Annotated in this window: 119 protein-coding genes (2 of these 119 cut by a window edge); 47 read left to right on the top strand and 72 right to left on the bottom strand. The window is 71.5% G+C overall.

Annotated features, from left to right (window positions below; genetic code table 11):
• Both G401_RS0115955 and G401_RS0115950 read right to left on the bottom strand, forming a co-directional pair.
• Positions 1-949 carry the 5' portion of a saccharopine dehydrogenase gene (locus tag G401_RS0115955; RefSeq protein ID WP_027343292.1) on the bottom strand. The gene continues 77 nt to the left of window position 1, outside the view, so the window shows 949 of its 1,026 coding nt (coding positions 1-949); the start codon lies at positions 947-949; its stop codon lies beyond the left edge, outside the window.
• A complete protein-coding gene (locus G401_RS0115950; RefSeq protein WP_027343291.1) occupies positions 946-1,776 on the bottom strand; it encodes an isocitrate lyase/PEP mutase family protein in 831 nt (276 codons plus the stop codon). The genes G401_RS0115955 and G401_RS0115950 overlap by 4 nt, the downstream gene beginning before the upstream one ends.
• Positions 1,777-1,872: 96 nt before the next feature.
• Here G401_RS0115950 and G401_RS46030 point away from each other — a divergent pair, with 96 nt between their 5' ends.
• Both G401_RS46030 and G401_RS0115940 read left to right on the top strand, forming a co-directional pair.
• Complete coding sequence (locus G401_RS46030) at positions 1,873-2,607, top strand: 4'-phosphopantetheinyl transferase family protein (RefSeq protein WP_084557243.1); 735 nt, start codon at positions 1,873-1,875, stop codon at positions 2,605-2,607.
• A gap of 17 nt (positions 2,608-2,624) precedes the next feature.
• Positions 2,625-3,065: an anthrone oxygenase family protein gene (locus G401_RS0115940; protein WP_027343290.1), complete on the top strand. Its 441-nt coding sequence runs from the start codon at positions 2,625-2,627 to the stop codon at positions 3,063-3,065.
• Positions 3,066-3,083: 18 nt separating this feature from the next.
• On the opposite strand, the gene G401_RS0115935 is transcribed toward G401_RS0115940, so the two are convergent.
• From G401_RS0115935 to G401_RS46025, 3 genes are all read right to left on the bottom strand, one after another.
• The gene (locus G401_RS0115935; RefSeq protein ID WP_157545769.1) at positions 3,084-4,373 is read right to left on the bottom strand and encodes a L,D-transpeptidase; all 1,290 of its coding nucleotides are present in this window, start codon (positions 4,371-4,373) and stop codon (positions 3,084-3,086) included.
• Between the two features lie 101 nt (positions 4,374-4,474).
• Complete coding sequence (locus tag G401_RS0115930; protein ID WP_027343288.1) at positions 4,475-6,853, bottom strand: galactose-binding domain-containing protein; 2,379 nt, start codon at positions 6,851-6,853, stop codon at positions 4,475-4,477.
• A gap of 367 nt (positions 6,854-7,220) precedes the next feature.
• Positions 7,221-8,516 (bottom strand): MFS transporter, encoded by a 1,296-nt coding sequence (locus tag G401_RS46025; RefSeq protein ID WP_051366713.1) that lies wholly within the window; start codon positions 8,514-8,516, stop codon positions 7,221-7,223.
• 76 nt (positions 8,517-8,592) lie between these two features.
• On the opposite strand from G401_RS46025, the gene G401_RS0115920 reads away from it, so the two are divergent.
• From G401_RS0115920 to G401_RS0115910, 3 genes are read left to right on the top strand one after another with little or no spacing between them, the layout of a single operon-like run.
• Positions 8,593-8,934, top strand: coding sequence for a hypothetical protein (locus G401_RS0115920; protein WP_027343287.1), 342 nt, complete (start codon positions 8,593-8,595; stop codon positions 8,932-8,934).
• A gap of 32 nt (positions 8,935-8,966) precedes the next feature.
• Positions 8,967-10,802 (top strand): M91 family zinc metallopeptidase, encoded by a 1,836-nt coding sequence (locus tag G401_RS0115915; RefSeq protein ID WP_051366712.1) that lies wholly within the window; start codon positions 8,967-8,969, stop codon positions 10,800-10,802.
• Positions 10,768-11,385 (top strand): hypothetical protein, encoded by a 618-nt coding sequence (locus tag G401_RS0115910; protein WP_157545767.1) that lies wholly within the window; start codon positions 10,768-10,770, stop codon positions 11,383-11,385. Before G401_RS0115915 ends, G401_RS0115910 begins: the two co-directional genes overlap by 35 nt.
• Here G401_RS0115910 and G401_RS0115905 read toward each other — a convergent pair.
• From G401_RS0115905 to G401_RS0115895, 3 genes are all read right to left on the bottom strand, one after another.
• Positions 11,378-12,439, bottom strand: coding sequence for a saccharopine dehydrogenase family protein (locus G401_RS0115905; protein WP_027343284.1), 1,062 nt, complete (start codon positions 12,437-12,439; stop codon positions 11,378-11,380). The two genes, G401_RS0115910 and G401_RS0115905, sit on opposite strands and share 8 nt — an antisense overlap.
• A gap of 146 nt (positions 12,440-12,585) precedes the next feature.
• A complete protein-coding gene (locus G401_RS0115900) occupies positions 12,586-13,110 on the bottom strand; it encodes a GNAT family N-acetyltransferase (RefSeq protein WP_027343283.1) in 525 nt (174 codons plus the stop codon).
• Positions 13,111-13,124: 14 nt separating this feature from the next.
• Positions 13,125-14,762: an amidohydrolase gene (locus tag G401_RS0115895; protein ID WP_027343282.1), complete on the bottom strand. Its 1,638-nt coding sequence runs from the start codon at positions 14,760-14,762 to the stop codon at positions 13,125-13,127.
• A 75-nt stretch (positions 14,763-14,837) separates the two neighbouring features.
• Between G401_RS0115895 and G401_RS0115890 the strand changes: the two genes are divergently transcribed.
• The 3 genes from G401_RS0115890 to G401_RS0115880 all read left to right on the top strand — a co-directional run bounded on the left by G401_RS0115890 (position 14,838) and on the right by G401_RS0115880 (position 16,633).
• A complete protein-coding gene (locus G401_RS0115890) occupies positions 14,838-15,200 on the top strand; it encodes an MmcQ/YjbR family DNA-binding protein (protein WP_027343281.1) in 363 nt (120 codons plus the stop codon).
• A 50-nt stretch (positions 15,201-15,250) separates the two neighbouring features.
• Positions 15,251-16,267 (top strand): hypothetical protein, encoded by a 1,017-nt coding sequence (locus G401_RS0115885; protein ID WP_157545765.1) that lies wholly within the window; start codon positions 15,251-15,253, stop codon positions 16,265-16,267.
• 108 nt (positions 16,268-16,375) lie between these two features.
• On the top strand, positions 16,376-16,633 hold the full coding sequence (locus tag G401_RS0115880; RefSeq protein WP_245601731.1) for a hypothetical protein: 258 nt from the start codon (positions 16,376-16,378) through the stop codon (positions 16,631-16,633).
• Between the two features lie 156 nt (positions 16,634-16,789).
• On the opposite strand, the gene G401_RS0115875 is transcribed toward G401_RS0115880, so the two are convergent.
• The 4 genes from G401_RS0115875 to G401_RS0115860 form a co-directional block, all read right to left on the bottom strand.
• Complete coding sequence (locus G401_RS0115875; protein WP_027343278.1) at positions 16,790-17,305, bottom strand: hypothetical protein; 516 nt, start codon at positions 17,303-17,305, stop codon at positions 16,790-16,792.
• A 152-nt stretch (positions 17,306-17,457) separates the two neighbouring features.
• Complete coding sequence (locus G401_RS0115870; RefSeq protein ID WP_027343277.1) at positions 17,458-18,147, bottom strand: cupin domain-containing protein; 690 nt, start codon at positions 18,145-18,147, stop codon at positions 17,458-17,460.
• Positions 18,147-19,067, bottom strand: a complete 921-nt coding sequence (locus G401_RS0115865; RefSeq protein ID WP_027343276.1) for a DUF6807 domain-containing protein — start codon at positions 19,065-19,067, stop codon at positions 18,147-18,149. Before G401_RS0115865 ends, G401_RS0115870 begins: the two co-directional genes overlap by 1 nt.
• Complete coding sequence (locus G401_RS0115860; protein WP_051366710.1) at positions 19,064-20,128, bottom strand: Gfo/Idh/MocA family protein; 1,065 nt, start codon at positions 20,126-20,128, stop codon at positions 19,064-19,066. Before G401_RS0115860 ends, G401_RS0115865 begins: the two co-directional genes overlap by 4 nt.
• Positions 20,129-21,048: 920 nt before the next feature.
• Here G401_RS0115860 and G401_RS0115855 point away from each other — a divergent pair.
• Positions 21,049-22,062 (top strand): LacI family DNA-binding transcriptional regulator, encoded by a 1,014-nt coding sequence (locus G401_RS0115855; RefSeq protein WP_027343274.1) that lies wholly within the window; start codon positions 21,049-21,051, stop codon positions 22,060-22,062.
• Here the strand turns inward: G401_RS0115855 and G401_RS0115850 are convergent.
• Genes G401_RS0115850 through G401_RS54745 form a run of 3 tightly spaced genes read right to left on the bottom strand, consistent with a single transcriptional unit; the run spans position 22,059 to position 25,517 of the window.
• Positions 22,059-23,699 carry a type 2 periplasmic-binding domain-containing protein gene (locus G401_RS0115850; protein WP_027343273.1) on the bottom strand — a complete coding sequence of 547 codons (1,641 nt, stop codon included), beginning with the start codon at positions 23,697-23,699 and terminating at the stop codon, positions 22,059-22,061. The genes G401_RS0115855 and G401_RS0115850 overlap by 4 nt on opposite strands.
• Before the next feature lie 52 nt (positions 23,700-23,751).
• Complete coding sequence (locus tag G401_RS0115845) at positions 23,752-24,612, bottom strand: carbohydrate ABC transporter permease (RefSeq protein ID WP_027343272.1); 861 nt, start codon at positions 24,610-24,612, stop codon at positions 23,752-23,754.
• The gene (locus tag G401_RS54745; protein ID WP_084557241.1) at positions 24,609-25,517 is read right to left on the bottom strand and encodes an ABC transporter permease subunit; all 909 of its coding nucleotides are present in this window, start codon (positions 25,515-25,517) and stop codon (positions 24,609-24,611) included. Before G401_RS54745 ends, G401_RS0115845 begins: the two co-directional genes overlap by 4 nt.
• Before the next feature lie 181 nt (positions 25,518-25,698).
• On the opposite strand from G401_RS54745, the gene G401_RS0115835 reads away from it, so the two are divergent.
• Positions 25,699-26,043, top strand: coding sequence for a hypothetical protein (locus tag G401_RS0115835; RefSeq protein ID WP_051366709.1), 345 nt, complete (start codon positions 25,699-25,701; stop codon positions 26,041-26,043).
• Between the two features lie 21 nt (positions 26,044-26,064).
• On the opposite strand, the gene G401_RS55855 is transcribed toward G401_RS0115835, so the two are convergent.
• Entirely contained in the window at positions 26,065-26,241 is a 177-nt protein-coding gene (locus G401_RS55855) for a hypothetical protein (RefSeq protein WP_157545763.1), read from the bottom strand.
• A gap of 57 nt (positions 26,242-26,298) precedes the next feature.
• Between G401_RS55855 and G401_RS0115825 the strand changes: the two genes are divergently transcribed.
• Entirely contained in the window at positions 26,299-27,648 is a 1,350-nt protein-coding gene (locus G401_RS0115825; RefSeq protein ID WP_027343269.1) for a tetratricopeptide repeat protein, read from the top strand.
• Positions 27,649-27,669: 21 nt separating this feature from the next.
• On the opposite strand, the gene G401_RS0115820 is transcribed toward G401_RS0115825, so the two are convergent.
• On the bottom strand, positions 27,670-28,398 hold the full coding sequence (locus tag G401_RS0115820; RefSeq protein ID WP_084557239.1) for a DUF4232 domain-containing protein: 729 nt from the start codon (positions 28,396-28,398) through the stop codon (positions 27,670-27,672).
• Entirely contained in the window at positions 28,391-28,903 is a 513-nt protein-coding gene (locus tag G401_RS46020) for a sigma-70 family RNA polymerase sigma factor (RefSeq protein WP_034591748.1), read from the bottom strand. Before G401_RS46020 ends, G401_RS0115820 begins: the two co-directional genes overlap by 8 nt.
• A 115-nt stretch (positions 28,904-29,018) precedes the next feature.
• Between G401_RS46020 and G401_RS0115810 the strand changes: the two genes are divergently transcribed.
• Together G401_RS0115810 and G401_RS0115805 are read left to right on the top strand one after the other, a co-directional pair.
• Positions 29,019-29,945 carry a phosphotransferase gene (locus tag G401_RS0115810; protein ID WP_027343267.1) on the top strand — a complete coding sequence of 309 codons (927 nt, stop codon included), beginning with the start codon at positions 29,019-29,021 and terminating at the stop codon, positions 29,943-29,945.
• A gap of 2 nt (positions 29,946-29,947) precedes the next feature.
• Positions 29,948-30,565 (top strand): FMN-binding negative transcriptional regulator, encoded by a 618-nt coding sequence (locus tag G401_RS0115805; RefSeq protein ID WP_027343266.1) that lies wholly within the window; start codon positions 29,948-29,950, stop codon positions 30,563-30,565.
• A 38-nt stretch (positions 30,566-30,603) separates the two neighbouring features.
• Here G401_RS0115805 and G401_RS0115800 read toward each other — a convergent pair whose 3' ends face one another.
• Complete coding sequence (locus G401_RS0115800) at positions 30,604-30,996, bottom strand: NUDIX domain-containing protein (RefSeq protein ID WP_034591879.1); 393 nt, start codon at positions 30,994-30,996, stop codon at positions 30,604-30,606.
• A 452-nt stretch (positions 30,997-31,448) separates the two neighbouring features.
• Here G401_RS0115800 and G401_RS0115795 point away from each other — a divergent pair, with 452 nt between their 5' ends.
• Both G401_RS0115795 and G401_RS0115790 read left to right on the top strand, forming a co-directional pair.
• Positions 31,449-31,736, top strand: a complete 288-nt coding sequence (locus G401_RS0115795; protein ID WP_027343264.1) for a DUF1905 domain-containing protein — start codon at positions 31,449-31,451, stop codon at positions 31,734-31,736.
• A 21-nt stretch (positions 31,737-31,757) separates the two neighbouring features.
• Positions 31,758-32,759, top strand: coding sequence for a 5'-3' exonuclease (locus G401_RS0115790; protein ID WP_027343263.1), 1,002 nt, complete (start codon positions 31,758-31,760; stop codon positions 32,757-32,759).
• Here the strand turns inward: G401_RS0115790 and G401_RS0115785 are convergent.
• Genes G401_RS0115785 through G401_RS0115775 form a run of 3 tightly spaced genes read right to left on the bottom strand, consistent with a single transcriptional unit; the run spans position 32,756 to position 36,082 of the window.
• On the bottom strand, positions 32,756-33,976 hold the full coding sequence (locus tag G401_RS0115785) for an epoxide hydrolase family protein (RefSeq protein WP_034591878.1): 1,221 nt from the start codon (positions 33,974-33,976) through the stop codon (positions 32,756-32,758). The two genes, G401_RS0115790 and G401_RS0115785, sit on opposite strands and share 4 nt — an antisense overlap.
• A gap of 47 nt (positions 33,977-34,023) precedes the next feature.
• The gene (locus tag G401_RS46015) at positions 34,024-35,001 is read right to left on the bottom strand and encodes a SecDF P1 head subdomain-containing protein (RefSeq protein WP_027343261.1); all 978 of its coding nucleotides are present in this window, start codon (positions 34,999-35,001) and stop codon (positions 34,024-34,026) included.
• Between the two features lie 10 nt (positions 35,002-35,011).
• Positions 35,012-36,082: an NAD(+)/NADH kinase gene (locus tag G401_RS0115775; protein WP_034591747.1), complete on the bottom strand. Its 1,071-nt coding sequence runs from the start codon at positions 36,080-36,082 to the stop codon at positions 35,012-35,014.
• A gap of 120 nt (positions 36,083-36,202) precedes the next feature.
• On the opposite strand from G401_RS0115775, the gene G401_RS0115770 reads away from it, so the two are divergent.
• Together G401_RS0115770 and G401_RS0115765 are read left to right on the top strand one after the other, a co-directional pair.
• Positions 36,203-36,835, top strand: a complete 633-nt coding sequence (locus G401_RS0115770; RefSeq protein WP_051366708.1) for a ClpP family protease — start codon at positions 36,203-36,205, stop codon at positions 36,833-36,835.
• Positions 36,832-37,422 (top strand): ClpP family protease, encoded by a 591-nt coding sequence (locus tag G401_RS0115765; protein ID WP_027343258.1) that lies wholly within the window; start codon positions 36,832-36,834, stop codon positions 37,420-37,422. Before G401_RS0115770 ends, G401_RS0115765 begins: the two co-directional genes overlap by 4 nt.
• A gap of 1,266 nt (positions 37,423-38,688) precedes the next feature.
• On the opposite strand, the gene G401_RS58585 is transcribed toward G401_RS0115765, so the two are convergent.
• From G401_RS58585 to G401_RS0115750, 3 genes are all read right to left on the bottom strand, one after another.
• Positions 38,689-39,153, bottom strand: coding sequence for a helix-turn-helix domain-containing protein (locus tag G401_RS58585; RefSeq protein WP_084557236.1), 465 nt, complete (start codon positions 39,151-39,153; stop codon positions 38,689-38,691).
• 76 nt (positions 39,154-39,229) lie between these two features.
• Positions 39,230-39,628 (bottom strand): hypothetical protein, encoded by a 399-nt coding sequence (locus G401_RS0115755; protein ID WP_027343257.1) that lies wholly within the window; start codon positions 39,626-39,628, stop codon positions 39,230-39,232.
• A 25-nt stretch (positions 39,629-39,653) separates the two neighbouring features.
• Entirely contained in the window at positions 39,654-40,091 is a 438-nt protein-coding gene (locus G401_RS0115750; RefSeq protein WP_027343256.1) for a MarR family transcriptional regulator, read from the bottom strand.
• 56 nt (positions 40,092-40,147) lie between these two features.
• Here G401_RS0115750 and G401_RS0115745 point away from each other — a divergent pair, with 56 nt between their 5' ends.
• The gene (locus G401_RS0115745; RefSeq protein WP_157545761.1) at positions 40,148-41,299 is read left to right on the top strand and encodes a hypothetical protein; all 1,152 of its coding nucleotides are present in this window, start codon (positions 40,148-40,150) and stop codon (positions 41,297-41,299) included.
• Positions 41,300-41,346: 47 nt separating this feature from the next.
• Here G401_RS0115745 and G401_RS0115740 read toward each other — a convergent pair whose 3' ends face one another.
• Entirely contained in the window at positions 41,347-41,979 is a 633-nt protein-coding gene (locus G401_RS0115740; RefSeq protein ID WP_027343254.1) for an FMN-dependent NADH-azoreductase, read from the bottom strand.
• 120 nt (positions 41,980-42,099) lie between these two features.
• Between G401_RS0115740 and G401_RS46005 the strand changes: the two genes are divergently transcribed.
• From G401_RS46005 to G401_RS45985, 11 genes are all read left to right on the top strand, one after another.
• Positions 42,100-42,642: a MarR family winged helix-turn-helix transcriptional regulator gene (locus G401_RS46005; RefSeq protein ID WP_245601730.1), complete on the top strand. Its 543-nt coding sequence runs from the start codon at positions 42,100-42,102 to the stop codon at positions 42,640-42,642.
• A gap of 69 nt (positions 42,643-42,711) precedes the next feature.
• Positions 42,712-43,014, top strand: a complete 303-nt coding sequence (locus G401_RS0115725) for a DUF1905 domain-containing protein (RefSeq protein ID WP_034591874.1) — start codon at positions 42,712-42,714, stop codon at positions 43,012-43,014.
• Between the two features lie 413 nt (positions 43,015-43,427).
• Positions 43,428-44,678, top strand: a complete 1,251-nt coding sequence (locus G401_RS46000) for a DEAD/DEAH box helicase (protein ID WP_157545759.1) — start codon at positions 43,428-43,430, stop codon at positions 44,676-44,678.
• An 86-nt stretch (positions 44,679-44,764) separates the two neighbouring features.
• Positions 44,765-45,061 carry a hypothetical protein gene (locus G401_RS0115710; RefSeq protein ID WP_157545757.1) on the top strand — a complete coding sequence of 99 codons (297 nt, stop codon included), beginning with the start codon at positions 44,765-44,767 and terminating at the stop codon, positions 45,059-45,061.
• A gap of 131 nt (positions 45,062-45,192) precedes the next feature.
• A complete protein-coding gene (locus G401_RS0115705) occupies positions 45,193-46,032 on the top strand; it encodes a helix-turn-helix domain-containing protein (RefSeq protein WP_084557233.1) in 840 nt (279 codons plus the stop codon).
• A 62-nt stretch (positions 46,033-46,094) separates the two neighbouring features.
• On the top strand, positions 46,095-46,676 hold the full coding sequence (locus G401_RS0115700) for a dihydrofolate reductase family protein (protein WP_027343250.1): 582 nt from the start codon (positions 46,095-46,097) through the stop codon (positions 46,674-46,676).
• A 122-nt stretch (positions 46,677-46,798) separates the two neighbouring features.
• Positions 46,799-47,353: a TlpA family protein disulfide reductase gene (locus G401_RS45995; protein WP_051366707.1), complete on the top strand. Its 555-nt coding sequence runs from the start codon at positions 46,799-46,801 to the stop codon at positions 47,351-47,353.
• Positions 47,346-49,172 (top strand): ABC transporter ATP-binding protein, encoded by a 1,827-nt coding sequence (locus tag G401_RS0115690; protein WP_051366723.1) that lies wholly within the window; start codon positions 47,346-47,348, stop codon positions 49,170-49,172. The genes G401_RS45995 and G401_RS0115690 overlap by 8 nt, the downstream gene beginning before the upstream one ends.
• Complete coding sequence (locus G401_RS45990; RefSeq protein ID WP_051366706.1) at positions 49,169-49,663, top strand: S26 family signal peptidase; 495 nt, start codon at positions 49,169-49,171, stop codon at positions 49,661-49,663. The genes G401_RS0115690 and G401_RS45990 overlap by 4 nt, the downstream gene beginning before the upstream one ends.
• Positions 49,647-49,835: a hypothetical protein gene (locus tag G401_RS0115680; RefSeq protein WP_027343248.1), complete on the top strand. Its 189-nt coding sequence runs from the start codon at positions 49,647-49,649 to the stop codon at positions 49,833-49,835. Before G401_RS45990 ends, G401_RS0115680 begins: the two co-directional genes overlap by 17 nt.
• Before the next feature lie 180 nt (positions 49,836-50,015).
• A complete protein-coding gene (locus G401_RS45985) occupies positions 50,016-50,774 on the top strand; it encodes a hypothetical protein (RefSeq protein ID WP_051366705.1) in 759 nt (252 codons plus the stop codon).
• A gap of 4 nt (positions 50,775-50,778) precedes the next feature.
• On the opposite strand, the gene G401_RS0115670 is transcribed toward G401_RS45985, so the two are convergent.
• The 17 genes from G401_RS0115670 to G401_RS0115590 form a co-directional block, all read right to left on the bottom strand.
• The gene (locus G401_RS0115670) at positions 50,779-51,549 is read right to left on the bottom strand and encodes a DUF1684 domain-containing protein (protein ID WP_027343247.1); all 771 of its coding nucleotides are present in this window, start codon (positions 51,547-51,549) and stop codon (positions 50,779-50,781) included.
• A gap of 1 nt (position 51,550) precedes the next feature.
• Entirely contained in the window at positions 51,551-52,303 is a 753-nt protein-coding gene (locus tag G401_RS0115665; protein ID WP_027343246.1) for a GNAT family N-acetyltransferase, read from the bottom strand.
• The gene (locus G401_RS0115660) at positions 52,300-53,628 is read right to left on the bottom strand and encodes an NtaA/DmoA family FMN-dependent monooxygenase (RefSeq protein ID WP_027343245.1); all 1,329 of its coding nucleotides are present in this window, start codon (positions 53,626-53,628) and stop codon (positions 52,300-52,302) included. The genes G401_RS0115665 and G401_RS0115660 overlap by 4 nt, the downstream gene beginning before the upstream one ends.
• A 9-nt stretch (positions 53,629-53,637) precedes the next feature.
• The gene (locus tag G401_RS0115655; protein ID WP_034591863.1) at positions 53,638-54,831 is read right to left on the bottom strand and encodes an LLM class flavin-dependent oxidoreductase; all 1,194 of its coding nucleotides are present in this window, start codon (positions 54,829-54,831) and stop codon (positions 53,638-53,640) included.
• A 5-nt stretch (positions 54,832-54,836) separates the two neighbouring features.
• Entirely contained in the window at positions 54,837-55,817 is a 981-nt protein-coding gene (locus G401_RS0115650) for an ABC transporter substrate-binding protein (RefSeq protein WP_034591862.1), read from the bottom strand.
• A gap of 41 nt (positions 55,818-55,858) precedes the next feature.
• Complete coding sequence (locus tag G401_RS0115645) at positions 55,859-56,650, bottom strand: amino acid ABC transporter ATP-binding protein (RefSeq protein WP_027343242.1); 792 nt, start codon at positions 56,648-56,650, stop codon at positions 55,859-55,861.
• On the bottom strand, positions 56,647-57,570 hold the full coding sequence (locus G401_RS0115640) for an amino acid ABC transporter permease (RefSeq protein ID WP_245601729.1): 924 nt from the start codon (positions 57,568-57,570) through the stop codon (positions 56,647-56,649). Before G401_RS0115640 ends, G401_RS0115645 begins: the two co-directional genes overlap by 4 nt.
• Positions 57,567-58,688, bottom strand: a complete 1,122-nt coding sequence (locus G401_RS0115635) for an LLM class flavin-dependent oxidoreductase (RefSeq protein ID WP_027343240.1) — start codon at positions 58,686-58,688, stop codon at positions 57,567-57,569. The genes G401_RS0115640 and G401_RS0115635 overlap by 4 nt, the downstream gene beginning before the upstream one ends.
• Positions 58,688-59,764 (bottom strand): LLM class flavin-dependent oxidoreductase, encoded by a 1,077-nt coding sequence (locus tag G401_RS0115630; RefSeq protein ID WP_027343239.1) that lies wholly within the window; start codon positions 59,762-59,764, stop codon positions 58,688-58,690. Before G401_RS0115630 ends, G401_RS0115635 begins: the two co-directional genes overlap by 1 nt.
• Positions 59,761-61,365, bottom strand: a complete 1,605-nt coding sequence (gene nikE / locus G401_RS45980; protein WP_034591744.1) for a nickel ABC transporter ATP-binding protein NikE — start codon at positions 61,363-61,365, stop codon at positions 59,761-59,763. Before nikE ends, G401_RS0115630 begins: the two co-directional genes overlap by 4 nt.
• Positions 61,362-62,276, bottom strand: a complete 915-nt coding sequence (locus G401_RS0115620; protein ID WP_027343238.1) for an ABC transporter permease — start codon at positions 62,274-62,276, stop codon at positions 61,362-61,364. The genes nikE and G401_RS0115620 overlap by 4 nt, the downstream gene beginning before the upstream one ends.
• Complete coding sequence (locus G401_RS0115615) at positions 62,273-63,208, bottom strand: ABC transporter permease (protein WP_034591742.1); 936 nt, start codon at positions 63,206-63,208, stop codon at positions 62,273-62,275. The genes G401_RS0115620 and G401_RS0115615 overlap by 4 nt, the downstream gene beginning before the upstream one ends.
• Positions 63,205-64,824, bottom strand: a complete 1,620-nt coding sequence (locus G401_RS0115610) for an ABC transporter substrate-binding protein (protein ID WP_027343236.1) — start codon at positions 64,822-64,824, stop codon at positions 63,205-63,207. The genes G401_RS0115615 and G401_RS0115610 overlap by 4 nt, the downstream gene beginning before the upstream one ends.
• A 465-nt stretch (positions 64,825-65,289) precedes the next feature.
• A complete protein-coding gene (locus G401_RS0115605; protein WP_027343235.1) occupies positions 65,290-65,895 on the bottom strand; it encodes a hypothetical protein in 606 nt (201 codons plus the stop codon).
• Complete coding sequence (locus G401_RS45975) at positions 65,892-66,524, bottom strand: RNA polymerase sigma factor (protein WP_084557231.1); 633 nt, start codon at positions 66,522-66,524, stop codon at positions 65,892-65,894. Before G401_RS45975 ends, G401_RS0115605 begins: the two co-directional genes overlap by 4 nt.
• A 49-nt stretch (positions 66,525-66,573) precedes the next feature.
• The gene (locus tag G401_RS45970; protein ID WP_034591740.1) at positions 66,574-67,899 is read right to left on the bottom strand and encodes a HAMP domain-containing sensor histidine kinase; all 1,326 of its coding nucleotides are present in this window, start codon (positions 67,897-67,899) and stop codon (positions 66,574-66,576) included.
• A gap of 2 nt (positions 67,900-67,901) precedes the next feature.
• Positions 67,902-68,582, bottom strand: a complete 681-nt coding sequence (locus G401_RS0115590; protein ID WP_027343234.1) for a response regulator transcription factor — start codon at positions 68,580-68,582, stop codon at positions 67,902-67,904.
• Positions 68,583-68,680: 98 nt separating this feature from the next.
• Between G401_RS0115590 and G401_RS0115585 the strand changes: the two genes are divergently transcribed.
• Positions 68,681-69,475 carry a Clp protease N-terminal domain-containing protein gene (locus G401_RS0115585; RefSeq protein ID WP_027343233.1) on the top strand — a complete coding sequence of 265 codons (795 nt, stop codon included), beginning with the start codon at positions 68,681-68,683 and terminating at the stop codon, positions 69,473-69,475.
• A 305-nt stretch (positions 69,476-69,780) separates the two neighbouring features.
• Entirely contained in the window at positions 69,781-70,317 is a 537-nt protein-coding gene (locus G401_RS57100) for a septum formation initiator (RefSeq protein WP_211240748.1), read from the top strand.
• 7 nt (positions 70,318-70,324) lie between these two features.
• Here G401_RS57100 and G401_RS0115575 read toward each other — a convergent pair whose 3' ends face one another.
• The 4 genes from G401_RS0115575 to G401_RS0115560 all read right to left on the bottom strand — a co-directional run bounded on the left by G401_RS0115575 (position 70,325) and on the right by G401_RS0115560 (position 74,415).
• Positions 70,325-71,089: an FAD:protein FMN transferase gene (locus G401_RS0115575; protein WP_027343231.1), complete on the bottom strand. Its 765-nt coding sequence runs from the start codon at positions 71,087-71,089 to the stop codon at positions 70,325-70,327.
• 34 nt (positions 71,090-71,123) lie between these two features.
• A complete protein-coding gene (locus G401_RS0115570; protein ID WP_027343230.1) occupies positions 71,124-71,678 on the bottom strand; it encodes an FMN-binding protein in 555 nt (184 codons plus the stop codon).
• A 45-nt stretch (positions 71,679-71,723) separates the two neighbouring features.
• Entirely contained in the window at positions 71,724-73,295 is a 1,572-nt protein-coding gene (locus tag G401_RS0115565) for a ferredoxin reductase family protein (protein WP_084557229.1), read from the bottom strand.
• A 109-nt stretch (positions 73,296-73,404) separates the two neighbouring features.
• Positions 73,405-74,415: an aldo/keto reductase gene (locus tag G401_RS0115560; RefSeq protein WP_027343228.1), complete on the bottom strand. Its 1,011-nt coding sequence runs from the start codon at positions 74,413-74,415 to the stop codon at positions 73,405-73,407.
• Between the two features lie 83 nt (positions 74,416-74,498).
• On the opposite strand from G401_RS0115560, the gene G401_RS0115555 reads away from it, so the two are divergent.
• Entirely contained in the window at positions 74,499-74,861 is a 363-nt protein-coding gene (locus G401_RS0115555; RefSeq protein ID WP_027343227.1) for a MerR family transcriptional regulator, read from the top strand.
• Positions 74,862-74,920: 59 nt separating this feature from the next.
• Positions 74,921-75,460 (top strand): GNAT family N-acetyltransferase, encoded by a 540-nt coding sequence (locus G401_RS0115550; RefSeq protein WP_027343226.1) that lies wholly within the window; start codon positions 74,921-74,923, stop codon positions 75,458-75,460.
• 190 nt (positions 75,461-75,650) lie between these two features.
• Here G401_RS0115550 and G401_RS58325 read toward each other — a convergent pair whose 3' ends face one another.
• The 8 genes from G401_RS58325 to G401_RS0115510 all read right to left on the bottom strand — a co-directional run bounded on the left by G401_RS58325 (position 75,651) and on the right by G401_RS0115510 (position 80,727).
• Positions 75,651-75,779 (bottom strand): hypothetical protein, encoded by a 129-nt coding sequence (locus tag G401_RS58325; protein ID WP_281174183.1) that lies wholly within the window; start codon positions 75,777-75,779, stop codon positions 75,651-75,653.
• Positions 75,776-76,207 (bottom strand): hypothetical protein, encoded by a 432-nt coding sequence (locus G401_RS45965; RefSeq protein WP_051366702.1) that lies wholly within the window; start codon positions 76,205-76,207, stop codon positions 75,776-75,778. Before G401_RS45965 ends, G401_RS58325 begins: the two co-directional genes overlap by 4 nt.
• Positions 76,208-76,264: 57 nt before the next feature.
• On the bottom strand, positions 76,265-76,819 hold the full coding sequence (locus G401_RS45960; protein ID WP_051366701.1) for a histidine phosphatase family protein: 555 nt from the start codon (positions 76,817-76,819) through the stop codon (positions 76,265-76,267).
• Between the two features lie 47 nt (positions 76,820-76,866).
• Positions 76,867-77,358: an NUDIX domain-containing protein gene (locus tag G401_RS0115530; RefSeq protein WP_027343225.1), complete on the bottom strand. Its 492-nt coding sequence runs from the start codon at positions 77,356-77,358 to the stop codon at positions 76,867-76,869.
• 29 nt (positions 77,359-77,387) lie between these two features.
• Entirely contained in the window at positions 77,388-78,098 is a 711-nt protein-coding gene (locus G401_RS45955) for a GNAT family N-acetyltransferase (RefSeq protein WP_051366700.1), read from the bottom strand.
• Positions 78,099-78,188: 90 nt separating this feature from the next.
• Positions 78,189-78,578: a VOC family protein gene (locus G401_RS0115520; protein WP_027343224.1), complete on the bottom strand. Its 390-nt coding sequence runs from the start codon at positions 78,576-78,578 to the stop codon at positions 78,189-78,191.
• A gap of 76 nt (positions 78,579-78,654) precedes the next feature.
• Complete coding sequence (locus G401_RS0115515; protein ID WP_245601728.1) at positions 78,655-79,698, bottom strand: proline racemase family protein; 1,044 nt, start codon at positions 79,696-79,698, stop codon at positions 78,655-78,657.
• Positions 79,699-79,806: 108 nt separating this feature from the next.
• On the bottom strand, positions 79,807-80,727 hold the full coding sequence (locus G401_RS0115510; protein ID WP_027343222.1) for an SDR family oxidoreductase: 921 nt from the start codon (positions 80,725-80,727) through the stop codon (positions 79,807-79,809).
• A gap of 160 nt (positions 80,728-80,887) precedes the next feature.
• Here G401_RS0115510 and G401_RS0115505 point away from each other — a divergent pair, with 160 nt between their 5' ends.
• Positions 80,888-81,451 carry a TetR/AcrR family transcriptional regulator gene (locus G401_RS0115505; RefSeq protein WP_027343221.1) on the top strand — a complete coding sequence of 188 codons (564 nt, stop codon included), beginning with the start codon at positions 80,888-80,890 and terminating at the stop codon, positions 81,449-81,451.
• A gap of 108 nt (positions 81,452-81,559) precedes the next feature.
• Positions 81,560-82,552, top strand: a complete 993-nt coding sequence (locus G401_RS0115500; protein ID WP_245601735.1) for an acyltransferase domain-containing protein — start codon at positions 81,560-81,562, stop codon at positions 82,550-82,552.
• Between the two features lie 36 nt (positions 82,553-82,588).
• Here the strand turns inward: G401_RS0115500 and G401_RS56745 are convergent, their stop codons facing one another.
• Positions 82,589-82,732 (bottom strand): hypothetical protein, encoded by a 144-nt coding sequence (locus tag G401_RS56745; RefSeq protein WP_169734185.1) that lies wholly within the window; start codon positions 82,730-82,732, stop codon positions 82,589-82,591.
• A gap of 112 nt (positions 82,733-82,844) precedes the next feature.
• Here G401_RS56745 and G401_RS0115490 point away from each other — a divergent pair, with 112 nt between their 5' ends.
• Entirely contained in the window at positions 82,845-83,252 is a 408-nt protein-coding gene (locus G401_RS0115490) for a hypothetical protein (protein ID WP_027343219.1), read from the top strand.
• 23 nt (positions 83,253-83,275) lie between these two features.
• Here the strand turns inward: G401_RS0115490 and G401_RS0115485 are convergent, their stop codons facing one another.
• From G401_RS0115485 to G401_RS0115440, 10 genes are all read right to left on the bottom strand, one after another.
• The gene (locus tag G401_RS0115485) at positions 83,276-84,043 is read right to left on the bottom strand and encodes a maleate cis-trans isomerase family protein (protein ID WP_027343218.1); all 768 of its coding nucleotides are present in this window, start codon (positions 84,041-84,043) and stop codon (positions 83,276-83,278) included.
• Entirely contained in the window at positions 84,030-84,986 is a 957-nt protein-coding gene (locus tag G401_RS45950) for a DMT family transporter (RefSeq protein ID WP_064741772.1), read from the bottom strand. Before G401_RS45950 ends, G401_RS0115485 begins: the two co-directional genes overlap by 14 nt.
• Positions 84,987-85,014: 28 nt before the next feature.
• Positions 85,015-86,379 (bottom strand): TrpB-like pyridoxal phosphate-dependent enzyme, encoded by a 1,365-nt coding sequence (locus G401_RS0115475; protein WP_027343217.1) that lies wholly within the window; start codon positions 86,377-86,379, stop codon positions 85,015-85,017.
• A complete protein-coding gene (locus tag G401_RS0115470; protein ID WP_027343216.1) occupies positions 86,372-87,046 on the bottom strand; it encodes a transglutaminase-like domain-containing protein in 675 nt (224 codons plus the stop codon). The genes G401_RS0115475 and G401_RS0115470 overlap by 8 nt, the downstream gene beginning before the upstream one ends.
• 10 nt (positions 87,047-87,056) lie before the next feature.
• A complete protein-coding gene (locus G401_RS0115465; protein WP_027343215.1) occupies positions 87,057-88,193 on the bottom strand; it encodes an acyl-CoA dehydrogenase family protein in 1,137 nt (378 codons plus the stop codon).
• Between the two features lie 26 nt (positions 88,194-88,219).
• Positions 88,220-88,591: an ectoine synthase gene (locus G401_RS0115460; RefSeq protein WP_027343214.1), complete on the bottom strand. Its 372-nt coding sequence runs from the start codon at positions 88,589-88,591 to the stop codon at positions 88,220-88,222.
• Positions 88,592-88,595: 4 nt separating this feature from the next.
• Positions 88,596-88,862 carry an acyl carrier protein gene (locus tag G401_RS0115455; RefSeq protein WP_027343213.1) on the bottom strand — a complete coding sequence of 89 codons (267 nt, stop codon included), beginning with the start codon at positions 88,860-88,862 and terminating at the stop codon, positions 88,596-88,598.
• 10 nt (positions 88,863-88,872) lie between these two features.
• Entirely contained in the window at positions 88,873-90,258 is a 1,386-nt protein-coding gene (locus G401_RS45945; protein ID WP_034591737.1) for an AMP-binding protein, read from the bottom strand.
• A gap of 261 nt (positions 90,259-90,519) precedes the next feature.
• Positions 90,520-91,218: a response regulator gene (locus G401_RS0115445; protein WP_027343212.1), complete on the bottom strand. Its 699-nt coding sequence runs from the start codon at positions 91,216-91,218 to the stop codon at positions 90,520-90,522.
• A complete protein-coding gene (locus tag G401_RS0115440; RefSeq protein WP_027343211.1) occupies positions 91,215-92,036 on the bottom strand; it encodes a sensor histidine kinase in 822 nt (273 codons plus the stop codon). The genes G401_RS0115445 and G401_RS0115440 overlap by 4 nt, the downstream gene beginning before the upstream one ends.
• Positions 92,037-92,187: 151 nt before the next feature.
• Between G401_RS0115440 and G401_RS0115435 the strand changes: the two genes are divergently transcribed.
• Both G401_RS0115435 and G401_RS0115430 read left to right on the top strand, forming a co-directional pair.
• Entirely contained in the window at positions 92,188-92,907 is a 720-nt protein-coding gene (locus G401_RS0115435; RefSeq protein ID WP_034591736.1) for an ABC transporter ATP-binding protein, read from the top strand.
• Positions 92,904-95,204 (top strand): ABC transporter permease, encoded by a 2,301-nt coding sequence (locus G401_RS0115430; RefSeq protein ID WP_027343209.1) that lies wholly within the window; start codon positions 92,904-92,906, stop codon positions 95,202-95,204. The genes G401_RS0115435 and G401_RS0115430 overlap by 4 nt, the downstream gene beginning before the upstream one ends.
• A 48-nt stretch (positions 95,205-95,252) precedes the next feature.
• Here the strand turns inward: G401_RS0115430 and G401_RS0115425 are convergent, their stop codons facing one another.
• From G401_RS0115425 to G401_RS0115415, 3 genes are all read right to left on the bottom strand, one after another.
• Entirely contained in the window at positions 95,253-95,570 is a 318-nt protein-coding gene (locus G401_RS0115425; RefSeq protein WP_084557228.1) for a carboxymuconolactone decarboxylase family protein, read from the bottom strand.
• 331 nt (positions 95,571-95,901) lie between these two features.
• Positions 95,902-96,306, bottom strand: coding sequence for a nuclear transport factor 2 family protein (locus G401_RS0115420; RefSeq protein WP_027343207.1), 405 nt, complete (start codon positions 96,304-96,306; stop codon positions 95,902-95,904).
• The gene (locus G401_RS0115415) at positions 96,303-97,217 is read right to left on the bottom strand and encodes a zinc-binding dehydrogenase (RefSeq protein WP_027343206.1); all 915 of its coding nucleotides are present in this window, start codon (positions 97,215-97,217) and stop codon (positions 96,303-96,305) included. Before G401_RS0115415 ends, G401_RS0115420 begins: the two co-directional genes overlap by 4 nt.
• Before the next feature lie 115 nt (positions 97,218-97,332).
• Here G401_RS0115415 and G401_RS0115410 point away from each other — a divergent pair, with 115 nt between their 5' ends.
• The 5 genes from G401_RS0115410 (at position 97,333) to G401_RS0115390 (ending at position 102,211) form a co-directional block, all read left to right on the top strand.
• Entirely contained in the window at positions 97,333-98,247 is a 915-nt protein-coding gene (locus tag G401_RS0115410; RefSeq protein WP_034591735.1) for a LysR family transcriptional regulator, read from the top strand.
• Positions 98,248-98,413: 166 nt separating this feature from the next.
• Positions 98,414-99,052 (top strand): hypothetical protein, encoded by a 639-nt coding sequence (locus G401_RS55845; RefSeq protein WP_157545755.1) that lies wholly within the window; start codon positions 98,414-98,416, stop codon positions 99,050-99,052.
• A 124-nt stretch (positions 99,053-99,176) separates the two neighbouring features.
• Positions 99,177-99,995 carry an aldo/keto reductase gene (locus G401_RS0115400; RefSeq protein ID WP_027343203.1) on the top strand — a complete coding sequence of 273 codons (819 nt, stop codon included), beginning with the start codon at positions 99,177-99,179 and terminating at the stop codon, positions 99,993-99,995.
• A gap of 286 nt (positions 99,996-100,281) precedes the next feature.
• The gene (locus G401_RS0115395; protein WP_027343202.1) at positions 100,282-100,770 is read left to right on the top strand and encodes a SigE family RNA polymerase sigma factor; all 489 of its coding nucleotides are present in this window, start codon (positions 100,282-100,284) and stop codon (positions 100,768-100,770) included.
• A complete protein-coding gene (locus G401_RS0115390) occupies positions 100,760-102,211 on the top strand; it encodes an outer membrane protein assembly factor BamB family protein (RefSeq protein ID WP_027343201.1) in 1,452 nt (483 codons plus the stop codon). The genes G401_RS0115395 and G401_RS0115390 overlap by 11 nt, the downstream gene beginning before the upstream one ends.
• 37 nt (positions 102,212-102,248) lie before the next feature.
• Here the strand turns inward: G401_RS0115390 and G401_RS45940 are convergent, their stop codons facing one another.
• On the bottom strand, positions 102,249-104,528 hold the full coding sequence (locus G401_RS45940) for a tetratricopeptide repeat protein (RefSeq protein ID WP_051366699.1): 2,280 nt from the start codon (positions 104,526-104,528) through the stop codon (positions 102,249-102,251).
• Between the two features lie 88 nt (positions 104,529-104,616).
• Here G401_RS45940 and G401_RS0115380 point away from each other — a divergent pair, with 88 nt between their 5' ends.
• Complete coding sequence (locus tag G401_RS0115380) at positions 104,617-105,024, top strand: hypothetical protein (protein WP_157545751.1); 408 nt, start codon at positions 104,617-104,619, stop codon at positions 105,022-105,024.
• 122 nt (positions 105,025-105,146) lie between these two features.
• Here the strand turns inward: G401_RS0115380 and G401_RS0115375 are convergent, their stop codons facing one another.
• Positions 105,147-105,770 carry an isochorismatase family protein gene (locus G401_RS0115375; protein ID WP_034591734.1) on the bottom strand — a complete coding sequence of 208 codons (624 nt, stop codon included), beginning with the start codon at positions 105,768-105,770 and terminating at the stop codon, positions 105,147-105,149.
• On the bottom strand, positions 105,770-106,957 hold the full coding sequence (locus tag G401_RS0115370; RefSeq protein ID WP_027343198.1) for a CaiB/BaiF CoA transferase family protein: 1,188 nt from the start codon (positions 106,955-106,957) through the stop codon (positions 105,770-105,772). The genes G401_RS0115375 and G401_RS0115370 overlap by 1 nt, the downstream gene beginning before the upstream one ends.
• 53 nt (positions 106,958-107,010) lie before the next feature.
• Between G401_RS0115370 and G401_RS0115365 the strand changes: the two genes are divergently transcribed.
• The 3 genes in view from G401_RS0115365 to G401_RS0115355 are tightly spaced (at most 46 nt apart) and all read left to right on the top strand, a layout consistent with a single transcriptional unit that may run on beyond the window.
• A complete protein-coding gene (locus G401_RS0115365) occupies positions 107,011-107,907 on the top strand; it encodes a hydroxymethylglutaryl-CoA lyase (RefSeq protein ID WP_027343197.1) in 897 nt (298 codons plus the stop codon).
• Between the two features lie 46 nt (positions 107,908-107,953).
• Entirely contained in the window at positions 107,954-109,441 is a 1,488-nt protein-coding gene (locus G401_RS0115360) for a class I adenylate-forming enzyme family protein (RefSeq protein WP_027343196.1), read from the top strand.
• Positions 109,438-110,132, top strand: partial view of a DUF4437 domain-containing protein gene (locus G401_RS0115355; RefSeq protein WP_027343195.1) — the 5' portion only. Its footprint extends 151 nt past the window's final position; only the first 695 of its 846 coding nucleotides appear in the window; its start codon is at positions 109,438-109,440; its stop codon lies beyond the right edge, outside the window. Before G401_RS0115360 ends, G401_RS0115355 begins: the two co-directional genes overlap by 4 nt.

Here is a 110,132-nt window from a genome sequence, read left to right as displayed (position 1 = left end):
GCTCGGTGAGTTCGCCCGAGAACGCGACGCTCGCCTCCGCGGGCAGCAGCGACGGCAGGTTGTCGATCGCGATCAGGTCGACGCCCTCGCGCAGCCGGCGTACCGGCTCCGGCCAGCTGGTGACGCTGGTGTAGATCGGCAGCACGTTGAGCGCCGAGGTGACGTCGCAGGTCACGTCGCAGATCAGCGACAGCCGCGGGCCGGTGTCCAGGTCCTCGGGGGTCACGAACGGCGGCACCGGGCGCGTGGTCAGCACCGTGTTGACCAGCACGTCGTGCGCCAGCAGCGCGGCCTTGTCCAGGTCGCGGGTCTCCGCGACGTCCCAGCCGGTCGGCGTGATCCCGGCGACCTCCAGCGCCGCGCGGGCGCCCTGGCCACACCGCCCCAAAGCCCCGATCACGAGTACGCGCGGCTGCGGACCGGCCGCCCCGCGGGCGAGTTCGGCGTCGAGCTCGGCCTGCGACCGGGGCGCCAGCGGAACCGTGAGCTCGCCGCGGCTCTGCAGCACGGCAAGGGCCGCGCCGACGTATCCGGCCCAGTAGCCGAACGCCGCCAGCCGCCGGCCTGCATCGTCGACCAGGTACTCCATGTCCAGCAGGGTCCCGCCGCCCGCCGCGAACCGGCCCAGCAGCGCGGCCGCCCCGTCCTGCCCCTTGTACGCGTGCCCGAAGAACACGTGCCGGTGGACCAGGGCGTCCGGGGTGTCCGGCAGTTCCTTGAGCCCGACGATGATCTCGTCCCGGCCGGCGTCCGCCCAGGATCCGGCGGGCACGATCCGGCAGCCGGCGTCGGCGTACGCGCTGATCGGGAAGGCCCGCTGGGCGGACTCCTCGACCGTGACCGCGAACCCCTTGCCGACCAGCCGGCGGGCGTCGTCGGGCACGACCGGGGCCCGGCGTTCGGTCGGCCGGGTCTCGTGGCGCACCCACAGGCGCGGCTGCTGGCTCATGCGTTCTCCGTCGTTTCCCACAATGCGTTGACCTGAGCGTACGTGCGCACGCCGGGGGCGAACGAGAAGGTCCCCGAGTTGTGGATCTCGGTTGCCGCGTCGATCATGGCACTCAACGCGACCCGTGCCAACGCCGAGCCGAGGCTGACCCGGCGTACGCCCGCCGCGGCCAGGTCGGCGACGGTGACCGGGGCCGACCCGCCCGCCAGCGCGTTGACCGGCCGGCCGACCGAGGAGCAGACCCGGCGGACGGCGTCCAGCGGCAGCCCGGGCGCGTAGAGCACATCGGCCCCCGCCGCCTCGTACGCGCGCAGCCGCTCGATCGTGTCGTCGAGATCGGGCCGGCCGTAGAGGAAGTTCTCGGCCCGGGCGGCGAACGTGAACGGGAACGGCAGCGCCCGGGCGGCCGCCACCGCCGCGCGTACGCGTTCGACGGCTTCGGGCAGGTCGAAGATCGGCCGCCGCGGGTCGCCGGTCGCGTCCTCGATGGAGCCGCCGACGGCACCGGCCGCGGCGGCCAGCCGGATCGTCTCGGCGACGTCGGCCGAGTCCGGGCCGAAGCCGCTCTCCAGATCGGCGGCGACCGGAAGGTGGGTGGCGTCGGCGATCGTGCGGATGTTGGCGAGCGTCTCGTCGCGGCTCACGAGGTTGGCGCCGTCCCGGCGGCCGAGTCCGAAGGCGAGCCCGCCGCTCGTGGTCGCCAGCGCCGGAAACCCGAGCCCGGCCAGTACGCGGGCCGACCCGGCGTCCCACGGGTTCGGCAGCACGAACGTCGGCCCGTCGTGCAGGGCCCGGAACGCTTCGGCGCGCGTACGCTGATCGGTCATCCCGTGATCCTCACACGATCCGGGGTCCCAGGTGGACATGTCCCCCGGCGGGTTCCCGGGGTCCGGTCGCCGGGCGTCTGCGGGTAGGGTTTCGGCATGGACGAATGGGCCGGCCCTGCGACGCTCCCCGTGCCGGGGGCCCGCGTACCGGCGGGAACCTGTCACGTGTGGCCGATCTCCATCGCCGACCGGCCACAGTGGACAGCACTGCTGCCGCCGGACGAGCTGGAGCGGGCGACACAGTTCCGCGTACCCGGGCCGCGGCAGATCTTCACCACCTCGCGCGCGGCCCAGCGCCTCGTCCTCGCCCACTATCTCGGCATCGACCCGCACGACGTGAAGATCTCGCGCGGCTGCGAGCACTGCGGCAAGGACCACGGCCGGCCGCGGATCGAGAACGCGCCGCTGGACTTCAGCGTCTCGCACAGCCAGCGCTGGCTGCTCATCGCCGTGGTGGGCGGCGGCCGGGTCGGCGTCGACCTCGAAGACCTCGACGCGCGCCGGTCGCTGGACGACGTCGCCGCGCACACGCTGAGCCTGCGCGAGAAGTACCGGTTCAGCCAGGTCCCGGAGGCCGAGCGCGGCCCCTGGTTCCTGCGGCTGTGGACGCGCAAGGAGGCCACCGTCAAGCTCACCGGCCACGGCCTGGCCACCGAGCTCGACCGGCTGGACGTGATCGACGACGTCGCGGAGATCACCGACCCGCCGCGCGGCTGGCCGGCCGGCCCGATCCACCTGACCGACCTGCCGACCGGGTCCCGCCAGCCGGCGGCTCTCGCGTCGACGGCGCCGGTCACCGAGATCGTCCGCTGCGAGCTGCCGGCCGCCTGACGCCGTACGCTGGCGGGATGACGCTCTCCGGCGCCGTCTTCGTGATCGGTGCGACCCTGGCCGCGCTGAGCACCGGTGTGATGTTCGCCTTCTCGTTCGCGGTGACGCCCGGGCTCGCCCGGCTCGACGATCACGCGTACGCGGCGGCGATGCGCTCGATCAACCGCGTGATCCAGAACCCCGTGTTCCTGACGGCGTTCCTCGGACCGGTGATCCTGCTGCCCTGGGCGGCCGTGGCGCACGACGGTGGACGCGTACCGCCGATCGCGGCCGCGGTGCTCTACATCGTCGGCGTGGTGGGGGTGACGATCTTCGGCAACATCCCGCTCAACAACCGCCTCGACGCGACGGAGGATACGGCCGGGTTGCGGGACTGGTTCGAGAAGCCGTGGCGACGCTGGCACGGCGTCCGCACCCTCTGCGGTACGGCCGCCGTGGTCCTGCTGTTCGCGTCCTGAGGACGAGCGGCCGGCGGATCAGCCGGTCGTGCTCGGCGAGGCCGACGGCGCGCCCGACGGATCGGCGGACGGTGGCGCCGGCGGCGCGTACGGGATCGCGCTGCCCTTGACGTACTCGTCCCACGGCCGGTCCCAGTCGGTCCAGCCGTTGTTCCACTGCAGCGCGCGGGCCGTGCCCTTGACCGTCAGCGGCGAGCCGATGAGCGTCTGCGAGAACAGCCACTGCGCGTTGGCCAGCGACATGTTCACACAGCCGTGGGACACGTTGCGCTTGCCCTGGTCGGACACGGACCACGGCGCCGCGTGGATGAACTCGCCGCCCCAGGTGAGGCGCTGGGCGAACTGGATCGGCGTCTTGTAGCGGTTGGCCGGGTTCGGGTCGTCCATCGTGTCGAAGACCGTGTTGGCCAGCTTCTCGATGATCACCGTCGTGCCGCTCGACGAGGGCATGGTCGGGCGGCCGAGGCTGACCGGGATCGTCCGGATGGTCTTGCCGTCCTTGATGACGTGCATGACCTTGGGCTTCGCCCGGTCGTCGATCGTCATGACCAGCGACGGGCCGATCGTGCAGTCGAGGGTCAGGTCCGAGCGGCCGAAGTAGCCGCCCCCGACCGGCGCGCCGCCGATCCGGACGTCCACGAAGACCTTGGTGCCGGCCTGCCAGAACTCCTTCGGCCGCCAGTGCAGCTCGGTCGCGCTGTACCAGGTCCAGGTGCCCTCCTGGGCCGGGGTCGTGGTGACCAGCAGGCGGCGCTGCACCTCGGCCCGGTCGCCGGACTCGATCGCCCGGCTCAGCCGGATGATCATCGGCATGCCCACGCCGACGACCTGTCCGTCGGCCAGGAAGCTGGAGAAGCCCACCGTCTTCGACGGCTTGGCCATCGTGGCGAACGCCGAGGTGCCGATCGTGGTCTTGCCGTCGGCGTCGGTCGCCGTGACCGTCACCTTGTAGTTGGTGCCCCACTGCAGCATCTTGGCCGGAATCCAGCTGGTGCCGTCGGGGTGCATGTCGCCGTCGACCGCGTTGCCCTCGGCGTCGACCAGCTCCACCTTGGTCGAGGACGCGTCCTGCGCGGTGAAGACCACGTCGAGCCCGGCGGGCGCGTCGTCGGCGCCGTCCTTCGGACTGGTGATCGACACAGTCGCCTTGCCGTTCTTCACCTCGGTCGGCGAGGGGGCGGCGCTGCCCGACGGGCCGACCAGCGTCGGGGAACCGGACTTGCTGGTACATGCGGCCAGCCCGGTCACCGCCGCGCCGGTGAGGCCCAGCGCGCTCAACGCGCGCCGGCGGGTCCAGGGGCGGGTCATCGATGCGTCAGGAGAGGGCGCTGCGTCTTTCGAGGGCATCGATTCATCCTACCCGGGTCCCACCGGCGCTGCGATCTCGCGTACGCGCCGCTGTGCGGAAGCTATGCGGCGTACACCTCGAATTCACTGAGCTGGCCCGCCGGCCATCCGGTGTTGGCCGTGAAGATCAACCGAACGTAACGGGCAGTAGTCACGGTAAAGCTGATAGTGACGGAGTTACCCGATGGGTTGAACGCGTAGCCGGCCGACGCCTTCAGGGTCGAGAACGACGACCCGTCCGTGCTCCCGGTCACCGACAGGGTCTGCGTACGCGCGCCCCAGGCCGCCGGCAACTTCAGCACGACGCGCCCGACCGCGGTCGCCGAGCCGAGGTCGACCTGCAGCCACTGCGGGAAGGCGTTGTTGGCCGACTCCCAGTAGGTGTCCTGGTTGCCGTCGACCGTGTTGCCCGACGCGTACGCCTGGGTGTGGCTGCTCTCGGACGTGGCCTTGCCCCGCGCGAGGTTGGTGTTGGGCGCGGCGTCGGTGGTGGCGGTGGCCGTGTTCGAGGCGCCGGAGGTGTTGCCCGCGGCGTCGGACGCCGTGACCGTGAAGCTGTACGCGGTCGACGGGTTGAGCCCGCTCACCGTGAAGCTCGTCGCGGCGGTGGTGGCGACCACCGACCCGCCCTGCCGCACCTGGTACGCGGTGACGCCCACGTTGTCGGCCGAGGCGGTCCACGACAGCGAGACGGAGTTCGCGGTGTGCCCGGTGACGGTGAGGTTGCCGGGCGCGCTGGGCGCCTGGGTGTCGCCGCCGGTCGTCGGCCCGTAGACCTCCAGTTCGGACAGTTGCGCCGCCGGCCAGCCGGAGTTGGCCGAGAACGTCACCCGGATGTAGCGGGCGTTCGTCTGCGTGACGGGCAGGTTCACGGCGTTGCCGGCCGCCGGGTTGAAGGAGTAGGTGCCCGACCCGGCGAGCGTGCCGAAGGTGCCGCCGTCCGTGCTGCTGGTCACGGTCAGCGTCTCCGTACGCGTACCCCAGCCGGACGGGAGCTTGAGCACGATCTTGTTGACCGCGTAGACCGCGCCCAGGTCGACCTGCACCCATTGCGGGAACGTGTTGTTGGCCGATTCCCAGTAGGTCTCGGCGTTGCCGTCGACGATGTTCGCGCTGGCGTACGACTGATTGTGGCTGCTCTCGTTGGTCGCCTTGCCCCGGGCCAGGTTGCCGGTCGGCGGCGGGGTCGTGCCGCCGTTCGGCTGGGTCGGGCGGGTGGCCGTCAACGCGATCTGGCCCTTGAGCATCCGGCCGCCGTCACCGGTCAGCCGCAGGTAGTAGTCCGACGAGCAGGCCGTCCCATCCTCGTCCAGCCCGAGCAGGCCGGAGTTGGTGGGGATGAACGCCTGCGACTCGGCTGTCTTGAGGATCTGGTTGCCCTCGTTGAACTCGTCGTACATGGAGATGTAGATGCCCTGGGCGCCGACGCGTACCAGGTTGTAGAACTGCCGCCACATGAAGTCGCCGTGCTGCCGCTGGCGCGCGGTCACGTCGCCGGGCAGGCAGCACGGCTGGTAGTCGATCCCGCTGGCGTTGCACTCCGCCTGGTCGGGCGTCTGGACGTTGGCATAGAAGCTGTCGACGTCGCCGACGTTGCCGATCCGGCCGACCATCCACGGCGAGATCATGTTGAACGCGTGGTAGACCGCGCTGAACCCGGCCCGCGAGTCGTTGATCCCCTGCCGCCAGTAGGTCGGCACGCCGCCGATCACGTAGCAGCCCTGGGCCTTGAACCAGTTCACCACGTCGAGGCAGTTCGCCGCGGCGAACGGGCGGGCGTCGTCGGCGAAGCCGAAACCCCAGATGCACACGACCGGCTTGCCGTTCTGGCGCGCGTACGCGCTGCTCGCGGTGTGGGCCGACATCTTGTTCGTCCAGTCGGTCTTGATCTCCGACTGCATGTTCGTCCAGTTGGTGACGTCGTACATGATGTAGAACTTGCGGCTGTTCGCCTCGGCCGCGTTGCGTACCTTCTGGGCCATCGCGTCGCGGGTCGCGCCCTCGCCGCCGTTCGGGTTGAACCGCTGCAGGGCGGCCGTGTCGATGTTGTTCTGCTGCATCCACAGGAAATGCGTGTCGACCGTCTGCTGGTCGTAGGACGAGAACAGGGTCGCCGGCTGGCCGTTGCCCAGGTTCGCGTACGCGGTCTGATACCCGTGGGTGTACTCGCGCATGTCGGGCCACGCGCGCAGGGTGCCGTTGTTGCTCGGCGACGGCGCCTGGCCCCAGTTGCTCGACCAGTGCCACCAGCCGTTGATCGGGGCGCCGTCGCCGATGCAGGCGAACCAGCCCTGGTAGCCGACGGTGATCTTGCCGACGACGTCCCCGGGCGGGCTGGCGGCGGCCGCGACGGAGGCTCCGGCGGGCAGGAGCTCACCGGCGGCGGCGAGGGCGGTACCGGACGCGACCGAGGCCACGAAGCTCCGGCGTGAGATTGCCATATGGACACTCCCCTCTGGTTCAGGTGGCCGTCATACTTCCAGTCAGCGACACATTTCTGCAATACTTAGATTTCTGTACGCAACAAGCTGATGATCACATCGCAAAGAATGTGCGTGACGTGCGGCGGGGTGGGTGGCGCCGCGGCCGGTCCTGGGCTTCGTGGGGTGTGCACGGCAGGACCGGCCGCGCCGCGACCGACCCCTGCCCGCACGCCGGACCGCCCCGCCGGGGCGGCCCCCGGACGCCAAGATCCCGTTTGGATCAGGGATCGCCACGTAATCTTGGGCCAAGATTCGGGTGGTTTCCCTGATCCAAACGGGATCTTGGGGCGGGGCCGGGGTGCGGCAGGACGGGAGGTGCGAGGGGTTACGCGCTGACGGGGTCGGCGACGGCGGGGGCCGTGCCCAGGCCGCGGGCGGCGGAAGCGAAGTAGGCCGCGCTGACCATCGACACCAGGCCGCCGACGAAGAACGTGACGTCGATCCGGCCGAACCGCAGGCCCAGCACGTGCCAGTCCAGTCCACGCAGGACGGTGCTGACGAGCAGGCTGCTGACCCCGACCGACACGATGAAGCCGAGCCGGTTGGCCGGCGTGATCACGGCCATCACCCGGCCGAGGAACTCGCGCGGCACGGCCGCGAGGACCACCGGCACGATCGCCGCGTTGAGGGCGCCGAGGAAGAACCCGACCAGCGCCAGCACCGGCAGGGCCGGCCACACCGACCCGAGCCGCGAGTACACCGCGAACATCAGGCCCATCCCGGCGAGGCCGGCCGTGACGACGCGTACGTTGCCGAGCCTGTCGCCCAGGACGCCGCCGATCGACGCCCCGCCGAGGACGCCGACCGCGAACGCCCCGTTGAGCAGGCCGAACCATTTCGCGGCGGCGTGCAGGTTCTCCGAGACGAAGTAGAGGTCGAGGGCGATGATCGTGCCGAGGCCGAGGTTCACCACGACGGCCGTGACGAGCACGGCACGGACGATCGGCTCGCGCACCATGTAGCGCAGCCCCTCGACCAGGTCCCGCCGCAGGGTCCGCTCCCCCGACACCGGGGCGGCCGGTTCCGCCACCGGTACGCGGATCGCCCGGATCAGCGAGTACGACAGGAGGAAGGACACCGCGTCGATCGCGATGGCCCACGGGACGCCGACCCCGACGAGCAGCGGGGCGGCCAGCGGCGGCCCGACGATCCCCGCGAGCGCGCCCGCCGACTGCAGGTAGCTGCTGGCGCGGCCCTGGTGCTCCGCCGGCACGATGTCGGCGATCATCACCATGCGGGCGGGGCCGAAGAACTGGGACGCGGCCGTGGTCCCGGCGACGATCACCCCGATGATCGCGATGGTCACGCCCAGCGGCAGGTGCCGCGCTTCCAGGCTCACGACGATCAGCAGGCCGACCAGCCCGGCCCGGATCAGGTCGGTACGCATCATCGTGCGCTGCTTGCTCCACCGGTCCACGAACACGCCGGCGACCGGGCCGAGCCCGATGATGACGGCCGACGTGATGACGAGGACCGTGCTGGAGACCGCCGGGGCGTACGCGCGACCGGCCAGGAGGACGCTGCCCACCCACAGCAGGAGGGTGGTGTCGAAGACCTCGTCCCCGACCACGGAGATCGTCTGGCCGAGCCAGAGCCGGCGGTAGTTCCCATTGATCAGCACAGGGGATCACCATAGTTATCCACAGGCGATCCTGGGGGGCGGGACGAAATGGACTATCGGGGTTAGGCTCGGCCGCATGCCACCCCCCGAAGTACGCGCCGACCCCGTCGAGCTGACCCGGCTGGCCGACACGATGCTGACCGCCTCGCAGCACATCTCGGACGCCTGGCGGGCGGCGCAGGCGGCGATCTCGCTGAGCCAGGCCGCGTTCGGCGACTCCGCCGGGGCCGCGGGCGTGCACAACGCCCACGAGGGCAGCGCCGACGACGCCGACCTGGCGATCGGCCGGCTGGTCGCCGTCCTCGAAGGCGACATGGACCGGTTGTACCGCATCGCGTTCGCGTACAAGAAGGCCGACGACGACGCCGCCCGCAAGGCCCAGCAGTCGATGCCCCACGGGCACAACATCCCGTTCTGAGCCGCAGTACAGACCCGAGAAGGAGTCTGGCGATGATCCCGCCGGAGCCCACCGTCCCACCCGCGCAGATCATGACCCCCGACGTCTGGGATCTGCACCACCGCGCCGACCAGGTCGACGCCGCCGCGGCCGCCTGGCGGGCCGCCGCCAAGGCGGTCAAAGGTGCCGCCGACGACGTGGACGCGCCGTCCAAGGCGATCGTCAACGGACCTTGGGAGGGTCCCGCGGCGGACTCCTTCGACGCGCATCGCAAGCATCTCGTCGCGCACCTGGACGACATCGAGGCGCGGGCGGACGACGTCGCCGGTGCGCTGGAGAAGGCCGCGGGCTCGATCCGCACGGCGCAGTCGCACCTCACCGACGAGTGGGGCAAGGTCGTCGCGGTCCAGCTCACCTACGACCAGCCGAAGCATCTGCTGTTCAGCCCGAAGGACGACGCGCAGACGAAGATCGTGACCGACTCGATGAGCCGGTGCTCGGCCATCCGCGACGATCTCGACAAGCAGCTCGCCGACGATGTGGTCCTGTTCGAGAAGGCCCGGGCGCGTTTCCAGCAGATCGCCGCGGCCTGGGAGGACATCGCTCTCGGGATCCTCGACCCGTTCACGATGCCGGCCGAGACGGCGGGAACGTCGGTCATCTACGACGGCGACCACGTCATCGTGAACACCGGCACCGGCAACGACGACGTGCAGATCAGCATCGACCCGAAGACGGGCCTGCAGGTCGTCACGGTCAACGGCCAGCAGTACTTCTTCCCCGCGGGCGCCGACATCGTGGTCCGCGGCGGCGAGGGCAACGACAAGATCACCGTTGCGCCCGGGACGAACGTGCACGTGACGCTGATCGGCGGCATGGGCGACGACGAGATCCACGGCGGTGGCGGCAACGAGACCGTCCTCGGCCTCGACGGCAACGACCGGCTCTACGGCGGCGACGGCAACGACCGGATCTCGGCCGGCGCCGGCCGGGACTATGTGGACGGGCAGGGCGGCGACGACGTCCTGTCCGGCGGCATGGGCGACGACACGGTCTACGGCCTCGGCGGCAACGACCAGATCAGCGGCGGCGAGGGCCAGGACTACCTGGAGGGCGCCGAGGGCAACGACACCGTGTACGGCAACGCGGGCAACGACATCATCTCCGGCGGCCGCGGCGACGACACGATGCGCGGCGGTGCCGGGGACGACGTCGTGTACGCCGGCCGGGGCACCGACCTGTCCGACGGCGGCTCGGGTACCGACAAGGTGTTCGGCGAGAAGGGCGACACCTCCGTCGGCGCCGAGCAGAACGTGACCGTCGAGATCAAGGACTTCCAGACCTTCATCAAGGTCGAGGGCTCGCCGGAGTTCCAGGCGCGGGTCAACGCCGACCTCGACATGCTCGCGTCCTCGCCGCGCGGCCAGGAGATGCTGACCCAGCTGCAGCAGGGCCACGACCAGGGCGAGGGCGGCTGGTGGCTCTGGCACCACGACGGCGACTCGCTGACCATCAAGGAGTACGACGACCCGTCGGATCCGAACAACAGCACCGCCACGCACAGCGGCCGCGACAACACGATCGCGTACAACGTGCATCTGGACAACCTGTCGCTCGGGAACGGGACCACTGTGGACGGTCCGCCGGTCGCCGTGCTCTACCACGAGATGGCGCACGTGTACGACTACGAGCACGACACGCTCGCGCCGGGCGACTACCACGGGCCGGACGAGGACGTGCCGAACAAGGAGCGCGAGGCGGCCGGCCTGCCGATCGACGAGGACAACGACCCGAAGACGCCCAACCAGATCTACTCCAAGCACCCGTACGACCTCACCGAGAACGGACTCCGCGATGAGATGGGCGCGCCGCACCGTGATGCGTACTAGGGCTTTGCTGGCGGCGGGGCTGGCGCTGGCCGTCGGGTCCGGCGGCTGCGCGGCGAAACAGGGCGAGCCGGCGGACCCGCAACCCGCCGGCACCGCCCCGGCGGCCGAGTTCAGCGCCGACGTCACCGTGGGCGACGGGGCGGTCAAGGTCGCGTACACGCTGGTCAACCGGTCCGGCGGCACGCTCGTCGTGCTCAGCCGGGTCGACCCGGCGTACGTCGTGGGTCAGACGTCCGGCCGGGTCCAGATCGGGCAGCGCGCGTTCACCATGCCCGAGGGCGGCAAGACCTGGAGCCACCCGAACTTCGCCGACGGCGTACGCGTGAAGGACGGCGACCGGATCGAGCGGACGCTGACCGTGCCGCTGCCCCTCAAGCGCAACCACCCGTACGGGGACGACTACGGCGACGGGACGATCGCGCTGCCGGACCCGGTGCGGGAGGTGGTCTTCTGCCTCGGCGCCGTACGCGAGACCGAGGTGAAGGCGACCCTGGCGGCGGGCGACGAGGTGCGGCTGCCGCACCTGTCCTCGACGACGGCGGTGCAGCACCTGTACTGCTCGGACCCGGTGAAGCTCAGCTGAGCACCAGGTCCCCGGAGCCGGGCAGGCGCGTCACGAGATCCGCCCCGAGCAGTTGGGACGGCGTGTACGCGCCGCCCGCCGGCCGATCCGCGAGGAGCGCGTCCACCGCCGCGAGCGCGCCCGCGACCGTCAGGTCGTAGCCGTTCGCGGTGGTGATCCGGGCGGTGCGGCGGGCTCCGGCGGCGTTGACGGCCTCGCCCCAGACGAACGTGGTGTGCCGCGCGCGCTGCTCGGCGCTCGGCCCCGGCACCGTACGCTCGACGCGCCGCTGCAGGAAACGGCGTACCGGGCCGAGGCGCAGGATCGGCCGGGCCGCGTTGGCCAGGCGCATCGAGCGGACGCGCTTGCGCGAGGTCGGGATGAACACCTCGATGTTCGGGATCCCCGTCGTCCGGTACGCGCTGGCGACGTCACCCCACGGGATGGCGGCCGCGTCCTTCTCCCCCGCCCCGAAGTCGACCCGCCGCACGATCCGGCCGTGGCCGACGCGGACGATGCGCCCGTCACGGCGTACGCGTCCGGCGGTCCCGATGCCCTCGATCGAGGTCTTGAGCGTGCCCGGGGACATGCCGGCCCGGGTGTCGAAGCCGAGCGCGAGATGCGTCGCGTCGGGCAGGGACTCGGCCAGGGCGGCGGCCACGCAATCGGTGGGGATCACGTCGAACCCGACCCCCGGGCACAGCACGACACCGCTGGAGCGGGCCCGCTCGTCCAACGCGTACGCGTGCTCGAACACGTCGATCTCGCCGGTGATGTCGAGATAGTGCACGCGCGCCTTCAGGCAGCCCTCGATCATCGGGGCGCTGGTGGCCGAGAAGGGGCCCGCGCAGTGCAGCACGAGACCGATCCCGTCGAGCTCGGTGGCGATCCGCGCGGGGCTGGCCAGGTCGAACGCCCGCCAGCGCAGGCCCAGTTCCCGGGCGAGCGGCTCGACCTTGCCGACCGAGCGCCCGGCCAGGACCGGCGCGAGACCGCGCTCGGCCGCCGCGCGGGCGATCAGCTCGCCGGTGTACCCGTTGGCCCCGTAGATCAGCCAGTCCCGGATGTGCGCCATCGCACTATGAGAGCACAGCCTTCCTGCCGCCGACGACTCGACCTTGCGCCGTCCCAAGATTCCGTTTGGATCAGGGAAATCACCCGAATCTTGGGCCAAGATTACGTGCGAAAACCTGATCCACACGGGATCTTGAGAGCAAGCGACTACAGGTCCTTCACGAGGAGTTCGAAGCGCAGGTCGTCGCGGCGGGGCACGCCGAACCGCTCGTCGCCGTACGGGAACGGCGACATCTCCCCCGTACGCCGGTACCCGCGCCGCTCGTACCAGGCGATGAGTTCGTCGCGTACGGAGATGACGGTCATGTGCATCCGGGCCACGTGCCACTCGTCGCGGGCGAAGCGCTCGGCCTCGGCCATCACCGCCCGGCCGAGCCCGCCGCCCTGCTCGGTGGGGCGTACCGCGAACATCCCGAAGTACGCGTACTCGCCCCGGTCTTCGAGGTGGCAGCAGGCGACGATCTCGGCGTCGCGGACGGCGAGCAGCAGCCGGGCCAGCGGATCGTCGATCAGGGCGGCGACCGCCGCGGCGTCGGTACGCTGGCCGTCGAGGATGTCGGCCTCGGTGGTCCAGCCCGCCCGGCTGGCGTCGCCCCGGTACGCCGATTCGACGAGGCGTACGACGGCGGGCACGTCCTCGGCGGTGGCGGTGCGGAACAGCAACGTTTCCATGAGTATCCCCGAATTCACTGTCGTGAGTAGACGGTCTGGCCGGCGGCGAGCGTACGCTCCACGGCCGCGGCGGCGACCGGTGCGCTGAAGACGTCCCGGTCGAGCAGGACGAGGTCGGCGGGCCGGCCGACCGCGATCTCGCCGGCGCTCGCGTCCATCCCGTTGACCCAGGCGGATCCCTGGGTGTAGCCGGTCAGCGCGGTCGCCAGGTCCAGCCGCTGCTCGGGCAGGAACGGCCGGCGCTGCACCGGATCCCCGGTGTCCCCGCTCGGCGGGACGGTCCGGTGCACGGCCACGTGGACCGCCTGCAGCGGGTCGGGCGAGGACACCGGCCAGTCGCTGCCGAACGCCAGGCGTACGCCGGACCGGGCGAACGAACCGAAGGGGTACTGCCAGCCCGCGCGCTCCGCGGTGAGGACGGGCAGGGTCAGCTCCGTCATCTGCGGTTCGTGGCAGGCCCAGAGCGCCTGGACGGTCGCCGCGACGCCGAGCGTACGGAAGCGGGGCAGATCTTCGGGGCGCACGACCTGGACGTGCGCGATGTGGTGGCGCAGCATGGAGTTGTTCGCGGAGCGGGCCGCGGCGACCGCGTCGAGCGCGTGGCTGACGGCCCGGTCGCCGATGGCGTGGAAGTGCACCTGGAAGCCGGCGGCGTCGAGCGCGGTCACGTATCCGGCGAGCTCGCCGGGGTCGATGAAGTCCAGGCCCTGGCCGCCGTGGCCGACGTAGGGCTCGTGCATGCTCGCGGTGAACGTCTCGCAGACGCCGTCGAGCATCATCTTCACGGCCGTCGCCCGGAACCGCCGCCCCTCGGTCGCCCGCCGCCGTTCCAGCAGGAACGGCAGCTGGTCGAGCCCCCGCTCGCGCTCCCACCACAGCGCGCCCACCACGCGCCCGGTCAGCTCGCCCCGGTCCTCCAGCTCGCGGTAGGTGTCGAAGACGTCCGGCAGGCTGTCGTACGCGCCGACGATGGCGTCCTGCCACGCGGTGATCCCGAACGAATGCAGTACGCGCTGCCCCTCCCGCAGCCCGTCGAGCAGTTCGGCCGGCGTGGGTTCGCCGACGAGCCGGCCGACCAGCGCGGCGGCGCCCTCGTGCAGCGTGCCGGTCGGCCGCCCGTCGGGGTCGCGTTCGATCCGCCCGTCGGCCGGGTCGGGCGTACGCGCGTCGATGCCGGCCCGGCGCAGCGCCTCGGAGTTCACCCAGACCGCGTGGTGGTCCCGGTTCGGCAGGAACACCGGCCGGTCCGCCACGATCGCGTCGAGGTCCTCGCGGCGCGGCGTACCGCCCGGGAACTGGTCCATCGCCCAGCCGCCGCCGAGGATCCACTCCCGGCCGGGGTGCTCGGCCGCGTACGCGCCGATCGCGTCGAGGTACGCCGCCCTGGTCCGGTACGCGGACAGGTCGCAGCGCAGCCGTTCCAGCCCGGCGCTGCCCGGGTGCACGTGCGCGTCGACGAAGCCGGGCAGCAGCAGCCGGCCGGCCAGTTCCACGACCTCCGTACGCGTGCCGGCCAGCGCCTCGGCGGCCGGTCCGAGCGCGGCGATCCGGCCGCCCGAGACCGCGACGGCGCCGGCCGGGATCACGGTGCCGGCCGAGAACACCGGACCACCGCGGAAGAGCAGGTCGGCGGGCGCGTCGGCGGAGATCACCCAGCGAGTATGCCCGACGCGTCCCGGCCCTCGTCCACGGCTTCTGCGATCATCGGTGCGGAAGGGGGTCGTCGTATGAAGTGGGCCGCGCTGCGCAAGTACTGCCTCGGCAAGCCGGGCGCCTGGGAGGATCAGCCCTGGGAGGGCGACTTCGTCGTCAAGGTGGGCACGTCGGGCAAGATCTTCGCGTTCCTCGGCGGCCGGGACGCCGCCCACGCCTCGGTCGGCCTCAAGTGCGGCCCGAGCCGCGAGATCGCCGACGAATGGGTGCTGCGCTATCCGGACGACGCGGCCGTGATGGCGTACATCGGGCGGTCGGGGTGGAACACGCTGCGCACCGGCGGGGCGATCCCGGACGCCGAGATCCGCGAGGCGATCGACGACTCGTACGCGGCCATCGTCGCGAAGCTGCCCAAACGGGAGCGGCCCACCGTGTAGGGCGAATCCTGGGTACGATCCCCGACGTCCACAAGCGACACATTCGGGGGATGACGATGCGCAGGTACGCCGGGTTGACGGCTGCCGGGTTGACGGTGCTGCTGCTCATGGCGTGCGGTACGCAGAATCCGGGGCCGGCCGGGCCGCCGTCGCCGCCGGGCGACCTGCTCGACGCCGCGTACGCCAAGGTGATCGGCGGCGAGCCGGCGGCCGACGGTCCGGTCGCGGGCGTGCGCCGGGCCTTCGATCCCGCCCAGGCGCTCCTGATCGGCCCCACGTACGCGACCCGCTACGACTGGACGGCGACCACCGACCGCCTGACGGTGGACGACGCCACCCGGCTGGGCTTCCCGCGCCCGGTGGCCGCCCCGGCGGGACAGGAGATCTTCCTGGCCCACGTGGCCGAACGGCAGCCCGGCACCCTCAACATTCCGGCCGACTTCCCGGGCGCCACCGCGAACCTGCTCGTCGACGGTCACCCGCGCCCTCTCGACGGGGCGGCCCCCGACCCGGAGCGCACGCTCGTCGCGGTCGTCCCGAAGGGCGCCCCGATCGCGCTGGCCGTCACCGACCAGGGCCGTACGCAGACCCTCGACCTGCGTACCGGCCAGCGGGCGGCGGACGCGGTCGACCTGTTCTACCACCCGTTCGCGGGTGACGAGATCGAACTGCGCTCGGTCGGCGGCGGCGGCAACCTCGTCCTGCACGGGCCGCTCCGGCTGGTCCCGTGGACGCCGAAGGACGGCTGGGCACCGGCCGGGCAGGCGTTCGCCGTCCTCGACACGAGTCTTCAGCGGTACTCCGGCCACGTCACGGACTCCACTCTGGACGCACGGCGCAGCTTCACCCTGGTCGCGGGCGGGCACGCGTACCCGGCGCAGGCGCGGGCCCTGCCGCTGTACGAGTTCGGCACGACGGGCGGCTCCGGGACGCTCATCGCGTTCGCGGTGCCGCCGACCGTGCGTACGGGGACGATCCGGCTGACGCCGCACGCCGCGTCCTGCGCGGGCTGCCGGTTCGGCCCCGGCGCCTCGGCCTCCTTCACGCTGGCCGCGGCGACCCCGTGAGGAATGCGCGATCTTGGATATGACCTGGGATTCTGTCGCCGGGGGTTCTGTCGGCTGTTGGTCAGCAGGCTGCCCGGCCGTCACCTGACCGCTCTAGGATGCGCCGGTGTGCCGCCGCGACCCCGCGCGGCCCGGTTCGACGACGAACAGGAGACTCCCATGCTGGGACTCGAGAAGAAGCTGATGAAGCAGTGGGAGGGCAAGTCGGCCCAGGAGCTCGCGGAGGCCCCGGTCACCGCCCTCGAGGGACTGACCAAGGAGGACGCCGAGTTCCTCGACAAGGCCTTCGGCATCAAGACCATCCGTGACCTGGCGAAGCAGAAGCACTTCAAGTGGGCGCAGGCGATCGTCGCCCTGGCCGACTGATAACGGGGCTACAACCGGCAGGGCCGTCCGGGGCACCGGGCGGCCCTGCCGTCGTCTGCGCACCGAGCCGCTTCTGGGGGATCCGCGATCACACGTACGGTGACCGGTCGTGGCCCCGATCCGCGTCGGCGACGGTGGGCGGGGCCACGACCGCGGTCATTCGGCGATCACGAACTGGGCGCTGCTCGTGGTGTCGTAGCTGACGCCGTTCTTCTCGGCGTGGTGACTGCACGTGACGGTGACCGTCCGGGACGCGGCGGGTACGCCCGAGGTGGGTACCTTCGGCGACCAGAAGTGGACGTCGACGAGCGCGCCGTTGTTCTCGGAGTCGTAGTCGGTCGTGGAGTAGGCGAGCACGTTCGCGTAGCACCGTACGTTGATGTAGTCGGCGTCGATACGGTCGTTGTTCGCGTTGGCCAGCCGGGAGTAGCCGCGGATCTGGATGGTGCCGAGCCGGCTCGGCCAGGCGCCCTCGTGCGCCTCGTCGATCTTCTGGATGACGCCCTGCAGGACGTAGGTCGGGCCGCCCCCGCCGCCGGGCGGGGGCGGGAGCTCGCCGCCACCGCAGCCGTCGAGGGGGCAGTCCGGCTCCGATGCCAGGGCCGGCGTCGCCGTACCGGCGATGCTGAAGGCCATCATCAGGGCGAGCACGACTCGTGCGGTACGCGTCACCGCGTCCTCCGTTCGTCCAGCACGGGGCGGCCCGATGCCTCCCCGTGACCAACTGGTGGCCTACGGTAGTGGCGGCGGGGCCGGGCTCGGCATCGTCCGGCTGTCCATTGATCAATGGACATGCGTCAACGAATGCGGATCGTGATGCCGGTTTAGGGAGTCGGGCGGCCGAACTCCCACACGGACAGGCGGCCGCACATGCCGTTGCGCGGTTCCGCCGGCCGGGCGTCGTTCACCGTGGACCGTCGCAGGTGGTCGTACTTCCCCGCGGCCAGGGCGGTCAGCTGCTCGTCGGTCCGCTGCGCCTGGTCGAGCACCCGCTCCCGCCACAGCTTGCGCCACTCTTCCGTCCTGTCGCCCACCAGCCGGGCCGCGGCCGCGTACAGGGGGTCGAGGGCTTCGGGGCCGCGTTCCTGGACGGCCGAGCGCAGTTCCAGGTAGCCGGCCAGCGCCAGGTCGCGCCGGGCCCGCGTCTCCATGACCTTCTTCTCCGCGTACGCGCTCGCGTCGGCGAGGATCTCGGGCGGGAAGGTGAACACCGCGTCCCCCGCCTCGGGCAGGCCGGCGTTCTGCATGACGACCAGGATGCGCAGCTTGCCGTCGCCGTTGACCAGCCGGTGCACGGTTCCGGGGGTGAACCACAGGACCGTGCCCTCGGCCAGCGGGCGCTCGGCGTACCCGGCGGAGCTCAGGGTCTCCAGGGTGCCCGAGCCGCCGAGCACGACGTAGCCCTCGGCCGACGCGGTGTGCAGGTGCGGCGAGCCGCCGAGATGGCCGTCGACCGCCGGCCAGTCGTAGACGGCGACCACCGACACGGCGGTGCCGCCGGGGAACCAGTCCATCACAGCTCCACGGGCCGGATCAGGGCCTGCTCGCCGATCTTCGCCAGCGCCTCGGCACCGGCCAGGCCGCCGTCGCCGTCCGCGACCACCACCGCGTACGCGTACGACAGCGATCCGCCGTCGGCCACGGGGACCTCGACGTCGAAGAACGGGGCCGGGCACACGGCCGCGAACGGGGTCGAGCGGACGAACCACTTCGCCGGGGTGTCCGGGTTCTCCGGCGCCTCGACGAAGACCAGTGTGGACGATCCCGTCTTCTCGTCGTGGTCGCCGGCGAAGGCCAGCCACGGCGCGCGTACGCCCATGAGATCGTCGCCGCCCTGCTGACCGGGGACGTAGACGCGGCCGCCGGTGAACGAGCGCGGCCCCCGCCAGAACAGGCCGCCGTAGCCCGCGTTCTCCCGGCCCTGCGTCGTCGGGCTGCCCATGACGACCTCGGCGCCGGACACGTTGCGGAAGGTCGTCGCGAACGCGAGGGTCCACGCGCCGGCCGCCTCGTCGGCCGTCACCGCGATCGAGCGGATCTCGGTGAACCAGTGCTCGCCCTGCTGCGTGACCCAGATCAGGCGCTCCTGTACGCGTACCCCCGCGTCGTCGGCCTCGAGCACGTCGAAGCCGGTGTGGACCATGGCGCCGTCGTTGGGCAGTTGCACGTAGCCCTGGTCGCGGACGTAGGTGACGCCGCCCCAGAAGTTCGCGTCGCCCACGTTGGGCAGCGAGAGGGCGATGCCCTTGTGCCACACGTGGTCGTGCGGGCGGTAGAGGCTGACGACGTCGCCGGTGAGGGTGCGGATCGGGTGGAAGTAGGGCCGGGGCGACTCGCGCTGCGCGTCGTGCGGGACGTAGACGTAGCGGAAGAGTTCCTGCTCGCCGTGCCGGACGACGAGTTCCTCGGGCCGCGTGTCGAGACTCAGGGTCATTGCCAGGGTGCTCCGGTTCCATCGAGACGGTGGTAGAAGGGCGAATCTGGACCGATCGACCCGGCCGCGACCGGCGTACGCGTGAACGCCGAGGCGTAGATCGAGGTGACCAGGTCGAGGGTGGCGCGGGCTTCGGTGGCCGCGACGGGGACGGACGCGCCGGTCTCCAGGGCGGTGAAGACGGCACCGAACTGGGCGGTGTGGCCGCTGTTGACGCCCTGCCGCCCGGCTTTCCACACCTCGGCGACGTCCTCGTGGCCGGGCGCGCCGGTGACCGTCCAGTTGTCGTCGCCGTACCCGTAGAGGTGGCGCAGCTCGACGGTCGCGTGCCGGTAGTCGAACCGCAGGTAGCTCTCCTCGCGGGCGGACAGCAGGCTGTTGACGACGGTGGCGACCGCGCCGGACGCGAAGGTGACGATCGCGGCGGACAGGTCCTCGGTGGCGGTCGGCCGGTCCCGGCGGGCGGCGACCGCGACGACCTCCTGCCACGGGCCGAGGACCGACAGCAGGAGATCCATCTGGTGGATGCCGTGGCCGAGGGTCGGGCCGCCGCCCTCGATGTCCCAGTTCCCCCGCCACGGGACGGCGAAGTACTCGTCCGGCCGGAACCACAGCGTGTCGCACACGGCCGTCATCGGCGCGCCGAGCACCCCCGACCCGGCCAGCGTACGCAGCTGGGCGGCGCCGCCGCCGAACCGGTGCTGGAAGACGGTGGCGAACCGGTCGCCACCGGCGGCGACGATCGAGTCCAGCTCGGCCAGCGTGACCGTCGGCGGCTTCTCGCACAACACCGTCGCCCCGGCCGCCAGGGCGGTGGTCGCAAGCGGGAGGTGCGTGCCGGGCGGCGTACACAGGCAGATCAGGTCCGGTACGCCCGCCGAGAGAAGGTCGTCGAGGGACGCGTACCGGTGCTCGACGCCATGAAGATCACCGAACGCGGCCCGCCGGTCCTCGTCGGGCTCGGCGATGGCGGTCAACCGCGCGCGTTCCGGCCAGGCGGCGACCGCCTCTGCGTGCGCCCGGGCGATTCCACCCGTACCGACGATAGCGACACTGATCACGCAGTCCTCCAGGAAGTGCGGGACTCGGTGGGGAAAGAGCTTGCTTGGAAAGCGCTTGCCGCGAGGAGCGTACCGCGCCCCACGATCGTGAACGAGACCCGAATCCGTCGGGCCCGGATGCCGGCGAAGCCGGTGATCGTCGGCGGGCGGGATGCAGTTTCAGGTCTACTCCCTCGATCAATTGCGGCTGGGATGTAGGTAGAGGCCGGTTTTCTACATCTGGAGCGCCTTGGATCTTGGGCGAGGGCCAGACTTCTACATCCCGGCCGCTGTGGATCACATCCGAGCCGCTCCGCCGATGTCCGATGTCCGCGATGCGGGAACGATCTTCCGGCAGGTGAACCGCAGCCGCCGTGTTCTTGATCATTTACGGGTGGGGTGTCATTTCCGGTCCACACCGCATGATCGTTTACGCGTCTGGTGCAGCCAGGAGCCGTATGCGCATCCCGGAACCGTAAACGATCATGCACTAGCCGGCCGTTTTCACACCTCACCCGTAAACGATCACCACTGGTAGACCTCGCCAACCCACACCCGCCAGCGGAGAGCCGTATGCCTGGTTCTTCGTCTCGATCATGCAGATGGGCTGCATCTTGCCCGGTTTGTCGGGACCTCGATGTCCGTACGCCGTTCACTTCATGATCAGCGCGCTGATCACAGTCGCCATAGGGGTGCAGGGACACCCAGGACGCGACTCCGACCAGCGCACTGATCATGCGACGGCGACCCGGCGACGGCGGGCGATGCTTCGCCCCACCCACCTGGCAGCGGAGGCCCTGGAGCGAAGCGGAGGGGCCGGAGCGGTCTCCCGCGGGAGGAGCGGAGGTGAGATCGACGAACCCGGGACAAAATGCTCTTGAAGATGACCCGAAAATGATCTTGAACTTGATTTTGACGGGCGGCAGGATATCGTTTCTGCTGTGACGGTGGACGACGGGCGGGTGACGATCACCGCCATCGCGCGGGAGGCGGGCGTTTCGGTGCCCACGGTCTCGCGTGTCCTCAATGGACGGATGGACGTCTCCCCCGCCACCCGCCAGCGCGTCGAGGAGCTGCTGCGCCTGCACGGCTACCGCCGCCGCGGCGCCCGGTCGCGGACCACCGCGGCCCTCATCGACCTCGTGTTCAACGACCTGGACAGTCCCTGGGCGGTCGAGATCCTGCGCGGCGTCGAGGAGGTCACCCACGCCGCCGGGGTCGGCACCGTCGTGTCGGCCATCCACCGCCGCTCCGACTCGGTCCGCCAGTGGCTGCAGAACCTGCGCGCCCGCGCCTCCGACGGCGTCATCCTGGTCACCTCCGCGCTCGACAGCCGGTTCTCCGCCGAGCTGCGCAGCATGTCCGTGCCCGTGGTCGTGGTCGACCCGGCCGGCGGCGCCTCGGCCGACGTGCCGACCATCGGCGCCACCAACTGGGCCGGCGGCCTGGCCGCCACCGAGCACCTGATCAAACTCGGCCACCGCCGGATCGGCTTCATCGCCGGCCCCCGCCAGCTGCTGTGCAGCCGAGCGCGCCTCGACGGGTACCGGGCCGCACTGGAGGCGGCCGGCGTCTCCCTCGACGAGGAACTCGTGCGGCCCGGCGACTTCTACCACCAGTCCGGCTTCGACTCCGGCGCCGCCCTGCTCGACCTGCCCGACCGCCCCACCGCGATCTTCGCCTCCAGCGACCAGATGGCCTTCGGCGTCTACGAGGCCGTCCGCCGCCGGCGGCTGCGCGTACCGGAGGACGTCAGCGTGATCGGCTTCGACGACCTGCCCGAGGCCCAGTGGTCCTCGCCGCCGCTCACCTCCGTCCGCCAGCCGCTGTCGGAGATGGGGATGGTGGCGGCGCGTACCGTGCTGCGGCTCGCGGCCGGCGAGGCGGTGGAGAGCCCGCGCGTCGAGCTCGCCACCCACCTCGTCGTCCGCGACAGCGTCGCTGCGCACCATTAAGACAGCTGCTTCTCGAATTCCGCGCGGACCTGGTCGCCGCCCGCCGACTTCCACTGCGCGATCGTCTGGTCCCACGCGGAGATCGGCGTACGCCCGGCCAGCACGTCCCCCTGCGCCGTGTTGACGATCGTGTCGAGCGCCGCCCGCTTGCGCGACCAGGTGTCGGAGAACAGCCCGACGGTGGGATCCTTGACCGACGTCGGAATGATCGACTTCTGGTACTCGTACGACGTCTTCGTCGCGCCGGCGTTGCCCGGCACGAAGATCACATCGGGGGCGTCCACGATGTACCGGATGCCGAGTACCGTCTGCGTGATGCCGGCCTGCGTCTGCACCGGGCTGCCGTCGACCATGTTGTAGTGCGTGCCGGCGACGCCGAACCGGCGGAACAGCCACTCCTCGCTGCCGAACGGCGCCGCCATCCAGTTCGCGATGGCCAGCAGGTCCCGGATGCGGCCCTTGTCGGCCTTCTTCAGCGCGGTGAAGTTGTTCGTCGGGTCCGCCTGCCAGGTGCCGGCGAAGCCGCCGCCGTCGTACTTCGGCGGGCGCATGCCGCTGATCTTGAACGTGGCGCCCGCGATGTTGTCCGCGTAGTACTGCGGCCAGGCGGTGTAGCGGTCCGGGTTGAGCACGATGTTCCCGGCGTTGAACCACTTCTTGACCGGCGCGTTCGCGATGTTGCTGTCCGGGTGGGCGAGGCCGTCCTTGACCATCGCGGCCACGTCGGACAGCGCTTTCCGAAACTCGTCGGTTTCGGCCACGAACGTCAGCTTGCCGCCGTCGACCCGCCACTTGTTCGGCGCGCCGGCCATCTGCTGGACGAACGACATCAGGCCGCCGCTCGTCGCCGCCCACCGGCTCTTCTTCGGATCGGTGACCGAGGCGCAGAACTGGCGGAACTCCGCGAAACTCGTCGGATCCGGCTGCACGCCCAGCTGAGCGACGAGGTCGTCGCGGCGGAACAGCAGCGTACCGCCGACGCCGCGGGGCACCGGCAGGCCGTAGATCCCTCCGTTGTAGACACACGTCTTCCAGGCGGCGCTGGGGATGTTGGCCAGGAACGGCCACTCCTTGATCGCGTCACCGGAGAGGAACTCGGTCAGGTCCTGGCACTTCGCCGACAGCCACTGCGGCAGGTTGCCGATGCCCGCGCCCAGGCCCGTCGGCGTGAACAGCGCCGGCACGATGAAGTCCGGCAGGTCGTCGCCCGCCACCAGGGCGGCGAACTTCGTCGCCATGTCGCCGCTCGGCGTGATCGTCAGCTTCAGGTCCACGCCCAGCCGCTTGTTCAGTTCCTGCCAGTACGCGTTCGCGTCCACTCCCGGCGGGATCGGCGAACCGGTGAGCACGAACGCCGAGACGGTGCCGCCCTTGCCGGGCGGGCCCGAGGTCAGCTTGGCGGGCGGGTCCGGATACTTCGTGTACGCGTCCAGCAGCCCGTCGGCGTTGCCGGGCAGGTCCGCTTGCGCCCCCGCGAACGGCGTGTAGGCCGGCAGCTTCACCTCGCTGTTCTTGGCCGCGGTGTTGGCCGGCGGGGTGTCGGAGGAGCAGCCGGCGAGCAGTCCGGGCGCGGCGGCCCCACCGGCGGTGAGCAGGGCGGCGCCGAGCAACCGGCGCCGGTCGAACGTGTATGTCATCGCTTCCCTCCTGGAACGGGTGTGGATCTGGACGGGGCGGGACCCTCGCCCGCTATCCCTTCACCGCGCCGATCAGGACGCCCTTGGCGAAGTGCCGCTGGACGAACGGATAGACGAGCAGGATCGGCAGGATGGACAGGACGAGGATCGCCATCTGGATCGCCTCCTGAGGAGGCAGCTCGGCGCCGGACACTCCCACTTGATCGACGCCGAGCTGGTTCGGGTTGACCACGTACGTGCGCAGCACCAGCTGCAGCGGCCACATGGTCGAATCGTTGAGGTAGAGCAGGGCCGCGAAGAACGAGTTCCAGTACGCGACCGCGTAGAACAGGCCGATGACGGCGAGCGCGGCCCGCGACAGCGGCAGCACGATGCGCCACAGGATGGTGAAATCGCCGGCCCCGTCGACCCGGGCGCTGTCGAGCACCTCGTTCGGCAGTTCCATGAAGAAGGCCCGCAGGACGATCACGTTGAACGCGTTGATCATTCCGGGCAGGATCAGCGACCAGTAGCTCTCCAGCAGGCCGAGGTCCTTCACGACGAGGTAGCTCGGGATGATCCCGGGGGTGAACAGCAGCGCGAACAGCACGATCATCAGCAGCGGCCGGTGGCCGAAGGTTCCCCGCCGGCTCAGCCCGTACGCGAGCAGCGCGGTCGCGGTGAGGCTGAGCAGCGTACCGGCGCCGGTGATGAGGAGGCTGACGAGCACGGCCCGGGTGACCACGCCGCCCGACAGCATCGCCTGGTACGCCGCGAACGTGACCCGCTTCGGGAAGAGTACGAACCCGCCCGCCTCGGTGACCTGCGCCCGGTCGGAGAGGCTGGTCGCGAGGATGCCGAAGAACGGGATCACCACGGCCGCGCAGCACAGCAGCAGGATGAGGCCTTTGCCGGCCCGGACGGCGTACCTCATCGCTGGTAGACCCCCTGCTCGCCGAGGCGGTGGGCGAGCGAGTTGGCGCCGAGCACGAGGACCAGCCCGACCAGTCCCTTGATCAGGCCGACGGCCGCGCTGGAGCCCCAGTCGGCGGCGAGGATGCCGTTGTTGTAGACGTAGGTGTCGAGCACTTCGCTGGCGTGCTGGCCGACCGCGGGCTGCTGCAGGAGGATCTGCTCGAAGCCGACGCTGAGCGAGTCGCCGAGGCGCAGGATCAGCAGCAGGACGATCAGCGGGCGCAGCCCCGGCAGGGTCACGTGCCACAGCTGGCGCATCCGCCCGGCGCCGTCGACCGCCGATGCTTCGTAAAGTTCCGGATCGATTCTCGACAACGCGGCGAGGAAGAGGATCGTCGCCCAGCCGGCGTCCTTCCACAGCACCTGGCTGGTGACGACCGCCTTGAACAGGTCGGGGTTGCCCACGATGCTCAGCGTGGCCAGGTCGTGCTGGCGCAGCACCGTGTTCAGCAGGCCGGCGTTGCCGAACATCTCCTGGAAGACGGCGATGACGATCACCCAGGACAGGAAGTGCGGCAGGTAGAGCACGCTCTGCGTGAGCCGCTTGAGCCGTTCGGAGGCGAGGCTGTCCAGCAGCAGCGCCAGCGCGATCGGGACCGGGAACACCACGACGACCTGCAGCAGCGTGATGAGCAGGGTGTTGGTGAGCGCGTTGCGGAACGCCGGGTCGCCGTCGACGAGGACGTGGAAGTTGTCCAGGCCGACCCATGGGCTGTCCTTGATGCCCAGGTAGGGCTGGTAGTCCTTGAACGCGATGATGTTGCCGAGCCACGGCAGGTAGTGGAAGACGAGCAGGACCAGGACGCCCGGCACCGCCACGAGCACCAGTACGCGATCACGCAGCAACCTGCGGTGCCAGGGCATGAGCGCATCGCCTCCCGCGAAATTACCGGAACACTTCCGGAACTTTACGGGGACGGTAGGGCCTCCATAGGTTGATGTCAATTCATGAGCACCTAAGGCAACAAGGTCAACAACTCACGTCGGAACCGTCCCGCCCCGGTACGCGCGGCCGGCTGTCGGACCCGTCGGTTATCGTCTGCGCATGATGCGGCTGCCGACCCTGCGTGCCACCGAGGCCAGCGGCGACTCGTGGGACGACCCCGAGCCCGACAAGCTCGCCTCGCTCGTGCGCGACCTCGACGAGGCGAACCGGTTCCTCATCCTGGAACGCCACGACGGCCCCAGCCTGTGGCAGTTCTACATGCAGATCTACCGCAACGACGACGGCAGCTACGCGGTCGAGTACCGCGCCGGCGGTCCGGACAGCCACTTCCGCGCGGGCGTACCCACGGCGGAGCGGGCCGCCCAGGTGCTCACGGCGTGGGCGGCGGACGAGCCCGGCTGGCGGGACCTGCTCCCCTGGCAGGCCTGGGCCGACCAGCCGTAGCCGCCGTTCTGCCCGCTGTTCCTACTTCGGCGGCCAGCAGCACCACACGCCGTCGGCCCGCGCCACCACGTCGGCCGTCGCGGACCCGGTCCCCGCGCCCGCCCGGCCGGCCCCCGGCACGGCTCCGGACAGCGCGGCTCCGGCACCGGACAGGGCGACGGCGAGCAGGGCCGCGAGCAATACGCGCGTGGGTCTCATGACGACTCCCGACTGTCGTGAACGGGCTACACTGCCCGGTAAGTCAGGAGAGCACCCTTGAGTGAACCCAGTCAATCGACTCCCCTCGAGTTCTCGCGGCGGCTGCGGGCCCTGCGCCAGGCGCGCGGCATCACGCAGCGGGAACTCGCCGGTGACACCCTCTCGGTGAGCTACGTCTCGCTGCTGGAGTCGGGCCGCCGGCAGCCCGGGCCCGAGGTGCTGCGCCAGCTCGCCCTCCGGCTGTCGTGCACCGTCGAGGAGCTGCGCGGCGACGTGGAGACGGCGGCGACCCGGCCGTCCACCTTGTCCGTCCGCTTCGGACAGCTGGCCCTCGAAGCGGGCAGCCCCGAAGAGGCGATCGAGCACTTCACCGTCGCCCTGCGCGCCACCGACCTCGATCCCCTGCTGCGTTCGGACGCGCGGCTCGGCCTCGCCCGCTCGTTCGAGGCCCGCGGACGGCTGGAGGAGGCGGCGCGGGCGTACGAGCAGCTGGTGCAGGAGGCCATCGACGCGCCGACCTACCTCGCCTCCCTCGGCGTCGTCCTGAGCTGGTGCGGCTGCCTGTTCGAACTCGGCCAGCTGCACCGGGTCGTGGAGGTCGGCGGGGGCGCCATGGCCCAGTTCGACCGGCTGGGCGCCTGGGACTCCGACGGCGCCATCCAGCTGCTCGCCACCGTGGCCGCCGCCCATTTCGAGCTCGGCGACCACGACCAGGCCGAGCGGCTGCTGCGCGAAGGGCTCGACCGGGCGACCCGGCTGGGCTCGGCCCGCGCCCGCGCCTCCGTGCTGTGGAACGCCAGCCAGATCGCCAGCGAACGCGGCCGCCACCGGGAGGCCCTCGATCTCGCCGAGGAGGCGCTCGCGTACTTCCGGCACGGCGCGGACCGGCGCTCGGCGGCCCGGCTGCTCGGCGCGTACGGGCATCTGCTGCTGCGCCAGGACCCGCCCCGGCCGCAGGAGGCCCGCGAAACCCTGCGCGAGGCGCTCGACTCGCTGACCGACTCCGGCCGCGGCTTCGACCGCGGCACGATCCTCGTCGACCTGTCGCGGGCGTACCTGCTCGCCGGGGACGCCGACGCCGCGGCGGACGCCGCCCGCCAGTCGCTGGTGGAGGCCGGTCCCGAGGCCGCCATGCAGGGCGCCCGGGCGCGGACCGCGCTGGGCGCCGCGCTGGCCTCGCAGGGCGACGCCGACGGCGCGACCGCCGCCTTCGCGGACGCCGCCGCCCTGCTGTCGCGGGCCGACGCGAACCGGGAGGCCGCCCGCGCCTGGGCCGAGCTGGGCAACGTCCTCGCCGAGGCGGGCGACCCGGCCGGTGCCGTACGCGCCTTCCAGCAGGCGACCGCCGAACTGCGCCTGGTGCAGCCCAAACGGCTGCCGGGCGGCTCCGGCCGGGGCGTCGGGTGAAAGTTCCACGGCGTACGCCTTTCAGCGTCCCGCGTCGGAACCGCGCGCGTACGCGGTGACCGTCGCGGGGATCGGTTGCCCGGCCGGCCCGTTCGCGGGCAGGTTCAGGGTGATCCGCTTGTCCCCGTGGAAGGTCAGCGTGGCGGTCGCGATCGTCGAGACCGGTCCCGTGTAGGCCGTTCCGGTGCCGACCGCGAACGACGCCGTGCCGGCCGGCGGGATCCGCAGCGTCCCCGCGCCCGGGTCGGGTACGGCGTACAGGGATCCGTGCTGGACGACCACCTCCGCGTTCGGGACGTCGTGACCGTCCCGCCGCACGTGGAAGTCCTTGAGCTGGGGGTAGCCGGCCAGCAGGCACGGTTCGTCCGTGGCGTTGGTCAGCTTCACGATCACGAACGGCTGGCTCGCGTTCGCCTGGACCTGGCCGGTCTCGACGTCCATGAAGGACAGATTGCAGGTGGGCAAGGCGCCCGGCGCCGTCGAGGGAAGCCCGGACAGCGTCCCGGAAACCGCCGGGGACGGCGAAGCCGCGGGTCGCACCGGTCCGCCACCTCCGCGCAGCGCCGCCGCCGGTACGCCGATCGCGACGACGGCCAGCAGCGCGATCCCGGCGACGCGTACGTTGCGGCGGCGGCGGACGGTCCGGCGGACCGGGTCGAGACCGGCGGGCCGCACCCGCGGCAGGATCTCCCGGCGGAACGCCGCGAACGCCGCGTCCACCTCAGGTGTCACGAATTCGGGCTCAGACATGGTGTGCACTCCCCTCGTCCGTGTCGGCACCGTCGATGAGCAGGGCGGCCATGGCGGTCCGGCCGCGATGCAGCCAGACGCGTACCGTCGCGGGGGCGACACCGTCCTGCGCCCCGATCTCCTCGGCCGTCAGCCCGGCCAGGTAGTGCAGCACCACCGCCCGCCGGTGGTTGGCCGGCAGTCGCCGCAGCGCGGCCACCAGCGCGACGTGGTCGGGCTCCGGCCCCGCCACCGTCGCCGGCCGCTGCACCACCAGATGCGCCGCGGCCGTGCGCAGCCGCCGCCACCGGCTGGTCGCCACGTTCCAGGCCACCCGCCGCACCCACGCGGCGGGATCGTCGTAGCGCGAGATCCGCTCCCACCGCGGCAGGGCCCGGCAGAACGCCTCCTGCACCGCGTCCTGCGCCGCCGCGAAATCCCCGGTGTACGCGTACAGCTGCAGCGTCAGCTCGCCGGCCGCCGCGGCGTACAGCTCCGATATGTCCCCGGTCACCGTTTCGCTCATCCTCTCGACGGGAACCCTGTCGAGCACTACACGCGCGGGTGGGCGCCAACGTTACAGCCGCTCCCGCCGCCGATTTGCCGTCACCCGACGGCCGGTTCCGTGGGATCGTGAACCGGTGGACACGGCGTACCTGCGGGCGATGTTCGGCTGGTCCGGCGAGGTCGCCGCGACACCCGGGGCACGCGGCGCGACGGCCCGGATCTGGCGGCTCGACGTGGCCGGCGAACGCTTCGCCCTCAAGGAGATCCTCGGCGAGCCGCCCACGGACGCGGCTGTCCTGTCCGAAGTGGAGTATGTCGGCCGGGCGGCGGCTCTCGGCGTACGCGTGGCCCTGCCTTTGCCCGATCGCACGGGCCGCTACCTGGTCACGGACCCGGACGGGCGGGTGCTGCGCCTCTACACCTGGATCGACCTGCGGCCGGTGGTGCCGTCGCAGTGCGCGGCGGCGCTCGGCGCGCTGCTGGCGCGGCTGCACCGAGCCGCACCGGCGACCCCGGACCGACCTTCATCCTGGTACGAGACCGCTCCCGAGGTGTCAGCCCTGATGGCTGCGGCGCCGGCCGCGCGGCCGGAGTTCGCGCCGGACCCCGGCGAGGTCGCAGAGCTTCTGGCGATCGTGGCGCCGTCCGCGCCGGACCGCCTGCGCGTCTGCCACCGCGACCTGCACCCGGAGAACGTGCAGGCCGATCCGGCGGGCGACCTCGTCGTCCTCGACTGGGACGACCTCGGCCCCGCCGACCCGGCCCGCGAACTGGCCCGCGTCCTGTTCGACTGGTTCTGCGACGGCCCGTCCGTCGATGCCGCCGCGATCCGCGCTCTGCTGCGCGCGTACGCGGCGGCGGGCGGGCCGGCCCGGATCACCGGCCGGGCCGACTTCTCCCTGCTGATCGCGACCCGCCTGAACTTCCTGCGCAGCCAGTACGCCCTGCTCGGCGAGCCGGACCGGCGGGACTGGGCGTACCGCGAGATCGAGGAGGGCGTGCGCCTGCTGCCGACCCGGCGGCTGATCGACGAGGTCCTCGCGACCGCACTAAACTCATGATCATGTACGTGCCCGCGCATTTCGCCGCCACCGATGCCGACGTCGCCGACCTGCTGCGCCACCACGGCGCGGCCGACCTGGTGACGCAGACGGACGACGGCCTGCTGGCCACGTTCCTGCCGTTCGTCCACGACGAGACCGCCGGCACCCTGCGCGGCCATCTCGCCCGCAACAACGACCAGTGGCGTACGCCCGCCCGCGGCGACGCCCTCGTCATCGTGCGCGGGCCGGACGCGTACATCTCGCCGTCCTGGTACGCGTCCAAGCGCGAACACGGCCGCGTGGTCCCGACCTGGAACTACGTGACCGCCCACGTCTACGGCGAACTCGTCGTGCACGACGACCCGGCCTGGGTCGAGGAGGTCGTCCGGGCACTCACCTCGAAGCACGAAGCCGGCCGTGAGCAGCCGTGGAGCGTGGACGACGCCCCGGCCGCGTACCTCGCCGGTCAGCTGCGCGCGATCGTCGGCGTGGAGGTACGCATCCGCCGAGTCGAGGCGAAGTTCAAGCTCAGCCAGAACCGGCCCCCGGCGGACATCACGGGCGTCGTCGACGGCCTGGCGTCGTCCGGCGACGAAGCGAGCGCGGCAGCGGTACGCGACCAGCAGAACCGATCCTGAACAGAAACCGCTGCCGACGCTCATGACCGGAAACGCCGTCACTCCTGGCCGAACAACGCCCGGATGTTGCTGACCAGTTCCCTGGTTGCGATCTCCTCACGGGTCAGGAACAGCATCGCGAGCCCCTCACCAAGGATGACGTCTTCCTGGCGGGCACCGGTGCTGCCCTCGAACACGTGGAAGCGGACCCCGACTCCGTCGGCACCGACCTGCTCCACCACCCGGCAGGGCTCAAGGGCGGCGGTCAGCCCGGTCTCCTCCAGCAGCTCACGGTGAGCAGCGGTCTGGGCGTCCTCCCCGGGCTCGACCAGTCCACACGGCGGCCCCCACCGATCCGGCTCCACATGCTTGTCAGGGCCACGGTGTTGCATCAACACTCGCCCAACCCGGTCCGTGAGGATGACAACTGCAACATCGACCTTGATCTCCATGCGCGGCACCCTAGACGGCACATACGACATCCCACCCAGCCACAGTTGATCACGGTGATAGGGCCGGAACTGCCGTCAGAACGGCAAACGATCACCGGCCGCGGGCGTGCTCGACTTGATCGCGGCACGAAAGCTTGATCGAGTACCCGGATGCTGTCAAAATCGGCCCGATTCTGCAGCTCTTGGGCTCTTGATCAAGCAATGGAGATCCACCACTACAGATTCCAGGCACTCGATCACCGCCACGCGCAGCCGATCCAGTACCCAAGATCACCCGCTGAAGGCGGGCGTGACCGAGCCGCGGCGAACGATGCCTCGCCCCGCTCACCTGGCAGTGGAGGCCCCCCAGGGCCGGAACGGTCTCCCGCGCGAGGAGCGGAGGTGAGATCGACGAACCCGGGACAAAATGCTCGTGGCCTGTGGTTGTGATCTGACCGCCCTATCCTGACGGGGTGATCGTGGAGTTCAGCGGCGAGGTGTGGTTCTGGAGGGGGCCGGCCCCGTGGCATTTCGTCACCGTTCCGGAGCAGGACTGCGGCGCCCTGGAGTCGGCGGCCGGCCTGGTCACCTACGGCTGGGGCATGATCCCCGCGACCGTACGCGTCGGCGGGACGCAGTGGCCGACCGCGTTGTGGCCCAAGGACGGGCGGTACATCGTCCCGTTGAAGGCCTGGGTACGCAAGGCCGAGAAGATCGAGCTCGGCGACACGGTCCGGGTCCGGCTCACGGTCGATGTCTGAGCGACCCGATACTCTGTCGCTGTGCCCCCGAACCCCCCGTTGCTGCTGACGCTGGACGGCAACAGCCTGCTGCACCGGGCGTACCACGCGGCGGCGGGGGATCCCGGTGACCGGGCCGCGTGGGGTTTGCAGGGTCTGGTCGGCTATCTCGCCCGGGCCGCCGCCCGGCTGCGGCCCGACGCCGTGATCGTCGGTTTCGACTGCTCGGTGTCGTCCGCCCGGCGGTCGGTCTTTCCGGACTACAAGGCCCATCGGCCGCCCAAGCCGGACGAACTGGTCGCCCAGCTGGCGGCCGCGCCCGAGGTGCTGGCCGCCGCCGGGATCGCCGTCGTGGTCCCGGCCGCGTACGAGGCCGACGACGTGCTGGCGAGTTCCGCCGCCGCGGCCCGCCAGGCCGGCTGGCGCAGCGTCCTCATGACCAGCGACCGCGACGCGTTCGCCCTGCTCGACGCGGGCACGTCGGTGCTGCGGGTCCGCAACGGCGGCTTCGACCAGGCCGTCCTCGTCACCCCCGAGGAGCTCGACGCGGTCTACGGCGTCGCCCCGGCGCAGTACCGCGACTATGCCGCGCTGCGCGGCGACCCCTCCGACAACCTCCATGGCGTACGCGGCTTCGGCTCGGCCACGGCCGCCCGGCTGCTCGCGTCCTTCGGCACCGTCGACGCCGCCTGGTCGGCCTGGGACGGCGGCCATCACCAGCGCGTACGCGATTGTGTCGGCGACCGCGCGGCCGAGCAGTTCGGCGCCCCGGCCGCCCGGGCGGTGGTGGAGCGGAACCGGCAGATCATGGCGATGCGCGACGATCTGGACCTGCCTGCGCTGCCCCAGATCCGGCGGCAGCTCAACGTCGCGGCGATCCGGTCGGCTCTGATCGCGCGGGGCATCACGCCGCCGGGGTCGTTGTGGGCGCTGACCCGGAAGGCCGTGGCGGCCGCCGCGACGCCGGTGCCGCAGCAGTGGAGCCGGTGGCGTGGCGCGCAACGCCGCCGCGAGCCGATCCCGGGCCAGCTGAGCCTCTTCTAACGGCGGCCGCGGAAGGTCCGGCGGAGATCGTCGACCCAGAGCTCCGGGATCTCCCACGGGATGAAGTGCCCGCCGCGCTCGTGCACGGTCAGGTTCACGTGGTTGTACCAGGCGCCCCGCTCACCCTCGGTGAAGTTCTGGACGCGCTGCTCCGTCGTCACCCCCGGCGGGTTCTCGTACGCGACGAACGTGATCCCGGTCGGTGCCTCGATCACCGGCCACCGGTCGTGCGACGGCGTCCACGGGTAGCGGTTGTTGTTGGCGTACGTGCGGATCGAGGTGCCGATCGTGTTCGTCGCCCAGAAGATCGTCGCGTGGGTCAGCAGGTCGTCCCGGCTGAACACGGTCTCGATGTCGCCGCCGTCGTCGCTCCACGAGACCCATCGGCGCAGGATCCAGGCGAGCATTCCGGCGGGCGAGTCGCTCAGCGCGTACGCGAGGGTGCTCGAATCCAGCACGTGCGCGGCCAGGTGCACGGCGAACCGCCGGTCGAACTCCAGGATCCGGTCGTGGACCGCCGCGGGCAGCCCGTCGGGGATCGGCCGGCCGCCACTGAGGTCCCAGGCCCGGTCGCCGGTGAACATGTCCAGCTTCTGGCCCGATCCGATGTGGATGGCGTACAGCTCGTCGGCGTACTTGTGGCCGAGCTGCCCGGTCACGAGGGCGCCGACGTCGCAGCCCGCGGCCGCGTACCGCTCGTGGCCGAGGACGCCCGTCATGAGGGTGTGCCAGAGGTCGGCGACCTTCCAGTAGTTCATGTCGGGGTGCCCGGGCAGCGGGCCGGAGAAGCCGAAACCGGGGAACGACGGCACGATCACGTCGAAGGCCTCGGCCGGGTCACCGCCGTACGCGCCCGGGTCGGCCAGCGGGTCGACGACCTTGGCCCAGTGCCAGAACGTCCACGGCCAGCCGTGCGTGAGGATCAGCGGCGTGGGGTTCGGTCCGACGCCGGGCCGCCGCATGAAGTGCACGGGTACGCCGTCCACGGTGACCCGGTAGTGCTCGTACGCGTTGATCTTCTTCTCGGCGGCCCGCCAGTCGAACCCGGTACGCCAATAGTCGACGAGCCCTTGCAGGTAGCCGCGTTCGACGCCGTAGTACCAGTCGGCGTTGCCGGCGTCGTCCGGGAAGCGGGTCAGGTCGAGTCGGAGCCGCAGGTCGGCCAGCACGTCGTCGCTGACGTGGATCGGCGCGGGCGGCAGCGGGAAGTCGTTCATGGTCACTCCCTCGTCTCGCTGCCTCCATTCGATCACGGAGAAGTCCGTCACCGTTCCTCGGCCGGACCCGGCAGCAGCCGCACCGGCAGGGCCGCGGTCGACAGCTCCGCCGCCAGTACGCGCGCCCCGGCCTCGTCGTAGCCGCCCACGATCTGGGCCGGTCCGGTGATCACGCCCTGCACGGTCGGCGCGCTGATCACGTCGTCGTCGACCAGGATCGCGACCGCGCAGTTGCCGCCGCCGACGGCCGCCGCCCGTTCGGTGCACGGCTGGTCGCCGGTGTTGCCGAACGCCTGCCGGGTCAGCTCGGTCCAGCGCGACTGGCTCTCGGGCGTGAACGACAGCAGCACGCCCCACACCCCGTTGTCCTGCCGGGCTTCGGCCTTCGCGACGTCGGCACTGGTCACCGCGGCGGCCGACAGCGAGTACTTCTCCAGGTCACCGCAGGCCACCGCCGGGGCGGCCGGGTCGGTGGCCTGCGGCCGGACGCCCAGCTGCGCGCACGTCACGTCGTTGACCACGAACTGCACCCGGGGTGGCAGCGTCGCGACCTCGGCCCCGGTCAGCGTCGCGAACGGGGGCAGGTCGTTGGCGGGGTTGCCGGCGGTGTCGGGCGAGAGCGCCGCCGCGGCGGCCATGGCCCCGGCCAGCTTCTCGCGTACCGTGTCGGCGGTGGTCCGGCCGCCCGGCTCGGCGGCTCCGCCCGGCTTCGCGGGCACCACGTCGAGCACCTTGCGCATCGTCAGCCGTCCCGGCTGGACCAGCCCGGCGATCTGCGTACCGCCGTGGTGCCCGGGTACGCGCAGCTCGATCGTGCCGCCGTCGATCTTCGTAACGGTCGGGCGGCCCCAGCCCAGCTGCTGCGCGCGCTGGTCGAGCAGCTTCACCGTCGCGTCCAGCTGCTCGCCGGTCGCCTGTCCGTCCACGGTGAACTTGACGACCGTCTCACCGGACTGGTCCGCCCCGGTACGCGTACATCCGGAAAGGACAACGAGCAGCAGGAAGCCGGCGGCATATCGACGCATGTGCCACAGACTAGTTGATGGAGTCATGCCCCCACGGGCCTGGATTCGCGAGGTCCGGCGGTATCGGCTCGGCGGGCGCGTAGACGAGCGGCGCGTGGCCGTCGGCGACGGCGGCCGCGGCGTCGGCGAGCCGGAAGCGGTCGCGGACCCGGCCCATGAAGTCCATGTCGGAGATGCGCGCGAGGCGGGCCCGGTGCGGCGCGGCGTAGACGCTGACCCAGTCGCCGGGTTCCAGGACGCCGCGCAGCTGGCCGTCGATGGAGACGGCCACGCGGCCGGAGCGTTCCAGGACGAGGACGGCGATGCGCTGGCTGCGGGCGTCGAGCAGGATGCTGCGGTTGAACGCCATGTGCGGCGCGACCGGGGTGAAGACCAGCGCGTCCAGCTGGGGCGACACCACCGGGCCGCCGGCCGCGAAGCTGTACGCGGTCGAGCCGGTCGAGCTCGCCACGACGAGCGCGTCGGCGGAGTAGGAGGCGAACAGCCGCCCGTCGATGTAGACCGCGAGGCTGGCCTGGCGGTCGCGGGCGAGCTTCTCGAAGACGACGTCGTTGAGCGCGACCACGTCCAGCGGTACGCCCCAGCCGACGATTTCGGCGGTGCCCAGCCGGGTCTCCGGCGGGGGCAGCGCCGGGCCGCGGCCGATCTTGAGATAGGACTCGATGTCGGCCGGGATCGTCAGCTTCCGCGAGGCCCGCATCGTCAGCGTCAGCCGCGGATCGATGGACGCCTCCCCCGCGTGCACGACGTCGAGCGCGCGCTCCAGGGCGGCGGTCTCGACCTCGGTCAGGAAGCCGAGCCGGCCGGTGTCGATCCCGAGCACGAGCGCGTCGATCGCCATCGCGACGCGTACGCCCCGCAGGAAGGTCCCGTCGCCGCCGACCGTCACGATGAGGTCCGGGTTGCCGGCGTGCTGCGCCTCGGCGTGCCCGTGCCGGCGGGGCGTGCCGCTGGGCAGGTCCCACACGTCCACTTCGGTGCAGGCGACCTCGTGCTCCTGTGCCCACGCGCGTACGCGGGCCGCCGCCTCGACGGCCTGCCGGCGGCCGCCGTGCACGACGAGTCCGATGCGTCCGATCATCGGGCCTCAGCCTATACGGCCACCGGCCCCCTCATCTGCTGACAGCAGATCTGCTTGGTGTGTCCGGTTCCGCGCTCGCATCGTGGGGGCCAGACCACTCACAACCCTTCGGGAGGGGACATGCACGACCCATACCGTGCGAGCGTCACGGCCCTGGCCGCCGGCACGCTCGACGACCAGGTCGCCCATCGGCTGCTCGACCAGCGGATCATCGTGCTGGGCGCGGAGGTCGACGACGCGATCGCCAACCGCCTGTGCGGCCAGCTCCTGCTGCTCTCCGCCGAGGACCCGCGCAGCGACATCAGCCTCTACATCAACTCGCCCGGCGGCTCGGTGAGCGCGGGCCTGGCCATCTACGACACCATGAAGCTCATCCCCAACGACGTCAGCACGCTGGCGATGGGCATGGCCGGCAGCATGGGCCAGGTGCTGCTCACCGGCGGCACGGCCGGCAAGCGGTTCAGCCTCCCGAACGCGGAGATCCTCATGCACCAGGGCTCGGCCGGCTTCGGCGGCACCGCCGCCGACGTCGAGATCTACGCCGAGCACCTCGACCGCGTCGGGCGCAAGATGCTGGAGCTCATCGCCCGGCACACCGGCCAGCCGGTCGAGATCGTCGAACGCGACAGCCGCCGCGACCGGTGGTTCACCGCCGAGGAGGCCCGTGACTACGGGCTGATCGACGCGATCGTCGAGCACGTCGACAGCGTCCGGCCCGCGCTCAACCGCCGCATGGTGGGGGTGGGAGCATGAGCCAGTACACGATCCCGACGGTGATCGAGAAGACCCCCAACGGCGAGCGCGCGTTCGACATCTACTCGCGCCTGCTGTCCGACCGGATCATCTTCATCGGCACCGAGATCGACGACGGCGTGGCCAACGTGGTGATGGCCCAGCTCATCCACCTCGAATCGGCCAGCGAGCAGGAGATCAGCCTCTACATCAACTCGCCCGGCGGTTCGTTCAGCGCGCTCACCGCGATCTACGACACGATGAACTTCGTCCGCTGCGACATCGCCACGTTCTGCATGGGCCAGGCGGCCTCCGCGGCCGCCGTCCTGCTCGCCGCGGGAACCAAGGGCAAGCGGGGCGTCCTGGCCCACGCCAAGGTCATCCTCCACCAGCCGTCGTCCCAGTCCCGGGGTACGCTGCCCGACCTGGCCGTCCAGGCCAAGGAAGTGGCCCGGATGCGGGCGGAGATGGACGAGATCCTCGGCCGCCACACAGGACATCCGGCGGAGAAGATCCGCGCCGACACGGATCGCAACATGACGCTGTCGGCGGCGGAGGCTGTCGCGTACGGGCTGGCCGACCGGGTCATCACCAGCCGCCCCCGCTGACAGTTCCACCGGTGGGTGGTCGGATCAGAATCAAGATCATATTCTTGTCCCGGGTTCGTCGATCTCACCTCCGCTCCTCGCGCGGGAGACCGTTCCGGCGCAGGTCGCCTCCACTGCCAGGTGAGTGGGGCGACGCATCCTCCGCCGCCATTCGGTCACGGTTTCACCCCGTCCCCGCCCAACCCGCGCCCGTCCCGTGCTACCCCGGCCTTTGTCGCGACTGTCCGATATGGGGCCGGGGCGGGTGGTGGGCGTGTCCAGTGACTTGATCGTGTGACGCTATTCCGGCGGCAGGACTGTCCTGGCCTTGATCATGTGACGCCAGTTCGGCGAGAGAGCGCGATCTCACCGAACTGGCGTTACATGATCAAGGAGATGGCCGCGATCATGCCTGGCCGGTGACCGGATCCACCAGACGTTTGTCTCGACTCTCCACAAGGGGAACTCCGACACCGTCAGCCGGTCACGTCGATCATGCCCGGTGTCCACTGCGGGCGGTCGCCATCCGGATTAGGGGATGAGCCTTCCCGACAGTGAGACGCGCGTCGGGCTTTGCCCCGACCTTGCCGTTTCCGGAACACCCAGCCTTGATCATGTGATGCGTATACGTCGCCAGGTAGGGGTTTTCGACGTATACGCATCACATGATCAAGGGGGCCGTCGAACCCGCGAACCTTCTGCTCGGTATGTCCGACGATCGCCAGGGCGGCCTTGATCATGTCGCTGGTATATGTCGAAGTGGATGGCCAGACCTTGATCATGTAACTCGTATATGTTGCAGCGGCCGTATTTCGACATATATGGGCGACATGATCAAGGTCGAGAGGTGGCGGCCTGATGGGAACGCCGTGTGGGCGGCCGGGCCGGTGATCGTCTGCGGTGGGGAGGTAGGTGCATCCGGGGCTGCCGTGGGTCATGTCCGAGCCGTCCTGCCGCCGCCTGTGCTCGGCGAGGCGGAACGGTCTTCGCTAGGTGAACGACTGGCGCCGGTAGCCCGCCCAGTCCCGTCGTAGTCCGGTCTTTGTCGCGACTGTCCGCTATGCGCGCTGGGCGGGCCGCTATACGCGCTGGAGGCCTCGGAGCGAAGCGGAGAGGCCGGGGCGGTCTCCCGCGCGAGGAACGGAAGTGAGCTCGACGAACCCGGGACAAAAAGATCTTGAATTTGATTTGTCTCGACATGCGCAACCCGCACATCGGACCGGCGGTAGCGTCTCTCCCAGTTCGTCGGGGCCTCGATTCTCGTGGCGCGACCGGGAACCTTCCGGCTCAGGCGGCGAGCAGGACCACGTCGCCGGAGCGGTGCGGCTGCGGCGAACCGTTGCGCCGCAGCGAGTTCCCCCGCCCGCGGGCCGTTTCGGTCCGGGCCGGCTCGGTGCGGGTCAGTTCGATGCGGATGCGCTCCGCGCGCGCCGCGGCCAGCGAGATCACCACCGCGCGGTCCTGGGCCTTGCGGGCGGCGACATACTCCTGGCGTACCTCGCCGAGCAGGTCGGACAGGTCGATCCGGAGCGCACCGCAGACGGCGGCGAGCACCTCGGAGCTGGCTTCCTTGCGCCCGCGTTCCACTTCGGACAGGTACGGGACGGACACCCGCGCCGCCCCGGCCACGTCGGCGAGCGTGCGCTTCTGCTCCTGCCGCGTACGCCGCAGCACGTCACCGACGATCGTGCGCAACAGGGGCCGGCGCTTCGGCTCCCGGCCGCCGGGGCCGATGTACGTCACGTCCGCCATGCGGTCACGATAACGGTGGCCGGTCGCGTACAGGGGCGGTTTCGCGCCCAGCGTATTCGCGCCTCCGGGAACACGCTCACCAGTCGCGCCACCTTCCGGCCAGCTCGAACCGTTCGACGCCGCACCGCTCCTCCAGCGCGCGGACGTCGATCCCCTGCGCTTCGAGTGCCCGGTCGATGTACGCGCAGAGCTGCTCCCGCTCGTCGGTCTCGATGCAGCCCCCGCTACGTTCGTCGATGCCGTTGAGGTCGACGACGACCCGCTCCACTGCCGCCAGGATCTCTGCGTCGTCCGGATCGTGCAGCGATCGCAACTCCGCCTCGTAGGCGTCGAGCGCCGCGTCCACGTCGGCGGTGAAGGTCACGGGCCAGAGCTCTTCGGCGTACGCGTCCTCGGCGGCAAGCGTTCCGGCGGCGAGGGCGGCCCGCTGCTCCCGCACGCTGTCACGCCATTCGACGGTGGGGCGTTCGATCATGCGAGGAGGATAGGCCGGGGTTACGTCAGGAATCGGTGCGGTGGCGGGTCAGGCGTTGCGCCAGCGCCGCCAGCTCCTTGAGCAGCGCCCGGTCGCGGTCGCGCTCCCCCGTTCCCCCGGCCGCGAGGAGCGCCTTGTCCACCGTGACCGCGCCGGCCTTCGCGACCGCGTGGGGGATCTCGGCGCCGATGCGTACGCGGGTCCGGCGCCGGTCGGCCGGATCGGTCCACGTCTCGACGACGCCCCGGTCGCGCAGCCGGGCCACGGATTCGGAGACGTAGCTCTGCGGCAGGCCGGTACGCGTCGCGATGTCGCCGATCGTGCTGCCCGGCTCGGCTCGGACGTCGGCCATGATCAGGCGCAGGCCCGCCGGGGTGGCCGGCGCGCCGGCACCTTCGCGCATGGCCGCCTCGGCGATCTTGGTGAGCTCCCGCCCGAGCACGAACAGGTCATGGGCCTTCATGCCTCCAGGGTATATCGTGGCCGATGCATCGGTAGCGATACAAATGAGGTGAGGGCGTGCGCTGGCACGGAGTGGTCTACGACGTGGGACGGAAGATGACCGGCTGGTCGGCGAACTGGCGCCCGGACTACTCCCCCGCCCTCGTACGCCGGGAGCTGGAGATCATCCGTACCGACCTCGGCGCGAACGCGGTACGCCTGGCCGCCCGGGATCCGCGCCGGCTGCTGGACGCCACGGCGTACGCGCTGGATCTGGGGCTGCACGTGTGGGCGGGGCCGGAGCTGTGGAACGCGACCGCGAGCCGGACGGCGGCGTACCTGGAGGAGGTGGCGCCGCTGATGGAGAAGGTACGGCGGCGCGCGCCGGATCGCCTGGTGTTCGTCGTCGGCAACGAGCTGACGTTCTTCCTGCGGGGCATCGTGCCCGGGCGTACGCATGCGCACCGCACGCGGCTGAAGGAGGTCGGCCCGATGATCCGCGCGGGCCGTCACCAGCCGCCGTTGCGGGCCGCCCTGGCCGACCTGGTGAAGGCGGTACGCCACGCCTACGACGGCCCGATCACGTACGCGTCACTGCCGTTCGAGCAGCCCGACTGGGGCCTGTTCGACATCGTCTCCGTCAACCACTACCGGAACGCCCGCAGCGCTGCGACCTACCGGGCGGTTCTGGACCGGCTGCGGGCGTACGGGAAGCCGGTGGCTGTGACCGAACTCGGCTTCGCGGCCTGCACCGACGCCGACAATCCGGAGTTCCTCGGTTCGCTCAACGTCTCGCCGCTCGGCATGGCCGCCGCCGTGCTGCCGGGCGTCGGCCGTCTCGTCGCGCCGCGCGTACGCGAAGTGCATGAACGCGACGAGCCGCGGCAGGCGCGGCTGCTGACCGGGCAGCTGGCGGACCTGGAGCGGTGGGGTGTCGACGGCGCGTTCGTGATGAGCTTCAGCTTCCCGCTCGCGCCCTACTCGCCCGATCCCCGCCGGGACGTGGACGCGACGGCGCTCAGCATCGTGCGCCACCTCGGCCGCGGCCGGGGCCGACGCTTCCCCGGCCTGCCCTGGGAGCCCAAGGAGTCCTTCGACGCGCTCGCCGAATACTTCCCGCCCACCCCTGATCCCAGCCGCCCACTCCCGGCCGCGGCCCCGGCCCCAAGATCCCGTTTGGATCAGGGAAATCACCCGAATCTTGGGCCAAGATTACGTGCGAAAACCTGATCCGAACGGGATCTTGGAGCGGGGAGCCGCGAGCGGGTGGGGTGAGGTCAGCGGGTGGCGAGCGTCCGGCCCGCCTCGGCCGCCGCCTCGTGCGCGCTCTTCTTCATGACCGCGGCGACCTCCGCGAACTCGTCCAGCGCGGGGTTGACCCCGACGAGCGTGAACTCCCGCTCGACCAGCGTCAGGTCCGCGCCCCAGATGTCCGCGACGATCCTTCGCAGGTACGCGGTGTTGTGGTCCCACCCGTCGCGCGGAGTGCCCGGGCCGTAAGCGCCGCCGCGCGTGGTCAGGACGACCGTCGGCTTGCCGTCGAGCAGCCGCCCGTCGCCGGCCGACCCGGCGATGGCGAGGTCCATCCACGTCTTGACGTGCTGCGAGACGCCCCAGTTGTAGAGCGGCAGGGCGAGGATCGCCGCGTCGGCCGTACGCAGTTCGGCGGCGATCCGACCGGCCAGCGCGTACGCGGACCGCTGCTCGTCGGTGCGCTGGTCCTCCGGGGTGGCCGAGGCGTGGATGGCGTGCATCCAGGCGTCGGCGGGCAGCGGCTGGGCGGCCAGGTGGCGGCGCACGACGGTCTCGTCCGGGCGGGCCGCCGTCCACTCGGCCTCGACGAGGTCGGCGAGTTCGCTGCTGGCCGAGCGCGGGCCCTGGATGCTGGCGTCGATGCGAAGGATGGTCACGATGACCTCGTTCCTGGGTGGCGTGGAGTTCCTGGGTGGCGTGAGGTTGAATGTTCAACTCGACCCTAGCCCGCCCGGCTTGAACATTCAAGTCGGGCCGTCCGCAGGTATCGTGTGGGTGTGAGCGGCCCCACGGCACCGTCGGACGACAAGGCCACGCGTTTCTCGGACGACGAGCGCGGGGCCTGGATGGCGCTGTCGGCGATGCTGGTCGCCCTGCCCGCGGCGATCGACGCCCAGCTCAAGCGGGACACGGGCATCAACTACTTCGAGTACTCGATCCTCGGCGCGTTGCAGCGCGCCGAGAACCGGGCGATGCAGATGAGCACCCTCGCCCTCCTGGCGGCCGGATCCCTCTCGCGCCTCTCGCACGCCGTGACGCGGCTGGAGAACCAGGGCTGGGTCCAGCGCCGCCAGCAGAGCATCGGCTCGATCCGCTGCACCGAGGCCGTGCTCACCGACACCGGCGCCACGATGCTCGACTCCGCCGCGGCCGAGCACGTCCGCGAGGCGCGCCGCCTCGTCTTCGACAACCTCACCCCCGACGAGGTACGCCAGCTCGAAACGATCAGCCGCCGCCTCGTCCTCGCGGCCGCCCCGGATACCGGTGCCGCCCTCGGCGCGGCGATCCAGAACGCGTGCACGCAGCACGGAACCTGCTGACGGCCGCGCTCGGGCCCAGCAGACGGTCGGACTCGGCGGACTGTCGGACCCGGCTGGCATGCTGTGGTCGTGAGTTTCTCCTTCGAGGCCGAGATCTGGCTGTGGGACGCCCGGCGCCTGGACAGCTGGACGTTCGTGAGCCTGCCCGAAGACGTCTCGCAGGAGATCCGCGAACGGACCGACGGCCCGCGCCGCGGCTTCGGGGCGGTCCGCGTACAGGTGACGATCGGCGCCACCGCCTGGAAGACGTCGGTGTTCCCCGACAGCGGCAGCAAGTGCTACGTCCTGCCAGTCAAACGCGCCGTACGCAAAGCCGAGAGCCTCGGGGTCGGCGAGATCGCGGCCGTCACGCTGGACCTGCTGGACGCCTGACCGGACCCCCGGCCGGCCGTCCAGTGTGGATCATCTCGCACGGCGCGCATCGGACCGGACCCTTCTGGGTAACCTGGGGCGCATGAGTACCACCGCGTGGTTCGCGCTCCCGATCGTCGTCGGCGTGGTCGCGCTGATCGCCGTCATCCTGGTCGCCGTGATCGGCGTCAGGCGCAGCGGTCGCGGCTGACCGGCCTGGTCATGATCGTGGTCCGCGGCGGCACACCGCCCGGCGGGCGCGCTCCCGGACCACGGGAACCCCCATGATCGGCTATACTTGGGGAGTCGCCATGATCACCTCGGGGAATCATCATGATCGCCTCAGGGAATCATGGCGTATCTTGCCGGACCCCGCGCCCCGACCGACAAGGGTCGGCGCCGGGCGCCCCGGTTCCTCTACGTTCGGAGAATCCATGGCGGTCGACCGCCCCTATACGACCTTCACCGAATTCGGCGTGCCCCAGCCGCTCAGCACGTGCCTCGCCGCCCAGGGCATCACGATCCCCACTCCCATCCAGGCCAGCACCCTTCCCGACGCCCTCGCCGGCCGGGACGTGCTGGGCCGGGGCCAGACCGGCTCGGGCAAGAGCTACGCCTTCCTGCTGCCCCTCGTGGCGCGGCTGGCCGAGAGCACGTCGCCCCGGGCAGCGCACCGGCCCCGCGCTCTCATCCTCGCCCCGACCCGCGAACTGGCCGCGCAGATCGAGGCGTCGCTGGCGCCCCTGGCCAAGGTGTCCGGCCTGACGACCGCCACCATCTTCGGCGGCGTCGGCGCGGGCCCGCAGATCGCCGCCCTGCGCCGCGGCGTGGACATCGTCGTCGCGTGCCCCGGGCGGCTCAACGACCTCGTCGAGGGCGGTCACGCCAAGCTCGACGCGGTCGAGATCACCGTGCTCGACGAGGCCGACCACATGGCCGACCTGGGCTTCCTTCCGGTGGTCCGGCGGCTGATGGAGCGTACGCCGCGCAAGGGGCAGCGGCTGCTGTTCTCCGCCACCCTCGGCGGCGGCGTCGACGTGCTGGTCCGCCAGTTCATGAACCGGCCGGTGACGCACAGCGTGGACACCGCGCTCTCGCCCGTGTCCACCATGGAGCACCACGTCCTGCAGCTGCGCCAGGAGGACCGCCTGCCGGTCCTGGCCGACCTGGCCTCCGCGCCCGGCCGCACGATCGTGTTCACCCGGACCAAGCACGGCGCGAAGAAGCTCGCCCGGCAGCTGAACTCCTCCGGCATCCCGGCGGTGGAGCTGCACGGGAACCTGGCGCAGAACGCGCGCAACCGCAACCTGCAGGCCTTCGCCGACGGCACCACCGGGACCCTCGTCGCGACCGACATCGCGGCGCGCGGAATCCACGTCGACGACGTCGCACTCGTGATCCACGCGGATCCGCCGACGGAGTACAAGGCGTACCTGCACCGGTCGGGCCGCACCGCGCGGGCCGGCGCCGCCGGAAAGGTCGTGACCATCGCGACCGACGAGCAGCTGCACGACGTCCGGAGCATGACCAAGAAGGCCGGCGTCACACCGACGACGACCCGCGTACGCCCCGGCGACACGATCCTGTCCACGCTCGCCCCGGGTGTCCGCCACCGGGTCGAGCCCGCCCCGACTCCGGGACCGGCCGAACCTGGTTCCCCGACTCGACGCCGCCGCCGGCGCTGAGTCCCGCCTGCGCCTCGGGGACATCTCGTTCGTCACTCCGCAGGCACGAGCCCACCGAAGCCCACCCCTTCCTTGAGGATGCCGACGTGCCATTCGACGATGTTCCCCCCGCCTGCCCGAACCTGAGCCCCACGATGGAGATGACGCACGAAGCGATGGTCATGCTGTGGCAGCAGGGTCTGGTGACCCCGATGTCCTCCACGATCAACACCTTCGCCAAGACGGACGGCAGCTGGTGGACCGCTGCCGACGACCGGTGGCTGCGCGTGTCCGAGCCCGCCCGCAACGAGCAGCTCGACTACCACCACGGCCGGTTCCAGTCGAGCAAGCAGGCCCAGGGCCCGATGACCGCGGTGTCGCCGTGGAGCAGGCCCGGCGTCTGATCGGTCCCGGCACGCCCCGCTGACACGCGCGGGGCGCATCTTCTCGTGCGCGGCCGGCGGATTTCCGCCGGCCGCGTTTCGTGCTGCCCGTCCTGAACCAGCAGCCCAGAGCCGTCGGCGATAATGTCGGCGTGGAGTATGTGTCCAGGGTGCCCGGCGCGCCGCTGGACGGGCTGATCGACGACCTCTACTACCTGGAGGGCGCCCCGCCGTACTCCCGGTTGCTGCTGCCGGCGGCGCCCGCGCCGTTGCTCATCGTCAACCTCGGGGCGCCGTTTCTCCTCCGCGCGGGTACCGACGTCGACGCCGTGGAGTACGCCGACGGCTGCGCGGTTGCCACGCCCACACGCGCGTGGGAGTTCAGCTACCCGAACCCGACCCGGTCCGTGGGCGTCCACTTCCGGCCGTGGGGCCTGGCACCGTTCCTGCCGATGCCCGCCGCCGAGTTGTGCGACCGGCCTGCGACGGTGGAGCAGATCTGGGGCCGGCCCGCCATCGCTGCACTGCGACACCGGCTGGCCCTGGCCGACACACCGCACGAGATGCTGACGTTGCTGGAGGCGGAACTCGTCCGACGGCTGCGGGTGATCGACGGTCTTGACCTGGTCCGCCAGATGAGCATCGCCGTCGCGGCCACAGGCGGGACGGTGCCGATCGGCGACATCGGCGTGGCGGCCCGCGCCAGCAGCACGTATGTGGCGAAGCGGTTCAAGGCCGTGGTCGGTGTGACGCCGAAACGGCTGGCTCGCAGCTACCGCTTCAGCTCCACCGTGCTGGCGCTCGACGTCGCCGCACCGATCGACTGGGGAGAGGTCGCCGCCGGCGCGGGCTACTTCGACCAGGCCCACTTCGTGCGCGAGTTCCGGGAGTTCACCGGGCTCACGCCGACCCGGTACGCCGACGTCCGGCGGCGATTCCTGCGCGATCATCCCGACCACGTCCTGGACGGCTGGCCGCTGCCGGCCGATTGATTTCGTACAAGAGCGACAGCTCACACCGCACAAGACTGGGACTCCGAACAGAGGAGGAATCCATGGGGAAAGTGGTCATGAACGCGTCGGTGTCGGTCGATGGTTTCATCGCGGACGAGAACGACGATCCCGGCCCGATCTTCGAGTGGCTGGTCAGCGGTGACGTGCCGTTGGACGACAGCGGCGTGCTGAAGGTGTCGCAGGCTTCGTTCGACTACGTCCGGCCGTACTGGGACGAGGTCGGGGTGACCATTGCCGGCCGTCACGCCTTCGACATCACCGACGGCTGGGACGGGACGCCGCCGAGCGGGATCGACCATGTGGTCGTGGTGAGTCACCGTGGTGCGCCCGAGGGCTGGGACCTGCGGGCGCCGTTCCACTTCGTCGACGGCATCGAGGCGGCCGTGGCCAAGGCGCGGGAGCTCGCGGGTGACCGCACTGTCGAGTTCGCCGCCGGCGACGTCGGCGGCCAGGCGCTCGCGGCAGGTTGGGTCGACGAGGTACGCATGGACGTCGCACCCGTCGTCCTCGGATCCGGCAAGCGCTACTTCGGCTCCGTCGACGCGCAGCACCTGCTGGACGGCCCGGACGTGGTTGTTCAGGGCAACCGGGTGCTGCACCTGCGCTATCGGGTGCGCCGTTGACCGATCCGCGTGGGTACGACCGCGGCGCGGTGACCCAAGATCGAGGCGACTCCGGGCCTCAAATAACAGATGATCCGGGCATGGTAAGAATCTGGTAACACTCTTCACTAATCCTTCGTCCCATGGCCGTCCTGACCGCCGCGACCGTCTTCACCGTCGCGCTGACCCTCGTCAACCTGCTGCTCCTGCTGGGCGTGATCAGGCGACTGCGTGAGCCGTCCGCGGCCGGCCCGGTCAGCGGAGCGCTCGTGATGGCCCGCGCCGGCTCCCGGCCCGCAACCGTCACGGCGTACGCGGTGGACGGCACGGTCGTGTCCCACGATGATCTCGCCGGGAAGCTTCTCGGCTTCTTCACGCCGGGCTGCCCCGCCTGCGTGGAGCGGTTGCCGGAGTTCCTCGCCCGGGCCCGTCGACGGAGCCCCGACCAGGTTGTCGCCGTGCTGGTCGGTGAGCCTGAGGAGCTCACGGACATGGTCGGCCGGCTGCGCGGGATCGCCCAGGTGGTCGTCGAACCGCCGCAGGGGCCGGTGGCCGAGGCGTTCGAGGTCCAGGGATTCCCGGCCGTGGCCCTGCTCGACGCGGCCGGCACGGTCGCCTTCTCGAGCACCGACTTCCGCGGCTTTCCCGCCGAGGCCGCCGCCCCGCACCACCCCGTCCCAGTGGGTGCTCATGACTGAGCCGCGGCTGGGCGAGGAGCTGCGGCTGCGCGACGTCCTGCGGCACGGTCGGGCCGCCGCGGTCCTCGCGTGGCGGGTCGCTCCGGGCCTGCTCCTCGGGTCGCTGCTGCTGACGGCGGCCGCGAGCGCCGGGCCGATCGCCCTCGCCTGGCTGACCCGCGCCCTGCTCGACGCGCTCAGCACCGGACGTCCGCCCCTCACCGTGGCGGGCCTGCTCGCCCTGACGAGCCTCGCCACGGCGGCGACGCCGCACGCCCTGCAGTTCTGCGCCGCCGAACTCGACCGGCGACTGCACCTGTCCACACAGGACAATCTCTTCGCCGCCCTCGGCCGGCACGTCGGCCTGGGACGGCTGGAGAGCCCGTCGTTCCAGGACCGGCTGCAGCTGGCCGGGAACACCGGACGGGCCGCCGCGTCGCAGATCATCGCCGGAACGCTCGGCCTGGCATCGTCGCTCGCGCTCTCGGCGGGCTTCCTGGCGACCCTGCTCAGCCTGCACCCCGCGGTCGCCCTCCTCGTGACCGCGGCCATCGCCCCGGCGCTGTGGCTCAACTTCTCGCTGAGCCGCAGCGGCGCGCGGATGCTCCTCGGCACCAGCCAGGCCCATCGCCGCCAGATCTTCTTCGCCCGCCTGCTGACCAGCCCGCAGGCGGCCAAGGAGGTACGCCTCTTCGGCCTCGGCGACTTCCTGCGCCGCCGCATGCTCGGCGAACTGACCGCGGTCAACGCGGCGGAGCGTACGCTCGACCTGCGCAAATTCCGGATGCAGGTGCTGCTCGGCGGGTTGAGCGCAGGGCTCGCGGGGGCCGGTCTCGTCTGGCTCGCGGCGGGGTCGGGCGCCCACGGCGTCGGCCGGGTCTCGCTGTACCTGCTGTCGGTCGCCGGCCTGCAGAGCGCCATCGCCACCGGGGTCCACAGCCTCGCCTCGACGCACCAGGCGCTGCTGCTGTTCGACCACTACGCGGCGGTCACCGGCGCCGAGCCCGACCTGCCACGGGCGGACGGCCGACCCGTTGCGGTCCTCCAGCACGGGATCCGCCTGCGTGACGTGTGGTTCCGCTACGGCGAGGACCAGCCGTGGATCCTGCGCGGGCTCGACCTCAGCATCCCCGCCGGGCGGTCGACGGCCCTCGTCGGGCTCAACGGCGCCGGCAAGAGCACGGTCGTGAAGCTGCTGTGCCGGTTCTACGACCCGGTACGCGGCAGCATCACCTGGGACGGGGTCGACCTCCGCGACGCCGACCCCGCCGGGCTCCGCCACCGGATCAGCACGGTGTTCCAGGACTTCCAGGACTACGACCTGTCGGCGCGGGAGAACGTCGGGCTCGGCGACCTCGACGCGCTGCCCGACATCGGGCGGATACAGCAGGCCGCGGAACTCGCCGGCATCCACGCCACCCTGGCCCGCCTGCCGTACGCGTACGAGACCCAGCTGACCCGGATCTTCGCGACGGGGCAGGGATCCGACGATCCCCGGCAGGGGGTGCTGCTGTCCGGCGGCCAATGGCAACGGGTCGCGCTCGCCCGCGCCCTGCTGCGCTCCGAAGCCGACCTGCTGATCCTCGACGAGCCGAGCTCAGGGCTGGACGTCGAGGCCGAGGCCGAGCTGCAGGCCACGCTGCGCGTACACCGGCGGGGGCGTACCAGCCTGCTCATCTCCCACCGCCTGAACACCCTGCGCGACGCCGACCAGATCGTGGTCCTCGACGACGGCCGGGTGGCCGAGCACGGCGGCCACGACGAACTGGTACGGCTGGACGGCATCTACGCGCGGCTGTTCCGCGTACAGGCGGATGGTTATGCGGGGGTGCCGGGATGATCGCGGCCGCGGCGCTCCTGACGATCGGAGCGGTCCTGCTCTGGATGCGGCGCTCGCTCATGGTCATCACGGTGACCGGGCGCAGCATGGAGCCGTCGCTGCGGGCCGGCGACCGCGTCCTGATCCGGCGGGTCCCCGCGTCCTCCGTCCGAACAGGACAGGTCGCCGTCCTGCGCTGGCCCGGCGAGTCCCCGGCGCCCGGGCCGGGCTGGATGGTCAAGCGCATCGCGGCCGTCGCGGGCGATCCGCTGCCCGACCCCGTACGGCCCGTCGCGGACGGACTCCGGCACGTGCCGGAAGGCCGCCTGGCGGTGCTGGGCGACAACACCGCGCTGAGCCACGACTCGCGCCAGCTCGGCCTGCTCGACACCCGACTGCTGCTCGGCGTGGTCATCCGCCGCCTGAGCACCCAAGACCCCGGCCGAGCGGCCGGTCCGTGGACACACCGTCCACACACGACAAAGGAGAACAGAGATGCGCAAGCTCCTTGAGCGCGCGGCGGACCGCGCCCTGTCCAGGCTCGTCCCGCGCGGCACAGCGGCGGCCTCCTGCTTCGTGCAGAACTACTGCACGAGCGTCCGGTGCGACTCGACGAGCGGACGCCGCTACCGCACCTACATCATGTTCGACTGCTCCACCTACTCGGTCTGCGACGCCTGCTGAGAGGGTGGGCGGGGCTGTATGCCCCGCCCACTCCCGCGCCGCCGTTCGTTAGAACGATCGCGGAGCGATCCGCGTCCCACGTTCGGCGGCACGGGAACCCGGAATCCCCGCGCGGATGCAACACTGTGGACCGATCACGGTGGACGACGGTGTGACTCTGGGGAACGGGGGTGCCGCAGCATGGCGGGCACGGGGGACGAGAACAGCGCCGGCCCGGCGGCACCGCCGTCATCACCGCGCCCGGGGCGCAGTCGTGGCGTCATCGTCGCCGTGACGGTCGTGCTGCTGCTCCTCGGCTGCGTGGTCGGCCGGAATCTGATGAATTCGTCGCCGCCGACCACTCCCCGCGAGGCGGCCGCCTCGTCGACGACAGCACGCAGCACTCCCAGCGCGAGCCCGTCGGCCGCGCCCAGCGCGACGCCCGCCCAGCAGGGACCCCAGGCCAGCGAGTACCCCGCGGGAGACGTCACCGATCTGGCCCGGGTGTGCGACGTCGACGTCTACTATCCGCAGTCGCCGAAGCGTACCGGGGGTGCTCCGCATCCGGTGGTGCTGCTCGAAGGCGTCCCCGGCAACCGCTACCAGAACCGTACCTACTATGACGTCCTGGGCGGCTCGAAGACGCTCGACCGGACGTGGGGGCCGACCGACGCCGGCAAGGTGCAGCTGATCGCGTGCCTGGACTATGAGAGCCCCGGCTCCCAGATCCGCAGCTGTACCTACACCCGGCCGGCCGACCTCACCGTCGCGCTGATGCGGGCCACCTACACCCTCCGGGTCTACGAGGTCGCGACGGGCCGCCAGGTCCTGCGCAAGCAGATGGCCGGCGACGACCCGAAGTGCCCGGAGGTGGTGCTGGTCGGGTCGCAGAACCTGACCCATGCGAAGCCCACCGACAAGGCGATCGTCGCCGCCCTCCGCGGCCTCGTCACGAAATAGCGAACTACGCCGCTGAGGGCAGTTGCTCGCCGGCTTCGACGGCGAAGGGCAGGATGTTCTCCGGGGGCGGCAGCGGGCAGGTGCTGAACTCCGTGAACGCGCACGGCAGGTTGGCCGCCCGGTTGAAGTCCAGCCGCAGCGCTCCCCCGTCCGGCGGCACCTCGGCGATCAGCGAGCGTACGCCGCCGTAGGTGGTCACTCCGCTGGTCGCGTCCCGCAGCAGCACCTGGACGGCCGACGGGCCCGCGTCGAAGGCCAGGACCGAGCGTTCGGCGCAGTCCACGGTGAACTGGATCCGGCCGCGTACGCGATGGGTCGGCGTGTGCCCGTCGACGATCGAGGCGCCCACGTACGAGGATGCCGACGGGACGAAGGTCGCGTCCAGGACCCAGCGGGGATCGAACGGATACGACGGTACGCCGGTGAACGCCTTCAGGGCCGGGGCGCCCGGATCGCGCAGGCGCAGGGCGTACCGGCCGGTGCGGCGCAGGACGTCGACGAGCTTGTCCTCGAAGCCGAGCACGGTCGCGCCGTTCTCGTCGGGGGTCAGCGTCACCGAGCCGACCAGGGGCAGGCCGTCGGCGAGCAGGCCGTCCGCGCTGTCGACGGTGACGCCGGCGGGGCCCGCGCTCCATTTGCCGGGGATCGGCGGGTACGCCTCGGCCTGTTCCCCGAGCCAGTGCAGCGACCGGAAGCTCAGCGGGCCGTGGGGGTCGCGGAGCAGGTCGGCGCGGGCGGACCGCCAGCGCTCCCAGTCCGCGTACTCGTTGGTCATGTCAGTCCTTCCGCAGGCGGGTGAGGGCGAAGGTCGTCCGGCGGCGCAGCCGGAAGCCGAGGTGTTCGTAGAGGCGCACGGCGGTCGTGTTGGTGGCCGCGGCGTGCAGGAAGGGCAGTTCGCCGCGGCGGCGGATGCCGGCGGCGACGGCGCGCACGAGCCGGGTGGCGAGCCCCTGCCCGCGGTACGCGGGATCGGTGCAGACGGCGCTGATCTCGGTCCAGCCGGGCGGGTGCAGGCGTTCGCCCGCGACGGCGATCAGGGCGCCGCCGCGCCGGATCCCGAGGTAGGTGCCCAGTTCGATCGTGCGGGGCCGGAACGGCCCGGGCTGCGTACGCGCGACCAGGTCGAGGATCTCGGGGACGTCGCCGGCGGACAGCCGGACGGCCTCGGGGTCGTCGGCGACGTCGAGGAGTTCGCCGGTGAGCTGCACGCCCTGGCCGATGTCGAGGACCTCCCAGGTGGACGGCGGGGTGAGGGTCGGGCTGGTGACCGCCACGTCGACGCCGGGGCCGACGAGGACGCCGAGGTCCGCCCACGCGGCCGGGTCGGCGCCGTCGCGCAGCGCGGCGAAGGGGGCGACGTCGTCGGGGTAGCGGGCGGCACCGCCGTGCCGGTGCGCGAACCGCGCGTGCTCCCCCAGCAGCGCATTCCACGCGGGATTGTCCAGGACCTCGACGGTGGCCGGGGTGTCGGGAGCGCCCACCGCCGACCGGCTCTGGGCCCGGTCGGAGGTGAGCGGCTCGGCCGTCATGCGTCCAGCCCGAGATGCTCGCGCAGTGTCGTGCCCGTGTACTCCGACCGGAACACGCCGCGTTCCTGCAGCAGCGGGACCACCCGGTCGGCGAAGTCGTCGAGGCCGCCCGGGGTCACGTGGGGCACGAGGATGAATCCGTCGGCGGCGTCGTTCTGCACGAGGTCGTTGATCGTGTCGGCGATGGTGGCCGGCGAGCCGATGAGGTCCTGCCGGCCGCCGACGGCGATGACCAGTTCCCGGACGGACAGCTTCTTCTCGTCGGCCAGCGCCCGCCACTCGGCGACCGTCGCCTGTGGATCGCGGAACATGCGTACGCTGGCCCGGCCGCGGGCGACGGTGTGCTCGCCGAGGACCGGGTCGACGTCGGGCAGCGGGCCGTCCGGGTCGTATCCGGACAGGTCGCGGTTCCACACCTGCTCCAGGAAGCGCAGCGCGGTCGGTCCGCTGATCTGGGCCCGGCGTACCTCGTGGGCCAGCTCGTTCGCCTCGGCGTCGGTGTCGGCCAGGATGAACGTCGCCGCGGGCAGGATCAGCAGCTGGTTCTCGGTCCGGCCGTACTTGGCCAGCCGGTCCTTGACGTCGCGGTAGAACGCCCGGCCCTCGTCGCGGGTGGCGTGCCGGCCGAAGATGGCGTCGGCGGTGGCCGCCGCGAACTCCCTACCCTCGTTGGAGTCGCCGGCCTGCAGGATCACCGGGCGGCCCTGCGGGCTGCGCGGCACGTTGAACTGCCCGGCGATGTCGAAGAACGCGTCCTGCCGGCGGAACTTTCCCGGCCCCGGCTCCCGCAGGAACCGGCCGCTCTGCGCGTCGGCCACGATCTCGTCGCCGTGCCACGTGTCGAACAGCTCCCACGCCGTGCGCAGGAAGCTCTCGGCGCGCGCGTACCGGTCCTCGGCCGCAAGGTAGCCGCCGCGGCGGAAGTTCTCGCCGGTGAACGCGTCCCACGACGTGACGACGTTCCATCCGGCCCGGCCGGCCGACAGGTGGTCCAGGCTGGCGAACTGCCGGGCCACCTCGTAGGGCTCGTTGAAGGTCGAGTTGATCGTCCCGGTCAGGCCGATCCGCTCGGTCACCGCCGCGAGCGCGGCCAGCACCGTGAAGGTGTCGGGCCGCCCGACCACGTCCAGGTCGTAGATCTGCCCGCCCTGCTCACGCAGGCGCAGCCCCTCGGCCAGGAAGAAGAAGTCGAACTTGGCACGCTCGGCGGTCCGCGCCAGGTGGGCGAACGAGGCGAAGTCGATGTGGCTGCCCGCCTTCGGGTCGCTCCACACCGTCGTGTTGTTCACGCCCGGGAAGTGGGCGGCGAGATGGATCTGCTTCACGTCTCCTCCTCAGGCCGGCGCGTACCGGTTGGCGGGGCGGGTCAGGCCCAGGTGTTCGCGCAGCGTGTTCGTCGCGTACGCGCGGCGGAACGCGTCCCGGCCCTGCAGGACGGGGACCAGGCCGCGGGTGATCGCCGTCAGGTCGCGCGGGATGCTCGCCGGTCGCAGGCGGAACCCCGAGATCCCGGCCGCCTGCCACTCCTGGAGCAGGTCCGCGAGCCGCTCCGGCGTACCGGTGAAGATCTTCGCGTCTGATGTGAAGGAGTAGCCGGCCAGCTCGTCCAGGCGGGCGTGCCGGTCGGCGGCGGCGGCTTCGGTCTCGTCGAGCAGGACGACGAGGTCGGCGAAGACGTGCACCGTTTCGGCCGCGCGGCCGGCGATCGCCTGCTGTTCGCGTACCTCGGCGATGGTCGTGCGGGCCTGGTCGGCGTCGGCGGGCGTGATGTAGACGACGTCGGCGGCGCGGGCGCCGAGCCGGTACGGGACGGCGGAGTGGGCCAGGGCGGTGACGACCGGCTGGCCCTGCGGCGGGCGGGGCGTGATCGACGGCCCGCGGACGCTGAACTTGGGCCCGGCGAAGTCGATGTAGTGCAGCTTGTCGCGGTCGATGAAGCGGCCGGTGGCGACGTCGCGGATCTCGGCGTCGTCCTCCCAGCTGTCCCACAGCCGCCGCACGACCTCGACCGCGTCGGCGGCCTCGTCGAACAGTTCGTTGAACAGGTCCAGCGTCGCCGGCGCGTCGAGGTGCGCCGGGTCGATCGCCGGCACCGTACGCCGGCCGAAGTGCGCGGCCTCGTCCGGCTTGCCGGACACCTGGACCCGCCAGCCGGCGCGGCCGAGGCTGACGTGGTCGAGCGTGGCGAGCGCCTTGGACAGGTGGAACGGCTCGGTGTGCGTGACCGTGGCGGTCGGGACGAGTCCGATGTGGCGGGTCACCGGGGCGACGCGCGCGGCGACCAGGACGGCGTCGAGCCGCCCGCGTACCTGGTCGGTACGCTCGTCCGGCGCCCCGAACAGCGTGGACTGCAACGCCACGGCGTCCTCGATCGTGACGAAGTCGAGCAGCCCGGCCTCGGCCTCCTGGACGAGCCCGGCCCAGTACGCGGCCGTGAGCAGGTGGTGCGGTTCGGCGGTCGGTTCGCGCCAGGCCGCCGGGTGCCAGCCGGCCCCGTCGAGCGCTACGGCGAGATGAAGGTGGGGCATCGTGGTCACTTCCCGTTGATCGGCAGGCCGGGCGGGTTGATCTCGGAGGTCGGCGTGGCCTCGTTGGTCAGGTTCCAGCGCGCGAGGATCTTGGCGTAGTCGCCGGTCTCGATGAGGTGGTTCAGTGCGGCGGCGAGCGCTTTGACCAGACCGTCGTCCTTCTTGGTGGTCAGCGCGATCTTCCCTTGCAGGGCCGCGCCGGCGCCGGAGTAGGTCCCGGCGACCTCGGTCTGCCCCGAGACCGCCACGTGGTACGCGACCCCGGGGTTCGGCCCCAGGTACGCGTCGATCTGCCCGGAGCCGAGCGCGAGGTAGACCGCCTGGTTGGTCTGGTAGTACTTGATGTCGACCGGGGCCAGGCCGTCGCGCTTGTCCTGGTCGCTCCACTCGACGAGGATCTTCTCCTGGTTGGTGCCGGAGCCGACCGCGACCTTCTTGCCGGCTACGTCCTTCGGCGAGGCGATCTTCCAGCCGGACCCCTTGCGTACCTCGAAGCCCAGGTTGTCCAGCCGGTAGGTGGCGAAGTCGTACTTCTGCTTGCGCGCCTCGGTGACCGTGATGTTCGAGGCGCCGACGGCGTACTTGCCGCTGTCGAGGCCGACGAACAGGTTCTCCCAGGAGGTGTTCTCCACCACCGGTTGCAGGCCCAGCACCCCGGCCACCGCGTACGCGATGTCGGGCTCGCTGCCGATCAGCGTGGTGTTGTCGGTGGCGGTGAAGGCCAGCGGCGGGAACCCGGCACCGGCCGCGCCGACGCCGATGGTCAGCTTCCCGCCGGCGCGGATGTCGTCGGGCAGCAGGGCCGCGATCGCGTCGACCTTCGCCGGGACGATCCGGTTCTGCTGGGGGCTGTCGTTGATCGTGACGGCCGCGGCGGCGCTCGGGTCGCCGGCCACCGCCTTCGGTTTCTCCTCGGGCGCGGCGCAGGCGGCCAGCGCGAGCGACACGGCCGCCACGGCGGCGGGGAGGGCGAAGCGAGCACGCATGGTCATCTCCATAATGGATGGTCAGACGAGATGATGGATGGTCAGACGAGGACTTTGGCGAGGAAGGCGCGGGTACGTTCGTGCCGGGGCGCGTCGAGGACCTCTCCCGGCGGGCCGTGTTCGAGGATCCGGCCGCCGTCGAGGAACACCACCGTGTCGGCCACCTCGCGGGCGAAGCCGATCTCGTGGGTGACGACGACCATCGTGGTGCCCGCGTCGGCCAGTGACCGGATCACGTCGAGCACCTCCCCCACCAGCTCGGGGTCGAGCGCGGAGGTCGGCTCGTCGAACAGCACCACCGCCGGGTCGACCGCGAGCGCCCGGGCGATGGCGACGCGCTGCTGCTGGCCGCCGGACAGGTGGCGCGGGTAGGCGTCCTCCTTGTCGGCCAGCCCGACCCGGTCGAGCAGCCGCCGCGCGGTCGCGTACGCCTCCGCCTTCGGGCGGCCGAGCGCCGACAGGGGCGCCTCGGCGACGTTCTCGATCGCGGTCAGGTGCGGGAACAGGTGGAAGTTCTGGAACACGAACCCGATGCGTACGCGCTGCTTGAGGATCTGCCGCTCGCTCAGTTCGTGCAGCCGGTCGCCGACCCGGCGGTAGCCGATGAGGTCGCCGTCGACGCTGATGAAGCCGCGGTCCACCTTCTCCAGGTGGTTGATCGCGCGCAGCAGCGTGGACTTGCCCGAGCCGGACGGGCCGAGGATCGCCGTCACGCTCCCGGCCGGCAGGGTCAGGTCGATCCCGCGCAGGACGTCGTTCTTCCCGTACGCCTTGTGCACGTCCCGGATCTCCACGACGGCACCCCGGGCGGCCTGGCCCGGCCCGGTGCTCATCGCGTCGCTCCCCGGCCGAACCGCTTCTCCACGCGGTGCTGAACGAGCGAGAGCAGGGCGGTGAGGATCGCGTACCAGACGGTGGCGACCATGAGCAGCGGCACGACCCGGCCGGTCCGCCCGTAGACGACCTGTACCTGGTAGAACAGCTCGCCGATGGCCAGCACGTACACCACCGACGTGCTCTTGAGCAGGTTGATGAGCTCGTTGGCGGCGCTCGGCAGGATGGCGCGCATCGCCTGCGGCAGCAGGATCCGGCGGAACTGCCGGCCGCGGGGCAGCCCGAGGGCGGCGGCCGCTTCGCGCTGCCCGGCGTCGACCGACAGCATGCCGGCCCGCACGATCTCCGCGGCGTACGCGGCCTCGTGCAGGCTGAGGCCCAGCAGCGCCGCGCCGAGGGAGCTGACCAGGTGCAGCGTCTGGAACTCGTGGAAGCCCGGGCCGAACGGCACGCCGACCTGCAGCGTGCGGTAGAGGTAGCCGAGGTTCGCCCAGAACAGCAGCTGGACCAGCAGCGGCACCGACCGGAACACCCAGACGTAGCCCCAGCTGACCGCCTTGAGGACCGGGTTGTGCGCGAGCCGCAGGGCCGCGAGCACCACACCGCCCGCGAAGCCGAGGACCGCGCCCGCGAAGGTCAGTTCGAGGGTGATCAGCAGGGCGTCCATGATGGACTTCTCGAAGAAGTACCCGGCGAACGTCTGCCACTCCCAGCCCGGATTGGTGGCCAGGCCGTGCACGAACTGGGCGAGCAGGACGAGGACGGCGGCCCCGGCGACCCAGCGCCAGGGATGCCGGGCGGGCACCACGACGAGCCGCTCCGGCGCCTCGGCGGCGGCCGGCAGGCTGGGTGCGGTGTCGAACGGCGGCGCCTCGGCCAGCGGCGACGGCAGCGCCCACGCCTGTTCCGGGGCGCTCACCCGTACCACTCCTTGGCGAGCAGTTCGAACGAACGCACCCGCGCCCCGTGGTCGTGGGTCGCGGTGGTGACGATCAGCTCGTCGGCGCCGGTCACGCGCTGCAGGGTGGACAGGCGCTCGGCCACCGTCGCCGGCGCTCCCACGAACTGCGTCCGCACCCGGTCGGCCACCAGCGCCCGGTCCTCGTCCGTCCACTCGTGCGCCGCCGAGGTCGCCGCCGTCGGGAACGGGACCGCGCCGCCGCCCGCGCGGATGCTGCGTACCCAGAGGCCGTAGGGTTCGGCCAGTTCGCGCGCGGCCGCGTCGTCGGGCGCCACGACCACGTCCGCGGAGACCATGACGTGCGGCTCGGCGAGGACCGCCGAGGGCTGGAACGCCGCCCGGTAGGCCTCGACCGCCTCCAGCACCGTCGCCGGTGTCACGTGGTAGTTCGCGGTGAACGGCAGCCCGAGCGCCCCGGCCACCCGCGCGCTCTGCCCGGCGCTGGAGCCCAGCAGCCACACCTGCACCGCCGCGCCCTCACCGGGCACCGCGTGCACCTCGACCCCGCCGCCGTCGAACGTCCCGGCCAGCAGGTCCAGGATCTCCTTCACCTGTACGCCGAAGTCGGCCGACTGCGCCCCGTCCTGCTGCAGCAGCCGCTCGTAGACGGCGAACCGCTCGCTCGCCAGCAGCTGCGCCGGGTTGTACGCGCCCGGCAGCAGCAGCCCGTCCACGACCCGTTCCGGCTTCGGCGGCGGCGGGCCGGCGGTCTTGGCCGCCGACAGCGCCTCGGTACGCCGCTGCCCCGACCGCCCGAGCCCGAGGTCGAACCGGCCCGGGTGCAGGGCGTCGAGCATGCCGAACTGCTCCACGATGGACAGTGCGGTCTGGTGGCCGGTCTGCACCGCCCCCGACCCGAGCCGGATCGTGGACGTGACCCCGGCCAGGTGGCCGAGCAGCAGCGCCGGCTGCGAGCTGGCCACGCCGGGCGTGAGGTGGTGCTCGGCCACCCAGAACCGGGCGTAGCCGAGCTGCTCGGCCCGCTGGACGAGGTCCGCGCTGTCGCGCAGGGCCCGGGCCGCGGTGCCGCCCTCGACGATCGGTGCGAGGTCCAGAATAGACAGTGGGACGGGCATCACGCCTCCTGCGATACGAGCGGGGGAAGGAGCGGGGAACCGAACGGGCGGCTGGGGATCCGCGTACGCAGCACGGGTGCGATCTCGCTCTGGAACAGTTCCAGCGACGCGCGGTGCTGCGCCGGGGTGAGCCCGTCGGCGTCGGCGGGCAGGTGCATCACCTCGTGGCCGAACCGCTCCCGGTAGCGCAGGATCTTCTCGGTGATCTGCTGCGGGCTGCCGACGAGCAGCGAGCTGCGCTCGATCGCGTCCTCGACCGTCGGGAACACCACCGGTACGCCGAGCCGCGCGAACGCCTTCAGCCGCGCCTCGAAGATCGGCCGGTACGCGGCCACGGCCGCCTGCGAGGTCGACGCCGCGTAGTACCCGGCGTGCCCGGCACCGACCAGCGCCTCGGCCGGATCGTGCCCGTAGTACGCCCAGCGTTCCCGGTAGTGGTCGACGAGTTCGGCGTACGGCTCGATCGGGTTGCTGACGTTGGCCGAGAACAGCGGGTCGCCGTAGAACGCCGCGAGGTCGACCGAGGCCCGGCTGGTGGCGCTGCCGTGCCAGACCCGGATCGGCTGCTGCAGCGGCCGCGGCCAGGTCTCGGCGTCGGTCAGCGCCGGGCGGAACGCCCCGTCCCAGGTGACCCGGTCCTCCCGCCAGAGCCGCCGGAACAGCTCGTACCCCTCGCGGTTGCGGTCCCACTGGTCCTGCGCGGTGACGTGGAACAGCTGCGCCTGCGCCGAGCCGTTGCCCTTGCCGATGATGAGTTCGAGGCGCCCGCCGGACAGGTGGTCGAGCGTCGCGTAGTCCTCGTAGGCGCGTACCGGGTCGAGCAGGCTGAGCGTTGTGACCGCGGTGAACAGCCGGATCCGGCTGGTCTTCGCCGCGATGTGGCTCAGCACCACCGGCGGCGAGGAGGAGATGAACGGCCGCTCGTGCCGCTCCCCCACGCCGTAGCCGTCGAATCCGAGCTCCTCGGCCAGGACCGCGTTCGCCACGACCTCCGCGAACCGCTGCGTCGTGGGCACCCGGACCCCGGTGACCGGGTCGGGCAGGTGGGTGATCAGGGTGATCAGCAGAACCTTCATGACGGCACCTCCTCCAGCGCGGGCGCCTTCGCCCAGGAGGGCACGGCCGCCAGCAGTTCCTTCGTGTACGCGTGCCGGGGCGCTGTGAACACGTCGTGCACCGGTCCCTGCTCGACGACGGCCCCTTCGTGCAGGACGAGGACCCGGTCGGCGAGGTGGTGCACGACGCCGAGGTCGTGCGAGATGAACAGCAGCGCCGTCCCGTCGGCCGCCCGCAGGTCGGCCAGCAGGTCGAGGACCTGGGCCTGCACCGACACGTCGAGGGCGGACACCGGCTCGTCGCAGATGACCAGCGCCGGTCGCGGAGCCAGCGCCCGGGCGATCGCCACCCGCTGGCGCTGCCCGCCGGACAGGGTCACCGGCCGCCGGTCGCGTACCGACGACGGCAGGCCGACCCGGTCCAGCAGCTCGCGTACGCGTTCCCGGACGGGTTCGCCGGGCGGCACGGCCTCGGCGACGATCCGCTCGACGGTGTACCGGGGGTCGAAGGAGGCCAGCGGGTCCTGGGCGATGAACTGCAGGCCGCGGCGGTCCGGCCGCCGGTCGCGTTCGCGGACGCCGGCCCAGTCGCGGCCGGCGAAGGTGACCGTGCCGGCGTCCGGCGCCACGGTGCCGAAGAGGATGGCGGCGACGGTGGACTTGCCGGAACCGGACTCGCCGACCAGGCCCAGGGTTTCGCCGCGGCCGATCGTGAACGAGACGTCCCGGACGACCTCGTGCTGTCCGTAGCGTTTGGACAGTCCGGCGGCGGTGATCACCGGCGTGGCCGGGTCCGGGGTGTGCGCGGGCACCGGCTGGGCGTCCACCGACAGCCGCAGGCCCCGCGTCGCCGCTGAGGGGACGGCCGCGATCAGCCGCCGCGTGTACGCGTCGCGGGGATCGCCGAGCACCTCGCCCGGCGTACCCTGCTCGACGACCACGCCGTCCTTCAGGACGAGGATGCGGTCGGCCAGCCGGGCGACGACCGAAAGATCGTGGCTGATCAGCAGCAGCGCCGCGCCGGCCGCCCGCTTCTCGTCGAGCAGCCGCAGGATCTGGGCCTGCACCGTCACGTCGAGCGCGGTCGTCGGCTCGTCGGCGATGAGCAGCCGCGGCCCGCCGGCGACCGCCGACGCGATCAGCGCCCGCTGGCGCAGGCCGCCCGACAGCTCGTGCGGGTACTGCCGCGCCCGGCGTTCCGGCTCCGGCACGTGCACGTCGTCGAGCAGGCCCCGAATCCGGGCGGCCCGGTCGCGGCGATCGCCGATCCGGTGCGTGCCCAGCACTTCGCCGATCTCGTCGCCGACCCGGCGCAGCGGATCGAGGGAGCCGAGGGCGTCCTGCAGGACCAGGCCGGCGAACGCCCCCCGGATCCGCCGCCAGTCGCGTTCGGCGAACCGGGACGCGTCCCGGCCGTCGACCTCGAACTTCGCCGCGCGTACGCGGGACCGGGGACCGGCGAGACCGACCAGCGAGCGGGCGGTGACGCTCTTGCCCGAGCCGGACTCGCCGACGACGGCGACGCACTCTCCCGGGTGGACGGTGAGGTCGATGCCCCGCACGACCTCGGCGGCGCCGAAGTCGACGCGCAGATCCTCGACGGCGATCAACGGAGTACTCATGCCCGCCGCCCTTCGAAGAAGCGCTGGAGCCGCCGGCCGAGCACGGTGGCCGACAGAATGGTGGCGGTGACGGCGAGACCGGGGAACACCGGCGCCCACCAGGCCGCGTGCAGGTACGCACGCCCGTCGGCGAGCATCGCGCCCCACTCCGGCGCCGGCGGCTGCGCGCCGAGTCCGAGGAAGCTCAGCCCGGCCGCGATGAGGACCGCCTCGCCGAGCCCGATGACGGCGAGCACCGGGACCGGCCCGAGCACGTTCGGCACGACGTGCCGCAGAGCCAGCCGCCCGCGTCCCGCCCCGAACGCCACCGCGTGCGTCACGTACGCCGCCCGCCGCACCACGAACGTCTGCGCCCGCACGACCCGGGCGTAGTGCGGCGTCATCGCGATGCCGATGGCCACGACGAGGCTGCCGGGCCCGGTGCCGGCGATCGCGATGATCAGCAGCGCCAGGAGCATCAGCGGGAACGCCGACACCGCGTCGAGTCCGCGGCTCAGCGCCTCGTCGGCGTACCGGTGGGCGAGGCCGGCCGTCACCCCGAGCAGGACGCCGAACACGACCGCGACCAGCGTGGCACCGACGGCGATGCCGAGCGACTGCCGCGCCCCGAAGACGACCCGGTCGAGGACGTCCCGGCCGAGGTAGTCGGTGCCGAACCAGTGCGCGCCGCTGGGCGCGGCCAGCGCGTTCAGCGGATCGGCCCGCAGCGGGTCGCCGGCCAGGAGCCCGGGCGCGACGACGGCGACCACCAGCGCCCCGACGTAGAGGGACGCGAGGACGAGACCGGGCCGCGCCGCCCACCGCCGGCCCGCTCGGGTCGCTTGTGGACGATCGGCGACGGGCTCGGCCTGGACCGGCTGCGCTTGTGCCGCCTGCGCTTGTGTCGACTGGGGGGACGCGATCGACGTCATGCCGCCACCGCCGTCCGCAGGCGCGGATCCACCACCGCGTACAGCGTGTCGGCGAGCGTGCTCACCGCGACAAAGACGGCCGCAGACAGCATCACCACGGCCAGGACGACAGGGAGGTCCTGGCTCGTGACGGCGGTGACCGCGATCTGCCCGAGCCCCGGCCGCCCGAACACCTGCTCCACGATCACCGCGCCGCCGAGCAGCCCGCCGAACACCCAGCCGGCGAGCGTCACCACCGGCAGCAGGGCGTGCCGCAGCGCATGCCGCGCCACCACGGCCCGCTCCCGCAGCCCCCGCGCCCGCGCCGTCACCGCGAACGGCTCGTCGAGCGCGCGCTCCAGGCCCTCCCGCAGCACCTGGGTCAGCAGTCCCGCGATCGGCAGCGCCAGCGTCACCGCCGGCAGCACCAGCGCCGCGATCCCCCGGTCCCCCGCCACGGGGAACAGGCCCCACCGGAACGAGAACACGTTCAGCAGCACCATCCCCACCAGGAACCCGGGCGTGGACACGAACGCCAGCTCCACCGTGCCGCTCACCCGCCGCGCCCAGGCCCCGCGCCCCGTCGTCACCAGGGCCAGGACCACACTCAGCAGTACGCCGAGAGTGGCGGCCGCGACCGCCAGCTGGACGGTCGACCCCAGCTGCGCGCCGAGCACCTCGGAAACGGGCCGCTGCAGCAGGTACGACCGGCCGAGGTCGCCCCGCACGAGCCGCCCGAGATAGGCCGCGTACTGCACCAGGGGCGAGCGGTCGAGGTCCCATTCCCGCGCGATCTGCGCCCGGATCTCGGGGCTGTCGGCGCCGTCCCCGATGATCGTGTCGACCGTCGAGCCGGGCGCGGCCAGCAGCGCGAGGTAGGTCGCCGTCGCGGCCACCCACAGCACCACGACCGCGGTCCCGACCCGCCGAGCGAGCACTCGAAGGACGCTCACTTCGCGACCCAGAGCCCATAGGCGCTGGCCGGTACGCCGGCCGCCACCTCGAACCCGGTGCCGCCGACCGAGTCGGTCGCGGCGACCTGGTCCTGCGGCGCGTACAGGGGCAGGATGACGGCCTGGTCGACGACCGTGAGCTTCTGCACCTGCGCGTACACGGCGGTGCGCTTCGCGAGATCGGTCGAGGACTGGCCGTCGACCAGCAGCTGGTCCAGGTGCGGATCCTTGTACTGGCCGCGGTTGATCGCACCCGACGAGGCGAGCAGCAGGTTCAGCGCCGTGCCCGCGTCGGTGTCCAGGCGGGAGTTGTCGAACACCTCGTACTGGTTGGTCTGCAGAGCCTGGTTCGCGGTCGCCTGGTCCACCAGCGACACCTTCAGGTCGATCCCGGCGCTCTGCTTCACGGCCGCCTGCACCGCCTGCGCCAGGATGTCGCGCCGGTCGCGGACGAACGGGGCCGACTGGACGAGGCGTACGGTCAGGCGCTGGCCGTTCTTGGTACGGAAGCCGTCCGCATCGCGCTGCGTCCAGCCGGCCTCGTCGAGCAGCTTGTTCGCCGCCGCCGCGTCATTCCCGTACGCCTTCTCCAGCGACTTGTCGTAGAACGGGCTCGCCGGCCCGACGACGCTCCACGCCCGGGTGGCCGTCCCCCGGTAGACGCTCTTGAGCACCGTGTCCACGTCGACCGCGTCCTGGAACGCCCGGCGTACGCGGATGTCGTCGAACGGCGCGTGCGTGACGTTGAGGTAGTACGAGTACGCGGTGCCCGCGTTGAGCTGCCGGTTCAGGGCCAGATGCGAGTTGGCGGAGATCAGGTCCTGGTCGGTCGCGGGTACGCCCTCGACGACCTGCGCCTGGCCGGAGGTCAGCGCACCGACGCGGACCGACGACTCCTTGAGGAACCGGTAGGTGACCTCGTCGAGATAGGCCGGGCCCTGGTGCTTCGCGGTCGCCGGCGCCCAGTTGTAAGCGGGATTGCGGTGGTAGTGCACCTCCTGGCCCGGCTGGTAGCGGTCGAGGACGAACGGTCCGGTGCCGACCACGTCGACCCCGCCGGCCTTCAGGTTCTTGGCCTCCCGCAACGACTTCGGCGAGATCTGGCCGCCCTGCGGCGAGGCGAAGAAGTCGAGCACCAGCACGTCCGGCGCCTTGAGGTGCACCACGATCGTCTGCGGGTCGACGACCTGCGCGTCCTTGAAGTTGCGCAGCTGGACCGCGGTGACCGACGGGGCGTACCCGGTCACGAACAGCTGGTCCAGGTTGGCCTTCACGGCGTTCGCGTCGAACTTCTCCCCGTCGGCGAACGTGACCCCCGTCCGCAGGTGGAACGTGTACGCGAGCCCGTCGGCCGCCACGTCGTACCCGGTGGCGAGCCAGGGCACGTAGCCGCCCTTGTCGTCGTGCGCGATCAGCGCGTCGAACGAGTTCCACACGAGCAGCCGCGCCTTGGCCTGCGCGTACAGATGAGGGTTGAACGTGATCGGCTCGGTCTCGACGGCGAACGTCAACGAGCCGCCACTGACCGGCGTCCCGGCGCCCGGCGCGGCGGGCGCGGGGCTGGAGCAGCCCGCGACCAGCAGGGCGAGCGCGAGGAGAACGCGGGTACGCGACATCGACAACTCCTGTCCACAAAGGGAGTCACAAAGGGGAGTTCACACAGGAAAGTCGTACTGAGGGTGCGGCGAAGCGCGCGCCGCCACGATGCGGCGCGCAGGGTGGAACGCTTACGGGAGAAGCGAAACGACCGGGACGGTCGGCGCGGGCGCCGGTGCCGAGGTCAGGCCGGACAGGAGCTCGACCACACCCGGCCGAAGTCGATGTGGGAGCGCGTGATCAGACGCAGCTCGCGAAACATGCCCCTAGTCAATCCGGATACGTGCAGGGGCGTCAATCCGACGGTCTACTATCCCACATTCAACCAATGAACCATTGTGCATATCCTACTTCACCCGTAGGATTTAAGGGTTTTCCGGAATCACCTTCGGCCGGCAGCACGGGCGCGCCCCTGAGATCCGGGTGGACCTCAGGGGCGCGCATCGAGCACAGACGATGGTATGGGCAGCCTCAGCGGGGCGGCCTCAGTGGACGTCCTCGGCGCGCGGCGTGGGTTCGCCGATGCAGGACGGAAGCTGGTGGACCACCATCGGGCGGACCAGCGTCACACGGTCCCCCGGCTTCTGGTGGATCGCGTACCCGAAGACGAGGATGTCGCCGGGCGGGATCTCCCACGGCCGCACGACGATGCCGACGCCGTCCTCGCGCGGGCGGTAATCCACCGGCAGCCGCACACCCGGCGTGGGCCGCGGCGTCGGGCAGTCGGCCTGCGACACCATCCTCATCACGACCGTACGCGCTCCCGCCCGGGCCAGATCGCGGTTGAGCCGGCCGGGATCGCCCAGCCGGGCGGCGTCGAACGAGACGGCCACCGTTCCGTCCGACTGCTTCTCCACGGCGTAGGCAGCCGACCAGGGCGCGCTGACGAACAGGACGGCGACGGCAGCGGCGACGGCGGTACCGGCGGCGGCCCACCGGCGACGGGGCGAACGCAGCCAGGACCGGCGGGCGGGCTCGGCGGCGATCTCGGTGAGCAGGGCCGGATCGGGCACCGCGGACGGTACGCCGGGATCAAGGTCCGCGGCGGGATCGGCGGCCCGGAGACGGGCCAGGGCGGTGGACTGGTTCATGACGGACTCCCCTGGGGAACGGTCGTGGCGAGGGCGACCGGGGCCGCCGCTGATTCGGTGGCGGCCAGGCGTTGCGCGAAGCGGCGCCGGGCGCGATGGAGGCGTACCTTGAGCGCCGTCCGGCTGCAGCCGAGCACCAGCGCCGCCTCGGTCACGTCCAGCCCCTCCCATTCGGTCAACCGGAGGACCTCCTGGTCGGCCGGGGACAGCTCGGCGAGCACCGCCCGGACGCGTACGCGCTCGTCGACCTCGGTGGCGTGGTCGTCGACGTGGGCCGGGGCCGCAGCCGACGCGCGGGCCGAGAGCCGGTCGCGACGCGTACGCGCGCGCAGTTCGTTGGCGATGACGAGCCGGGCGGTGGCGAACAGCCAGGCCCGCGGGTGGTCGGCGGGTATCTCGGACAGCCGGCGCCAGGCGACGAGGAACGTGCCGGCGACGACGTCACCGGCCGTGTCGGCACCGACCCGGCGGGCCGCGAAGCGCGTCAGCTCCGCGTAGTGCGCGCGGTAGAGCTCCTCGAAGCGGAGGCGCTCAGCGGTGACCGGTTCGGCACTGATCGGTTCGGCGGGTTCGGCTCGGGGGCGTTCGCCGCTGACGGGTGCAGCATCAGCCGCGTCTTCATCGTTCATATCAGCGACATGTCCGGCAGCGGCCGCGCGGTTACCGCCGCCCGGGCGCTCATTGTCTGCGGTGCCGGCCGCCGACGTCGCGGCGCAGCTGCTGGGCCGCGGACGGGCCAAGCGCCACGACGACGGTCAGGCCGCCGCCGGGCGTCCGTTCCAGATGCATCGCCCCACCGGACGCCGCCGCGGTGCGGTGCACGATGTCCAGGCCGAGGCCGGTCGAGCCGCCGGAGCTGCGGCCCCGGCCCGGCTGCCAGTCCGGACCCAGCCCCGGGCCGCGGTCCGCCACGACCAGCGTCGCGCCGCCGGAGTCCGCGTCCCGGTCGAGGGTGACCAGCAGCGGCGTACCGTCGGGGGTGTAGGCGAAGATGTTGCCCAGCAACGCATCCACGCACGTCGCCAGGCTGTCGCCGTCCAGCCCCACCACCAGCGGTACGCCGGGCAGGCTCACCTCGAACGGGCGCTCCTCCTCGTCGGCGAGCGGCGACCAGAACTCGGCGCGCTCACGGACCACTGTCGCGGCGTCGCAGACCCGGGCGGTGATCGGCACCGGCGGGCGGCGCGCGAGCCGGATGACCTCGTCGACGGCCCGGCCGAGCGCGTCGACGTCGGCCGCGAGCACGGCCCGCTCCGCGGGATCGGACAGCCCGTCGACGTCGATGCGCAGCGCGGTCAACGGCGTACGCAGCCGGTGCGACAGGTCCGCGACGGCCTCCCGCTCGTGCGCGAGCAGGCCGCCGATCCGCTGCGCGAGACGGTTGAGGCCGGCGGCGAGCTGGCGTACCTCACGGGAACCGGTCACCTCCGCGCGGGCGGCCAGATCGCCGGTAGCCAGCTGCTCGGCGAGCACGGCGACGCTGCTCAGCGGGCGGATCATGCTGCGCGCGAGCCGGTCGGCGACGATCATGCTGACCAGCAGTACGCCGCCCCCGAGCAACGCCAGCGTCAGCCACGCGCTGCCGACCCCCTCGGTCAGCTCGTCGTCGGTGACCTCGGTGCGGATCACGGCCACGCCGTCCGACCGCCCCGCCACCGCGACCAGCACTTCCTTGCCGCCCGGCAGGTCGGCGCTGAGGCTCTGGCCGGCCTGCGCCTCGCCGACCGCCGCCGACCGGGGCGCGGGCGCGCCGACCTGCGTACCGTCGGGCAGGAACACCGTCATCCGGTGCGCGGCCCCCGCGTTGGCCTGGTCGACCGTGCGGCGCAACTGCTCCGGGTCGGTGCCGGCGACGGCGGGCACGAGCGCCTGCGCCTCCATCGAGGCCGCGCTGACGGCCCGGTCGGCGGCGGTCGTGCGTACCAGGAGAGCGAGCGGGACCAGGAAACCGGCCAGGACCAGCGCGCTGGTGGCGACGACCAGGAGGATGACGCGGGCGCGCACGGCTAAGCCGGCTCGGCGAGACGGACCCCGACGCCGCGCACGGTATGCAGGTAGCGCGGCGCGCGGGCGTCCTCGCCCAGCTTGCGCCGCAGCCACGACACGTGCACGTCGAGGGTCTTGTCGGTGCTCGCGAAGGGCTGATGCCACACCTCCGCGAGCAGCTCGCGCTTGCTGACCACCTCACCCGGCCGCCGCATCAGGTACGCGAGCAGGTCGAACTCGCGCGGCGACAGCTCGACGCGCGCCCCGGCCAGGCTGACCTCCCTGGTCGCGGGGTCGAGCCGCAGCTCGCCGACGACGATCGGCTCCCGCGCCCGCCCGGTGTCGCCGCGGCGCAGCACGGCGCGGATGCGCGCCTCCAGGTGGACCGCGCCGAAGGGTTTGTGCACGAAGTCGTCGGCCCCCAGGTCGAGCGCGTCCACAATGGCCTGCTCGCCGTCGCGCGCGGTCGCCACGATCACCGGCACGGCACTCACCGACCGCAGCATCCGCAGCACCTGGTGCCCGTCGACGTCGGGCAGGCCCAGGTCGAGCACGACGAGATCGGGCCGGTCGTCGAGGACCAGCTGCAGGGCGGCCAGCCCCGACGGGGTGCTGCTGACGGTGTGGCCGCGCTCGGTGAGGGCCCGGATCAGGGCACGGCGGATCTCGGCGTCATCCTCGACCAGCAACAACCGCGCCACGGCGAACACCCTAGTGGCCGAGCGCGGTTTGTACGAGAGTGGTGAGGGACCTTCACATCCCGCCTTCCGCCGACGGTGACCATCCCGGGGAGAATCCGATGAACAAGCCAGCCCCTCCGCGGTGGACCGACCGGGCCCGCCGTGTCGCCGACGCCGCCGCACAGCACGCGGCCGAACTGGGCCATGATCAGATCTCGCCGGAGCACTACCTCATCGCCCTACTCGACGGCGTGTCGCCGGAAGAAGGCTGGTTCGGCATCGTCGGGCAGGTGCTGGCGAACCTGCGCATCCCCGTGGCCGACCTGCGCTCCCAGACCCTGGCGGTCCTCCAGCGGGGTGGGACGCCGGACTCCTCGCTCGGACGCGTACTGCGTGCCGCCGAGGTGGAGAGCCGGCTGACCGGAGGTGAGCTGCTCGGCACCGAGGATCTCCTCCTCGCCCTGGTCGTCGAGGGAACCACCCCGGCGGCACGCCTCCTCGTCGAGGCGGGCGCCCGCCCGGATCGCCTCCGCGAGGAGATCGATCGCGTGCTCAGGGTGCACGGGGGTGGAGTCGCGCCTGAGCACGAACCGGTCCATCGGACGAGCCTTCCTGATCACCTGCGCGACCTGCAGAACGAACTCGACGCGGTACGCAGGGCCAAGGAGGCGGCGATCGACAGCGGCGACTACGTGACGGCCGGCCGCCTGCGCGACGAGGAGAAGGAGGTGCTCGTACGCCGCGCGGCCGCGGTGACGGCGTGGGCTCCCACGGTGGACACGCTCCGCGTGGTCCGCGAGGTCGAGTACCTGCGAGCGGAGGTCCAGCGGCTCACGCAACTCCTGGCCGACCACGGGATCGGGGTGGACGACGAGTCGCCGGTAGCGGACGGTTGCGCTCCGGGCAGTCCATGATCAGGCACGGCGACCGTGGGCCTGGCGCGCCATCATCCTTTCCCGTGATCGAGGTGGATTTGCGGTCGTGCAGCGAAGATCGAGGTGGCCGTCCGGCTGTCCTGAGGACCAGAAATCCGCCTCGATCTTCGTGGCGCGACCACATTCCCGCCTCGATCATGAGAGCCGCACCGTGGACGAATCGGGCCGCGGCTACTTAACCGTTCCTTATCGCGCTGTACGCCCTCCCCTTATCGTGCCGTGTGGCATCATGCCCCCGTGCAGCGCGACGTTCCTGACGTGGACATCCGTCCCGGCGAGCCGACGTGACCCCTGCCCCGGGGAAGCGGACGGCCGGCCTGCGCAGGGTCGTGGCCGGCGTGTTCGCGTGGGCCGCCGGTGCCGCTGCCGCCGCCGCGGTCGGCGTACTGGCGTTGTCGCTGATCGGGGACGCGCTGGTCGATCGGGCCCTGCCGCCGTCACTCACCGTCGAGCAGGACGTGTCACCGTCCCCGCTGCCGTCACCCTCCGTCATCCTGTCACCGACTCCGTCGCCCTCGCCGTCCGCGAGCCCGTCACCGTCGGCCTCACCCTCGGTGCGGGCGAGCCGCAGTCCGTCACCCGCCGCGGCCGGCCGCATCCTGAGCACTCCCGCCGGTTCCGTCGTCGCCCGGTGTACGCCGGGCGGCGCGTACCTGGAGTCGTGGAGTCCGGCCCAGGGCTACCGGGTCGACGACGTGTGGCGCGGTCCGGCCGATCCCGCCCGGGTCGTCTTCGACCGCTGGGGCCGGCATGAGACCGTCCTCGTGCGCTGCTTCAACGGCACGCCGCAGGCGTTCTACCACTGGTCGGATTCGCGGTAGGGATCCGTCATCCCAGGACGGGCAGGCCGTCGGAGGCGTACGCGCGGCCGTCCTCGGTGATGACGGCGGACTCGTAACCGTCGAGCCTGCCGAGCCAGGCCAGTCCCGCCCGGCCCATCGCGAGGGCGGCGGTCGCGTACGCGTCGGCCAGGGCGAGGTCCGGCCCGACCACGGTCACCGAGCGCAGCTCGTGCGCGCCCTGCCCGGTGAACGGGTCGATGACGTGCAGGCCGCGCTCGTAGGTTCCGGAGGTCGCGACGGCGGTGTCGGTGACGCCGAGCACCCAGGCCAGTTTCCGCTCCTCCCAAGGATGCCGGACGCCGATCCTCCAATATGGACCGGAGTCGTCGCCGTCGTCGCCGTCGTCGCCGTCAGTGCCAGAGGGAGCGGCAGGCCGGCCGCGTACGCACACGTCGCCGCCCGCGTTGATGCAGTGGTCCAGCGCTCCGGCGGCCGCCAGCCGGTCCGACGCCGCCTGCACCGACCAGCCTTTCACGTAGCCGGACGGATCGAATCTCCCCGTCGCGTACGCGTCGAAGTAGCCGCCGGTGAACTCCCACAGCCGGGCGCACGCGTCCTGGACGTGGCGCAGGTCGTCGGACCGCTCCGATGCGGGGATCCGGTCGATCCGGCTGACCTCGCTGGCGGGCTTGTAGGTGGAGAACCGCGCGTCGACCTCCCGGAACCAGGCGAACGCGGCTTCGATCAACTCCGCGACGTCCTCCTGCGTATCAGCAGGAGATACCACGTCGATGCTGATCGCGGTGCCCATGATCTGTTCGACGCGTCGCACGCCGGGCCGCCGTTCAGGTACGCGCGGCGTCGACGGCCGCGGCGAGCGACTGCGCGTACGCCGTGCTGGTGTAGGTGGCACCGGACACAGACGCGACGGTAGCACTCTGAGCGGCCAGGACACGCGGATTCAGCTTGCCGAAGGCGTTCTGGCTGATCGACTGGGACTGGCCGGAGCACGCGCAGGTCGCGGCGGCCTGCGCGATCCGGCCGCCGGACACGGTGATGGTGACGGTGATCGACCCGAAGCGCTCGCGGACGGCCGGGCCGGTGTAGGTGCCGTCCTTGTACCGCGCGGACGGGCGGGTGGACGGGGAGGGCGCAGGGCGGGAGGCCGCGGGCTTGCTCGTGGCCGGCGGTCTGGCGGACGGAGAACCTGCCCCAGCGGCCGGGGTCCCGGTACTCGCGGGAGTCGCGGACGTGCCGGGATCGGGCGCGGTGCCCGCGTGGACGTCGTCCGCCGCCGGCGCCGCGATCTCCTGCGTGTTCGCGGCGTGCCCGAGCTTCGCCCCCACCATCAGGCCCGTGCCGAGCACGGTCGCGACGACCGCCGTCACCCCTCGTCGCATGCGCGCCTCCTCTGGCTGGGGACCCCGGGCCGATACCGGCCCGGGTCAGAACTCGAACGGGTCGAGGTGGATCTGCCGTCTGCGGACGCGCAGCTTGCGCAATGTCTTGCGGGCCGCCTCCACCAGGCCCGGCGGCCCGCACAGGAACACGTCCCGGTGCGCGACGTCGGGCACGAGCTCGCGCAGCCCGCGCGGCGTGAACAGGTGGCGCGGCCCCGGGTCGTCGCGTCCCCCGAGCACATAGCAGATGTACGCGCCGCGATGCGTGGCCAGCCAGTCGAACTCGTCCCGGAAGAGGACCTCGGCCGCGGAGGCCGCCCGGTAGATCATGATCGTGCCGCGGGGCAGATCCTCCAGCAGCGCCCGGATCGGCGCGACACCGCTGCCGCCCGCGATCAGCAGGGCCCGCCGCCGCACGCTGCGGTCCGCGGTGAACACTCCGGACGGGCCTTCGGCCAGGACGCGTACGCCGGACCGCAGCGCTTGAAGGTCCCGCGTGTGGTCGCCGACGACCTTGACGGTCAGCCGGAGCCAGCGCGCGTGGGGGGCCGCGGAGAGCGAGAAGGGATGGGCCTGCCACCAGCCGCGGCGGGTGAGGAACCGCCAGCGGAAGTACTGCCCGGCGCGGGCCGGGAGCCGGTCGAGCGCCCGGCCGCCGATGTAGATCGACATCATGCCCGGCGTGTCGCCCTCGCTCACCACGTCGACCACGCGCAGCCGGTGCCGCACGTTCAGCACGAGCGGCGCCACGACACGGCCCCACACCAGGCAGCCGAGGACGAACGCGTACAGGCCGCGCCAGTACCACGGGGCGAATCCGTCGCCCATGAACTGCTGCCCGGCCGTGAACTGGTGGAAGTACCCGAGCACCACCACCGCGTACGCGGACAGGTGCAGGTAGTACCAGGCTTCGTAGGACAATCGCCGGCGCAGCGACCGCAGCGCGAGGACGGCCACGCCGACGAGGATCAGCGTGCCGATCGAGGCGAACACCATGTCCCGGTACGCGGTGGCCATGTTCCACAGTTCCGGCAGGATGGGCTCGCCGAGCTGGAGGGCGTACCCGGTGACGGAGGCGGCGACGTGCCCGAGCACGGCCAGCAGGACGTAGACGCCCAGTTCGCGGTGCCAGGCCAGCAGGGCGTGCGCGCCGATCCAGCGTTCGAGCCAGCCGACCCGGCTCATCAGGAGCAGTTGCAGCAGCAGGACGAAGCCGCCGAGCAGGCCGGTGATGCGGCCGACCGCCAGCCACACGTCCGCCGGCGCGGCGAGCGATCCGGCCGGCGTGTCCAGCCACCAGAGTTCCAGGCTGGTCGCGAGCGCGAACCAGCACAGGATCACGAAGAGCGTACGCCCGGCGCGGTCGGACTCGGCGGCGTCCTTCCACGGCGCGACCGCCTGCGCGGGCTGAGCTGCCTGTAGGGGCTGGGCCGCCGGGCCCGCCGGGACGTACTCGAAGTGCCCGTCGCGCCAGTACGCGTCGCGGCTGCGATCGGTCGGTTCCGTCCATTGTGGAGAGGCAAGCAGCGCGGTCCACTCGTCGAGCGGATCGTCGCCCACGGAACGGGCGCGGCGGGCCACCGTGGGTCCGCCGCGCCGGAGTCCGTCGCGTCTCATCGTGTCCGTGGTACCAACAGGTTCGGCGTGTCCACAATGAGCGGCGCGAGTCTTGTGGCTGCCTTAACCTTCCCTTGACCCGGGACTCGCCCGCCCCTGGGACATGGGCTCACTCGGCGGCGAACCCGCCGCGGAGCTCCGCGAGCACGTCCTCGACCGCCGCGAACTCCTCCTTGCTCAGCGGCCCGAGCTCCAGGGCGCCCGCGTTCTGCTCGACCTGCTGCACGGACCGGAAGCCCGGGATCGGGATCGCCGTCTCGCTGCGCGCCCACAGCCACGCCAGCGCGCCCTGGGCCGGCGTACGCCCACCGGTCGCAAAGATCTCGCGCAGCCGTTCGACGCGGGCGACCCACTCGGGCGCCCCGGCACCGGCCTGGAAGTACGTCATCCAGGGCACGTCCATCGCGCGGATGTCGTTGGCGGCGACGGCGCGGCCGTCGGCGTACTTCCCGCTCAGCAGACCCATCGCGAGCGGGCCGCGGATGATGCCCGCGAGGCCGAGGCGCTCGCTGGTCTCGACCATCGCGGGCCGGTCGGCGAGCACGGACATGTCGTACTGCACGGCCACGCAGTGCGGCCCCGCCTCGGCGAAGGCGGCGGCGCGCTCGGGGTCGTCGGTGCTCCAGCCGTAGCCGCGCAGCTTGCCCTCGGCGACGAGCTCCTCCAGCGGCTCGATGAATTCCAGCGCCTGCGGGATCGCCATGTCGCCGATGTGCAGCTGGTAGACGTCGACGTAGTCGGTACCGAGCCGCCGCAGCGACCCCTCCAGGCACGACCGCAGGTACGGGACGCTGTCGTCCATCCCCAGCGCGGTCCGGCTCGCCTCGTCGAACGTGTAGCCCCACTTGCTCGCCACCACGACATCGGCCCGAACGCCGCCCAGCGCCTGCCCGAGGACGACCTCGCTGTGCCCGGCGCCGTAGCTGCTGGCCGTGTCGAAGAAGGTGACGCCGAGTTCCAGCGCCCGGCGTACGCCCCGGATCGACTCGGCGTCGTCCACGTCGCCCCAGCCGTAGTGGGAGGTGCCGTCGCTGTACGGGCCGCCGATCGCCCAGCAGCCCATGCCGAGCGCGCTGATCTCGACGCCGGACCGGCCCAGCGTGCGCTTCGTCGTTTCCATCCTGAAAATCCCTCCGTGGTCGGTGTTCCGGCCCAGGATTCAACCTGGAGCGCGCTCCAGGTCAAGCCGCTATCTTTGGCACGGTGAGCACCTACACCCCCTCCGGCGCCGCGACCCGTAGCGGCTTCAGCCTCGACACTCTGCGCTACTACGAGCGCATCGGCCTGCTGAGCGGGGTCGTGCGCAGCTCGTCCGGCCACCGCGTCTTCACCGACGGCGACCTCGAGTGGCTCGGCGTCCTGCGCTGCCTGCGCGACACCGGCATGCCCATCAGCGACATGCAGCGGTACGCCGAACTCGCCCGGGACGGCGAGCAGACGCTGACCGAACGGCTGAATCTGTTGCGGGAGCACGCGAAGGCGGTCGAGGAGCACCTGGCGCTGCTCGCCGACCAGTACCGCCACCTGCAGGCGAAGATCGGCTGGTACGAAGGCCAGCTGCCCTGACGCCCCGCGTGGTGATCATCACGTAGCCCCGGCGGCCCGCCCACTGCCAAGATCGCGTCATGTCGGCCAGCAGCAGAACCGGTGAGACCCTGTACTACCTGGAGGTCCGCTCCCCCGAGGCCGTACGCGCCTCGCGCCGCCTCCCGGCCGATGTGACCATCGTGGAGCAGACCGATCCCCGCGTCGTCCGCGACACCACCGTGGCGATCGGCGCCCCCTGGGACTGGCCGACGGGTCACTGGACCGACCCACAATGGGCCGAGTACGCGACCCGCGCCGACACCCGCCATTGGACCCTGCACCGCGGCGGGGTCCTCCACGGCCGCACGGGCACCGCGATCGGGCTGGCGTCGCTGCGGTTCGCCGTGGACGAGGCCGGCGCCGACGAGGTCGAGCTGGAGACCTTCGGCCTGGTCCCGGCCCATGTCGGCGGCGGGGTCGGCGGCCCGTTCCTGGTCGAGGCGGCCCGGATCGCGTTCCGCGAGGCGCCCGCCGCGACCCGGTTGTGGCTGCACACGTCGAGCGCCGACCACCCGTACGCGCTGGAGAACTACCTGCGCCGCGGCTTCGACCTCTACCAGACCATGCCAACCCGATGACCGGACCTGCGGTGTGACCGTGCCGTACGCTCGCGCCGCCTGCTGAGCCGCTTCCCGCGCCCCGGAGTCCGGTGGCCGGGGCTGCTGCCGTTCGCAAGCGCGCTGATCATCAGCGTGTTGGGTGCGGCCACCAGGTACCAGGCGGTATCCGCCTTGACCTGAGGCACACCGCACGCCGGCAGCAGACAGCTCAGGCTTCCTGTGCCATCGCTCGCACGCAGAGAACGCCGCCAAGCAGACGATCGACTTGCCCGCTGGTCAAGCCCGTCATAATCTCCACCCGCGACGGCCGGTCGGCGAGGATCTCCTGTGTGGTCACGAGCCCACCGGCCGTTGCGTCCACTCAGGACGAGTCGCTGGCCGATCACGGCACCACCGGCGACTCCATCGAAGATCATTGAACGAATAACGCTCTTGACCCGCCGTCAAGCGGTTCAGGATGGTCCGGGCCAACGCGGCAAGCTCGCTGCGCAGTCCATCGTCGGCCTGCCCGCCGAGGACGTCTTCGAGACGCATGGCCAGCTCGGGGAGCCCGAGTTCGGAGACCACCGCCGCGAGGCGCCGATTCGCGCTGTGTGCCGGCAGGCTCCGAGCCGACTCGGAGGCGAGCGCCGTCACGGCTTCGCCGTCGACGCCGGCCACCAGCAGATCGCAGGCCAGCATCACCGCGTAGTGCGGCTCGGCGTGGTCGAGCAGCGCCCGGGCCTGTTCAGTCCGAAGCCGGCGAAGAAGGTCGTCATTCACCATCGGGCTTGGACCTCCAAATAGGTGTGCTCGACGAGCCGGTCACTCAACAGCCGACATTCACAGCAGGTGGTCGGTATGGGCGATCTCCACCACCGTCAGCGCCTTGAATGTCGTGATGGCGCACGACGGAACGCCCTCGTACAGCAATGACGCCGGCAATGCTTGGTCGCCCAGCAGCGTACGCAGTAGATCGACGGTGACGCCGCCATGCGACACCGCTGCCACGGGGCCGGGCTGATCTGCTACCTCTCGCAAGAATTCGGCCATTCGGGAGCCCGCCTGCCGCGACGAGTCACCCGCTCGTGGCACGAAGTCGCGATCGTGCACGCAGCGGGTCCAGTCGGCCATGAACTCCTCCAGCGGCTGAGTGCCGTCCCAGTTCATGCGTTCGCGCAGCCGTTCATCGGGGCGAACCGTCAACCCGTGCAGCGCGGCGATCGGCTCGGCGGTCTGCCACGCGCGACGCATGGGACTGCTGTAGACGGCGCGCAAGCCCAACCGGCCCAGCCATTGGCCCGTCCTTGCGGCCTGCCGCTCACCGGTGTCGGTCAGGCCCGGGTCGCCTGGCTCGGGTTGCTTGTGCGCGTGCTGCACCAGGTAGACCAGGGCCATCCCGACAGTTTCGCCGAACGTCGGCTGTCCGACGATCGAATAACCCTCTACGAGCTGATAGCTATGGGGCTGGCGGGTACTCCGTCCAACAACAGCGCGCGCAGAAGAGCGGGGAACCCTGGTGGTGCGAACACGGCGGGCCCGGAATACTCGTGCAGCTCGCTCAGACTCCACCAGCGAAATCCCATGAGGCACTCCTGAGCCAGCTGTTCGTCGGTCATCGAGCCGCGAGGATCGAATGCACTGGTGCGCACCAGGAAGTAGTCGTTGCGAACGCCGTCGAAGCCGTTGTCGCGGTGCGGCCAGCGGACCTGTTGATGCCATACCTGCGGCGGATCGGCGGTCAGGTGAAGCCCTACCTCCTCATCCAACTCCCGCTGCAACGCGGTCATCCTGTCCTCGCCGGGTTCCACTCCGCCGCCTGGAACGGTCCAAACGACGACGTCGCGGCCCGACTCCGCAAACTCCAGCCGGCATAGCAGCACACGGTCTTCTTCATCTACCAGGATGGCGCGGACCGCCGGTCGGAATCGGGCCATGGCGGTGACCCTCACTCTCGCCTCGACACTCACGGGTTCGGGGGAATGTGGACCCGCGCCATCGAGATCGGCCTGCGCAGCCGGAACCCGAGCCGCTCGTAGAGCGCGATCGCTTCGACGTTGTCGCCTTCGACGTGAAGGAACACGGCGTCGCCACGCTCGTGGATGCCGGCGACGAGCGCGAGGACCAGCCGGGTGGCGAGACCCTGACGGCGGTACGCGGGGTCGGTGCACACGGCGCTGAGCTCGGACCAGCCGGCCGGACGCAGCCGTTCACCGGCCATCGCAACCAGCGCACCGCCGCGGCGGAATCCCAGGTAGGTGCCGGTTTCCAGGGTGCGGGGCGGGAACCGGCGCCCGTTGCGGTGGCGGGCGACGAACTCGACGATCTCGGGCACGTCAGCCGGTCCCAGTCGCACGGCCTCAGCGTCGAACCGCGGTCGGACGCGGTCCTCGACGAGCTGAAGCCCTTGGCCGACGGAGCTGAGCAGCCAGTCGGCCGGCGGCGCCACCACGACCCCGACTCCCACCTGCTCCGGTCCGGCCCACGCGGCCGCTTCGGCCCAATCATCTGCTGTGGCCGGGTATGGGATCGCGACGAACTTCAGGACGTCGGGCGGGTAGCGCATGACTCTGCCACGCACTTCGGCCAGATGGGCGTGCGGTCCGGTGAGCGCGGACCGCACGGGATCGTCGAGCGGATGACTGGTGGCGTTCACGCCAGTGTCAGCCTCACCCATGCACCCACGATAAGCGGACCGAGCATGCACCCGTGGTGTCGGCGATCTCAGCCGGCCGCAGCGCCTGACGGTGCCGCCGGTCGACAGGCCTCAGAGACCGTGGGCCGTGGGATGCGCCGGCTGGTAGATCCCCATGGGCGACCCGCTGGGCAGCCGGATCTCCGCGACGACGCCCCACCGCTCGCGGCGCGGCTCGCCGTTCACCTCGACCCCGCGCGCGGCGAGCCCGCTCAGCGTCACGTCGAGGTCGTCGCACATCAGGAACAGCTCGTGATGCGCCGCGGGCCCGTCGGTGGCGGGCTCAGGCGCGGCAGGCTCGGCCGGCGTCTCGGGATGCACCGCGATCTCGCCGGGCGGAGACTTGAAGATGAGCCAGCCGCCGCCGGCGTCGACGCTGTCGAGGCTGAGCACGTCGCGCAGGAAGACGCGGTCCGCCTCGGCGTCGGAGCTGAACAGAATCGTGTGCACCCCATTGATCACCGCGTGATGGTACGCCGCCACCACCCGTCCAGGCAGGCGCACCGCGCCAAGGCCCGCCGTGTGGGCAGGGTCGACCTCAGCGCAGGAGGAAGCCACGGCCGACGGGGTCGCGCGGATCGAGCGTGAACCGGTGCTCCCCGGTCCGGTACGCCATCCCCTCGACCTCCGGCAGTACGGCCGGGCGTCCCTCGACCTCGGTCGTTCCGGCGACCCTGGCCGTGAACGTGGAACCCACGATCGAGTCGTGCCGCAGCACCCGGCCCGAGCCTGCCTCATGGCTCCCGTGGACGGGGCCGAGCCGGCCGTCGGCGGCGAGCAGCGCGACCCGGGCGGCCGTTCCGGAGCCGCACGGCGACCGGTCCACCTCGCCGTCCGCGAAGATCGTCACGTTGCGCTGGTGCGGGTTGCCGCCGACCCCGCCGAGGTCCGTGTCGCCGAGGTCGTCGTACAGGATGGTGCCGTAGATCCCGGACAGCCGGTCGTCGCTCGGGTGGCGCGCGACCTCCGAGTCCGCCAGCGCGTTCTTGACCTCCCGCCCGGCCGCGATCAGCGCGTCGTGGTGCTCGGCGCTGACGGTCAGCCCGAACGCCTTCGCCGGAACGCTGGCGTAGATGGCCCCGCCGTAGGCGACGTCGACCAGGACGGTCCCGCGTGCCGTGCGTACGGGGACGTCGCGACCGAGCACATAGGACGCGACGCTCACGAACGTCACCGACTCGATCACTCCGCCCCGGCAGGCCACCCGCGCGGTCACCCGACCGGAGGGAACGTCGATCACCACGTCCGTCGTACCGTCGGGCGCCGCGGGTACCAGCCCCGACTCCACCGCCCACGCGCCGAGCGCGATGGTGCCGTGCCCGCAGGCCGTCGAGAACCCGTCCTTGTGCCAGAAGAGCACGCCCAGATGCGCGCCGTCGTCATCCGGGGGCACCGGGAAACATCCGTACATGTCCGAGTGCCCGCGAGGCTCGTGACACACGAACCGGCGTACGGCGTCGACGGTCCGGCTGTTACGCGCGTACTCGCGGCGGTCACGGACAGTGGCACCACGAATCTCGGGTACGCCGGACGTCGCGATCCGGAACGGTTCGCCGCCGGTGTGGTAGTCGATCGTCGTCACGAGCACACCCGCGATTCTGCCCGACGCCGGGGCCGTCCGGACCACGCGTCCCACTGGCGTTCGGCTCGAACCGGCGGCGGAGCGGTCCGGCGTCGGGAGTGTCCGGCGTCAGGCGCCGAAATAGTGCCCCTGGTCGAGGTCGGCGAGCAGGCCGGGCTGCTCCGGCCGCCAGCCGAGCAGCTTCCGCGTGAGCGCGCTCGATGCCGGGCTGTCCAGCCCCACGAAACCGGCGAGCCACGTGAAGTGCGCCGCGGCGTCGGCGGCGGGGATCTCGGCCACGGGAACGTTCAGGTGCCGGCCGAAGACCTCGGCGATGTCCTTCATCCCCACGCCCTCGTCAGCGGCCGCGTGCAACGTGGAACCCGCGGGCGCCTCCTCGATCGCGAGGCGGAACAGGCGGGCGGCGTCGAGCCGGTGCACGGCCGGCCACCGGCTGCTCCCGTCCCCGAGGTAGCCGGCGACGCCACGATCGCGGGCGACGCGTACGAGAGTCGCCATGAAGCCCTCGTCGCCGTCTCCGTGCACGGTCGGGGCGAGCCGCACGACCGACGAGCGTACGCCCTGCTCGGCAAGTGCGAGCGTGAACTCGGCGGTCGCGTGCCGCTGACGCGGACCTTGTCCCCCCACGACCGTGCCGTGACCGCCGAGCTCGGTGACGGTGGTTCCGGAATCGCCGTGCAGGCCGAGCAGACCGGAGGCGATCGCGAACGGACGGTCCGAACCGGCGAGCGCGGCGCCCATGGCCTCCACGGCGAGGCGGTCGGCCGTCGCGGCGGCGTCGAAGCCGCCGGAGAACGCGATGTCGTGCTGGAACGCCAGGTGGATCACGGCGTCGGCGTCGCCCGCGGCGGCGCGCAGGAGGTCCAGATCGGCCAGCGTGCCGCGCAGCGCCTGGGCGCCGCCGGCGGTCAGCGCGTCGGCGGACGCCTCGGAGCGGGCCAGACCGGTGACGGTGTGGCCGGCGGCGAGCAGGTCCGGAACGACGGCGGACCCGATCCAGCCGGACGCGCCGGTGACGAAGACGTGCATGGGATGACCTCCGAGGTGACGACCGGCCCTGGTCCGCGCTGTTCAGCCGTGCTGCCGATCTGTGGCCGCGAGCCGGCCGCGGATGCCGGTGCTTGATGTCAGTTACTGTCATCAGCCTAGCACGTGATGTCAGGGACTGTCATCGCGTACCATTCCGGCTATGGGTCGATGGGAGCCGAACGCGCGTACCCGGCTGGAACAGGCCGCGCTGGAGCTCTACGTCGAGCGCGGCTACGAGCAGACCACCGTGGCCGAGATCGCCAAGGTGGCCGGCCTCACCGAGCGCACCTTCTTCCGCCATTTCGCGGACAAGCGCGAGGTGCTGTTCTCCGGCTCACACGTCCTCCAGGATCTGCTGGTGGGCGCGATCTCGGCGAGCCCGGCCGGTACCCCGCCGATCGAGGTGATCGTCGACGCCTTCGCCGCCGCCGGCGAACTGCTGGAAGAGCGCCGCGCCTTCGCCGAGCGACGCCAGCAGGTCGTCTCCGCCCACGCGGAGCTGCGCGAGCGCGAACTGCTGAAGATGGCCGCTCTCTCGTCCGCCGCCGCCGAGGCCCTGCGCGACGCGGGTACACCAGAGCCGCACGCGAGCCTGGCCGCCGAGGCGGGAGTGGCGGTGTTCCGGGTCGCGTTCGAGCGCTGGATCGGCAACCAAGACGGCCCCCGGCTACCCGACGTGATCAGGGAGACAGCACAGCTACTCCAGGCGGTCGTGGCGGCCTGACATCGACATCACCACATTCCTGACGTCCGGCGCCGTTGCGCCTGTTGGGATGCGGGCACTCGGCGGCGGTTGGGCGACACGGCGTCGGGTAGGGTCGGCCGCGTGGATCTGGAAAGCGCCGTGAACGCGGAAGACGCTGTGGGCCTGGAGAACGCTGCGCACCCGGCGGAGGTCGCCGCTCGACTCGGCGTACCCGTCGAAGAGGTCGAACGCGTGCACGAGCTCGCCGGCGACCTGCCCTCGGCGCCGTTGCCCGCCAAGGCCGACGCTCCCGCGATCCTCGACCGCCTCCAGGTGCCCGCGGACGACGCGGCCGAGATCATGGCCGGCTGGCCGGACGCCGACTCTCCGCTGTGGACTCCGGAACTGCGCTGGCTGCTCGACCGTACGATCGCCCTGGTACGCGCCGATCTCGGTGGCAGCGGCTGGCTGCCGCCCGGTCCGGAACTGCCGCGCGAACGGGGCCTCGCCTGGCGGCACCTCTACGTGTACGCGTACCTGGCGCTGGTCGACGTCGTCATGGAGTATCACCGCGACCACGGGATTTCCGAGTCGGTATCGTGGGCGACCCTCGCGGACCTGGGCCGCAACCTCGGCGTCGACCGGCGGATGAACGGCGAGGGCTGGCCGGTCATGCAGGCGTGGCTGACCTTGCACGCCCGCGGCGGCCTCTACGAACTGGGCCGGCTGCAGCATCAGCGCGGCAGCGTGGAGATCGGCCTGCACATCCCCGACGCGGGTCCGCTGACGCCCGAAACGGTCGACGCGTCGCTCGACGAGGCCCGGGCGTTCTTCCCCCGTCACTTCCCCGACGAGGCGTACACGGTGTTCTCCTGCGGCTCCTGGCTGCTCGACCCGCAGCTGCTCGAATACCTGCCCGCGAGCTCCAACATCGTCAAGTTCCAGCAGCGGTTCGAGCTGGAGGCCTACGAGGAGCCGGAAGGGATCGACGCCGACGTCGAGGTACGCCGGTTCGTCTTCCGCAATCTCACGACGCCGCTCGACCAGCTGCCGCGCGACACGGTGCTCCGGCGGGCGGTCATCGACCACCTGAACGCGGGCCGCCACTGGTTCTGGCGCCGCGGCACGTTCCCGATCTGACCGGCACGGCGAAGCCGCCGCACCCGGTCCGAGCGGTCAGCGTCGGAGGAACCTCAGGTAGAAGGCGCCGAAGACGAGGACGATTCCGATATTCACCATCAGCCGCAGCCACGGCTGGTGTCGGAAGAACAGGACGTCCACCGTGATCACGACGGCGACCATCGCCAACGCGTACAACACGCGCACTGCCCCACTTGCCATCCTTCTGTACCACCAGTAGTCGCCTCAGGTGCGCGCCACCGACGTCGATCGGCCCGACCGTCGGTGTTGACGCTCGGTGCGATCATGACGCGTGGCCACTGTCGCGAACCGCCGCGTCGTCGGCGTCCTCCTCATCGTGATCGCCGTCGCCGGCCTGGGGCTGGCCGCGTACCAGCTGCGTACCTGGGCGTGGGACTCCGTCGAGGGCAAGGTCGAGTCGTGCCAGCACCACTCGGTGGTACGCAAGAAGACTCGGTCGGACACGCAGAACTGCATCGTGCACTGGACAGCCGAGGGCGTCCCGCATCAGGCGACGATCGACTTCCCGGGGACACTCGACCGGACCGGGACGACGCAGCGGCTGCGGGTCAGCGGGCAGTCCGCGGAACGGGATGGCGACCGGACCGGCACGCTGGCCTACGCCGCCATCGCCATCCTCTTGCTGTTCGCCGGAGCCCATCATGTACGCAAGGTCGGCGGTACGGTCTCAGCGCTGTAACCGGTCGAACCCGGCGGCCGGGTTCACTCCACCGTGCGCATCCCCGCGAGCCGCAGGCACTCCCCCATCCCCGTCTGGTTGGACGTGAACACCGGCAGCCCGAGATCCGCCGCCAGGGGCTCGATCACCTCCACCGCACGGAACCCGCTTCCGGCGATCACCACGGCGTCCGCGTCGGCGGGCAGCTGGGCGCGTACCTGGCGGTAGACGTCCTCCGGCTGGACGGCGAACTGGTTGCCCGCGTCCCAGCGTTCCCAGGGTTTCAGGTCACGCCAGCCGGGTCCGGGGTCGAACCGGTCCACCCGGACCGGGGGCGATCCGTGTTCTGTGAGGTACGCGTCGGCGGCCACCAGGATCTCGTCCTTGAACCACGGCGGTACGAGGACGTAGGGGCGGCGTACGCCGGCAGCGCTGAGCGTGCGGGCGACCGACCGGGCGGTGGTGGTGACGGGTACGCCGCCGGTGACCTCGACCGCGGTGGCCGTGAAGGACTCGTCGAAGGCCGCTCCGCCGAGGAAGCTGCTCGTCACGAAGCAGACGCAGACGGCGTCGAGCCGCATCCGGCCGAAGTACGCGAGCCCCTGGCGGATCTCCGGGGACTCCGCGACGCGGCGGGCCGCCTCGGAGTAGTCGTCGGTGCCCGGCGTACGCGGGCTGGCGAAGCGGGCGGCGTGGACGGTGACGCCGGGCGGGGCGAGCGACCAGAACTCGGCCTCGGCCACCGGGTCGGTGTCGATGACCAGGATCCCGAGCCTGGCCCGCCAGCCCCAGCGGTGCTCAGCGGTCGGCATCGGCGCCGCCCGGGGCGGGGGCGGGCTCGCGTGGCGCGGTGTCCGCTGCGGGGGCCGGGGTGTGGCGGGCGAGCAGGGCGGCCCGGTTCTCGGCGACGGCGAGTCCCACGAGGACGATCGCGACGCCGGCCCACATGTTCCAGGTGGACGAGTCGTGCAGGACGATGGTGCTGATGAGCAGGGCGGCGACCGGGACGAGGTAGTTGACGGCGGCCGCGGTGGTGGCGCCGAGTTCGCCGATGAGCCCGAAGAACAGCACGTACGCGATGCCGGTGCCGAAGATGCCGAGCAGGGCGATGGCGACCGCCACCCGGCTGGTGATGTGCGGGGTGTCCCAGTGCAGGAAGGGCGTGATCACCGCCTGGAGGACCAGGGCCACGATGAGCTGGGCCGCGGCCAGGGCGAGCGGCGGGATGCCCTTGGGCGACAGGAACCGGCGGACGTAGACGGTCTGCAGCGCGTAGCAGACGCAGGCGCCGAGGACGGCGAGTTGGCCCTTGAGGGAGCCTGCGTCGCTGCGCCAGGGCGAGATGACGAGCACCACGCCGGCGAAACCGATCAGCAGGCCCACCGTCTTGCGGCCGGTGATCTTCTCGGTGGACAAGGCGACCATGACGACGCCCATGGTGACCAGCGGCAGTGCGGCGATGACCGTGCCGGCCACCGCCGCACTGGTGTAGTGCTCGCCCCAGGCGAGCAGGAGGAAGGGAGCGACCATGCCGAGCGTCGCGCTGATCACGAAGTGGCCCCACGCGGCGCCCCACGGCGGCAGCGGCACCCGGCGGACGAGGGCGATGAGCAGCAGGGTCACCACGCCGAGCAGGATCCGGCCGAGCACCACCTGGCTCGGGGTCAGGCCCTCGTTGCCGACCTTGATGAGGGTGTAGCTGCTGCCCCAGATGCAGCCGAGCAGGATGAAGCGGAACAACGTGGCGCCGGTCATGGACGCTCCTTCGCGGTCGGTTCGGGCCTCAGACGGCGATCGGCTCGGGAATGCTGGCCAGGCCGCGCGCCACCGCCTCGTCGTCCAGCGAGTCGTCGGCCAGGGTGCCGGCGAGGTACGCGTCGTACGCGGCGAGGTCGAAATTGCCGTGCCCGGACAGTCCAAAGAGGATGGTACGCCCTCGGCCCTCGGCCTTGGCCGCGAGCGCTTCGTCTATCGCAGCACGGATCGCGTGCGTGGACTCGGGAGCGGGCAGGATTCCCTCCGTCCGGGTGAACAGCATCCCGGCCTCGAAGCACTCGACCTGCCGCAGGGCGATCGCCTCCATCTGGCCGTCCTCGACGGCGCGGCTGATGAGCGGGGCGATGTTGTGCGCGCGCAGGCCGCCGGCGTGCACGGGCGGCGGCACGAACTTGTGCCCGAGGGTGTGCATCCGGAACAGCGGGGTCAGGCCCATCGTGTCGGCGTAGTCGTAGGCGATCCTGCCGCGGGTCAGCGTCGGGCAGGCGGCCGGTTCGGCGGCGAGCAGGCGTACGGCGGGGCCACCGGACCGGGCCTGGCGCAGGAAGGGGAACGCCAGACCGGCGAGGTTGCTGCCGCCGCCCGAGCAGCCGATCACCACGTCCGGGTGCTCCCCGGCCAGTTCCATCTGCTGGATCGCCTCCTGCCCGATCACCGACTGGTGCGCGCACACGTGGTTCAGGGCGCTGCCGCGCGCGTACCCGAGGGTGGGGTCGGCGTACGCCATCTGGAGGGCCTCGGATTTCGCGGCGCCGAGGCTGCCGGGGTGGTCGGGGTTCTCGGCGAGGATGCTGCGGCCCGCCGCGGTACGCGTGCTCGGGCTGGGGATGCACTCGGCGCCGAAGGTCTCCATGAGGGCGCGCCGGTAGGGCTTCTGCTGGTAGCTGACGCGGACCATGAACACCTGGACGTCGAGGCCGAACAGGGCGCCGGCGAAGGCGACCGCGCAGCCCCACTGCCCGGCGCCGGTCTCGACGATCAGGCCGCGCTTGCCGGCCAGCTTGTTGTAGTAGGCCTGGGGTACCGCCGTGTTGGGCTTGAAGCTGCCGGTCGGCGCGACGCCTTCGTACTTGTAGTAGATGTGTGCCGGGGTGTCCAGGGCCTTCTCCAGGCGGCGGGCCCGAAACAGCGGGGTCGGCCGCCACTGGCGGTAGATCTCGCGGACCTCGTCGGGGATCTCGAACTCGCGGTCGGTGGACAGCTCCTGACGCACCAGGGCCTCGGGCATCGAGCGGGTCAGCTCGTCGAAGCCGACCTCCCGGCCGGACTTCGGATCGAGGATGGGCGCGACGCTGGCTACGTCGGCCGCCGGGTTCCACCACGTGGTGGGGATGTCCTTCTCACTCAGCTCGTATTTCACACGGTCACTCATGGTCGTCCCTTTCTGCCTCGGCGACCAGGGACCCCGAGGTGGTGCGGTCCCCGCTCGCCGCCAATTTCGGATGGGCGCTGCGGATGCCGCCGACGACCAGGTCGTAGGGGAAGTCCGCGAAGTCGCCGTGCTCGGTGACGAACTCCATGTGCCGGCGTCCGTCGAGGTCGTACGGGTGGTAGAGGCTGTCGTGGACGCCGTCGAACTCCAGCGGGCGCATGCGGTACAGCCGGCAGAGCAGCTTGGTGAAGACCGGCGTCGACTTGATCCACCGGCCGTCCAGCCCGACTAGGGTCAGGGCGTGGAACCGGAACAGGTTGCCGCCGACCAGGTCGCGCAGCCGGTCCGAGGCGAGGTGGTTGACGACGTCGCCGTAGAACAGCCGGCTCGGTACGCCCGCCCGGCGCAGCACGGCGGCGTACACGAGGGATTTGTGGATGCAGAAGCCGGTGCCGGCGCGCAGGATGGCGCTGGCCTTCATGCCCTCGCGGGACAGGTCGGCGCCGTAGACCTCGTAGTGCAGGCCGTCGCGGACGGCGTAGTAGAGCTTGACCGCACGCTCGCGGGGGTCGTCGCCGGGGTCGACGGTCTTGTCGACGAAGGCTGCGACCTCGTCGGAGTCGTGGTCGAGGAACTCGGTGGCGGCCAGTTCGTCCGGAGTGGACATGGTGGGCTCCTCACAGTCCGAGCATCGAGGCGATGCGCGTCCGCTGGATGTCGGAGGTGCCGGAGTAGATGGTGCCGCCGACCGCGTTGCGCAGCTCGGCCTCCAGCCCGTACTCGGCGGTGTAGCCGTTGCCGCCGAAGATCTGCACCGCGCCGAGGGCCGCGGCCAGGTTCGCCTCGCTGGCCAGCAGCTTGGCGACGGCCACCTCGGTCGTGGCCTCCTGGCCGGCGTCGAGCAGCTCACCGGCCCGGTAGAGCCACATCCGGGCGGTGTCGACCGCGATGCGCAGGTCGACGATCCGGTTGGCGACGCTCTGGAACTTGCCGATCGGCTGGCCGAACTGCCGGCGCGTCCGCGCGTACTCGACGACGCGGGCCAGCCGGTGCTCGGCCTCCCCGATGTTGACGATGAACGAGCAGAGGATCTCGCGTTTCATCACGTGGTCGAGGACCCGGAAGCCGCCGCCGACCCGGCCGATGACCCGGTCGGCGGGCACCTCGCAGTCGTCGAGGAACACCTCCGCGAACGGCGAGCTGCGCAGGCCCAGCTTCGGGATCGACGGGCCGACCGTCAGCCCGGGCGTACCCCGCTCGACGAGGAACGCGGTGATCCCGAGCGGCCCGCCACCGGGGTGCGTACGCGCGTACACCACGATCAGGTCGGCGATCGGGGCGTTGCTGACGAAGCTCTTCGATCCGCGCAGCCGGAACACGTCGCCGTCGCGGGTGGCGGTGGTGGTCATCGCGAGCGCGTCCGAGCCCGCCTCGGGTTCGGAGATGGCGTGCGCGCCGATCGTGGCGCCGGTGCAGACACCGGGCAGGTAGCGCTCCTTCAGCGCCGCCGAGCCGAACCGCTGCACCGGTACGCCCGTGCTGACCATGTGGGAGGTGATGCTGAAACTGAGGCCGCCGTCGCGGCACGCCTCGCCGAGTCCTTCCAGGACGTACATGGTGGTGAGCAGGCTCTGGCCGAGGCCGCCGTGCTCCTCGCCGAACGGCAGTCCGAACAGGCCGCTGCCGGCGATGAGCTTCCACTTGTCCGGGTCGAACCGCGCGTCGCGGTCGCGTTCGCGGTGCCCGTCGGAGAGCGCCTCGCCGTACCGGGCGACGCCTTCGCGCAGCGCCTGCTGCTCCTCGCTCCATCGCATGGTCGCATCCCCTCCCCCGCGGCCGTTCAGTAGGCCGACGACGCCTCGCCGAGGCTGTGGCTCTCGTCGCCCTGCAACGCCGGCGCGAAGACGCAGACCAGCCGCAGATCCTCGTCGGCCGCGGCGCACAGGTAGTGGGCGTCGTGGTTGTCCAGCGCGTACAGGGTGCCGGGCGTGATCTCGTGCACCTTGCCGTCGAGGTCCACCACCTCCCCCCGGCCTTCGATGCAGTAGCACGCCTCCAGATGGTTCGCGTACTCCAGATAGGACCGGGTGCCGGCGGACACGATGGTGTCGGTGACCGTGTAGCCCATGCCGTCGGCGGCCAGCAGGAAGCGGCGGCTGAGGCCGTTGCCCCAGTGCACGGTCTTCACCTCGTCGAGGTTGCGGATGATCACGGCGTTACACCTCTCCTTGCGGCGCGCCTGAGGTGTGGCGCGCGACGAAAGCGTCGATCTCGTCGATCGAGCGGAAGTCGTCGGGCGACAGGTCGAGGTCGTCGACCGGCAGCCCGAACTCGCGTTCCAGGAAGCTGATGACCTTCAGCAGGCCCAGGCTGTCCACCACGCCCCCGGCGAGCAGGTCGTAGTCGCCGGCCAGCCGGTCGGGCGCGATGTCCGGGGCGAACTCGCCCACGATGTACTTCCTGATGACGTCCACGCGGCTCACACGGCCTCCTTCAACGCGGTACGGACAGGTCGGTGCGGATCTGGTTGCGGTCGACCTTGCCGGTCGAGGTCCGGGGCAGCGCCGCGTCGCCGATCGAGAACCAGCCGGGAATGGCGGCGCCCGGCAGCCGCTGCGCGCAGTGCCGGCGCAGCTCCAGGCTGTCCAGGCCGCCCGGGCGCCGGCGGACCGCCGCGTACAGCCGGTGGCCGTACCGCTCGTCGCGCACGGCCACGACCGCGGCTTCGGTCACCTCGGGATGCGCCAGCAGGCACGCCTCCACCTCCTGCAGGTTCACCCGCTGACCGGCCACCTTCACCTGGAAGTCCGTGCGCCCCACCAGACTCAGCTCGGCCCCGGACCGCCGCACGAGGTCACCGGAGCGGAAGTAGCGCACGCCGTCGCGGACGGCGAACTTCTCGGCCAGCGCCCCGTGCAGGTAACCCGCCGTCTGGAACGGCGTCGACACCCACAGCTCGCCCTCGCCGTCGCCCGCAAGCGCCCCGCCGTCCGTCATCACCAGCGCCTGTACGCCGGGAAGGGTCGATCCGAGCACGATCGGCACACCGGGATCCAGCGGGCCGATGAAGCTGTCGTTGGTCTCCGTACAGCCGTACACGTTGTACCGGGCGGCGTTCGGGAACATCTCCGGCAGCCGCGCCAGGCACTCGGCCCGGATCGCGTCCCCGGTCACGATCACGTGCTCGACGCCGGGGGCGACCGTGCCGGCCGTGGCGAGCAGCTCGAACAGCAACGGCACGCCCTGCACCACCTGCACGTCGCCCACCAGCCCGGCCAGCTGCCGCGGATTGGTCGCCTGCCGCTCGTCGACGAGTACGCAGCAGCCGCCCGCGGCGAGGGTGCCCCACACGTCCAGCAGGCACAGGTCGAAGTTGAGCGGCGCATAGTTGAGCACCCGCCGCCCGGGACCGAGCCCGAACGTCTCGTCGGCCCAGCGGGCGAAGGCGTACGTGGCCTGATCGGCCAGCGGCACGATCTTCGGTACGCCGGTCGAGCCCGACGTGGTCAGCAGCAGCCCCGGCGCCACCTCCGTGCCGCCTCCCGGCCCGGCCCGCCACCCGTCGCCGTCGGCGATCACGGCACAGCCGGCGCGCTCGACGATCTCGGCGATGGTCGGCTCGGGCAGCGTCGGCGACAACAGCAGGACCGGCCGACGCGTACGCAGTCCGGCCAGGACGGTCGCGACGGTGCGCGGGGACTTCACCGCCGGCACGGCGACCGGGCCCGCGGAATGGCCGGCGAGCCGATCGGCAGCCGCGGCCACGAGCCGGTCAAGTTCACCGTAGGTGACCGTCGACGCCCGGTCCGCGAGAGCCGGCGCGTCCGGCGTACGCCGTGCGTGATCACCGAAGCCCGTGACAATGGAATCGATCGTCATCGACGACTCACCGCCGCAGCGGAGCAGCGATCGACGCCCGGATACGTTTTCCGGCAAGCGGAAACGTCGTTCATGACAGCCTCCCCGTGTCAGCTACCGGAGAGAAGCTACCAACATGAACATGTTTCCATCAAGTGAAACTCATAGATCTTTTGAATCAATTTACATTTACCACTATCAATTACTTAGGCTACGTTGTCACTGAGGGGAAGTTACGAAGCGTAGTCGCCGATCGCCTCCGGACCGCGTCCGCAGGCGTGTTCAGGCGTCGTTGTCTCCCGGCGCGACCAGCCCTGTCTCGTACGCGACGATCACCGCTTGTACGCGGTCGCGCAGCGCGAGCTTCGAGAAGATCCGCGCCACGTGGGTCTTCACCGTGGCTTCGCTGAGGTGCAGGGTGTCGGCGAGTTCGGCGTTGGACAGGCCCCGGCCGATCAGGGTGAGCACCTCGACCTCGCGTGGGGTCAGCGCCGCGAGATCCCGGTGCGGTGCGGGCCGGACCGGCGGGGTCGAGTGTGGAGTGTGCTGGCCGGTCGCGTAGCGGGCGACGAGTCGGCGGGTGATCGACGGCGCGAGGAGCGCGTCGCCCGTGCTGACGAGCCGGACGGCCGCCACGAGATGCTCGGGCGTGACGTCCTTGAGGAGGAAGCCGCTGGCCCCGGCGGCGAGCGCGGCGTAGACGTATTGGTCCAGGTCGAACGTGGTCAGCATGAGGACCCGGCACTGCGGGTGGGCGGCCAGGATGCGTTTGGCCGCCTCCAGCCCGTCCATGTTCGGCATCCGGATGTCCAGCAGCACCACGTCGGGACGGTGTTCGCGCACGGCGGCCAGGGCTTCGACCCCGTCGGCCGCCTCGCCGACGACGGTCAGACCCCGTGCGGTGAGGATCAGGCGGAAACCCGTGCGGATCAGAGTTTGATCGTCGACGATCAGTACGCGCAGCCGCCGTTGCTCGGTCATCCGCGATCCAGCGGAAGCTTGGCGCGTACGCGGAAACCACCGCCGAGCCGCCGGCGGGCGTCGAGTTCGCCACCGTAGACGGTCACCCGCTCCTTGAGCCCGATGAGTCCGCGCCCTTGGGCGTCGCTCCGGGACGGTGGTGCGGGGGCGTTGCCTTCCGACAGGACGCTGGGTCCCGAGTTGAGCACCTCTACTCTCAGCTGATGATCCGCGTAGCGCACGGTCACCTCGGCCCGCGTCCCGCCGCCGTGTTTCAGCGCGTTGGTCAGCGCCTCCTGGATGACCCGGTACGCGGTGAGGTCGATGCCCGTCGGCAACGGCCGCGGCTCGCCGATGATGCGGACTTCGACCGGCATCCCGGCGAAGGCCAGCCGGTCGATCAGCGGGCTGAGCCGGCTCAGGCTGGGCGGCGGGGCGAGGGCCGATTCCTCGTCACCGGCCGCCGGCGGCGCCAGCACCCCCAGCAGATGACGCAGTTCCCTCATCGTGTCGCGGCCGGCGGTCTCGACCGCGCCGAGGGCGGCGACGACATCCGGGTCGGCGGCGTCGGCCCGAACGCCGAGCAGCTCCCGCGCGGCCCCGGCCTGGATCACCATGACGCTCACGTTGTGGCTGACGATGTCGTGCAACTCGCGGGCGATCCGCGCCCGCTCGGCGTCCACCGCGGCCGCCGCCGCCGTCTCCCGCTCACGTTCCAGCAGCCAGCCGCGCTCGGCGAGGGCCGCACGAAACCGGCGCCGCGTACGGGCGAGCAGGACGCCGAGCCACGTGGCGACGACGACGGCGCCCCCGGCCGCCGCCAGCGCCGCCAACCCCAAGGTGGATCTCCACACGGAGCAACCTTGGCAGGTTGCGGCCACCGTCGCATCCATCGGCAGGACCACCCCCTACATCCACGGGATGACGCGGCGCGTCCACTACGTCCCCGGGCTGATGACCGATCCGCGTCGACGTCGGAGAGTTCCCTTCATGACCAGCGACAGCACTGACGCCGCCGCCACGCCCGCCGTGGTGGTGCAACTGACGGATGTACGCAAGGAGTACGGGGACTCCGTGGCGCTCGACAACGTTTCGCTGCGGATCCGGGCGGGCGAAGCGGTGGCGGTGATGGGTCCCTCGGGCAGCGGGAAGTCGACGTTGCTCAACATGGTGGCCGGCCTGGACCGCCCGGTCAGCGGGTCGGTCGTCGTCCACGGCGAGGACCTGGGTGCGCTCAGCGAGCGGGGACTCGCGCTGTTCCGGCGCCGGCGGATCGGCATGATCTTCCAGTTCTTCAACCTGCTGGACGACCTGCCCGCGCTCGACAACGTCGCGTTGGCCGCGCAGCTGACCGGCGTACCGGCGGCGCAGGCCCGGCGCCGGGCGGCCGAGCTGTTCGACGAGCTGGGCATCGCCGACCGGGCGGACAACTATCCCGCCGTGCTCAGCGGGGGCGAGCGGCAGCGCGTCGCGGTGGCGCGGGCGTTGATGAACCGCCCGACGATCCTCCTCGCGGACGAGCCGACCGGAGCGCTGGACAGCCGGGCCGGCGAGCAGGTGATGGACCTCCTGCTCGACCTCAACCAGATCGGCCAGACGCTCCTGCTCGTGACGCACGATCAGCGCCTCGCCGAACGGTGCGCCAGCCGCGTGGTCGAGTTCGCCGACGGCAGGATCGTCGGCGAGCGGGACATGGAGTCCGTCCGATGAGCGCGGTGTGGACGGTCACCCGCGCGACCCTCCGCCGCCGCAAGGCGCAGGCGCTGGTCATCGGGCTGGTATTGACGATCTCGAGCGCCACCGTGGCACTGGCCGCCGGCCTGCTCGTGGCCTCCTCCGCTCCATTCGAGCACGCTTTCGCGCAGCAGAACGGCGCGCACCTCACCGTCAACTTCGACGGTACGAAGGTGACCGACACCGAGCTGGCGGCCACCGCTCAGAACCCGGCGGTGACGGCCGCCGCCGGCCCGTACGCCGAGGCGGCCCTGAACTTCTCCACCCCGGACATGCCGGAACTGTCGGCGGCGCTGCATCTGGTCGTGGTCGGCCGGGCGACGCCGGACGGGGCGGTGGATCGGCTCACGCTGGACGACGGCCGCTGGGCGAACGGTCCGGGCGAGATCGTGGTCGACGGGCCACTGGCGCTGGGGACGACGCTGAATGCCCCCGGCCTCGCCCCGCTGACCGTCGTCGGGCATGCCACCAGCGTCACCGAGAGCGCCAACGCCTGGGTGACACCGGAACAGATGGCCGCGCTGCATCCGACGGGAACCGAGATGTTGTACCGGTTGCGCGACGCCGCGACCAGCGATCAGGTGAGTGCCGGGCTCCGCGCGACCACCTCGGGCCTGCCCGGCGACGCGGTACTCGGCTCGCAGTCCTACCTGGCCGTCAGGGATTCCGTGCAGGGCCGGCTCACCGCGTTCGTTCCGTTCCTCGTGGCGTTCGGCGTGCTGGGGCTCGTCGTCGGCATCATGATCGTCATCAACGTGGTCAGCGGCGCGGTCGTCTCCGGATTCCGGCACATCGGGGTACTGAGAGGGTTGGGGTTCACCACCACCCAGGTGGTGGCGATCTACCTGCTGATGATCTCGGTCCCGGCGGTCATCGGCTCCGTCGTCGGCACCATCGCCGGCGGTGCCCTCTCGGCGCCCCTGCTGACCAGCGCGTTCGCGAGCCTGGGCGGCACGGTGACGACGCCGCCGTGGATCGAGTTCGTGACGGTCGTCGGGATGCCCGCGATCGTCGGCGTCGCGGCGATCGTTCCGGCTCTGCGTACGCGACGGGTGTCCACCGTGGAGGCGCTCAGTGCCGGCAGCGCGCCGCGACGCGGCCGTGTCTCGACGGTGCAGCGGCGGCTGAGCGGCACCCGGCTGCGGCGTTCGGTCAGCCTCGGGCTCGGCCTGCCGTTCGTGCGGCCGGGGCGCAGCCTCCTGACGATGGCCTCGGTCGTGCTCGGCGTCACGGCCGTCACCTTCGCGATCGGCCTCACCAGCTCCTTGACGAGGTTCCAGGCCGCCGACCCGCAACACCACGTCGAGGGTACGCAAGTCACCGTCGTCGCCGGAGTCGACGGCCGGCCACCCGCGTCGGGACGCACCGACGAGCAGATCGAGTCGCTCCTGCGGTCGCTGCCGCACACCCGGCAGGTGATCACGGAAGGCAGCATCGCGCTGAACACCGTCGGCGACACCCGCCGGGTCATCCTGGACGCGTTTCGGGGGCCGCCGTCCCTGCTCGGCTATCAGATCGTCCAGGGCCGGTGGTACACCTCGCCGCAGGAGGTCGTGATCTCATCGCGGTTCCTGCACGAGCACCAGATGAAGCTGGGCGACTCGGCCGTGCTGGCCGCCAACGGCGAGCAGCGACGCGTCGTCGTCGTCGGCGAGGTCATGACCGGTGGCGCCGACGAGATCTACGGCGACTGGGCGACGCTGCGCGCGCTGACCCCGGCCACCGCCGTACCCGTGGACGCCTATCACGTGTTCCTCGTCGACGGCACGGACATCGCCGCCTACGTGAACGAGGCACACGCGCTGGATCCCGATCTACGCCGGGGATACACCCCCAGCACCGGATCCTTCAACGCGATCGTCATCGGTTTCGCGGCGCTGTTCACGCTGCTGCTGAGCGTCGTCACGGCGCTCGGCGTCTTCAACACGGTCATCCTCGACACCCGCGAACGGCGCCGTGACCTGGGCATGCTCAAGTCCATCGGCATGACCCCCGGACAGGTGACCACCATGATGGTGACCTCCATGGCCGCGCTCGGATTCCTCGGCGGGCTGCTGGGCGTACCGCTCGGCATCGTGACGCACCGGCTGGTCATGCCGCTCGTCTCCCAAGCCGGGCACATCGACGTCCCGCCGTCACTGATGGACGTGTGGGGCGTACCGACGCTCGCCCTGCCGGCTCTGGCCGGAACCGCGATCGCCGCACTGGGAGCGTTTCTTCCCGCGCGCCGGGCGGCCTACCTGTCGATCGCGGAGGTTCTGCACGGCGAATGACCGACGGCTCGCCCGGGTCGCGACCGGGGCGAGCCGGATGCTCCGAGCTCAGTTCATGGATTCGGCGGCGGCGGCCGCCAGGCCGATACCACGCAGGGCGTTTCCGGCGGCGGCCACGGTACGCGCCGTGCCGATCACCGGGGCGACGGCCACCAGCACCGACTGGATGTCCTCGGCGGTCACGCCGGACTCGGCCGCCACGCCCAGGTTCGCCATCCAGGAGGCGGGGCCGGCGTCGGACGCCGCGAGCGCTGCGACCCGGACCATCAGGTAGGTGCGGTCGTCGAGCCCGGAGCGCTCCGCGCTGTCGAGGGTCATCCGCAGCACCTGGTCGAGCACCGGCATCTGGCCATCGGACGCACTCATCTCAGGCATGACAACTCCTCATAAGAAAGGCAAAACGGAACACTCGTCGTAGGGACGCTACCGCAGCACCGGCCGCCGGGAATCAGGATTGGCCTCATTTGCCTCCGCGTGGGACCGCGGCGCGTACAGGAGCATGAACAGCGGCACGGTGGCGGTGAGGGCCTCGATCGCGCATGGTCTCGTCTGCTGCGCGAGCTGCGGCCCTGGCGAGCAGTCCGACGTGGGAACCCGCCCCGACGATCTCCCCGTTCGCGATGCGCTCGGGGACCTGGGAGTGGTGCGACGGCCTCTCCTCGGCCGTGTAAGGCTAGGGAGAGGCCGTCGGTGGTGGTCACCTGCCGAACAGCACCCGTCCGGCGTGCGCGGTGTCGGTGTACTCCTTCACGGTGGCGATCTGCCCGTCGCGTACGGTGAAGACACCGAGGCACTGGTTGTCGTATTCCAGTCCGGTCGCGGTGGTGGCTTTCGCGGTCCATTCGGCGACGACGGTGTCACCTTCGGCGATGACGTTGGTCAGCACGATGGCGGGCGCGGTGCGGAAGAAACCGCTACCGATCCCGCCGAGGAAGTCATCGAGGATCGCGGTCCGCCCGACCCAGGTCCCGCTCAGCGGCAGGTCGCCGGGGTAGGTCCAGGTGGCGTCGTCGGTGAAGCTTGCTTCGATCGTCGCCAGGTCGCCGTTGGCGACGGCTTCGACGTAGCGGATGACGGTTTCGCGGGCGGTCAGGGCGCTCATCGGTTGTGCTCCAGGGTGAGTACGGCGTTGCCGCGCAGCTGGCGGTCGCGCAGGGCGGCGAGGACGGTGGCGGTGTCGGCCCAGTCGGCCACTCGCCCGATCTCCGGGTGCAGCCGCCCGGCTTCGACGAGGCGGACGAGGGTGAGCAGGTCGGGTCCGTCCGGGCCGTCGTGATCGGCGTAGTGGAAATGCTGGATGGTGGCCGACGTCGGCCCGGCGAACAGGTCGAAGAAGTTGACGGTCACCGGCTGCTGCGACGCCTGCCCGAACCAGATGAGGGTGCCGCGCCGGGCGAGCTTGGCCAGGGCGGCCGGGAAGGCGTCGCCGCCGGTCGATTCGAGGACGACGTCGAAGGGCCCGACTGCCGCGCCGACGTCGGCGACCACGGTCGCGCCGAGTTCGCGCAGGCGGTCGCCGCGGGTCGAGACGGCCGTGAGGTCGGCGCCCGCCGACACGGCCAGTTCGGTGAAGTAGTGGCCCACCCCGCCGGAGGCGCCGGTGAGTAGTACGCGCCAGCCCGTCAACGGTCCCGCCTGCCGTAGCAGCCGCAGCGCCGTCAGCCCGGCCAGCGGCAGCGCCGCGGCGGTGACGGTCGGCACGGTGTCCGGCAGCGCGACGAGCGCGTCGGTGCCGATCGCGGCGTACTCGGCCCAGCCGGCACCGGCCGTGTGACCGACGACCCGGGTGCCGGCGGCCGGGCCGGTGCCGTCGGCGGCCGGCTGGACCACGAGCCCTGCGACGTCCTTGCCTGGCGGCAACTGCGGATTCCAGCCGAGCTGGAAGATCTCGCCGCGATTGGGAGAGAAGGCCGCTACCCGGATCAACGCCTCATCCGGTGCGGGTCGTGGTTCGTCCCGCTCGGCGAAGGCGACCAGTTCGTCCTGGCGGCCGGTGGCGATCAGCGCTTTCATGTCGTTCCTTTCGGTTGCCCCGTACGGGAACCAGTTGATCGCGTCCGGTTGTGGTGCGGCCAACAACCGCGACCTCGGCTTGACAACCGATCGTTGTCGAAGCAGCCTGGGGCCGGTGGAAGAGCTCGCGTTGGATCTCGCCCAGGTCGCTGCGTTCGCGGTCACCGCGCGCACACTGCATTTCGGTCAGGCCGCCGCCGAGCTGTCGATCAGCCAGCAGGCGCTGTCCAAACGCATCGCCCGCCTGGAACAGCTCCTCGGGGTGCCGCTGCTGGTACGCGGGCACGGCGCGGTGGAGCTGACCGAGGGCGGTCGGCTCTTCCTGGAACCCGCTCAGCGCGTACTCGCGGCGGGGCGGGAAGCGGTCGCCGCCGTGCGCGGCCAGGACCGCCCGCTGCGTCTGGATGTCTGGGGTCATCTCTACAGTCCGACGCGATCGGTCGCTGACGTGCTCGCCGCGGACCCTGGGCTGCGGGTGCAGGTCGGCCCGATCCGGGATCTCCCGGCCCTGCTGGCCGCGCTGGGTCGAGGCGAGACGGACGCGGGTTTCGGGCGCGTTCCTGCCCAGGCCCCGGCCGGGCTGCGGCACCGCCTGGTCCGCCTGGAGCCCGTCGACGCCGTCCTCAGCGAACGCCACCCGCTCGCCGGCGCCGACACGCTGCGACCCCGGGAACTCGCCGGCTCGACGATGTGGTTCCCCGCTCCACCGGACCGGGTGGACTACCTGAGCCGCTTCGCCGACGAGTTCGGCATCGCCGCGCGGCTCGGCGGCCCGAACCTCGGCCTCGAACACTTCGTCGAGCACCTGCGTACCGATCCGCTGTGCTTCTCGCTGTTCCCTGCGGACGCGCCGCTACCGCCTGGACTGCGATCGATTCCGCTGGTCGAACCGACCCCGCTGTATCCATGGTCGCTGGCCTGGATCGAGCGGCCACCCGGACTCGACAGGCTGCTGGAGGCGTTCGCCGCGTACGGGCGCGACCGTCGATGGCTCGAATACGACCCGCGCCGAGACTGGCTACCCGCTTGAGCCGTGCTCAGTTGGCTTCGCAGCGACGGTGACAGATGAGGAGGCACGTGATCGCGGCGAACGCTTGAAAGTGTTGGGCAAGGTGTTAACGCTGACAGCAGCCGGGTAGACGACTGGCCACGCATCGGCGGTCCCGGAAGTTTGCGGCCGCCGACAAACTATAGGGATGGAAGCAGATCAATGGGCTGCGTGGGCGGCCGTGGTGCAGGCGGCAGCTGTCGCACCGGCGCTGATCGTGGCCACGGCCGCCCTGCGGGGAGAACGCAACGACCGGCAGGTCGATCGAGTATTGGCCCTCCACCAGGAGTTGGTTGCGGGCGACCTGGGCGAGGTGCGCCTGCGGTTGTCGGAGCGTGTTCGCCGCGAAGGTCCCGGCCGTGGCGAGCCATTACGTCGAGACGAGCTGGACAGCTCGGCGCGAAGGGATCTTGCTCACCTCTTGAGCTACTTCGAGCGAGTAGAAGCAGCACGGCTTGCCGGTTCCGTCAACCGTGAGCTCCTGACGGAGCTCATCGGTAGGCATGCCGCGTGGTTCGACATCGGCATCGCCTATGACAACCGCAAGATCCGTGAAGCACTCCACAGTCTCGCCATGGCGGTGAATGAGCATGCCTGCGCCGGCATGGACCGGCGTGTCCACCTCTCCGACTGGGGAGCCAGCCGGCGCAGTGACTTCAGCGAGCTGACGCGGGAGCGGTATCGAGATCTCTGTGTGCTAACAACGCCCGGAGCGGCTCGCTGGGAATGGTTGAACGGGCCATCGAAACCACGCGTGGCCTCGGCGTATCGCGGAGATCCAGGCTGAGCACCCGGCGACGCCTGAGTCGGACCCGTTCGCACGGCGGGCGCAGGCTCCCACTCCTACTCCCGCACCCCGACCTCCCCGATGCGGATAGCCTGGTCGGTGAGCACAGCAGGAAGGTGGATTCATGAGCGAGAACGCCGCCGGCGTACGCGAGCTGGCTGACGGGAACGAGTTGCCGGTTCTGGGCCTGGGCGTGTGGCAGGTGCAGGACGGGCGTACCTGCGTCGACTCGGTGCGCTGGGCACTGGACGCGGGCTACCGGCACATCGACACCGCGCAGGCGTACGGCAATGAGGAGAGTGTCGGGCGGGCGCTGCGTGACAGCGGGGTGCCGCGCGAGGAGGTGTTCATCACGACGAAGTTCTACCCCGAGGGCGGCGACCCGGTCGCGGAGGCGGAGAAGAGCCTGCGCCGGCTGGGTGTGGACCAGGTGGATCTGTACCTGGTGCACTGGCCCGCGGGCGGTCCCACCCGGGCGTGGGCGGGGATGGAACGGGCCCTGGAGCGCGGCTTGGCGCGTTCGATCGGGGTGTCGAACTTCAGCGCCGCCGAGCTCGACACGGTGATCGCCGCCGGTTCGGTGGTTCCCGCCGTCAACCAGGTGCTGTTCAACCCGTGGCACCGGCGTACGCGGCTGGTCGAGGCGTGCGCCCGGCACGACGTGGTGGTGGAGGCGTACAGCCCGCTGGGAACCGGCCGCTACCTGGACGACCCGACGGTGTCGAAGATCGCCGGAGCGCTGGGCCGCACGACGGCGCAGGTCCTGCTGCGCTGGGCGGTGCAGCACGGTCTCGTGGTCCTGCCGAAGTCGACGCACCAGGACCGCATCGCCGCCAACGCGCAGATCTTCGACTTCGCCCTGTCCGACGAGGACATGGCGGTCCTGGACGGGCTGGACGAGACCGGCGGTACCGAGCAGGCCCACGAGAACAAGTGGTGGTGACAGCCGGCGAGTGAACGAGGCCGGGCCCTGACCGTGCGCGGCAGGGCCCGCCCTTCGCCGATGGCTACAACAGCCGCCAGTGCCCCTCCGACACCACTTCGAGGTTCCCGACCATCCTGACCGCGGTCTCGCACCGCATGGAACGCCCGACACGTCCGGCGGAACGATCTTGCGTGCTCCGCAACCGAAGCGCGGTGCCATCCGTGTTTACTGACGCGACCGGCCCCGTCCTGCACGGGTACGCGCGGGACACCGGCGCGCCAGTGGTTCGGCTGACGGGGAGACGATGGGCGGCACTGACGAGTTCGACGAGTTCTATCGGGCCACGGTCCGGCGCCTCGTGCGGTACGCCTTCGGACTGACCGCCGATCTGGTCGAGGCGCAGGATCTCGCGCATGAGGCGTATGCCCGGGCCTGGCAGCACTGGTCGCGTGTCCGGGCGTACGACGCGCCGGAGGCGTGGCTGCGCACCGTTGTGACGCGGCTGGCCACCGACCGCTGGCGGCAGATCAGCATCCGCTGGAAACGTCCGCCGCAGCCGCCGGCATCGCAACCGCCGCCCGGCGACGACCGCCTGTTCGTCGCGGGACTGCTGGCCGGTCTTCCCCTCGATCAGCGCCGGGCGCTGACGCTGCATTACCTGGTGGACCTGTCGGTGGAGCAGGTTGCTGCGGAGATGGGGGCCAACCTGAACACCGTCAAGTCCTGGCTGTCGCGCGGACGTACCGCGCTCGCCGCCCGGCTCACCGAACAGGGGGAGACCGATGTCCGCTGACCTGGACGAGTTCTTCGCCCGCGCCCGGGCTGCGGCTGACTCCCTCGACGCTCCCCTGGCCGCGCAGGCCCGCCGCCGCGGCGATCAACGCCGCCACCGCAGGATGGCGCTGGTCGCCGTCGCCGTGTTCGCGCTCGTCGCCGCGACCCTGGGCACCGTCACGCTGACCACTCGCCACCACAGCCATCCGACCCCGGCCACCTCGCCGTCACCCGCCGCGTTCCCGTCCGGCTTCGCGCCCCTGCACCGGGTCGGCACGGCCCTGGACTTCGGTTCGGCCGGGCGGGCCAGCACCGGGCTCACGCTGGCATACGGCGATTCCGTGTACGCCGCGTGGCAGACCCGCAACCAGGACAGTCTGCTGCTGGCCCGCACGGATCTGCGGGCTGACGCCGCGAAGCGCTGGGGTCCTCAGAAGATATCGATGGTCGGTGAATGGCAAGGGCTCGCCCTGGCGCCCGACGCCGACGTTCTGGTGGCCACCGTGCTGGCCAATGAAGGCGTGGCGCATCCGGAGCGCCAGTATCTCTTCGACGCCTCCTCGGGGCGGCCGCTGTGGCACACCGGCGCGGCGACGACGTACTTCATCACCGGTGACGTGCTGGTCGCCAAGGAGGGCAGCCGGCTCGTCGGCCGGGATCTGCGTACCGGCCGCCGGCTCTGGCAGCAGACTGTTCCGCAGCGCCTCGCCGTGACGGCCGCTTCCGCCACCGAACAGCCGTCGATCGCCGGCGGCCCGCGCGTCCTCAGTGCGGGTGACATCGCCACCCTCGACGAGGAAGGCGTACTTGACGTCTTCGACGCGCACAAGGGAAGCATCGGTCTGGCCGGAACCCGGGGATTCGCGCCTGGCAGCCGGCTCGTGGGCGGAATACGCGCGGAGGTGTATGTCGCCTCGCCTCCGGGCAAGCCGTTGACGATCCAGGGCGTCAACGCGCACGGCGGTCGGACCGTCTACAGCGGACAGGCGACGAGCGACCAGTACCTCGCCGTCACCGCGTGCTTCGACACCTTGCTGTGTTTCCCGGAGGGACAGTCGCTGGTGGCGGTCGACCCGAGCCCGCAGCAGCCGGTCGTCGCCTGGCGAAGCGCGCTGAGTTTCGCACCCACCGGCGTCCTGGGCCAGGTCGGCGCGGGCTTCATTCTCGTCGGCCCCTCGTTCGGCGACGACGAGCCCTACGTCCTGCTCGACCGAGACGGCCGGATCGTGCGCCGGCTCCCGGTAACCCGGGCACCGCACCTCGACAGTCTGCACGATGGAGTGCTCCTCGGCCCCAACGGCGGCTACGCCCGCAGCCAGCCGCTGCCGATCTCGGTCGTGACCCGCGACGGTGCGACAGCCTCGCTGGGCCAGATCAGCGCCGGCGGCTTCTGCTCAGCCACGGACGATCTTCTGGCCTGCCTCGACGACACCGGAGTCGCCCTGTGGTCGTTCCGCTGACGCCGCAGCGTGTGCCTTCCATAGCCCGAGAAGGCGGTCATCCGTCGGCGGACGGCACCTGCTGTCGCCAGTGGGCGAGCTGCTGCAGGGTCTCGCGGGTGTGCACATGGTCGGCGCCGAGCACCCGCTCCCGGTCCGGCAGCAGCTTCGCCAGCCCGGCGGCCGCGGCGGCGGGATCTCCCGCCTCACCCCGCAACCGGGCCAGCTCGTGCCGGGTCAGCAGGGTGTGCGGGTGGTCGGGACCGAGCGCCCGGCGCTGGTCGGCGAGCAGCTTGCCGAGCGCTGCCGCCGCCCCCGCCGGGTCACCGGCATCGCCCCGGCTGCGGGCCAGCTCGAGTCGGGTGTTGAGGGTGTCGGAGTGGTCGCGCCCGAGTACGCGTACCTGATCGGGCAGCAACGTGCGGAACGCGGCCACCGCGCCGGCCGGGTCACCCGCCCGGCCCCGCCAGTAGGCGACGTTGTGGCGGGTGTTGAGGGTGAACACGTGGTCGGCGCCGAGCACCCGGACGACCGCCGGCAGCAGCTCGTCGAACGCTTCGGCCGCGCCGCCGGGGCTGCTCACCCGCCCTCGCCACGAGGCCAGGTCCGCTTTCGTGTAGAGCGTGCTGGGATGATCGGGGCCGAGAACCCGCAGCTTGTCGGCCAGCAGCTGCTCGCACGCCTCGGCCGCGCCCGCCGGGTCGCCCGCGGCACCCCGCCAGTACGCGAGATTGTGCCGGACGTCGAGTGTCTGCGGATGCCGCCGGCCGAGAACGCGTACCTGAACGGCGACCAGTTGCTCCAGCGCGGCCGCCGCTCCCGTGTAGTCGCCCGCCTGGCCCTGCCACAGCGCGGCATCGCAGCGGATGACGAAGGTGGCCTTGTGGTCGGAGCGGAGGTGCCGCCGGGCGCTGCCGAGAAGATCGTCGAAGTACGCGCGCGCAGCCACCACCTGTCCGGCCTCGCCGAGCGTGAATCCTGCCTTGACCAGGACAGGATGGACGCCGTCCTTCTTTGTCCACAGTGGTCCGGGATGGTGGCGGTGCAGGATGACCGTGCACGCGCGGGAGGCCTGGGCGAGTTCGCCGTTCTGCGGACCGTCGGGCCAGGCCGCGTACAGGGCGTCGGCTGCTGTCCGGGCCGACAGGGCGAGATCATGGCGCGGTGTGTGCTCGCGGATGGCCCGCTGCACCAGCGAGTGCATCCGGATTCGCCCTTCCTTGACCGTGATCAGGCTGAACCGGCGCAGGCAGGCCACCGCCTCCTCGACCTCCTGAGCCGGCGCGATGACCAGGATCGGCGCCCGGGTGAACCCCCACGGGAGCCCGAACGCACCCCATCGGCGCATCCAGCCGGGGTTCTGCGCCAGGACGAGCTGATGCCGGGCAGCCGTTGAGGTGAGAATCCGCTGCGGGATACCGTTCGGGTCGAGCAGACTCAGCAGCTGCATCAGCGGCCGGGCCAGTCCGCGGGTCAACCCGTCGGCGGTCTCGACCGAGATGGACCAGGTGGCGTCCACCGTGGCCTGCTGCCCGTCGGGGAGAAACCGGTGCCCCGGCGTGAGTCCCGCCAGCGGCCGCGTCGCCAGCTCCTGCCGATACCGCGAGCAGCTCCAGCCCAAGGCAACCTGGTACGCGGTCGCCTGCGCCAAGGCGATCGGCAGCCGTCCCAGGTCCTCGGCCAACTCGTCGACCTCGTCCGCCAGCTCGGCCCGGTCGCGCAACCGCCGGCCCACATAGTCACGGGCCTGCTGCTCGGTGTACCAGCCGACGCGTACGACCTCGCGATCATGGCCGTGGAGCGCGGGATCGTCGAGCCGGGTCGTCACCACGGTCAGCTGCCCGGCCCGCGCGACCGGCGGCCACCAGCCGGCCAGCACGTCCGGCGTACTCAGATCGTCGAGCACGACCAGCCACGGCCGATCGGTCTCGGCCAGGAACTCCAGGAACCGCCGCGCCGCCACCTCACCAGACTCCCCCCGGTGTACACCGACCCGGGCCGCGGCGTCGGCGTACACGGCCACGATCTGGTCCGGCATGCCGGCGCTCGCCCACACCAGCAGCTGCACCTGCCCGGCACGCCACGTCCGCTGCGCGTGCGCCGCCGCGAGTTGGGTCTTGCCCACACCGCCGAGGCCGGACAGCACGACCGTGCCGCCCCGGCGCTGCGCTTCGGTGAGCGATGCCTCCTCGGACCGCTGCTGCCAGCAGTCGGCCACCGGTGCGCCGAGATTCACCCGGACCGGCCACTGCACCGGCGCCTGGTTCACGGTGATGGAGACCTGGTTGCCGTCGCCGATCACGACACCCTGCGCGTACGCCGCATCGACGTGAGTCACAGGTTGAGACGGTTGTCGGCGGGACGGCATCGGCTCGGACCCTCGCTTCAAGATCGACTTCCATGGATGGCACTCTCTAGTGTGGAGCATGCGGAATGGATCAAAGGACGAGGTGGACCGGATGGAACCGATCACGCTGGTGGTGACCGCCCTAGTCGCGGCGGTCAAGGCGGGCGTGGCCAAGGTCGGCGAGTCGGCGGCCGTCGAGGCCTACCAAGCGCTGAAAAGGCTGGTCGTCGACCGTCTGCACCGCTCGGGAACAACCGAACCCGACGGTACGCGCCTGGTCGAGCGGGTCGGCGAGTCCGACGGCACCAAGGCCGCCCTGTCCGAGGCGCTGACCAGCGCGGACCTGGACCAGCCGGTGATCGACGCCGCGCAGCGGTTGCTGGACCTCCTCGACCGGGGCGGCAAGTTCGTGGTCGACGCCTCGCACGCCACCGGTGTCATCATCGGCGACCACGGCGTACAGCACATCACGATCCAGCGACCCTGAACGAGTGAAAGTCAGGCGGTCTGCCAGCCGACCGGGAACAAGCCCGCGCGACGGAACGGCGCGACGCTGCCGTGCGCCTGCCGCCGAGCGCACTTTCGATCATTGACTGTCGTGGAATGCCGTCATTGCGTCATGCGGGCGAGCGCCTCGGACAGCGGGATGACGTCGGCGTACTTGGCGTCGAGGTCGAAGAGGTTGGCCTCGTGCGGACCGGCGGCCCGGTCGGCGCAGGCTTCGCGGACGACCATGGGCCGGAAGCCGTTCTGCAGGGTGTCGACGGCGCTCGCCCGGACGCAGCCGCTGGTCGAGTAGCCGCCGAGGACGACCGTGTCCACGCGGTGGGCGGTCAACCAGGCCGCTACGGACGTGCCGGCGTACGCGCTGGCGTGGTGCTTGCGGAACACCGGTTCACCGGGACGGGGGGCGATCGGGGCGGGGATGCGCGCGTACGGGCTGCCTGCGGCGAAGGCGGACAGGGCCGGGACCTTCGCGGCGAACAGCGGCGCTTCCGGGCACGTGCTGTCGGCGTACTCGACGGTGGTGAAGGCGATCGGGAGGCCGCGGCGGCGGACGGCGGCCAGCAGCGCGGACATCGCTTCGAGGGCGGCGGGCGCGGTGGCGCAGTGCAGGGGCGACGCGGGGTCGGTGTACGCGGTGACGGGGTCCACGAGCAGCAGGGCGGGCCGCTCGCCCCAGCCGAGCCGCCGGGCGAAACCGGCGGCGGCGTAGTCCTCGGTGATGTCCATCAGATGATCCCGCGCTGACGGAGGTCGGCGAGATCCGACGTGGACAGGCCGAGCCGGCCGTAGATCTCGTCGTTGTGCTCGCCGAGGGCCGGCCCGGCCCAGCGGACGGAACCCGGCGTGGCGGACAGCCGCGGCGCGACGTTCTGCATGGGCAGCTCGCCGAACTCGGGGTGCGGTACGCGCACCACCGCCTCGCGCGCGGCGACGTGGGGATCGGCGAGGATGTCGGCCGCGGTGTAGATGCCGCCCGCCGGGACGCCGGCCTCGTGCAGCCGGTCGAGCAGCGGGCCGGCCGGCTGCTCGGCGGTCCACGCGGCGATCAGCCGGTCGAGTTCCTCCTGGTGCTCGCCGCGGGCGCCGTGCGTCGCGTAGCGCGGATCTGTTCCGAGGCTGGGCGTGCCCATGACCTCGCAGAGCCGGCGGAAGACGGTGTCCTGGTTGGCCGCGATGAGGATGTCGGTGCCGTCGGCGGTCGGGTACGCGTTGCTCGGCGCGACGTTCGGCAGGATCGCGCCGGTGCGTTCGCGCTGGTAGCCCGCCACCGTCCACTCGGGAAGGAGGGACTCCATCATCGCGAGGACGGCCTCGTAGATGGCCGAGTCGACGACCTGCCCGACGCCGGTACGCTCCCGCGCGTGCAGCGCGGCCACGGCTCCGTACGCGGCGAACGTGGCGGCCAGCGAGTCGCCGAGGGAGATGCCGGAACGGGACGGGGGCCGGTCGGCTTCCCCGGTGACGTAACGCAGGCCGCCCATCGCCTCGCCGATCGAACCGAAGCCGGCGCGCGGGGAGTACGGGCCGGTCTGGCCGTAGCCGGTGACGCGGACGAGGATCAGCCGTGGATTGAGCTCCCGCAGCCGGTCGTAGCCGAGGCCCCAGCGTTCCAGGGTGCCGGGGCGGAAGTTCTCCAGCAGGATGTCGGCGCCGGTCACCAGGCGGCGGAGCAGGTCCTGGCCCGCCTCGGTACGCAGGTCGCAGGTGACGGACTTCTTGTTGCGCGCGACGACCGGCCACCACAGCGACTGCCCGTGGGGTTTCTCGCGACCCCATTGGCGCATCGGGTCGCCTTTGCCGGGGTCCTCGACCTTGACGACCTCCGCGCCGAAGTCGCCCAGCAACTGGCCGCAGAAGGGCCCGGCCAGCAGGGTGCCGGTCTCGATCACGCGAACGTCGGAGAGTGCCGTCATGCGCGCATCGTATGCTTTGGAAACAGTGTTTCGCCAGAGGAACCGGAGGTGTCGTGGAGATCGTCGAGGTCGGCCCGCGCGACGGGCTGCAGAACGAGAAGACCGTGCTGAGCACCGAGGTGAAGCTGGCCTACGTGCGCCGCGCGCTCGCGGCGGGCGTACGCAGGGTCGAGGCGGTCGCCTTCGCGCATCCCGCCCGGGTCCCGCAGATGGCCGACGCCGAGGCGGTCGTGGCGGGGCTCCCGGCCGTCGAGGGCGTCTCCTACATCGGCCTCGTCCTCAACGAGCGCGGTCTGGACCGGGCGCTGGCCGACACCGTCGCCGGCCGGCTGCACGAGATCAACTACGTACTGGTGGCCACGGACGAGTTCTCCCGGCGCAACCAGGGTATGTCCACTCAGGAGTCGCTGGCGCAGTGGGAGCGGATCCGCGTACGCGCGGCGGCGGCCGGGTTGCGGACCACGCTGACCGTCGCGGCCGCGTTCGGCTGCCCGTTCACGGGAGAGGTTCCCGTCGAGCGGGTCGCCGGACTCGTCGCCGCGGCCGGGTCGCCGGACGAGATCTGCGTGGCCGACACGATCGGGGTCGGCGTACCGGGGCAGGTGACGGAGCTGGTCGCGGCCGTCCGGCAGGCCGCACCGGACGCCGCGCTGCGGGCCCATTTCCACAACACCCGCAACACCGGGTACGCGAACGCGATGGCGGCCGTCGCGGCCGGGGTCACCGCGCTGGATGCGAGTACGGGCGGGATCGGCGGCTGCCCGTTCGCCCCGGCGGCCACCGGCAACATCGCGTCGGAGGATCTGGCGTACCTGCTGACGCGGTCGGGACTGCTGGCCGGGATCGACGTCGCGGGCCTGGCGGACACCGGCACGTGGATAGGCGCGCGGCTCGGCATCGACACGCCGGCCCTCCTCGGCCGGGCGGGCGGGTTCCCGCCGGCGATGTGAGAGCGACTCTTGCGCACCGGATGGAAACGGTGTTTCCATTACGCGCATGGTCCTCCCCGCCGGCCTGTCCATCGCGGGTGGCGTACGCGAGTTCGCCCGCGCCACCCCGCAGGCGGTCGCTGTGGTCGACGGCGACCGCCGCCTCACCTACGCTGAACTCGGCGACCGGTCGAGCCGGTTCGCCCAGGCGCTGCTGGCCCGGGGGCACCGGCCCGGCGACGCCGTCGCGGTGCTGCTCGGCAACCGGCTGGAGTACCCGGAGATCGCGGCCGGGCTGGCCAAGGCGGGCCTGGTCATGGTCCCGCTCAACCCCCGGCTGACCGCCGCCGAGATCGCCTTCATCGTCGAGCACGCCGGCTGCCGGTCGGTGATCGCCGACGAGGCCCTGGCCGTCCTCGCCCCCGATGTCGAGGTGCTGGCGACCGGGGACGCCTATGAGGACGCGCTGCGGCGCGCGGACGCGGCCGACCCCGCGGTCCCCGTCGACGAGTACGCGCCGTTCTGCGTGGCGTACACGTCGGGGACGACCGGGGACCCCAAAGGCGTGCAGATCTCGCACCGGTCGCGGGTCCTCACGTTCTACGCGACCGCCCTCGAATACGGGCTCGGGCCCGGGCGCCGGACGATCGCCGTGGCGCCGATGTACCACGGTGCCGGGTTCGCCTTCGCGTACGCGGCGGTGTTCTGCGGCGGCACGGTGAGCATGCTGCGCTCGTTCGACGCGGGCGGGGCGCTGGAGATGATCGCCCGCGAGCGCGCACAGTCGGTGTTCCTCGTCCCGACGCACGCGCAGCTGATCCGCAATCTGACCGAGGACCCGGCCGCGGCCGCCGATCTGTCCAGTCTGGACACTCTGTTCTTCAACGCGGCGGCCCTGCCGAAAGCGCTGAAGGAGTGGGTGCTCGACGCCCTTCCCGGGGTCGGCGTGCACGAGCTGTACGGGTCGACCGAGGCGGGTGTCGTCACGAACCTGCGGCCGCCGGACGCGCGGCGCAAGGCCGGCAGCGTCGGGCATCCGTGGTTCGCCACCGAGGTACGCGTCGTCGACGCCGACGGACATCCAGTGCCGCCGGGCGAACCGGGCGAGCTGTACAGCCGGTCGCCGTACCTGATGAACGGCTACCTGCGCAACGACGAGGCGACCGCGGCGTGCACGACCCCGGACGGGTTCCTCACCTCGGGCGACGTCGTGGTGGTGGACGACGAGGGGTTCATCACGATCGTCGACCGCACGAAGGACCTGATCATCACCGGCGGGGTCAACGTCTACCCGCGCGAGGTCGAGGAGGCGCTGGCCACCCACCCCGCGGTCGTGGAGGCGGCGGTCGTCGGCGAACCCGACGACCGCTGGGGCGAGCGGATCGTGGCGCACGTCGTGTGCCGGGCCGAGATCGCACCCGCGGACCTCGACGCCCATCTGCGTACCCGGCTGGCCGGCTTCAAGCTGCCGAAGGCGTACCTGTTCACCGGCTCGCTGCCCCGCAACGCGGCCGGCAAAGTGTTGAAACGACAGCTGAGGAGCGGCGGACTGTGAGAGCGCACGTCGAACTGATCCACGAGGACGACTACATCTGGCACGCCGGCGAGCTGCCGTTCGGCGAGGGCAGGGCCCTGGAGCGGCGGCTGTCGGTCGACGAGGAGGACGGCTCGTCCTCGCTGTCGCTCAGCTTCCCCGCCGACTGGGGACGCGCGGGCGGCGTACCGCACGCGGACACCGAGTTCTACGTGGTGTCCGGGTCGCTGCTGTACGGCGGCCGGGAACTGGGTCCGGGCGGGTACGTGCAGGTGCCGAAGGGCGTACCGATGGACTGGATCAAGGTACGCGAGGGCAGCCACGTCCTGCACTGGCGCGAGTACGGCGACTGCGGCTTCGATCCGGACGCGGCCCGGCACGCCGACGCGGTGGGCGAGGTGAGCGTGGTCGACGCCGACGCGATGCAGTGGACGGCCGCGCCGACCGTCGGCCCGATCACGCCGCTGTACATCAAGCTGCTGCACCGGGACCCGAAGACCGGCTTCTACACCCGGCTGATCCGCGCCGAGCAGGGCTGGAGCGACCACCGGCTCGCCCACCACCCGTGCTACGAGGAGTTCTACACGCTCGGCGGCAAGATGGCCTACAACTTCGGCGACATCGACGACGGGACCTACTGCTTCCGGCCCGCCGGGGTCAAGCACGGCCACTTCGTCGCCGAGACCACCATCGACTGGATCATCCGGTCGGA

Source organism: Hamadaea tsunoensis DSM 44101 (genome assembly GCF_000428945.1).
GTDB classification, from domain to species: Bacteria; Actinomycetota; Actinomycetes; order Mycobacteriales; family Micromonosporaceae; genus Hamadaea; species Hamadaea tsunoensis.
The sequence above is the reverse complement of the archived record's forward strand: the minus strand, read 5'-3'. Positions and strand labels throughout refer to the sequence as shown.

Bases quoted from the DNA above. Each gene is read 5' to 3' on its own strand.
- G401_RS55845 (WP_157545755.1), top strand. From the start codon at position 98,414: ATGGAAGCAGATCAATGGGCTGCGTGGGCGGCCGTGGTGCAGGCGGCA.
- G401_RS0115375 (WP_034591734.1), bottom strand. From the start codon at position 105,770: ATGGACATCACCGAGGACTACGCCGCCGCCGGTTTCGCCCGGCGGCTC.
- G401_RS0115670 (WP_027343247.1), bottom strand. From the start codon at position 51,549: ATGACCAACGAGTACGCGGACTGGGAGCGCTGGCGGTCCGCCCGCGCC.
- G401_RS0115950 (WP_027343291.1), bottom strand. From the start codon at position 1,776: ATGACCGATCAGCGTACGCGCGCCGAAGCGTTCCGGGCCCTGCACGAC.
- G401_RS45995 (WP_051366707.1), top strand. From the start codon at position 46,799: ATGGCCGTCCTGACCGCCGCGACCGTCTTCACCGTCGCGCTGACCCTC.
- nikE (WP_034591744.1), bottom strand. From the start codon at position 61,365: ATGAGTACTCCGTTGATCGCCGTCGAGGATCTGCGCGTCGACTTCGGC.
- G401_RS0115690 (WP_051366723.1), top strand. From the start codon at position 47,346: ATGACTGAGCCGCGGCTGGGCGAGGAGCTGCGGCTGCGCGACGTCCTG.
- G401_RS0115775 (WP_034591747.1), bottom strand. From the start codon at position 36,082: ATGATCGGACGCATCGGACTCGTCGTGCACGGCGGCCGCCGGCAGGCC.
- G401_RS0115700 (WP_027343250.1), top strand. From the start codon at position 46,095: ATGGGGAAAGTGGTCATGAACGCGTCGGTGTCGGTCGATGGTTTCATC.
- G401_RS0115420 (WP_027343207.1), bottom strand. From the start codon at position 96,306: ATGAGCGCCCTGACCGCCCGCGAAACCGTCATCCGCTACGTCGAAGCC.
- G401_RS0115470 (WP_027343216.1), bottom strand. From the start codon at position 87,046: ATGTCCACTCCGGACGAACTGGCCGCCACCGAGTTCCTCGACCACGAC.
- G401_RS0115585 (WP_027343233.1), top strand. From the start codon at position 68,681: ATGAACAAGCCAGCCCCTCCGCGGTGGACCGACCGGGCCCGCCGTGTC.
- G401_RS0115400 (WP_027343203.1), top strand. From the start codon at position 99,177: ATGAGCGAGAACGCCGCCGGCGTACGCGAGCTGGCTGACGGGAACGAG.
- G401_RS54745 (WP_084557241.1), bottom strand. From the start codon at position 25,517: ATGCCCTGGCACCGCAGGTTGCTGCGTGATCGCGTACTGGTGCTCGTG.
- G401_RS0115905 (WP_027343284.1), bottom strand. From the start codon at position 12,439: ATGGCGCACATCCGGGACTGGCTGATCTACGGGGCCAACGGGTACACC.
- G401_RS0115935 (WP_157545769.1), bottom strand. From the start codon at position 4,373: ATGACCCGCCCCTGGACCCGCCGGCGCGCGTTGAGCGCGCTGGGCCTC.
- G401_RS45985 (WP_051366705.1), top strand. From the start codon at position 50,016: ATGGCGGGCACGGGGGACGAGAACAGCGCCGGCCCGGCGGCACCGCCG.
- G401_RS45975 (WP_084557231.1), bottom strand. From the start codon at position 66,524: ATGAACGATGAAGACGCGGCTGATGCTGCACCCGTCAGCGGCGAACGC.
- G401_RS46000 (WP_157545759.1), top strand. From the start codon at position 43,428: ATGGCGGTCGACCGCCCCTATACGACCTTCACCGAATTCGGCGTGCCC.
- G401_RS0115510 (WP_027343222.1), bottom strand. From the start codon at position 80,727: ATGCACGTCTTCGTCACCGGCGCGTCCGGCTGGATCGGGTCCGCCGTC.
- G401_RS45950 (WP_064741772.1), bottom strand. From the start codon at position 84,986: ATGACCGGCGCCACGTTGTTCCGCTTCATCCTGCTCGGCTGCATCTGG.
- G401_RS0115940 (WP_027343290.1), top strand. From the start codon at position 2,625: ATGACGCTCTCCGGCGCCGTCTTCGTGATCGGTGCGACCCTGGCCGCG.
- G401_RS0115655 (WP_034591863.1), bottom strand. From the start codon at position 54,831: ATGCCCCACCTTCATCTCGCCGTAGCGCTCGACGGGGCCGGCTGGCAC.
- G401_RS0115645 (WP_027343242.1), bottom strand. From the start codon at position 56,650: ATGAGCACCGGGCCGGGCCAGGCCGCCCGGGGTGCCGTCGTGGAGATC.
- G401_RS0115800 (WP_034591879.1), bottom strand. From the start codon at position 30,996: ATGGAGATCAAGGTCGATGTTGCAGTTGTCATCCTCACGGACCGGGTT.
- G401_RS0115915 (WP_051366712.1), top strand. From the start codon at position 8,967: ATGATCCCGCCGGAGCCCACCGTCCCACCCGCGCAGATCATGACCCCC.
- G401_RS0115900 (WP_027343283.1), bottom strand. From the start codon at position 13,110: ATGGAAACGTTGCTGTTCCGCACCGCCACCGCCGAGGACGTGCCCGCC.
- G401_RS46020 (WP_034591748.1), bottom strand. From the start codon at position 28,903: ATGAGCGAAACGGTGACCGGGGACATATCGGAGCTGTACGCCGCGGCG.
- G401_RS0115565 (WP_084557229.1), bottom strand. From the start codon at position 73,295: ATGAGACGCGACGGACTCCGGCGCGGCGGACCCACGGTGGCCCGCCGC.
- G401_RS0115425 (WP_084557228.1), bottom strand. From the start codon at position 95,570: ATGAGTGCGTCCGATGGCCAGATGCCGGTGCTCGACCAGGTGCTGCGG.
- G401_RS0115370 (WP_027343198.1), bottom strand. From the start codon at position 106,957: ATGACGGCACTCTCCGACGTTCGCGTGATCGAGACCGGCACCCTGCTG.
- G401_RS0115445 (WP_027343212.1), bottom strand. From the start codon at position 91,218: ATGACCGAGCAACGGCGGCTGCGCGTACTGATCGTCGACGATCAAACT.
- G401_RS0115395 (WP_027343202.1), top strand. From the start codon at position 100,282: ATGGGCGGCACTGACGAGTTCGACGAGTTCTATCGGGCCACGGTCCGG.
- G401_RS0115575 (WP_027343231.1), bottom strand. From the start codon at position 71,089: ATGGGCACCGCGATCAGCATCGACGTGGTATCTCCTGCTGATACGCAG.
- G401_RS0115635 (WP_027343240.1), bottom strand. From the start codon at position 58,688: ATGCCCGTCCCACTGTCTATTCTGGACCTCGCACCGATCGTCGAGGGC.
- G401_RS0115680 (WP_027343248.1), top strand. From the start codon at position 49,647: ATGCGCAAGCTCCTTGAGCGCGCGGCGGACCGCGCCCTGTCCAGGCTC.
- G401_RS0115820 (WP_084557239.1), bottom strand. From the start codon at position 28,398: ATGTCTGAGCCCGAATTCGTGACACCTGAGGTGGACGCGGCGTTCGCG.
- G401_RS0115845 (WP_027343272.1), bottom strand. From the start codon at position 24,612: ATGAGGTACGCCGTCCGGGCCGGCAAAGGCCTCATCCTGCTGCTGTGC.
- G401_RS0115530 (WP_027343225.1), bottom strand. From the start codon at position 77,358: ATGGCCCGATTCCGACCGGCGGTCCGCGCCATCCTGGTAGATGAAGAA.
- G401_RS0115435 (WP_034591736.1), top strand. From the start codon at position 92,188: ATGACCAGCGACAGCACTGACGCCGCCGCCACGCCCGCCGTGGTGGTG.
- G401_RS0115850 (WP_027343273.1), bottom strand. From the start codon at position 23,699: ATGACATACACGTTCGACCGGCGCCGGTTGCTCGGCGCCGCCCTGCTC.
- G401_RS0115485 (WP_027343218.1), bottom strand. From the start codon at position 84,043: ATGCCGACCGCTGAGCACCGCTGGGGCTGGCGGGCCAGGCTCGGGATC.
- G401_RS0115770 (WP_051366708.1), top strand. From the start codon at position 36,203: ATGCACGACCCATACCGTGCGAGCGTCACGGCCCTGGCCGCCGGCACG.
- G401_RS0115765 (WP_027343258.1), top strand. From the start codon at position 36,832: ATGAGCCAGTACACGATCCCGACGGTGATCGAGAAGACCCCCAACGGC.
- G401_RS0115630 (WP_027343239.1), bottom strand. From the start codon at position 59,764: ATGAAGGTTCTGCTGATCACCCTGATCACCCACCTGCCCGACCCGGTC.
- G401_RS0115550 (WP_027343226.1), top strand. From the start codon at position 74,921: ATGTCGGCCAGCAGCAGAACCGGTGAGACCCTGTACTACCTGGAGGTC.
- G401_RS0115465 (WP_027343215.1), bottom strand. From the start codon at position 88,193: ATGCGATGGAGCGAGGAGCAGCAGGCGCTGCGCGAAGGCGTCGCCCGG.
- G401_RS0115360 (WP_027343196.1), top strand. From the start codon at position 107,954: ATGGTCCTCCCCGCCGGCCTGTCCATCGCGGGTGGCGTACGCGAGTTC.
- G401_RS46030 (WP_084557243.1), top strand. From the start codon at position 1,873: ATGGACGAATGGGCCGGCCCTGCGACGCTCCCCGTGCCGGGGGCCCGC.
- G401_RS45960 (WP_051366701.1), bottom strand. From the start codon at position 76,819: ATGGCCCTGGTCTACCTGGTGCAGCACGCGCACAAGCAACCCGAGCCA.
- G401_RS58585 (WP_084557236.1), bottom strand. From the start codon at position 39,153: ATGGCGGACGTGACGTACATCGGCCCCGGCGGCCGGGAGCCGAAGCGC.
- G401_RS0115890 (WP_027343281.1), top strand. From the start codon at position 14,838: ATGAAGTGGGCCGCGCTGCGCAAGTACTGCCTCGGCAAGCCGGGCGCC.
- G401_RS0115805 (WP_027343266.1), top strand. From the start codon at position 29,948: ATGTACGTGCCCGCGCATTTCGCCGCCACCGATGCCGACGTCGCCGAC.
- G401_RS46015 (WP_027343261.1), bottom strand. From the start codon at position 35,001: ATGCGTCGATATGCCGCCGGCTTCCTGCTGCTCGTTGTCCTTTCCGGA.
- G401_RS0115570 (WP_027343230.1), bottom strand. From the start codon at position 71,678: ATGCGACGAGGGGTGACGGCGGTCGTCGCGACCGTGCTCGGCACGGGC.
- G401_RS0115750 (WP_027343256.1), bottom strand. From the start codon at position 40,091: ATGAAGGCCCATGACCTGTTCGTGCTCGGGCGGGAGCTCACCAAGATC.
- G401_RS0115910 (WP_157545767.1), top strand. From the start codon at position 10,768: ATGAGATGGGCGCGCCGCACCGTGATGCGTACTAGGGCTTTGCTGGCG.
- G401_RS0115885 (WP_157545765.1), top strand. From the start codon at position 15,251: ATGACGATGCGCAGGTACGCCGGGTTGACGGCTGCCGGGTTGACGGTG.
- G401_RS0115415 (WP_027343206.1), bottom strand. From the start codon at position 97,217: ATGAAAGCGCTGATCGCCACCGGCCGCCAGGACGAACTGGTCGCCTTC.
- G401_RS0115390 (WP_027343201.1), top strand. From the start codon at position 100,760: ATGTCCGCTGACCTGGACGAGTTCTTCGCCCGCGCCCGGGCTGCGGCT.
- G401_RS0115920 (WP_027343287.1), top strand. From the start codon at position 8,593: ATGCCACCCCCCGAAGTACGCGCCGACCCCGTCGAGCTGACCCGGCTG.
- G401_RS0115620 (WP_027343238.1), bottom strand. From the start codon at position 62,276: ATGACGTCGATCGCGTCCCCCCAGTCGACACAAGCGCAGGCGGCACAA.
- G401_RS0115870 (WP_027343277.1), bottom strand. From the start codon at position 18,147: ATGGACTGGTTCCCCGGCGGCACCGCCGTGTCGGTGGTCGCCGTCTAC.
- G401_RS0115930 (WP_027343288.1), bottom strand. From the start codon at position 6,853: ATGGCAATCTCACGCCGGAGCTTCGTGGCCTCGGTCGCGTCCGGTACC.
- G401_RS0115610 (WP_027343236.1), bottom strand. From the start codon at position 64,824: ATGTCGCGTACCCGCGTTCTCCTCGCGCTCGCCCTGCTGGTCGCGGGC.
- G401_RS45955 (WP_051366700.1), bottom strand. From the start codon at position 78,098: ATGGGTGAGGCTGACACTGGCGTGAACGCCACCAGTCATCCGCTCGAC.
- G401_RS0115835 (WP_051366709.1), top strand. From the start codon at position 25,699: ATGATGCGGCTGCCGACCCTGCGTGCCACCGAGGCCAGCGGCGACTCG.
- G401_RS0115665 (WP_027343246.1), bottom strand. From the start codon at position 52,303: ATGACGGCCGAGCCGCTCACCTCCGACCGGGCCCAGAGCCGGTCGGCG.
- G401_RS0115380 (WP_157545751.1), top strand. From the start codon at position 104,617: ATGCGGAATGGATCAAAGGACGAGGTGGACCGGATGGAACCGATCACG.
- G401_RS0115430 (WP_027343209.1), top strand. From the start codon at position 92,904: ATGAGCGCGGTGTGGACGGTCACCCGCGCGACCCTCCGCCGCCGCAAG.
- G401_RS0115755 (WP_027343257.1), bottom strand. From the start codon at position 39,628: ATGATCGAACGCCCCACCGTCGAATGGCGTGACAGCGTGCGGGAGCAG.
- G401_RS0115650 (WP_034591862.1), bottom strand. From the start codon at position 55,817: ATGCGTGCTCGCTTCGCCCTCCCCGCCGCCGTGGCGGCCGTGTCGCTC.
- G401_RS0115605 (WP_027343235.1), bottom strand. From the start codon at position 65,895: ATGAACCAGTCCACCGCCCTGGCCCGTCTCCGGGCCGCCGATCCCGCC.
- G401_RS45965 (WP_051366702.1), bottom strand. From the start codon at position 76,207: ATGGTGAATGACGACCTTCTTCGCCGGCTTCGGACTGAACAGGCCCGG.
- G401_RS0115560 (WP_027343228.1), bottom strand. From the start codon at position 74,415: ATGGAAACGACGAAGCGCACGCTGGGCCGGTCCGGCGTCGAGATCAGC.
- G401_RS0115505 (WP_027343221.1), top strand. From the start codon at position 80,888: ATGGGTCGATGGGAGCCGAACGCGCGTACCCGGCTGGAACAGGCCGCG.
- G401_RS0115785 (WP_034591878.1), bottom strand. From the start codon at position 33,976: ATGAACGACTTCCCGCTGCCGCCCGCGCCGATCCACGTCAGCGACGAC.
- G401_RS45990 (WP_051366706.1), top strand. From the start codon at position 49,169: ATGATCGCGGCCGCGGCGCTCCTGACGATCGGAGCGGTCCTGCTCTGG.
- G401_RS0115865 (WP_027343276.1), bottom strand. From the start codon at position 19,067: ATGACCCTGAGTCTCGACACGCGGCCCGAGGAACTCGTCGTCCGGCAC.
- G401_RS45945 (WP_034591737.1), bottom strand. From the start codon at position 90,258: ATGACGATCGATTCCATTGTCACGGGCTTCGGTGATCACGCACGGCGT.
- G401_RS55855 (WP_157545763.1), bottom strand. From the start codon at position 26,241: ATGAGACCCACGCGCGTATTGCTCGCGGCCCTGCTCGCCGTCGCCCTG.
- G401_RS0115475 (WP_027343217.1), bottom strand. From the start codon at position 86,379: ATGAGTGACCGTGTGAAATACGAGCTGAGTGAGAAGGACATCCCCACC.